General features: G+C 71.4%; 99 protein-coding genes and 2 pseudogenes (1 of these 101 cut by a window edge). 60 read left to right on the forward strand and 41 right to left on the reverse strand.

The window, feature by feature from the left end:
- Positions 1–4: 4 nt before the first annotated feature.
- The 6 genes from ACIOHP_RS25690 to ACIOHP_RS25715 form a co-directional block, all read right to left on the reverse strand.
- Positions 5–427, reverse strand: coding sequence for an adenylyl-sulfate kinase (locus tag ACIOHP_RS25690; RefSeq protein ID WP_401891255.1), 423 nt, complete (start codon positions 425–427; stop codon positions 5–7).
- Entirely contained in the window at positions 394–1503 is a 1110-nt protein-coding gene (locus ACIOHP_RS25695; protein ID WP_401891258.1) for a phosphotransferase enzyme family protein, read from the reverse strand. Before ACIOHP_RS25695 ends, ACIOHP_RS25690 begins: the two co-directional genes overlap by 34 nt.
- A complete protein-coding gene (locus ACIOHP_RS25700) occupies positions 1500–2261 on the reverse strand; it encodes an ABC transporter ATP-binding protein (RefSeq protein ID WP_401891261.1) in 762 nt (253 codons plus the stop codon). Before ACIOHP_RS25700 ends, ACIOHP_RS25695 begins: the two co-directional genes overlap by 4 nt.
- Positions 2258–3019 (reverse strand): ABC transporter permease, encoded by a 762-nt coding sequence (locus ACIOHP_RS25705; protein WP_401891263.1) that lies wholly within the window; start codon positions 3017–3019, stop codon positions 2258–2260. Before ACIOHP_RS25705 ends, ACIOHP_RS25700 begins: the two co-directional genes overlap by 4 nt.
- Positions 3016–4044: an ABC transporter substrate-binding protein gene (locus ACIOHP_RS25710; RefSeq protein ID WP_401891266.1), complete on the reverse strand. Its 1029-nt coding sequence runs from the start codon at positions 4042–4044 to the stop codon at positions 3016–3018. Before ACIOHP_RS25710 ends, ACIOHP_RS25705 begins: the two co-directional genes overlap by 4 nt.
- Positions 4045–4161: 117 nt before the next feature.
- Complete coding sequence (locus tag ACIOHP_RS25715) at positions 4162–5082, reverse strand: ABC transporter substrate-binding protein (RefSeq protein WP_401891269.1); 921 nt, start codon at positions 5080–5082, stop codon at positions 4162–4164.
- Positions 5083–5452: 370 nt separating this feature from the next.
- Between ACIOHP_RS25715 and ACIOHP_RS25720 the strand changes: the two genes are divergently transcribed.
- Positions 5453–6328, forward strand: coding sequence for a sulfurtransferase (locus tag ACIOHP_RS25720; protein ID WP_401891272.1), 876 nt, complete (start codon positions 5453–5455; stop codon positions 6326–6328).
- 133 nt (positions 6329–6461) lie between these two features.
- Here the strand turns inward: ACIOHP_RS25720 and ACIOHP_RS25725 are convergent, their stop codons facing one another.
- Positions 6462–7547, reverse strand: a complete 1086-nt coding sequence (locus ACIOHP_RS25725) for a M12 family metallopeptidase (protein WP_401891275.1) — start codon at positions 7545–7547, stop codon at positions 6462–6464.
- A 94-nt stretch (positions 7548–7641) separates the two neighbouring features.
- Here ACIOHP_RS25725 and ACIOHP_RS25730 point away from each other — a divergent pair, with 94 nt between their 5' ends.
- The gene (locus ACIOHP_RS25730; RefSeq protein WP_401891278.1) at positions 7642–9435 is read left to right on the forward strand and encodes a LuxR C-terminal-related transcriptional regulator; all 1794 of its coding nucleotides are present in this window, start codon (positions 7642–7644) and stop codon (positions 9433–9435) included.
- A 91-nt stretch (positions 9436–9526) separates the two neighbouring features.
- Here the strand turns inward: ACIOHP_RS25730 and ACIOHP_RS25735 are convergent, their stop codons facing one another.
- Positions 9527–12091: a CHAT domain-containing tetratricopeptide repeat protein gene (locus tag ACIOHP_RS25735; RefSeq protein ID WP_361555863.1), complete on the reverse strand. Its 2565-nt coding sequence runs from the start codon at positions 12089–12091 to the stop codon at positions 9527–9529.
- A 147-nt stretch (positions 12092–12238) separates the two neighbouring features.
- Here ACIOHP_RS25735 and ACIOHP_RS25740 point away from each other — a divergent pair, with 147 nt between their 5' ends.
- From ACIOHP_RS25740 to ACIOHP_RS25750, 3 genes are read left to right on the forward strand one after another with little or no spacing between them, the layout of a single operon-like run.
- Complete coding sequence (locus tag ACIOHP_RS25740) at positions 12239–13657, forward strand: S8/S53 family peptidase (protein ID WP_401891280.1); 1419 nt, start codon at positions 12239–12241, stop codon at positions 13655–13657.
- A gap of 59 nt (positions 13658–13716) precedes the next feature.
- Positions 13717–14292, forward strand: a complete 576-nt coding sequence (locus ACIOHP_RS25745) for an RNA polymerase sigma factor (protein ID WP_046257452.1) — start codon at positions 13717–13719, stop codon at positions 14290–14292.
- Positions 14289–14771 (forward strand): hypothetical protein, encoded by a 483-nt coding sequence (locus tag ACIOHP_RS25750; protein ID WP_401891285.1) that lies wholly within the window; start codon positions 14289–14291, stop codon positions 14769–14771. The genes ACIOHP_RS25745 and ACIOHP_RS25750 overlap by 4 nt, the downstream gene beginning before the upstream one ends.
- A gap of 19 nt (positions 14772–14790) precedes the next feature.
- Here the strand turns inward: ACIOHP_RS25750 and ACIOHP_RS25755 are convergent, their stop codons facing one another.
- A complete protein-coding gene (locus ACIOHP_RS25755) occupies positions 14791–16014 on the reverse strand; it encodes a cytochrome P450 (protein ID WP_401891288.1) in 1224 nt (407 codons plus the stop codon).
- Between the two features lie 58 nt (positions 16015–16072).
- Positions 16073–16870 (reverse strand): N-formylglutamate amidohydrolase, encoded by a 798-nt coding sequence (locus ACIOHP_RS25760; protein WP_401891291.1) that lies wholly within the window; start codon positions 16868–16870, stop codon positions 16073–16075.
- Between the two features lie 46 nt (positions 16871–16916).
- Here ACIOHP_RS25760 and ACIOHP_RS25765 point away from each other — a divergent pair, with 46 nt between their 5' ends.
- Positions 16917–17255, forward strand: coding sequence for a DUF5713 family protein (locus tag ACIOHP_RS25765; protein WP_401891294.1), 339 nt, complete (start codon positions 16917–16919; stop codon positions 17253–17255).
- Positions 17256–17272: 17 nt separating this feature from the next.
- On the opposite strand, the gene ACIOHP_RS25770 is transcribed toward ACIOHP_RS25765, so the two are convergent.
- The 4 genes from ACIOHP_RS25770 to ACIOHP_RS25785 all read right to left on the reverse strand — a co-directional run bounded on the left by ACIOHP_RS25770 (position 17273) and on the right by ACIOHP_RS25785 (position 21433).
- Positions 17273–17863, reverse strand: a complete 591-nt coding sequence (locus tag ACIOHP_RS25770; protein ID WP_361555821.1) for a hypothetical protein — start codon at positions 17861–17863, stop codon at positions 17273–17275.
- 22 nt (positions 17864–17885) lie between these two features.
- Positions 17886–18119, reverse strand: a complete 234-nt coding sequence (locus tag ACIOHP_RS25775) for a DUF397 domain-containing protein (protein ID WP_401891297.1) — start codon at positions 18117–18119, stop codon at positions 17886–17888.
- Complete coding sequence (locus ACIOHP_RS25780) at positions 18116–18979, reverse strand: helix-turn-helix transcriptional regulator (RefSeq protein WP_361555815.1); 864 nt, start codon at positions 18977–18979, stop codon at positions 18116–18118. Before ACIOHP_RS25780 ends, ACIOHP_RS25775 begins: the two co-directional genes overlap by 4 nt.
- 234 nt (positions 18980–19213) lie before the next feature.
- Entirely contained in the window at positions 19214–21433 is a 2220-nt protein-coding gene (locus ACIOHP_RS25785) for an NADP-dependent isocitrate dehydrogenase (RefSeq protein ID WP_361555812.1), read from the reverse strand.
- A gap of 207 nt (positions 21434–21640) precedes the next feature.
- On the opposite strand from ACIOHP_RS25785, the gene ACIOHP_RS25790 reads away from it, so the two are divergent.
- Positions 21641–23176, forward strand: a complete 1536-nt coding sequence (locus ACIOHP_RS25790; RefSeq protein WP_401891302.1) for a M1 family metallopeptidase — start codon at positions 21641–21643, stop codon at positions 23174–23176.
- A 17-nt stretch (positions 23177–23193) separates the two neighbouring features.
- Here the strand turns inward: ACIOHP_RS25790 and ACIOHP_RS25795 are convergent, their stop codons facing one another.
- The 3 genes and pseudogenes from ACIOHP_RS25795 to ACIOHP_RS25805 form a co-directional block, all read right to left on the reverse strand.
- On the reverse strand, positions 23194–24270 hold the full coding sequence (locus tag ACIOHP_RS25795) for a mechanosensitive ion channel family protein (protein ID WP_361555860.1): 1077 nt from the start codon (positions 24268–24270) through the stop codon (positions 23194–23196).
- 157 nt (positions 24271–24427) lie between these two features.
- Positions 24428–25929 (reverse strand): annotated as a pseudogene (locus ACIOHP_RS25800) (amino acid permease).
- Between the two features lie 26 nt (positions 25930–25955).
- Positions 25956–26933 (reverse strand): hypothetical protein, encoded by a 978-nt coding sequence (locus tag ACIOHP_RS25805; RefSeq protein WP_361555803.1) that lies wholly within the window; start codon positions 26931–26933, stop codon positions 25956–25958.
- 280 nt (positions 26934–27213) lie between these two features.
- Between ACIOHP_RS25805 and ACIOHP_RS25810 the strand changes: the two genes are divergently transcribed.
- The 3 genes and pseudogenes from ACIOHP_RS25810 to ACIOHP_RS25820 all read left to right on the forward strand — a co-directional run.
- The gene (locus ACIOHP_RS25810; RefSeq protein WP_401891305.1) at positions 27214–28653 is read left to right on the forward strand and encodes an FGGY family carbohydrate kinase; all 1440 of its coding nucleotides are present in this window, start codon (positions 27214–27216) and stop codon (positions 28651–28653) included.
- Positions 28650–30032: an FAD-dependent oxidoreductase gene (locus tag ACIOHP_RS25815; RefSeq protein ID WP_401891308.1), complete on the forward strand. Its 1383-nt coding sequence runs from the start codon at positions 28650–28652 to the stop codon at positions 30030–30032. The genes ACIOHP_RS25810 and ACIOHP_RS25815 overlap by 4 nt, the downstream gene beginning before the upstream one ends.
- Positions 30029–30943 (forward strand): annotated as a pseudogene (locus ACIOHP_RS25820) (NAD(P)/FAD-dependent oxidoreductase); the annotation flags it as partial. The gene ACIOHP_RS25815 and the pseudogene ACIOHP_RS25820, both read left to right, overlap by 4 nt.
- Positions 30944–30977: 34 nt before the next feature.
- Here ACIOHP_RS25820 and ACIOHP_RS25825 read toward each other — a convergent pair.
- Positions 30978–31997, reverse strand: a complete 1020-nt coding sequence (locus ACIOHP_RS25825) for a YbhN family protein (RefSeq protein WP_401891311.1) — start codon at positions 31995–31997, stop codon at positions 30978–30980.
- A gap of 108 nt (positions 31998–32105) precedes the next feature.
- On the opposite strand from ACIOHP_RS25825, the gene ACIOHP_RS25830 reads away from it, so the two are divergent.
- From ACIOHP_RS25830 to ACIOHP_RS25850, 5 genes are all read left to right on the forward strand, one after another.
- Complete coding sequence (locus ACIOHP_RS25830; RefSeq protein WP_401891494.1) at positions 32106–33995, forward strand: ABC transporter ATP-binding protein; 1890 nt, start codon at positions 32106–32108, stop codon at positions 33993–33995.
- A 172-nt stretch (positions 33996–34167) separates the two neighbouring features.
- Positions 34168–38028 (forward strand): glycoside hydrolase family 2 TIM barrel-domain containing protein, encoded by a 3861-nt coding sequence (locus ACIOHP_RS25835; protein WP_401891314.1) that lies wholly within the window; start codon positions 34168–34170, stop codon positions 38026–38028.
- 109 nt (positions 38029–38137) lie between these two features.
- Entirely contained in the window at positions 38138–38380 is a 243-nt protein-coding gene (locus ACIOHP_RS25840; RefSeq protein WP_361555791.1) for a DUF5302 domain-containing protein, read from the forward strand.
- 273 nt (positions 38381–38653) lie between these two features.
- Positions 38654–39073 carry an aspartate 1-decarboxylase gene (gene panD, locus ACIOHP_RS25845; RefSeq protein WP_401891318.1) on the forward strand — a complete coding sequence of 140 codons (420 nt, stop codon included), beginning with the start codon at positions 38654–38656 and terminating at the stop codon, positions 39071–39073.
- 32 nt (positions 39074–39105) lie between these two features.
- Complete coding sequence (locus ACIOHP_RS25850; RefSeq protein WP_361555785.1) at positions 39106–39450, forward strand: GNAT family N-acetyltransferase; 345 nt, start codon at positions 39106–39108, stop codon at positions 39448–39450.
- 375 nt (positions 39451–39825) lie between these two features.
- Here the strand turns inward: ACIOHP_RS25850 and gndA are convergent, their stop codons facing one another.
- Complete coding sequence (gene gndA / locus ACIOHP_RS25855; protein WP_361555782.1) at positions 39826–41265, reverse strand: NADP-dependent phosphogluconate dehydrogenase; 1440 nt, start codon at positions 41263–41265, stop codon at positions 39826–39828.
- Between the two features lie 277 nt (positions 41266–41542).
- On the opposite strand from gndA, the gene ACIOHP_RS25860 reads away from it, so the two are divergent.
- Positions 41543–42664: a transglycosylase family protein gene (locus ACIOHP_RS25860; protein WP_401891322.1), complete on the forward strand. Its 1122-nt coding sequence runs from the start codon at positions 41543–41545 to the stop codon at positions 42662–42664.
- Positions 42665–42692: 28 nt separating this feature from the next.
- Here ACIOHP_RS25860 and ACIOHP_RS25865 read toward each other — a convergent pair whose 3' ends face one another.
- Positions 42693–43859: a DMT family transporter gene (locus ACIOHP_RS25865; RefSeq protein ID WP_401891325.1), complete on the reverse strand. Its 1167-nt coding sequence runs from the start codon at positions 43857–43859 to the stop codon at positions 42693–42695.
- A gap of 210 nt (positions 43860–44069) precedes the next feature.
- On the opposite strand from ACIOHP_RS25865, the gene ACIOHP_RS25870 reads away from it, so the two are divergent.
- The 5 genes from ACIOHP_RS25870 to ACIOHP_RS25890 all read left to right on the forward strand — a co-directional run bounded on the left by ACIOHP_RS25870 (position 44070) and on the right by ACIOHP_RS25890 (position 50373).
- Complete coding sequence (locus ACIOHP_RS25870; RefSeq protein ID WP_401891328.1) at positions 44070–44819, forward strand: (2Fe-2S)-binding protein; 750 nt, start codon at positions 44070–44072, stop codon at positions 44817–44819.
- A 40-nt stretch (positions 44820–44859) separates the two neighbouring features.
- Positions 44860–46014: a glycogen synthase gene (glgA, locus tag ACIOHP_RS25875; protein WP_401891331.1), complete on the forward strand. Its 1155-nt coding sequence runs from the start codon at positions 44860–44862 to the stop codon at positions 46012–46014.
- A 48-nt stretch (positions 46015–46062) separates the two neighbouring features.
- Complete coding sequence (gene glgC / locus ACIOHP_RS25880) at positions 46063–47283, forward strand: glucose-1-phosphate adenylyltransferase (protein ID WP_327720898.1); 1221 nt, start codon at positions 46063–46065, stop codon at positions 47281–47283.
- Between the two features lie 148 nt (positions 47284–47431).
- The gene (locus ACIOHP_RS25885; RefSeq protein WP_401891335.1) at positions 47432–48751 is read left to right on the forward strand and encodes a wax ester/triacylglycerol synthase family O-acyltransferase; all 1320 of its coding nucleotides are present in this window, start codon (positions 47432–47434) and stop codon (positions 48749–48751) included.
- A 104-nt stretch (positions 48752–48855) separates the two neighbouring features.
- The gene (locus ACIOHP_RS25890) at positions 48856–50373 is read left to right on the forward strand and encodes an SDR family NAD(P)-dependent oxidoreductase (protein WP_361555764.1); all 1518 of its coding nucleotides are present in this window, start codon (positions 48856–48858) and stop codon (positions 50371–50373) included.
- A 175-nt stretch (positions 50374–50548) separates the two neighbouring features.
- Here the strand turns inward: ACIOHP_RS25890 and ACIOHP_RS25895 are convergent, their stop codons facing one another.
- A complete protein-coding gene (locus tag ACIOHP_RS25895; RefSeq protein WP_401891337.1) occupies positions 50549–51355 on the reverse strand; it encodes an SDR family oxidoreductase in 807 nt (268 codons plus the stop codon).
- Between the two features lie 25 nt (positions 51356–51380).
- Positions 51381–51776, reverse strand: coding sequence for a hypothetical protein (locus ACIOHP_RS25900; protein ID WP_401891339.1), 396 nt, complete (start codon positions 51774–51776; stop codon positions 51381–51383).
- Positions 51777–52239: 463 nt separating this feature from the next.
- Between ACIOHP_RS25900 and ACIOHP_RS25905 the strand changes: the two genes are divergently transcribed.
- From ACIOHP_RS25905 to ACIOHP_RS25915, 3 genes are read left to right on the forward strand one after another with little or no spacing between them, the layout of a single operon-like run.
- The gene (locus ACIOHP_RS25905) at positions 52240–52413 is read left to right on the forward strand and encodes a hypothetical protein (RefSeq protein ID WP_107080540.1); all 174 of its coding nucleotides are present in this window, start codon (positions 52240–52242) and stop codon (positions 52411–52413) included.
- 46 nt (positions 52414–52459) lie between these two features.
- A complete protein-coding gene (locus ACIOHP_RS25910; RefSeq protein ID WP_046257336.1) occupies positions 52460–52942 on the forward strand; it encodes a GNAT family N-acetyltransferase in 483 nt (160 codons plus the stop codon).
- Positions 52943–53500 (forward strand): SMI1/KNR4 family protein, encoded by a 558-nt coding sequence (locus tag ACIOHP_RS25915; protein WP_401891340.1) that lies wholly within the window; start codon positions 52943–52945, stop codon positions 53498–53500.
- A gap of 6 nt (positions 53501–53506) precedes the next feature.
- Here the strand turns inward: ACIOHP_RS25915 and ACIOHP_RS25920 are convergent, their stop codons facing one another.
- Entirely contained in the window at positions 53507–54850 is a 1344-nt protein-coding gene (locus ACIOHP_RS25920; protein WP_401891342.1) for an amidase, read from the reverse strand.
- Between the two features lie 272 nt (positions 54851–55122).
- Here ACIOHP_RS25920 and ACIOHP_RS25925 point away from each other — a divergent pair, with 272 nt between their 5' ends.
- Both ACIOHP_RS25925 and ACIOHP_RS25930 read left to right on the forward strand, forming a co-directional pair.
- A complete protein-coding gene (locus ACIOHP_RS25925; RefSeq protein ID WP_401891343.1) occupies positions 55123–56955 on the forward strand; it encodes a family 20 glycosylhydrolase in 1833 nt (610 codons plus the stop codon).
- Positions 56956–56969: 14 nt separating this feature from the next.
- Positions 56970–58514 carry an alpha-L-fucosidase gene (locus tag ACIOHP_RS25930; RefSeq protein WP_401891344.1) on the forward strand — a complete coding sequence of 515 codons (1545 nt, stop codon included), beginning with the start codon at positions 56970–56972 and terminating at the stop codon, positions 58512–58514.
- 57 nt (positions 58515–58571) lie between these two features.
- Here the strand turns inward: ACIOHP_RS25930 and ACIOHP_RS25935 are convergent, their stop codons facing one another.
- On the reverse strand, positions 58572–59603 hold the full coding sequence (locus tag ACIOHP_RS25935; protein WP_401891346.1) for an alpha/beta hydrolase family protein: 1032 nt from the start codon (positions 59601–59603) through the stop codon (positions 58572–58574).
- Between the two features lie 150 nt (positions 59604–59753).
- Positions 59754–60764 carry a LacI family DNA-binding transcriptional regulator gene (locus ACIOHP_RS25940; protein WP_401891495.1) on the reverse strand — a complete coding sequence of 337 codons (1011 nt, stop codon included), beginning with the start codon at positions 60762–60764 and terminating at the stop codon, positions 59754–59756.
- Positions 60765–61008: 244 nt separating this feature from the next.
- On the opposite strand from ACIOHP_RS25940, the gene ACIOHP_RS25945 reads away from it, so the two are divergent.
- Genes ACIOHP_RS25945 through ACIOHP_RS25975 form a run of 7 tightly spaced genes read left to right on the forward strand, consistent with a single transcriptional unit; the run spans position 61009 to position 71572 of the window.
- Positions 61009–62298, forward strand: coding sequence for an ABC transporter substrate-binding protein (locus ACIOHP_RS25945; protein WP_401891348.1), 1290 nt, complete (start codon positions 61009–61011; stop codon positions 62296–62298).
- 6 nt (positions 62299–62304) lie between these two features.
- Positions 62305–63222, forward strand: coding sequence for a sugar ABC transporter permease (locus ACIOHP_RS25950; protein WP_361555738.1), 918 nt, complete (start codon positions 62305–62307; stop codon positions 63220–63222).
- Entirely contained in the window at positions 63219–64115 is an 897-nt protein-coding gene (locus ACIOHP_RS25955) for a carbohydrate ABC transporter permease (RefSeq protein WP_361555735.1), read from the forward strand. The genes ACIOHP_RS25950 and ACIOHP_RS25955 overlap by 4 nt, the downstream gene beginning before the upstream one ends.
- 37 nt (positions 64116–64152) lie before the next feature.
- Positions 64153–65400 (forward strand): glycosyl hydrolase, encoded by a 1248-nt coding sequence (locus ACIOHP_RS25960; protein ID WP_401891350.1) that lies wholly within the window; start codon positions 64153–64155, stop codon positions 65398–65400.
- Positions 65397–67382: an endo-beta-N-acetylglucosaminidase gene (locus ACIOHP_RS25965; RefSeq protein ID WP_401891352.1), complete on the forward strand. Its 1986-nt coding sequence runs from the start codon at positions 65397–65399 to the stop codon at positions 67380–67382. Before ACIOHP_RS25960 ends, ACIOHP_RS25965 begins: the two co-directional genes overlap by 4 nt.
- 30 nt (positions 67383–67412) lie before the next feature.
- Complete coding sequence (locus ACIOHP_RS25970) at positions 67413–70436, forward strand: alpha-mannosidase (RefSeq protein ID WP_401891353.1); 3024 nt, start codon at positions 67413–67415, stop codon at positions 70434–70436.
- Entirely contained in the window at positions 70433–71572 is a 1140-nt protein-coding gene (locus tag ACIOHP_RS25975; RefSeq protein WP_401891354.1) for a winged helix DNA-binding domain-containing protein, read from the forward strand. The genes ACIOHP_RS25970 and ACIOHP_RS25975 overlap by 4 nt, the downstream gene beginning before the upstream one ends.
- Here ACIOHP_RS25975 and ACIOHP_RS25980 read toward each other — a convergent pair.
- Positions 71569–72273 carry a FadR/GntR family transcriptional regulator gene (locus ACIOHP_RS25980; protein ID WP_361555720.1) on the reverse strand — a complete coding sequence of 235 codons (705 nt, stop codon included), beginning with the start codon at positions 72271–72273 and terminating at the stop codon, positions 71569–71571. The genes ACIOHP_RS25975 and ACIOHP_RS25980 overlap by 4 nt on opposite strands.
- Before the next feature lie 163 nt (positions 72274–72436).
- Here ACIOHP_RS25980 and ACIOHP_RS25985 point away from each other — a divergent pair, with 163 nt between their 5' ends.
- The 8 genes from ACIOHP_RS25985 to ACIOHP_RS26020 are packed head-to-tail and all read left to right on the forward strand — an operon-like array spanning position 72437 to position 80260.
- On the forward strand, positions 72437–73513 hold the full coding sequence (locus ACIOHP_RS25985; protein WP_401891356.1) for a sugar ABC transporter substrate-binding protein: 1077 nt from the start codon (positions 72437–72439) through the stop codon (positions 73511–73513).
- Positions 73510–75012: a sugar ABC transporter ATP-binding protein gene (locus ACIOHP_RS25990; RefSeq protein ID WP_401891357.1), complete on the forward strand. Its 1503-nt coding sequence runs from the start codon at positions 73510–73512 to the stop codon at positions 75010–75012. Before ACIOHP_RS25985 ends, ACIOHP_RS25990 begins: the two co-directional genes overlap by 4 nt.
- On the forward strand, positions 75005–76033 hold the full coding sequence (locus ACIOHP_RS25995) for an ABC transporter permease (RefSeq protein ID WP_401891359.1): 1029 nt from the start codon (positions 75005–75007) through the stop codon (positions 76031–76033). Before ACIOHP_RS25990 ends, ACIOHP_RS25995 begins: the two co-directional genes overlap by 8 nt.
- Positions 76034–76070: 37 nt before the next feature.
- Entirely contained in the window at positions 76071–77426 is a 1356-nt protein-coding gene (locus tag ACIOHP_RS26000; RefSeq protein ID WP_361555708.1) for an L-fuconate dehydratase, read from the forward strand.
- Entirely contained in the window at positions 77423–78178 is a 756-nt protein-coding gene (locus tag ACIOHP_RS26005; RefSeq protein ID WP_401891361.1) for an SDR family NAD(P)-dependent oxidoreductase, read from the forward strand. Before ACIOHP_RS26000 ends, ACIOHP_RS26005 begins: the two co-directional genes overlap by 4 nt.
- Positions 78175–79131, forward strand: coding sequence for an aldo/keto reductase (locus tag ACIOHP_RS26010; RefSeq protein WP_401891363.1), 957 nt, complete (start codon positions 78175–78177; stop codon positions 79129–79131). Before ACIOHP_RS26005 ends, ACIOHP_RS26010 begins: the two co-directional genes overlap by 4 nt.
- Positions 79128–79442, forward strand: a complete 315-nt coding sequence (locus ACIOHP_RS26015) for an L-rhamnose mutarotase (RefSeq protein WP_361491170.1) — start codon at positions 79128–79130, stop codon at positions 79440–79442. The genes ACIOHP_RS26010 and ACIOHP_RS26015 overlap by 4 nt, the downstream gene beginning before the upstream one ends.
- On the forward strand, positions 79439–80260 hold the full coding sequence (locus tag ACIOHP_RS26020; RefSeq protein WP_401891365.1) for an amidohydrolase family protein: 822 nt from the start codon (positions 79439–79441) through the stop codon (positions 80258–80260). Before ACIOHP_RS26015 ends, ACIOHP_RS26020 begins: the two co-directional genes overlap by 4 nt.
- Here the strand turns inward: ACIOHP_RS26020 and ACIOHP_RS26025 are convergent.
- The gene (locus ACIOHP_RS26025; protein ID WP_361555848.1) at positions 80248–81669 is read right to left on the reverse strand and encodes a lipase maturation factor family protein; all 1422 of its coding nucleotides are present in this window, start codon (positions 81667–81669) and stop codon (positions 80248–80250) included. The genes ACIOHP_RS26020 and ACIOHP_RS26025 overlap by 13 nt on opposite strands.
- Before the next feature lie 130 nt (positions 81670–81799).
- Between ACIOHP_RS26025 and ACIOHP_RS26030 the strand changes: the two genes are divergently transcribed.
- From ACIOHP_RS26030 to ACIOHP_RS26040, 3 genes are read left to right on the forward strand one after another with little or no spacing between them, the layout of a single operon-like run.
- Complete coding sequence (locus tag ACIOHP_RS26030; protein WP_401891367.1) at positions 81800–83002, forward strand: DUF6777 domain-containing protein; 1203 nt, start codon at positions 81800–81802, stop codon at positions 83000–83002.
- A gap of 59 nt (positions 83003–83061) precedes the next feature.
- Positions 83062–85137: a SpoIIE family protein phosphatase gene (locus ACIOHP_RS26035; RefSeq protein WP_401891368.1), complete on the forward strand. Its 2076-nt coding sequence runs from the start codon at positions 83062–83064 to the stop codon at positions 85135–85137.
- Positions 85138–85168: 31 nt separating this feature from the next.
- On the forward strand, positions 85169–86032 hold the full coding sequence (locus tag ACIOHP_RS26040) for a DNA-formamidopyrimidine glycosylase family protein (RefSeq protein ID WP_361555690.1): 864 nt from the start codon (positions 85169–85171) through the stop codon (positions 86030–86032).
- 4 nt (positions 86033–86036) lie between these two features.
- Here ACIOHP_RS26040 and ACIOHP_RS26045 read toward each other — a convergent pair whose 3' ends face one another.
- The 4 genes from ACIOHP_RS26045 to ACIOHP_RS26060 all read right to left on the reverse strand — a co-directional run bounded on the left by ACIOHP_RS26045 (position 86037) and on the right by ACIOHP_RS26060 (position 89031).
- A complete protein-coding gene (locus tag ACIOHP_RS26045; RefSeq protein ID WP_401891370.1) occupies positions 86037–86909 on the reverse strand; it encodes a hypothetical protein in 873 nt (290 codons plus the stop codon).
- A 64-nt stretch (positions 86910–86973) separates the two neighbouring features.
- Positions 86974–87627, reverse strand: coding sequence for a zf-HC2 domain-containing protein (locus tag ACIOHP_RS26050; RefSeq protein ID WP_361555684.1), 654 nt, complete (start codon positions 87625–87627; stop codon positions 86974–86976).
- 207 nt (positions 87628–87834) lie between these two features.
- On the reverse strand, positions 87835–88350 hold the full coding sequence (locus ACIOHP_RS26055; protein ID WP_401891372.1) for a hypothetical protein: 516 nt from the start codon (positions 88348–88350) through the stop codon (positions 87835–87837).
- Between the two features lie 135 nt (positions 88351–88485).
- Complete coding sequence (locus tag ACIOHP_RS26060; protein ID WP_266899167.1) at positions 88486–89031, reverse strand: sigma-70 family RNA polymerase sigma factor; 546 nt, start codon at positions 89029–89031, stop codon at positions 88486–88488.
- Positions 89032–89233: 202 nt separating this feature from the next.
- Here ACIOHP_RS26060 and ACIOHP_RS26065 point away from each other — a divergent pair, with 202 nt between their 5' ends.
- A complete protein-coding gene (locus ACIOHP_RS26065; RefSeq protein ID WP_401891374.1) occupies positions 89234–90391 on the forward strand; it encodes a CapA family protein in 1158 nt (385 codons plus the stop codon).
- On the opposite strand, the gene ACIOHP_RS26070 is transcribed toward ACIOHP_RS26065, so the two are convergent.
- Positions 90392–90880, reverse strand: a complete 489-nt coding sequence (locus ACIOHP_RS26070) for a MarR family winged helix-turn-helix transcriptional regulator (RefSeq protein ID WP_401891375.1) — start codon at positions 90878–90880, stop codon at positions 90392–90394.
- A 57-nt stretch (positions 90881–90937) separates the two neighbouring features.
- On the opposite strand from ACIOHP_RS26070, the gene ACIOHP_RS26075 reads away from it, so the two are divergent.
- Complete coding sequence (locus ACIOHP_RS26075) at positions 90938–91756, forward strand: alpha/beta fold hydrolase (RefSeq protein WP_401891377.1); 819 nt, start codon at positions 90938–90940, stop codon at positions 91754–91756.
- Positions 91757–91762: 6 nt separating this feature from the next.
- On the opposite strand, the gene ACIOHP_RS26080 is transcribed toward ACIOHP_RS26075, so the two are convergent.
- Positions 91763–92224 carry a universal stress protein gene (locus tag ACIOHP_RS26080; RefSeq protein ID WP_266885137.1) on the reverse strand — a complete coding sequence of 154 codons (462 nt, stop codon included), beginning with the start codon at positions 92222–92224 and terminating at the stop codon, positions 91763–91765.
- Between the two features lie 88 nt (positions 92225–92312).
- Here ACIOHP_RS26080 and lysX point away from each other — a divergent pair, with 88 nt between their 5' ends.
- Together lysX and ACIOHP_RS26090 are read left to right on the forward strand one after the other, a co-directional pair.
- Positions 92313–95585, forward strand: coding sequence for a bifunctional lysylphosphatidylglycerol synthetase/lysine--tRNA ligase LysX (gene lysX, locus ACIOHP_RS26085; protein WP_401891378.1), 3273 nt, complete (start codon positions 92313–92315; stop codon positions 95583–95585).
- A gap of 90 nt (positions 95586–95675) precedes the next feature.
- Positions 95676–96524 (forward strand): polysaccharide deacetylase family protein, encoded by an 849-nt coding sequence (locus ACIOHP_RS26090; protein WP_401891379.1) that lies wholly within the window; start codon positions 95676–95678, stop codon positions 96522–96524.
- 30 nt (positions 96525–96554) lie between these two features.
- Here ACIOHP_RS26090 and ACIOHP_RS26095 read toward each other — a convergent pair whose 3' ends face one another.
- Positions 96555–97223 carry a class F sortase gene (locus ACIOHP_RS26095; RefSeq protein WP_266885131.1) on the reverse strand — a complete coding sequence of 223 codons (669 nt, stop codon included), beginning with the start codon at positions 97221–97223 and terminating at the stop codon, positions 96555–96557.
- A 331-nt stretch (positions 97224–97554) separates the two neighbouring features.
- Between ACIOHP_RS26095 and ACIOHP_RS26100 the strand changes: the two genes are divergently transcribed.
- Positions 97555–98067, forward strand: coding sequence for a hypothetical protein (locus ACIOHP_RS26100; RefSeq protein ID WP_361555666.1), 513 nt, complete (start codon positions 97555–97557; stop codon positions 98065–98067).
- Between the two features lie 93 nt (positions 98068–98160).
- Here ACIOHP_RS26100 and ACIOHP_RS26105 read toward each other — a convergent pair whose 3' ends face one another.
- From ACIOHP_RS26105 to ACIOHP_RS26115, 3 genes are all read right to left on the reverse strand, one after another.
- A complete protein-coding gene (locus tag ACIOHP_RS26105; protein ID WP_361555663.1) occupies positions 98161–98685 on the reverse strand; it encodes a hypothetical protein in 525 nt (174 codons plus the stop codon).
- 199 nt (positions 98686–98884) lie between these two features.
- Positions 98885–99649, reverse strand: a complete 765-nt coding sequence (locus ACIOHP_RS26110) for a DUF4239 domain-containing protein (RefSeq protein WP_361555660.1) — start codon at positions 99647–99649, stop codon at positions 98885–98887.
- Positions 99650–99665: 16 nt separating this feature from the next.
- Entirely contained in the window at positions 99666–99794 is a 129-nt protein-coding gene (locus ACIOHP_RS26115) for a hypothetical protein (protein WP_401891381.1), read from the reverse strand.
- A 268-nt stretch (positions 99795–100062) separates the two neighbouring features.
- Here ACIOHP_RS26115 and ACIOHP_RS26120 point away from each other — a divergent pair, with 268 nt between their 5' ends.
- The 4 genes from ACIOHP_RS26120 (at position 100063) to ACIOHP_RS26135 (ending at position 104752) form a co-directional block, all read left to right on the forward strand.
- The gene (locus ACIOHP_RS26120) at positions 100063–100278 is read left to right on the forward strand and encodes a hypothetical protein (RefSeq protein ID WP_401891383.1); all 216 of its coding nucleotides are present in this window, start codon (positions 100063–100065) and stop codon (positions 100276–100278) included.
- 222 nt (positions 100279–100500) lie between these two features.
- Complete coding sequence (locus tag ACIOHP_RS26125; RefSeq protein ID WP_361555651.1) at positions 100501–101496, forward strand: SCO0930 family lipoprotein; 996 nt, start codon at positions 100501–100503, stop codon at positions 101494–101496.
- 302 nt (positions 101497–101798) lie between these two features.
- Entirely contained in the window at positions 101799–102620 is an 822-nt protein-coding gene (locus tag ACIOHP_RS26130; RefSeq protein WP_401891384.1) for an SAM-dependent methyltransferase, read from the forward strand.
- Positions 102617–104752, forward strand: a complete 2136-nt coding sequence (locus ACIOHP_RS26135) for a putative bifunctional diguanylate cyclase/phosphodiesterase (RefSeq protein WP_401891386.1) — start codon at positions 102617–102619, stop codon at positions 104750–104752. The genes ACIOHP_RS26130 and ACIOHP_RS26135 overlap by 4 nt, the downstream gene beginning before the upstream one ends.
- Positions 104753–104792: 40 nt before the next feature.
- On the opposite strand, the gene ACIOHP_RS26140 is transcribed toward ACIOHP_RS26135, so the two are convergent.
- Positions 104793–105521 (reverse strand): hypothetical protein, encoded by a 729-nt coding sequence (locus ACIOHP_RS26140; protein WP_401891387.1) that lies wholly within the window; start codon positions 105519–105521, stop codon positions 104793–104795.
- Positions 105522–105534: 13 nt separating this feature from the next.
- Positions 105535–106422, reverse strand: coding sequence for a LysR substrate-binding domain-containing protein (locus ACIOHP_RS26145; protein ID WP_361555640.1), 888 nt, complete (start codon positions 106420–106422; stop codon positions 105535–105537).
- A gap of 120 nt (positions 106423–106542) precedes the next feature.
- Here ACIOHP_RS26145 and ACIOHP_RS26150 point away from each other — a divergent pair, with 120 nt between their 5' ends.
- Genes ACIOHP_RS26150 through ACIOHP_RS26160 form a run of 3 tightly spaced genes read left to right on the forward strand, consistent with a single transcriptional unit; the run spans position 106543 to position 109911 of the window.
- Positions 106543–107214, forward strand: coding sequence for a succinate dehydrogenase (locus ACIOHP_RS26150; protein ID WP_401891388.1), 672 nt, complete (start codon positions 106543–106545; stop codon positions 107212–107214).
- A 1-nt stretch (position 107215) separates the two neighbouring features.
- Complete coding sequence (locus ACIOHP_RS26155; protein ID WP_401891390.1) at positions 107216–109165, forward strand: fumarate reductase/succinate dehydrogenase flavoprotein subunit; 1950 nt, start codon at positions 107216–107218, stop codon at positions 109163–109165.
- A complete protein-coding gene (locus ACIOHP_RS26160; protein ID WP_401891391.1) occupies positions 109162–109911 on the forward strand; it encodes a succinate dehydrogenase/fumarate reductase iron-sulfur subunit in 750 nt (249 codons plus the stop codon). Before ACIOHP_RS26155 ends, ACIOHP_RS26160 begins: the two co-directional genes overlap by 4 nt.
- Before the next feature lie 77 nt (positions 109912–109988).
- On the opposite strand, the gene ACIOHP_RS26165 is transcribed toward ACIOHP_RS26160, so the two are convergent.
- Positions 109989–111977, reverse strand: coding sequence for a hypothetical protein (locus ACIOHP_RS26165; protein ID WP_401891392.1), 1989 nt, complete (start codon positions 111975–111977; stop codon positions 109989–109991).
- A gap of 277 nt (positions 111978–112254) precedes the next feature.
- Between ACIOHP_RS26165 and ACIOHP_RS26170 the strand changes: the two genes are divergently transcribed.
- Genes ACIOHP_RS26170 through ACIOHP_RS26185 form a run of 4 tightly spaced genes read left to right on the forward strand, consistent with a single transcriptional unit; the run spans position 112255 to position 114705 of the window.
- Entirely contained in the window at positions 112255–113022 is a 768-nt protein-coding gene (locus tag ACIOHP_RS26170; protein ID WP_401891394.1) for a GNAT family N-acetyltransferase, read from the forward strand.
- Positions 113022–113837, forward strand: a complete 816-nt coding sequence (locus tag ACIOHP_RS26175) for a lysophospholipid acyltransferase family protein (protein ID WP_401891395.1) — start codon at positions 113022–113024, stop codon at positions 113835–113837. Before ACIOHP_RS26170 ends, ACIOHP_RS26175 begins: the two co-directional genes overlap by 1 nt.
- A gap of 7 nt (positions 113838–113844) precedes the next feature.
- A complete protein-coding gene (locus ACIOHP_RS26180) occupies positions 113845–114246 on the forward strand; it encodes an AraC family transcriptional regulator (protein WP_361557626.1) in 402 nt (133 codons plus the stop codon).
- 48 nt (positions 114247–114294) lie between these two features.
- The gene (locus ACIOHP_RS26185) at positions 114295–114705 is read left to right on the forward strand and encodes a VOC family protein (protein ID WP_361557629.1); all 411 of its coding nucleotides are present in this window, start codon (positions 114295–114297) and stop codon (positions 114703–114705) included.
- On the opposite strand, the gene ACIOHP_RS26190 is transcribed toward ACIOHP_RS26185, so the two are convergent.
- A protein-coding gene (locus ACIOHP_RS26190; RefSeq protein WP_401891397.1) for an ATP-binding cassette domain-containing protein crosses the window boundary here: on the reverse strand, positions 114702–115343 show its 3' end. Its footprint extends 1722 nt past the window's final position; only the last 642 of its 2364 coding nucleotides appear in the window; its start codon lies beyond the right edge, outside the window; it ends in the stop codon at positions 114702–114704. The genes ACIOHP_RS26185 and ACIOHP_RS26190 overlap by 4 nt on opposite strands.

Below are 115343 nucleotides of genomic sequence, written 5' to 3' on the forward strand. Positions count from 1 at the left end.
GATCCTAGGCGGGCGGGCCGACGGCGGCAACGGCCGCGAGCAGCACGTCCGGCGACTCATCGGGCGCCTGCCCGGCGGTGTCGACCACCACGCGCTCGCGCTCCCACGGCTCGTACTCCCGGCCGACGATCTCCTCCCAGCCGGGCAACGGCAGCCCCGGCACTTCGACCGACCGCGAGGCGGCCCGACGCCGGTGCTCGACGGGATCGGAACAGCGCTCCTCCACCTCTACGACCCCGACACGCGCCCGCGCAGCGGCCTCCCGCCAGGCGTCCCGCGTGACGGCCGGCGGATTGACCGAATCGGCGACGACGGTCAGCCCCTGCCGCAACTGCTCCTCGGCGAGGGCGTATCCGACGACGCCGTCGACGACTACGGCGACCGCGCCCGCGTCTACCGCAAGGTCCTCGCCGTGGAACCGTTCCAACCGGCGCCCACGGAGTAGGCCACGAGGTCCCGCAGCCGCCGCCCGTCGCGGCCCGCGAACCACTCGGCGTGGCCCACGTAGTACTCGTAGGCCAGCCGGGTGTTCTCCGGCGAACGGGTGACACCGTGGAAGTAGCCCAGCTCGGAGAGCGCGAACTCCGCGTGTACCAAAGGCAGCAGTGCGGGAAGCGCCGCCGACTCGGCGGGGGAGAGCGGGCGTACGGACTGGTAGCCGTCGAGGAGGGCGACCGCGTCCTCCTCGCGGACGGGGTAGCCCGGCAGCAGCCACTGCACCGCGTTGCGCTCGATGGCCGTGGCCAGGTCGTGGACGGCGGTCGTGCGGTCGCTCATGCCGAAGTCCAGGACGGTGGAGACCTGGCCCTCGGCATCCCACAGCAGGTTGGAGGCGTGCCAGTCGTTGTGGGTCCACAGGGGGAGCAGGCCCGGGAGGTGAGGGGCCAGTTCCTCGTGGAGGGGCGCGAGTACCCGGTCCGTGTCCTCGCGCCACGCGAAGTCCCGCAGTCCGTCCGCCAGTTGAGGGCGTTGCGTGACGTACCGATCCAGCGCCGCCCAAGGATCGTCCGCCGCGAACACCGTGAACGAGGCTACCAGCGGCTGCACTTGGCGCCTGGGCGCCTCGAACCCCTCCGCCGCCCGATGCAGCCATGCCAGCGCCCCGCCCGCCGCCCTCGCGTGCGTGGCCGACCGGAACGGCGACCAGGACAGCGCGTCCCGGTACAGATCCGTGCCGACGCCGGTCGAGTGGACCTCGTACGTCCACTCGCCGCGTGCCGTCACGTCCAGTACCTCCACGACCGGCGCGCCGCGCTCCCGCAGATGGCGCAGGAACGCGTGCTCCTCGGCCAGCCCTTCAAGGGTGCGTACGGCGGTGTGGTGCCGTTTCACGAACAGCCGCCGTCCGTCGCGCTCCACGACGGCCGCCGCCGACAGTGGACGCGGGCTGCGCCACACCACCTGCGACGGTCCGACGACCTCTGTCACCTCGGCGTCCGTGAGCGGCGCCCAGTCGGGCTCGACGGGGTCGGTGCCCATGCCGTGCGCCTGATGGGAACTCAAGCCGCCCTCACAGCCGTTGTGCCGCGCAGGGCTTCCAGGACCCGGCGCTCGGTCGCCGCGAACTCGGGCGCGGTGAAGTCCTCCTCGCCGCGCGGGCGGGTCAGCGGCACCTCGATGCGGTCCACGACCGTGGCGGGGCGCGCGGACAGCACATGGACGGTGTCCGCGAGCAGGACCGCCTCACGGATGTCGTGGGTGACCAGGACGACCGTCCAGCGGTGCCGCTGCCACATGCCGGCCAACCACAGCTGCATCTCGGTCCGGGTCAGTGAGTCCAGCGCGCCGAACGGCTCGTCCAGCAGCAGCACCGGCCGCTCCAGGACGACCGTGCGCAGCAGCGCTGCCCGCTGTCGCATGCCGCCGCTGAGCTGGGAGGGGTACGCCTTCTGGAAGCCGTCGAGCCCGAAGTCGGCGAAGAGCGCGTCGGCCCGTGCCCGCGCTTCCTTCTTCCTCACGCCCTGCGCCTCGAGACCCAGCGCCGTGTTGTCGAGGACGGTCCGCCACGGGAACAGCAGGTCCTTCTGCGGCATGTAGGCGACCTTGCCGGACTCCACCGAGGCCGGTTCGCCCTCCACCAGCACCCGCCCCGAGGTGGGCCGGTCGAGACCGGAGACCAGGTTGAACAGGGTGCTCTTGCCGGAGCCGCTCGGGCCGATCACGGCCGCGAACTCGCCGGGCTCGACGGAGAGTTCGAGGTCCCTGAGCACCTCCAGTTCGTCGAAGGACTTGCCGACGCCCTCGATCCGCAGACTGCTCACTCGCCCACCTTCCGCTCCCACGGCAGCACCAGCCGCTGCAACAGATACGTGGCCCCGAACAGCGCGATGCTCAGCGCCGCCGTCACCCCCACCGCCGCGAACACCAGATCTGTACGGAACGCGCTCTTCTGCGCCTGCATATAGATCCCGAGACCCGCCTCGGCGCCCGCGTACTCGGCGAAGACGGCGCCGACGACGGCGTACGTGATGCTCACCCGCAGCCCGGCGAAGAAGTACGGCATCGCGCTCGGCACCCGCACCAGCCGGAACGTCCGCCACCGGCCCGCGCCCAGCGAGCGCAGCAGCCGCATCGCCTCGCGGTCGGTCGCCGCGAACCCGGCGGCCAGGTTGGCGGCCAGCGGGAAGAACGTCGTCAGCGTCACCACCAGCATCTTCGGCAGCAGCCCGAAGCCGAACCAGATGATCAGCAGCGGTGCCACGGCGACGATCGGGATCGTCTGCGAGGCGACCAGCAGTGGATACAGGCCCCGCCGGGCCGCCGACGAGAAGTCCAGGAGCACGGCGACCAGCCAGGCCGACGCGAACGAGAGCGCGAAGCCGAGGAGGGTCTCCTGGAGGGTGGGCACGGTCTGCGCCCACAGGTCCTCGCGGTTCGCCCAGCCCTGCCCGACCACCCGCGCGGGGGACGGCAGCGTCGTCGGATCGACCCCGGCGGCGCTCACGTACAGCTGCCAGCCGCCGACCACCACGGTCAGCACCAGCAGCGGCGGCCACAACGACCGCAGCAGCGGCTTCACTTGGCGGCCGGGAGGTAGGCGTCGGTGAAGAATTCCGAGGCGTCCGGGGCCTTCGTGAGCTTCTTGCCGTCCGCGTCGACCAGCAGACCCGCCTTGTACTCGAAGTCGGCGAAGGCCTGCCAGCGCTCGGCGCTCTGCGTGCCGATCGTGCCGTCCGCCGCCTTGTAGTACTCCTTGGCCAGCAGCGCCTCGCTCTTCTTCACCAGCTCGGTGTTGGTGAGGACGCTCTTGTTCTCGGAGATCAGCAGGTCGGCCGCCTGGTCGGGGTTGTCGGCCGCGTAGCGGTAGCCCTTGTCGAGCGCCGCGAGGAACTTCTTGGCGAGTGCCGGGTTCTTCTTGAGGAACTGGCCGGAGGACGCCACCAGCGTCGAGTAGATCGGCGGGAAGCCGTAGTCGGACAGCTGGAAGTTCTTGAGCGGCTTGCCGCTCAACTCCGCCTCCAGGCCCTCCCAGGTCGGCATCGGCATCGCGAAGTCGGCCTTGCCCGCGTAAAGCGCGGCGTACGCGGAGGTGTTGAGAGTGATCTGCTTGAAGTCGCCCTCGCCGCCCGCGTTCTGGATGACCTTCTGGAGCAGCGGCTTCTCGTAGGGGGCGCCGAACCCGGCGTAGGTCTTGCCGTCGAGGTCCTTCGGGGAGCTGATGTCCTTGCTGTCGGCGCGCACCGCGATGGTGACGTTCGTCTTCTGGGTGACCGCGTAGACGGAGGCGATGTCGGCGCCGGCCGCCCGCGCGGTCGTCACGCCCTCCTGGTAGGAGATGCCGAAGTCGGCCTTGTGGGCCGCGACGAGGGTCTCGGGCGCGGTCGAACCGTAGGGCACGATCCTGAGGCTGATCCCGGCGTCCTCGAACCAGCCCTTGGCCCGGGCGACGTAGATGCCGGTGTGGTTGGTGTTGGGCGTCCAGTCGAGGGCGAGGGTGACGGTGGTGGTTCCGTCCTTCGCGGCGGCCGAGGACTCGGCGGCGCATCCGGTGGCACCGAGCAGGGCGCCGGCGGCTATGACGGACAGGAGAGTACGGCGGTGCATGACGGGTCCTTCGTGCGGAGGGGAGAGCGGCGGTGAGGGGCGGTCACGCCCGACACAGCGCGCTTGCCACCCGCTTGAAGTCGACGGCCAGGCGCCGGGTCAGTCGGGGCAAGGGGGTCACGCGGCCACGTCCAGCAGGCCGTTGGTGAAGGAGCGGTCCCAGTCGCGGCCGTGTGCGAGGGCGCCGTTCTCCGCGAGCCAGTGCGCGTACGGGCCCATCCGGGACGTGTCGATGACGCCCCAGCGGCCGTCCGCGTCCGTCCAGGTCGGTGCGATCAGGGCGAGGGAGCGGGCGATGAGCGAGCGCGGGAAGTACGGGATCACGCCCTCCAGCAGCTCCAGGGTGCGGTCCTGCTCCTGGTCGGCGGCCGCATAGCCGTGGGCCGTCACGGCCAGGAAGTCCCGTATGAGCGAAGGCTGTTCGGCGAGCAGTCGCTCGCTCGTGCCCAGCAGGTAGCTGTGGTAGCGGGGCGCGCCGATCTCGTCCACCGGCCAGGTCACGCGGCGCTCCTCGGACAGGTCGCCGCGCAGCGCGTCCCAGGACCAGTAGTTTCCGAAGGTGGCGTCGGCCTCGCCCGCCTCGATGTCGTCCACGGTCAGCTCGCGGGTGCCCGCGTCGACGGTGATCACCGCATCCGGGTCGCCGCCGTCGGCCGCGACCAGGTGGCGGACCATCGCGCGCCCGCGCGGGGTCGGGTTGAGGGCGATGCGGCGGCCCACGAGGTCACGGGGGCGGGTGATGCCCGTCGAGGTCGTCGTCTGGATCGCCTCCAGGCCCCGGTGGTTGACGGCCGCCACCGCGATGAGCGGCTGGCCGCGCTCGGCACGGCGGGCGAGCAGCCGGTTCGGCGGGAAGATCCCGAAGTCCACCTCGCCCCGGGCCAGGTACTCCAGCGTGTCCCCGCGTCCCGGGTCCTGCACCACCAGCTCCACGTCGAGACCTGCCTCGGCGAACCAGCCACGGGCGCGTGAGACGTACAGACCAGCCGAATTCGGCCAGGGGTGGAAATAGTCGAGCATGACCCGGATGTGCGGCATGGGGGTACTCCGAAGGAGGTGCGCGAGAGCGCGGTGAACGGTGAGAGAGGCGCGTGAGTGTCAGCGACAACAACAGGAGCAGCGCACCGGGGTGTGGGACACCGGTCGCTTCGGCTCGACTGTTGTAGACACGTGAACTCCTACGCGGGACGCCCGGATGGCGTGGTGTGTGCGGTCGGCGTCCCCATGGGGATCGCGCTCGACCGAACGGATCCCAGACGCCCTCTCAGCCCAGCCGGGTAGGGGCTCCCGCGTAGATGGCCGAAACCATAACTGCATGCCGGGGATGCTGTGCAAGTGAGGTCCGAAATATGGGATGACCATGCTCGACGGGCGAGATGCCCAGGTCACGGGCGTACCATCGGCCGCCATGACCTCCCTGCTGCCCGGCCCTCTGGTCGACGACACCTGGCTCGCCGCCCGCCTCGACGACCCCCGGCTGGTCGTCCTCGATGCCACCGCCCTGCTGCCCTCGCCCCGGCACGACGGCGACTACCGGTGTGCGAGCGGCCGCGCGGGGTGGGCCGAGCGGCACCTTCCGGGCTCCCGTCACGCCGACCTGACCGGCGGCCTCTGCGACCATGACGCCCCGTACCACTTCGCCGTACCGGCCCCCGAGGCGCTGGCCGGCGCACTCGCCGCGCTGGGTGTGGGGGAGGGCAGCGAGGTCGTGGTGTACGACGACGGCGGCGGCATCTGGGCGGCCCGGCTGTGGTGGATGCTGCGCGCGATCTCCGTACCGGCCGCCGTGCTCGACGGTGGCCTGGAGGCGTGGGAGGCGGCCGGGCACCCTCTGGCCTCCGGTGAGGACGCCGAACCGGCCCCCACGGTCACGCCCGTGACCCCGGTCCCGCGCCCCGAACTCTGGGCGGACCTCGACGAGGTGGCCGCCATCAGCCGTGGGGAACGCCCCGGCACCCTGGTGTGCGCCCTGCCGACCGGCGGCTTCGACGGCACCGCCCCCACCCGCTACAGCCGCCGCGGCCACATCCCCGCCAGCCGCAGCCTCCCCGGACGTGAACTCCTGGACTCCGCGGGCCGCGTGCTGCCCGGACCCGAACTCGCCGCCAGGGTCGGCACGGTGCTCGACACCGAGGACTCGCCGGTCGTCCTGTACTGCGGCGGCGGCATCTCGGCGGCGGGCGCGGCGCTCGCCCTGACGCTGCTGGGGCGCGAGGACGTGTCGCTCTACGACGGTTCGCTGGAGGAGTGGTCCAAGGACCCGGAACTGCCCCTGGCGCTCTGACCATGGCATGGGCCGGTGTGCTGAACATGGCGTGGGCGGTGACAGTCTCCCTCCCCCGAAGGAGACTGTCACCGCCGCTTCCCCCGGCGCCGGACAGTGGCCGGCATCGCCCGTGTGCGGTCTGTACGCGCTGTCACCAGCACATGACCGCGGTTTCCCCCGAACCCCACGCGGAGTACAGGCGCACACGGACGAAGTATCGACGGCCCTTGACGAGACGGGCCTTGACGGTGGCGTTGTGCGGCGCTCCTCCGTCGTCCTGGCCGGCGAGATAGCGGGGTTCCCCGTCCCGCTCCTCGAAGACCACCACGACGGTGTCGCTGTCGCCGAAGGTGCCCACGCTGTACTCGCGGGTCTCCGGCGGCTCGACGGTGAAGTCGGCCTGCTCGCCCGGGCCCAGACCGAGCGGGGCCGAACGGAACGGCACCAGTCCGGGCGGCCGCGACGGGCCGGCCGACGGGTACCAGCGCAGGACGTACTCCTTGTCGGACGGCGAGAGCGTGCCCGGCGGGTTCAGACCCGCACGGAACTGCTCCGGCTCCAGGATCAGTCCCCCCGAGAAGGGATACTCCATGATCGAGTGCGGATCCCAGACAGAACCGTTCACCTCACGCGCGTCGAGCTTGCGCAGGATGTTGAAGAACGTCCGGTCCCGGGTCCAGAAGTTCGGCGGGCCCGCCAGATCGGCGTAGACGGCCTCGTCGTCCCAGAGGATCCCGGCGAACGGGTTCTGGTGCTCGTGGTGCATGCCGAGCGCGTGCCCGATCTCGTGCAGGGCCGTCCCGCGCTCCCCGGGCGCGGTCAGGTCCCACCCGAAGTTCATGGTCCGCTCGTGCAGTCCGACCCGCAGCGCGTCCCTGCCCACGGTCGACCAGGAGCCGTCGCCGAGCTGGAACCCGATGCGCAGTTCCGCCTCGCCGCGGTCGCCGACCTCGGCGAAGGTGACGCCGACGCCGAGGTCCTGCCACTCCTGGAAGCACTCGCGCACCACGTCCCGCTGCTCCTTGGCGCCGACCCACGACACCCGCCGGGTCGCCCCGCTGCCCGGTACGGCGATGACCGAGGCATCGGACTCGCCGTCGAAGAAGTGGTAGTGCAGCACGGTGTTGTTGACCCACATCCGGCTTCCGCCGACGAGCGCACTGAGCCTCTCGGCGGCCAGCCCCGGTGCGAAAGCGGGGGCCGGCTGCTGCGCGAGGGAGCAGTAGCGGAAGGTCATGCGCCAAGAGTGCCGTCGGTGCACGGCGGGCGCCTGAGTCGAGGGCTACTCAAGTCCCTGTGTATCAGGTGTGAGTACTCGGGCTCTTGTAGGCGTGACGATTTTCGAACGGGACGCGAAGACCCTGGAACTGCCCTGGCCGTTCACCGGCCGGGAGGACGAACTGGAGCTGATCCACCGGTCCTCGGCCGCAGGTCACCACGGCATCGTGGTGACCGGTCCGGTGGGCTGCGGCAAGACCCGGCTCGTCACGGAGGCCGTACGCGGCACCGACTGCGCCAGGGTGGCCGGGACGCCCGAGACCCGGCACATCCCCTTCGCCGCGTTCGCCCATCTGCTGCCCGAGGCGGTCTCCCTGCACCGAGCCGTCCAACTGCTCTCCGCGGTACGGCTGTTGCTGGTGGACGACGCGCATCTGCTCGACGACGCCTCGGCCGCCCTGGTCCACCAGCTCGCGGTGCACGGCCGCACCCGGCTCCTGGTGGTGGCCACGGACGGCGTCCCCGTCCCGGGTGCGGTGTCCCGGCTGTGGACCGGTGAGCTGCTGCCCCGCCTCGCTCTGGAGCCACTGCCCCACGAGGAGACGGCCCAGCTGCTGGCGGCGGGCCTCGGCGGCGGCCTGGAGCCGCTCACCGTGAACCGGCTGCACCACCTGTGCCGGGGGGATCTGCGGCTGATGCGCGAGATGGTCGGTGCCGTACGGGAAGGCGGGCTGCTCGTCCGGCTGCCGGGCTCGGACGACCGAGCGTGGCGCGGGCCGGTGCCCGTGACGGCGGCCGTGCGGGAACGGACGGCCGGAGTCCTGGACCGGCCCGAGCGCGAGACGCTCGAACTCCTCGCGTTCGCCGAGCCGTTGACGCTCGACATGGACGGACTCGACCTGCGCGTCCTGGAGGACCTGGAGGCCGAGGGCCTGGTGCGGGTCGACGACCACGGCGGCGTACGCCTGGCCCACCCCCTGCACGGTCCCGTCCTGCGGGCGGCGGCCGGCCGGCTGCGGGCGCGGCGGCTCGCCCGTACGCCTGAGCAGTGCAAGGCCGCCCTGGAGGACGAGGCGGCCGAGCTGACCCGGGCGATGGAGCGGGCCGACGTACGGACCTTGAACGCACCCGTGGGGGAGTGGCTCGTCGCGGAGGGCGAGCCGGTGCCGTCCTGGTACGCGGCCGTGCGCGCGGGGTTCGCGCGGCTGCGGGGAGAGCTGCGGGAGGCGGCGGCCTGGGCGAGGGAGGGGCTGCGGGACACGGCGGGCGATCCGGCCTGCGGTGCCGAACTCGCCCTGGCCGTACTGCAGTCCGGCGAGATGACCGACCCCGACGCGGACCCCCGGGTGCGCACCGACCCCCGCACAGCGCCCTGGCTGGCGGCCGCACGCGGCGACCTCGACGTGGCGCTGGAGACGGTCACCGACGCCTACGACGCCGTACGCCTGGGAGCCCCCGGCGAGTCGCCCGGCGCGGAGGTCTTCGCGCTGCACGCCGACGCGCTCGCCCGGGGTGACGGGCCCGCCCTGGACCAGGCGGCCGAGCGGCTGGCGGAGCGGGGGTTCCTCCTCTTCGCCGCCGAGGCCTGCGCCCAGGCCGTGCACGTCCACAGCGACCCCCGGGCCGCCCGCACCTCACGCACCCGCGCGGTCGACCTGGCACGCCGCTGCCAGGGGGCCCGCACCCCGGCCCTGTCCGGTCTCGTCCTCGGTGAACTCACCGCCCGCCAGCGGCAGATCGTCACCCTCGCGGCCGCCGGCCTCAGCAACCGGCAGATCGCCGAGAAGCTGACCCTGTCCATCCGCACCGTCGGCAACCACCTCTACAGCGCGTACGCCCGGCTCGGCGCGGGCGGCCGGGGCGCACTGCCGTGGCTCGTGGAACTGCCCGACGCACAGCCGGCCTGAGCCGGCCCACGGACCGGCGGTCTGACCCCCGTGATCGGGGGAGGGGTCAGGCCGCCACATCGTCGCCGTGCCCTCGGCCCCGTCCAGGACGTCAGGCCGCCCCGAACGCCGAGAACGCCCACCCCGTGGCCTGATGCGTGGCGTCCCCGGGCAGCGCGGCCCGCGCGTCGCGCAGCGCCTCCGCCAGGGACAGCCCCGCGTCGAGCCCCTTGTGCAGCGCGAGCATCAGCGGCACCACCGCCGCGTCGTTGACGGGCGCCGTGCACGCCACCACGCCCGCGGTGCCCAGCGGCAGCAACGCGGTGACCAGGCCGAGCAGCTCGTCGGCGCCGACCGACGCGAAGCGGGCGGTGTCGCAGCAGGACAGGATGATCCGGTACGGGCTGCGGTCCAGCCGCTCGAAATCGTGCACGATGAGCGGGCCGTCCGCCATCCGCAGCGACGAGAACAGCGGGCTGTCGGCGCGGAAGGTGCCGTGCGCCGCGATGTGCGCGAGAGCCGCCCCGTCGAGCTCCTCCAGCACCCGCGGCACGCGCGCGTCGTCGTCCTCCAGCACCGTCGACCCGCCGTACCGGTCCGCCAGTTCGGCCACCTCCGCGCCCTCGGTCGCCAGCCCCGGCCCCCGCACCAGCACCTGGCGCCCACCGGGCGGCGGCTCGGTCTCCCGGGCCCGCAGCCAGCCGCTCGCCGACGGCGACACACTGAGCACCCGCTCCCGCAGCGACGGCAGCAGCGCCCACGGCACCCGGTGCAGCCGGCCCGGGGGCACGACGACGACCGGCCCGGACCCGAGGTGCGCCGCCGCCGGACCGAGCAACAGCTCCTCCAGACGGCGACCCGCCTCCGCCACCAGCGGAAGCCGTGCCTCCGCGCCGGGGTGGGCCAGCCGCCGCAGCCCCGCCTGCACATGCTCGGCCTCGGTCACCGCGTCCGCCAGCAGCCCCGCCTCGAACCGCCGCACCCGCCCCTGCCCGCACAGCAGCACCTGGACACGCCCGTCCAGCACGGCGAGTTCGACCAGACGTATCCCGTCCCCCAGCCGCTCCAGCAGCCTCGCCGGGTCGAACCGGCTGCCGTAGCCGGGTACGTCCCCGCGGATGTGCAGGGTCCGGGAGCGGATCTCCCGCTCCAGCCGCCGCTGTTCGCGATCCAGCGTCGGCACGGGACGGCCCTCCATGCGGGCCTCCTCCGCGCGCGCCGCGATCTCGCGGAACGCGGTCAGATCGCCGAGGAGCGTCGGGTCGGCCGGCGGACGGGTGGGCGGCGTGGACAGCGCGGTGGCCCGCCAGCGCTCGCTCCACACCAGCAGCCGGCGCGGACCGGAGCCGAGGCTGGCCTGCTGGGCCAGCGCGGCGAGTTCGGCACCCTGCGCCGTGGCCCGGGCCCGCAACTCCGCGGCGCCCAGCGTCATCCGGTGGTCGTCGAGCACGTCCAGGCCGCGCCGGCAGGCCTCCAGCACACCCCGCCCCGAACCGGCCGCCCGCGCCCGCAGCGCCTGCGCCGCCCAGCCCGTCATCCGGGCCAGCGGCGGACCGCTGTGTCTGCTGCGGGCCGCGACGGCCAGATGCCGTTCCGCGTCGGCCGTCCAGCCCAGCCCGAGCGCGATCCGGCCCGCCAGCAACGAGGCCTCTGGCGCGGCCGGCGCGCCGAACGAGGCCAGCTTCTCGGCCACTTCGGCCGCATCGGCGACCAGCCGCCCCGAACCGCGCCCCGCCATCACCCGCGCCTCGATCAGCACCAGCCGGGCATGCGTCTCCCACCAGGGCCGCCGCTGCGCGGCGAACAGCCGCACGGCGAGCGCGGCACGCGCGATCGCCGTATGGGGATCGCCCGCGAGACGGGCGGCACGCGCGGCGGCCAGCAGCAGCTCCGCCTTGCGGGTCGACTGCCCGCCGATCCGGTCGAGCACCCCGATCGCCGCGTCCGCCTCGGCCAGCGCCTCCGGGACGAGCCCGGCGGCCATCAGGACCTCGCAGCGCCGGATGTAGAGCATGAACGACGGCGTGCCGAGCTTGGCGTACCGCTCCTCGGCCTCGTCCAGCAGCCGCAGCGCGACCGGCACGTCCCCGGACCGGAACGCGGCCAGACCCCGGCTCTCCACCACGTCGGCCTTGTCGTGGTCCTGCCCGGTGGTGTCCCACAGCGCCTCGGCCGCAGTGAAGTCGGCGTCCGCCCGCTCCGCCGCGCCCAGCGCCAGATGCACGGTCGCGCGCAGGGTGAGCGCCCGCGCGGTCCAGATCACGTCGTCCGCCTGCCGCAGCACGGGGATCGCCCGGCGCACGTCCTCCAGCGCCTCCCGGTGCCGGCCGAGGACCCACGAGGCGAAGGCACGGCGAAACAGGACGCGCGCGCGGGTGTGTCCGCTGCCGATCGCGACACCCCGCTCCAGCGCGTCCAGGCCCTCCCGGGTCCGCCCCGCGTGCACCAGCGCCACCCCGAGCGCGGCCAGCACATCCGCCTCGCGGTCGGCCGACTCCGCGCGCGCCGCGAGATCGCGGGCGCGCCGAAGATGCTCCAGCGCGATCCTCAGGTCGCCCCAGTCCCGTTGCCAGATACCGATGACCTGGTGGGCGACGGAGGCGTGCAGCGGTAGGGGATCGGAGCCGAGTACCTCTTCCGCCCTCGCCAGCGCCTGGTTGGGGGCGGCGAACACCATGGGCAGCAGTTCGAGAACCGAGTCGCTTCTCGCCGTCACTCAACGGATGGTAGTGCTCCGGGTAGGGCGCCACACAGGTTTGGCGCTGTATCAATCAACGGTCCCGCGACTCTGACTGACGACCACCGCCCAGTGGGAGGACACGCCATGGCACCACAGCGATTCACCGAGCAGTTCGACCAGATCCAGCGTTCCATGCCCGACGTCGCCCTGGCACTGGGGCCCGACGATTCGGCCGAGTTCATCTACGAGAAGGGTGTGGTCCTCGCCCGGGACGGTGAGGAGGCGGCACTCGTCGAGGACACCGTGCGCAGCCACTTCACCGCCGCGACCGGTCTGAGCGGCGACCAGGTGCGCCGGGCCGGACCGCAGACCAACCGCTCCGGCATCACGCGTATCCAGGTCGGCGACCCCGGCCACGGCGACCGGCGCGCCGACCGGGCCGTCGCGGGCGCCCTGCGCGCCATGCGCGAGCCGGAGGGACGCGCCGGACGCCGTCTCGTCAGCCGCAACCACGTGGTGTCGATCGCGGTGAACTCCTGTCCCGGTGACGAGCCCGTGCCCGCCCCGCTCAACCAGGGCACCAACCCGGCCCCCGCGTCGGCGGGTCACGACGCGGACACCGCCGTCGGCGTCCTCGTCATCGACAACGGCCTCACCCACGACCACCAGCTGGTCCCGCTCCTGGCCCACGTCCAGGGCGACCTGCACGGCACCGAGACCGACCCGCAGGGCAACCTGCTCCAGTACGTCGGCCACGGCACCTTCATCGCCGGGATACTCGCGGCCATCGCCCCCAACACGGACATCACCGTGCGCAACACCCTCAACGACGCCGGCGCCATCCTCGAATCCGACTTCGGCGAGGCCCTGTTCGCCGCCGTCGACGAGGGCGGCTGGCCCGACATCATCAGCCTGTCCGCGGGCACCTCCAACGGTCGCACCGACGGCCTGCTCGGCGTGGACGCCTTCATGCGGGAACTCCGGCAGCAGCGCACCCTGTTGGTCGCCGCGGCCGGCAACAACGCCAGCGCCACGCCCTTCTGGCCCGCCGCCTACGCCTCGCTGCCCGACTACGCGGGCTCGGTCCTGTCGATCGGCGCGCTGCGCACCGACGGCGACCACGGCGCCTGCTTCAGCAACCACGGCTCCTGGGTCAACGCCTACGCCCCCGGCGAGCGCCTCACCAGCACCCTCACCGGCTTCGACGCACCGATCCCGTACGTGTACCAGCACTCCACGTACGAGGCCTGCCGCTTCCACTTCAGCTACCTGTGCACCTGCCAGCACCCGCGCCACGCGGGCGTGCTGAGCGACGACGGCACCCCCGCCAAGCCGGACCAGGTGATGTTCGACGGCTTCGCGCACTGGAGCGGCACCTCCTTCGCCACCCCTGCCGCCGCCGGCATGGTGGCCGCGTACATGACCGCCAACAAGGAGGACGACCCGCGGGCCGCCCGGCAGCAACTGATCGCCGCCAACACCGAGTTCGCGGAGGTGCGAGGGGCGCACGTCACCGCGCTCATTCCGCCGACCTGGCGCCCGAGCACGGCTGTCCAACGGTGAGGGCCGAACTCGCCCCCGTCACGGCGTACGATGACATGCCGTACACGAGGGGTGGGGCCGTGGACCGAGCAGATGTCGGCGCGCTGGTCCAGTCCGCCGTCGACGGTGACGCTGCGGCCTGGAAGGCGCTCGTGGAAGGGCTGAGCCCACTGGTGTGGTCCGTCGTGCGCGCGCACCGGCTGTCCGACGCCGACGCACACGAGGTGTACCAGACGGTGTGGTTCCGCTTCGCCCAGCATCTCGGCCGGATCCGTGAACCGCAGAAGGCCGGCTCGTGGCTGGCGAGCACCGCACGGCACGAATGCCTGAAGGTGCTCAAGAGCTTAAGGCGACTGACGCCCACGGACGATCCGCAACTGCTCGACCGGGTCAGCGAGGACCGCACCCCCGAGCAGTCGCTGCTGGACTCCGAGGAGGCGGCCGTGCAGAGCGAGCGGATCCGTCATCTGTGGCAGGAGTTCGAGGAACTCGGCGACCGCTGCCGGCAGTTGCTGCGCATCCTGATGGCCTCACCGCCGCCCAGCTACCAGGAGGTCTCCTCCGCCCTGGGCATCGCCGTGGGCAGCATCGGACCCCTGCGCCAGCGCTGTCTGCGCCGGCTGCGGGCACGCATGGAAGCAAGGGGGGCGGTGTGAACACCGTGAACGACGATTTCGACGAAGAGGCCCACGACGGCGAGGAGTTCGACGTCGATCTGCTGGAGGAGGAGCTCCGCAGGGCCGCCTCGATCCTCGATCCGGTACCGGCCCAGCTGCGCGAGATGGCCGTGGCGGCCTACGCGCTGCACGACCTGGACGCCCGCATCGCCGAGCTGACCTTCGACTCGGTGGTCGACGCCATCCCCGTGCGGGGAGCCGTCGACGCACCGCGGATGCTGACCTTCCGCGCGGGCGAGGTCACCGTCGACGTCGAGGTGACCGGACAGGAACTGCTGGGGCAGGTGCTGCCGCCCCAGCAGGCCCTGATCGAGGTGCTCACCGGTCCGCAGGCGGCCGCGCCCCTGGTCACCGACGACATGGGCCGCTTCACCGGAGACGCGCCGCCCGTCGGCCCCTTCGCGCTGCGGCTGCGGGCGGGCGGGGACGTCGTGGTCACGGAGTGGCTGCGGGTCTGAGCCACCGGCGAGGATCGGCCTACCAGGTCACGGGGAGCGTCCGGGGTCCGCGGATCATCGTCCTGCGGCGCCAGACGACCTGGTCGGCAGGGACCGCGAGACGCAGACCGGGCAGCCGGTCGAGCAGGGTGTCGACCAGCAGCTCGATCTGCAGCCGGGCGAGGACGGCGCCGGTGCAGTAGTGCACGCCGTTGCCGAACGACAGGTGCGGGTTGGGGTCGCGGTCGGCGTCGATCCGGTCCGGGGACGGGAAGACGTCGGGGTCGCGGTTGGCGGCGAGGTAGGAGACGTAGACCGCCTCGCCCGCACCGATCCGCACCCCGTGCAGATCGACGTCCTCCAGGGCGATCCGGGCCAGGCCGACCGAGGAGCGGTGCGGGATGTAGCGGAGCAGTTCGTCGAGGACGGGTCCGCGCTCCGCGGGCCGTTCCCGCATCCTCTCCATCAACTCGGGCCGCGTGAGCAGCAGATACAGCATCTGACCGCAGTTGTGGGTGACGGCCTCACCGCCGATCTGCAACGGCGCGGCCAGCCCGACCGCCTCCGCCTCACTGATCTCGCCCCGCCGCACGGCCGAGCCGATCAGCGAGTACACGTCGTCGCCCTCGCTGTGGGCGCGCGCCCGGACGGTGTCCGCGATCCAGCCGAACATGCCCTTCTTGGCCTCCGCGGAGGCCTCGGCCCCGCCCTTGGTGGAGACGATCTGCGCCGCCCAGGCGTGCATCCGCTCCCGGTCGGCGGCGGGCACCCCCATCACCTCGCAGATCACGGCGACCGGGAAGGGCTCCAGCACCCGCTCGACGAGATCGGCGGGCGGCCCCTCCCGCAGGACACCCTCCACCAGCGGGTCCAGGATCTCCTGCGCGCGAGGCCGCAGCCGCTTCATCGCACTCACCGTGAACGCGCCGGCCACCGTCTTGCGCAGCCGGTTGTGATCGGGCTGGTCGGCCCACGCCGGGGAGCCCGGCTGCGGACTGAAGTGCGGGGCGATCCGGGTGACCTGACGGGTCATCCCCGCGGTGCGGCTGAAGCGCGGATCGTTGGTGATCGCCCTGACGTCCTGGTAACGGGTGGCCAGCCATGCCCAGCCCTCGCCGAACGGCAGCCGGATGCGGGTCAGCGGCCCTTCCCGCATGAGGTCGGCAAGGATCGGATCGAACTCGGTGGCGTCGAGGTCGAGGGTGGGCCAGTCCCGTACGTCGGGCAGGTCCTGGCCGGTCAGCGTGCTGGTCTCCTCGGTCATGCCCCCAGCCTCACCGGCCTTGTGGTGCGCTGTCGCGCGGAAGTGCTCCAGCCGGAGGTCAGCGGGTGACGGCGTCGACGAGAGCGGCGAGGGCCGACACCAGCATCCGCAGCCCGGGGCCGGCGGGCCCGCCGGGTTCGCTCATGTAGGTGTCCCGCCGGATCTCCACCATCAGCGCGGACACACGGGGATCACGGCCGTGGAACTCCAGCGGCACGTACGTCCCGCTGAACGGACTGTCCAGCCCGATCCCCCCACAGCCCGCGAACGCCTCCTGAGCGGCCTCGACCAGCTCGGGAGGGGTGTGGAAGGAGTCGGTCCCCAGACACACCGGCGGCCTCGGGCCGTCGCCGTGCAGCTCGTAGGGGAGCGGTGCGGTGGGGTAGGAGTGCACGTCGACGATCACGGCCCGCCCCGTGGCGGCCAGCCGCCCGGCCACGGCATCGGTCATGGCCTGCGCGTACGGCCGGAAGTACCGCGCGATCAACGGCTCGGGATCGAAGCCCTCCGGCCGCAGGGGCGCGCGCCGGGTCGTCCGGGTGTACACGGCGCCCATCCCGACGGCGAGCATCTCCTCCCGCTCGTCCGGGAAGCGCTCGGGATCGACGACCAGCCGGGAGAGCCGGTTCACGAACCGCCACGGAGCGACGCGCGACGCCCCGGCCGCCGCCGCGGCGAGCTCCGCGGTGTGCGCGTCGACGATGTGGTCCAGCTCCCGCTCCAGCGCGGCACCCTGCGGCACGATCCCCGCCCGCACCTCGGCAGGTGTCTCCCGCGCCGAATGCGGCACATGCAGGATCACGGGCGACTCCCCGGCTCCGGGCACCAGCTCGAAGGACGGTTCGGCAGAGGTCATGCGGCGGCTCCGGGGCGTTGTCAGTGGCGTGGTGCACGATCACAGCATGAACATCAGCAATCCGCAGGCGGCCGCGCACCCGTTCCTCAAGGCGCTGTACGCGGATGACTACTACCCCGACCACGTGCTGGACCGGGGCAGGGAGATCCTGCTGCGCCTGTGCGAGCGGATCGAGGCGGAACGGCCCGCCGATCTCACCGCGCTGTACGTGCTGACGCATGCGGCCACCGAGGAGTTCAACGACCTCGAGGCGGCCTTCGACGCGGCGGGCAGCGAGATCGAGACCGTCGCGCGGGAGGAGATAGGCGAGCAGTTCTGGTTCATCGCCCACGCGTACGGCTTCACGGACGCGGACTCGGAGGAGCTGATCGCCGGGCGGGAGTAGTGAGGTAGGTGCCGTCCTCAGGGGCGGACCAGCGGCACCGTACGGGACAGGCCGCGCGGGGTCGACGCGGTGGTGCACTGGACTCTCACGTCGAGCAGGGAGTGCCGGAAGTCGTGGGTGGGGACCGTGTCGACAAGGAGGCGGTAGGTGATCGTCGTTCCCGAGCCGAGACGTCCGGGACCTATGCGCAGCTCGGCGCCGCGTACCCGGGCCGGGGGCGCCTGGGCGTCGCCGGGCCGGGACTCGGTGCTCAGCAGTTCGGCATACGGGACGCCCAGCCGCACCCGGAAGGGCTCGCTGCGGTCGAAGGCGCTGCTGGCTATGTCCCGCCGTCCCGAGTTCGTGAGCACCACCGTGACCACGTGCGGGTCGGTCAGGGGGGTGCCGTTGTGACTGATCTCCAGGCTGCCGTCGACGGGGCCGCGGACCAGCGGGTCGTGGCTGACCGTGCAGGTGAGCCGACGTCGGGGGTATGCCGTGCGGAACACGGCCCAGATCCCGCACCATCCCAGGACCACGGTGGCGGCGACACCGGCCGCGGCCCAGAAGGTCTCCGCCGCGTAGAAAGGTTCGGACGCGACGGGGTGGATGGATAAGACGTCGTACACGGTCAGCCCCCTGGCCAATCTCTCAGCGTTGGTGCGGGCGGCCGTCGGTGGCCGTTTTTTCGAGAAACGCGTGCCACCCGCGTGGCGAGAAGGCGAGGGCCGGCCGGTCCGTGTCCTTGGAGTCCCGGACCGCCACCACCTCCTCGACGAAGGTGATCTCGACGCATGCCCCGTTGCCCGTGCTGTAGCTGCTCCTGTGCCACACGGCGTTCTCGAGACCGACCTGCGGCGGGCGCCGGCCGTTCTGCTTGTTCATGAGTTCTGCATCTCCCTTGTGAGCTGTTCCAGCAGGGTGAGCGCCTCCTGCGGATCCGGAGCCGCCGCCCGCAGCAGGTCGAACGTCTGGATGAAGGTGCGGACGTCGCGCTCCTTCTCCAGATAGACGTTGCCGGCCATGGAGTTGACGTAGACGACTGTAGGCGTGTGGGGTTCGAACTCCAGCAGGGAGAAGGCGCCGGACAGGGCGGCGTGCGCGCCCTTCGCGAGCGGCATGATCTGAAGCGTGACGTTCGGCATGGCCGCCGCCTCCGCGAGGTACTTCAGCTGTGCCGTCATGACGTCCTTGCCCCCGACCGGCCGGCGCAACGCGCTCTCCTCCAGCACCACCCACAGTTCCAGGGGGTCGGGCCGGCTGGTGAGCAGGGCCTGGCGTTCCTTGCGGAACCGCACCAACTGGTCCGTCTCGTGCGGCTGGTTGTACGGCAGCGGGGCGATCACCGCACGGGCGTAGTCCTCGGTCTGGAGCAGGCCGTGGACCACCATCGACTCGTACGACCTCAGGACGCGGGCATCGGCCTCCAGGCCCGCGTAGGTGGCCATGCCCGAGGGCAGTACATCCCCGTAGTGCGCCCACCAGCCCTGCTGCTGAGCGTCCTTGTGGATCTGCATCACGGTCTCGATGCGCACCGGATCGGTGACGCCGTACCACTCGAGCAGGTCGCGCACGTCGCGGGCCTTGATGGGGGCCTGTCCCGTCTCCACCCGGCTGATCTTCGACATGGAGCACTCGAGATGGGTGGCGACGTCCTCGATCCGCCTGCCGGCCTGCTCGCGCAGGCGCCGCAGCTCCGCGCCGAGCTGACGCCGCCGTACCGTGGGCCCGCCAGCCGTGGCCATCGCCTCACCCCTCGCAATCGATGCTGTGGAGTATTGCTCGATGCAAGTGTGCCCCGTCATCAAGGGGCTTGTACCTGCGAGGAGTTGGGACGAGACATTTGGCTCACGCAATTGCGCCACGGAAGTCTCTTTGTCGTCCGGCGTCGCCCGGCTGGACACACGGCCACCCGCCGGACGCACCACCGCCCCGGCCGGGACAACCCGGCCGGGGCGGAGCCGCAAGGAGTGCTTGCGTCAGCTCAGGGACGCCAGCGCGTCGTTCCACGTCGTGGAGGGGCGCATGATCTTCGCGGCCTTGGCCGGGTCGGGCTGGTAGTAGCCGCCGATGTCGGCCGGCTTGCCCTGGACGGCGCCCAGCTCGTCGACGATCTTCTGCTCGTTCGAGGCGAGGGTCTCGGCGAGCGGCGCGAAGGCCTTCGCCAGGTCCGCGTCCTCGGTCTGCGCCGCCAGCTCCTGGGCCCAGTACAGGGACAGGAAGAAGTGGCTGCCGCGGTTGTCGATGCCGCCGACGCGACGGGTCGGAGACTTGTCCTCGTTGAGGAAGGTCGCCGTGGCGCGGTCGAGGGTGTCGGCGAGGACCTTGGCCTTCGGGTTGTCGGTGGCCGTCGCGTAGTGCTCCAGGGACGGGACCAGCGCGAAGAACTCACCGAGGGAGTCCCAGCGCAGGTAGTTCTCCTTGACCAGCTGCTGGACGTGCTTGGGCGCGGAACCGCCGGCGCCCGTCTCGAAGAGGCCGCCGCCCGCCATCAGCGGGACGACCGACAGCATCTTGGCGCTGGTGCCCAGCTCCAGGATGGGGAAGAGGTCGGTGAGGTAGTCGCGCAGCACGTTGCCGGTGACCGAGATGGTGTTCTCGCCGCGGCGGATGCGCTCCACCGACAGCTTCGTCGCCTCGACCGGGGCGAGGATCCGGATGTCCAGGCCCTCGGTGTCGTGCTCCGGCAGGTACGCGTTGACCTTGGCGATCAGGTTGGCGTCGTGCGCGCGGGTCTCGTCCAGCCAGAACACGGCCGGGTCACCGGTGGCGCGGGCGCGGGTGACGGCGAGCTTCACCCAGTCCCGGATCGGCGCGTCCTTGGTCTGGCAGGCACGGAAGATGTCGCCCTCGGCGACCGGCTGCTCGATGAGGACGTTCCCGGCCTGGTCGACCAGACGGACCGTACCGGCCGCCTTGATCTCGAAGGTCTTGTCGTGGGAGCCGTACTCCTCGGCCTTCTGCGCCATGAGGCCGACGTTCGGGACCGAACCCATGGTCGAGGGGTCGTAGGCGCCGTTGGCACGGCAGTCGTCGACGACGACCTGGTAGACACCGGCGTAGGAGGAGTCCGGCAGCACCGCGAGGGTGTCGGCCTCCTGGCCGTCCGGGCCCCACATGTGGCCGGAGGTGCGGATCATGGCCGGCATCGAGGCGTCGACGATGACGTCGGAGGGCACGTGCAGGTTGGTGATGCCCTTGTCGGAGTCGACCATGGCCAGGGCCGGGCCCTCGGCGAGCTCGGCGTCGAAGGACGCCTTGATCGCGGCACCCTCCGGCAGGGACTCCAGGCCCTTGTAGATGCCGCCCAGACCGTCGTTCGGGGTCAGGCCGGCCGCGGCGAGCGCGGTGCCGTACTGCGCGAAGGTCTTCGGGAAGAACGCGCGGACCACGTGACCGAAGATGATCGGGTCGGAGACCTTCATCATCGTGGCCTTCAGGTGCACGGAGAACAGCACGCCCTGGGCCTTGGCCTCGGCGATCTGCGCGGTGAGGAACTCCCGCAGCGCGGCCACGTGCAGCACGGACGCGTCGACGACCTCACCCTCGAGGACCGGTACCGACTCGCGCAGCACCGTGGTGGCGCCGTCCTCGGCGACCAGCTCGATCCGCAGCGCACCGGCCTCGGAGATCACGACGGACTTCTCGGTGGAGCGGAAGTCGTTCTGCCCCATGGTCGCCACGTTCGTCTTGGACTCCGACGACCAGGCGCCCATGCGGTGCGGGTGGTTCTTGGCGTAGTTCTTGACCGAGGCGGGGGCGCGACGGTCGGAGTTGCCCTCACGCAGGACCGGGTTCACCGCGGAACCCTTGATCTTGTCGTAGCGGGCCTGGATGTCCCGCTCCTCGTCGGTCTTCGGGTCGTCGGGGTAGGCCGGCAGCGCGTAGCCCTGCGCCTGCAGCTCGGCGACCGCGGCCTTGAGCTGCGGGATGGACGCCGAGACGTTCGGCAGCTTGATGATGTTCGCCTCGGGCGTCTTCGCCAGCTCGCCCAGCTCGTGCAGGGCGTCCGGGATGCGCTGGTCCTCGGTCAGGTACTCCGGGAACACCGCGATGATGCGCCCGGCCAGCGAGATGTCCCGCGTCTCCACGGCGACACCCGCCTGCGAGGCGTACGCCTGGACCACCGGCAGGAAGGAATACGTCGCCAGGGCCGGGGCCTCGTCAGTGTGCGTATAGATGATGGTCGAGTCAGTCACCGGGTGCTCCGCTCCACGTCTGCAACATTGCTCGACATCAAGATATCTCCTGTCCGTCCGAGGCTCGACAGCGGTCCGCGCACGCTGTCCGAGAACCGGCGCATCCGCAGAGCCGTTCGAAGCGTCTGATCTTGCGGTCAAGCATGTTGATCACACGTCTTCCGACGGCCGGACCCGACCAGCCGGCCGCCCGAACGAAAGCGGACCATGAGATATCGCACCAGAGTGACGGCCCCCGCCGCCCTGCTCGGCACCGCGGCGGTGCTGAGCGTGGCATCCCCGGCACTCGCGGCCCCCGAGACCGGCACCCCGGGCCCGGAGACCCTCGGCGACGCCGTCTTCCCGAGCCTCGGCAACGACGGCTACCGCGTCTCGGCGTACCACCTCGACCTCGCGTACGACGCCACGACCAGGCTCGTCGACGCGACGGCGACCCTCTCGATCACCCCCACCCAGGACCTGAGCCGCTTCTCGCTCGACGCCCTCGGCCTGGAGATACGCACCGTGACCGTGGCCGGTGCCGCGGCCGCCTTCGAGCAGGCGGGCGAGAAGCTGCGGATCACCCCCGCCGAGCCGCCGGCCGCGGACCTCCCGGTGGACGTCACCGTGGCCTACTCCGCGGACCCGCGCCGCACCCTCGCGCACACCGCCTGGGTCCCCACCCCGGACGGCTTCGCGGTGTGCCCCCAGCCGGACTCGGCGCACACCGTCTTCCCCTGCAACGACCACCCGGCGGACAAGGCGGACTTCACCTTCCGCGTCACCGTCCCGGCGGGCCTGCGCGGCGTCGCGAGCGGCGGCCTGGTGAGCACCGAGGAGCTCGGGGACGGCCGTACCGCGTACACGTACCGCTCCCGCGAGCCGATGGCCACCGAGCTCGTGCAGATCACGGTCGGCGACTACGTGATCAAGGACCGGCCCGGGCCCAACGGGCTGCCGCTCCGGGATGTCGTACCCACCGCCCGGGCCGCCGCCCTGGAGCCCGCGCTCGCCCTCACCCCGAACCTGGTGAGCTGGATCGAGCAGCGGCTCGGGGCGTACCCCTTCGAGACGTACGGCCTGCTGCCGTGCAACAACGACGCCTCGGACGCCTTCGACTTCACCGGTCTGGAGACCCAGACCCTCACGCTGTACAAGCCGAACTACCTGCTCCAGGCCGAGCCGAAGATCGGCTCGCACATGATGCACGAGCTGGTCCACTCCTACTTCGGCAACAGTGTCAGCCCCGCCACCTGGTCCGACCTGTGGCTCAACGAGGGCCACGCCGACTTCTACGGGCTGCTGTACCGCTATGAGCGGGGCTGGACCGACTCCCTCGGGCTGGTCACGATGGAAGCCCGGATGAAGGACACGTACGCGCGCGGCGACCAGTGGCGCAAGAGCTCGGGCCCGGTCGCGTCGCCCAACGCGGCCAACCTCTTCGACAGCCAGCGCTACCTGGGCGGCGTCCTCGTCCTGTACGCGCTGCGTCAGCTGGTCGGCGAGACCGTCTTCACCGGCATCGAGCGGACCTTCCTGGAGCGCTTCCGCAACTCCTCCGCGGCGACGGACGACTACATCGCCGTCGCCTCGGAGGTCTCCGGCACTGACCTGTCAGGGTTCCTGCGGGACTGGCTCTACGGAACGAAGACCCCGCGGATGCCCGGCCACCCGGACTGGACGGTGACGCCGGTGAGTTCGGCCCTGCGTCAGCCCCAGACCAGGCCGAGCAGCGGTTATCACGACAACTCGGCCACTCTGTAAGGCGATCGGCGGGCCGGTCAGTCGAAGCGGGCGGAGGTCACTTCGCCCGCTTCCTCGGCACCCCGCTGCTGCGGGATGACCACGGCGCCCTGCTGAAGGGCCACCGTGCGCGTCGGCGCGGGGATGCGGATGCCCTCCGCGCGGTAGCGCTTGTGCAGGCGCTTGATGAACTCGTGCTTGATGCGGAACTGGTCGCTGAACTCGCCGACGCCCAGGATGACCGTGAAGCCGATCCGGGAGTCGCCGAAGGTGTGGAAGCGGACCAGCGGTTCGTGGTCGGGGACCGCGCCGGTGATCTCGGTCATCACCTCGGCGACGACCTCGATGGTCACCCGCTCGACGTGCTCCAGGTCGCTGTCGTAGCCGACCCCGACCTGGACCAGGATCGTCAACTGCTGCTCGGGACGCATGAAGTTGGTCATGTTCGACTTCGCCAGCTCCCCGTTGGGGATGACGACGAGGTTGTTGGAGAGCGCACGGACCGTCGTCTGACGCCAGTTGATGTCCTCGACGTAGCCCTCCTCACCGCTGCTCAGCCGGATGTAGTCACCGGGCTGGACGGTCTTGGAGGCGAGGATGTGGATGCCCGCGAAGAGGTTGGCGAGGGTGTCCTGGAGGGCGAGCGCGACGGCCAGGCCGCCGACTCCGAGGGCGGTGAGCATCGGCGCTATGGAGACGCCCAGGGTCTGCAGCACCACCAGGAAGCCGATCGCCAGGACCAGCACGCGGGTGATGTTGACGAAGATCGTGGCCGAGCCGGCGACGCCGGGGCGGGACTGGGTGACCGACCGCATCAGGCTGGCCACCAGCCGGGCCGCCGCCACCGTGACCACGAAGATCAGCAGGACGGTCAGGACCTGGTTGGTGGTGCGCTGGGTCGTCTTCGTCAGCGGCAGCGCCGCCGCGGCGACGGCGATGCCGCCCGCGATCGCCGCCGCGGGCACCACCGTCCGCAGCGCGGCCACGATGACGTCGTCACCGCTCCATTTCGTACGGTCGGCGTGCTTGCCCAGCCACTTGAGCAGGATCCGCAGCAGGAACGCGGCAACCAGGCCCGCGACCACGGCGATTCCGGGGACGACGAGGTCGTCCATGGTGAGATCCCGTTGAAATGCTGTCACATTGCCACCTGTTCGGAAGTCCTGCATGAGCGGCCGCGCGGGCCGTGAAGGCGCCACGACGGGCGCGACCGCTCATCCTGCCGTATCCGGCACAGGGGTTCGTAGACGGCCTGGGGGCGGATGCCCCTGCTCAGACGATTCCCTCGGCCAGTTCCGCCTGGTCACGGTCGGAGCCGTACGCCGCCGTGGTGGGCGTCCCGTACGAACGGCGGGCGGCGTACCACCACACGGTGGCGAGAACGAGTACGACGGCGAGGGCGACGGACGCGTAGTTCATCGTGTCGACCGTCACCGGCGAGGACTGCGGCAGACAGAAGAGCACCGTGACGAACGCCACCCACACCACCGCGATCCATCCGATCGGTCTGCTCCACCGCCCCAGGCTCCACGGGCCCGGCTGGAACCGGTCCCCCGCGCGCAGCCGCAGCAGTACGGGGATGGCGTACGCGGGGGTGATGCCGATGACGTTGATGGCGGTGACCGCGCCGTACGCCGTCGCCGAGTACAGGGACGGCAGGGCGAGGAGGCCGGCCATCGAGACCGACAGCCACACCGCCGCGACCGGGGTCTGGGTGCGGCTGCTGACCTTGCGCCACAGGGCCGAGCCCGGCAGTGCCCCGTCCCGGCTGAACGCGAACACCATCCGGCTGGCGGCGGCGACTTCGGCGTTGCCGCAGAACAGCTGGGCGACGATCACCACGACGAGCAGCGCGCTCGCGCCGTCCGTGCCGAGGCCGTCCAGCAGGATCTGCGCCGGCGGCACCCCGGTGTCGGTGGCCCGGGTGGCGTCGTAGTCCTGGATGGCGAAGGTGAGACCGGCGAGCAGGACGAACCCCGCTATCCAGGAGACCCAGATGGAGCGGACGATGCCCTTCGCGGCCGACACGGAGGCGTTGGAGGTTTCCTCGGACAGATGGGCGGAGGCGTCGTAGCCGGAGAACGTGTACTGGGCCAGGAGGAGGCCGATCGCCGCCACGTACAAGGGACTCGACCAGCCGGTGTCGTTGACGAACTCGGTGAAGACGAAGGACGGCGACTGGTGGTGGTCCGGGACGATCGCCAGCGCGCCGACGATGAGCGCGACGCCCGCCAGGTGCCACCACACGCTGATGGAGTTGAGGACGCTGACCAGGCGCACGCCGAAGAGGTTCAGTACGGCGTGCAGCAGCAGGATCACGACGAAGACGAGCATCGTCTTCTCCGGCGTCGGCTCGAAGCCCCACTGGAGGTTGGCGAACGCGCCCGCGAACAGTGCCGCGCCGTAGTCGATGCCGGCGATCGCACCCAGCAGGCCGAGCAGATTCAGCCAACCTGTGTACCAGCCCCAGCGGCGGCCGCCGAGCCGGTCCGCCATGTAGTAGAGCGCACCGGATGTCGGGTACGCGCTGGTGACCTCGGCGATAAGACGAACAGGCCGACGCCGGCCCAGCCCCACAGCATCACCGCGGGGCCGCCCGCGCCGAGCCCGAATCCGTACAGGGTCGTGCAGCCGGACAGGATCGAGATCACCGAGAAGCTGATCGCGAAGTTGCCGAAGCCGCCCATGCGCCGGGCGAGGACCGGCCGGTAGCCGAGTTCGCGCAGGCGCTGCTCCTCGTCGTGGGGTGGGCGGCCGTCGGTGGTGCGGGACATGCGTACCTCCGGGACTGGTGGGGGATTCACGCGGGCCGGCAGCGCGCCCGGGCCTGGAGGAAGATCTCCACGGCCTGGGCGGTGTCGCCCTGATCGGGGGTGCGGTACGCCCAGGGCTGGGGCGTCCAGTACGGGCCGAGCGCCTCGAACACGCGGGTGGCGTCGGTGAACTGGAGGGCGCCCCACAGGGCGTGGGCGACATGGTTCAGGTCCAGCAGGGAGCGCTCGGCGGTGAAGGTCTGCTCGAACCAGGCGTACAGCGCGCGCTGGGCCTCGCGGGTGGCGTCCTCGGCGACCCAGTGCAGGTCGAGCGCTGCGTCGCGGCCGCCGGAGCGGCGGTAGCGCTCGACGCGGACGTAGAGCGGCAGGACGTGCAGCGCGGAGCCCGGGGGAGCGGTGTCGGTGGCCCAGTGCGCGTAGCCGGCGGCCTCCGCGAGCCGCCCCGAGGTGCCGTGCTCGTAGAGGAACTGGAGCATCCGGTGGTGGGCCTCGCGGTTGTACGGGTCGCGCTTGTCGGCCTCGGCGAGCAGCCCCCACGGGCCCGGCGGCAGCATCGGTCCGGGCGGTGCCACCCGGTGCTCGGCCCACTGCCGCTCCCGGTCGAGCCGGGCCAGTGCCAGCAGGCACACCCAGGGGACGGGGTCCGGCGGGGCGGCCCGGGTCGCGGTGTGGCTCGCCCGCCAGGCCTCGTGCCACAGGTCGAGGGTGTGGGGGTGGCCCTCGCGGTGTGCCCGCAGCGCCCGTTCCACGGCGACCCTGGCCTGCATCACCGTGGCCGGGACGCTGTGCGGTTCCTCCTCGAGCCAGGTGCGCACCACGTCGGTGCCGGCGGCGACGGTGGCGAGGACCTGGGTGCGGCGGGTCCACTGCCACCAGGCCGTGGTCTCCGTGAGGAGCCGGCGCATCGACATCCAGCGCCCCGTGCGTAACTCCTGGAGGGTGGCGCGCAGTGCGGTGTCGTGGCCTGCGGGATCGTAGGCGGGGCGTGCTCCTTCTCTGGCCATCAGTCTCCCGCCCCGGGCAGCGGGTGGGTCCTGACGGCAGGGTGGAGTAACAACAGCCCTCCTCTGGGCGGCAGTTGAGGAGCTCACGTCGGTCGCGGCGGTCACTATAGAGGGGGCGGTTCCGCATCTCCTCCCGTTTCCCGATCTTTTCGAACCCCTTTGCGGTGCGCGAGGGTTGACTCACAGTCAGCTCTGCTTGACGCGATGTGTCCGCCGACGGCAGGCTGTCGCACGGTGATCGCCGAGGGATGATCCGAAGACACGCCCCGGGGAGGGCTCGATGACAGGTCCGGTGCTCGCTGTCGACCAGGGCACATCCGGCACCAAGGCCCTTGTCGTCTGCCCCGAACGCGGTGTCATCGGCGCCGGCTTCGCCGAGGTGCGGCCACGCCATCTGCCCGGCGGACGGGTCGAGGTCGACCCCGAGGAGCTGTACACCTCGGTCGTCGAGGCCGGCCACCGCGCGCTGGCCGAGGCGCGCGAACCCGTCGTCGCGCTGGGCCTCGCCAACCAGGGCGAGACCGTGCTCGCCTGGGATCCCGGCACCGGCCGCCCGCTCACCGAGGCGCTCGTCTGGCAGGACCGCCGCGCCGAGTCGGTGTGCGAGGAACTCACCCCGTACGCCGACGAGTTGCGTGAACTGACCGGCCTGCCCCTCGACCCGTACTTCGCCGCGCCCAAGATGGCCTGGATACGCTGCCACCGCACCCGCGAGGGCGTCGTCACCACCACCGACGCCTGGCTCGTCCACCGCCTCACCGGCGCCTACGTCACCGACGCGGCGACCGCCGGCCGCACCCAACTCCTCGACCTCGACCGCGTCCGCTGGTCACCGCGCGCCCTCGACCTGTACGGACTCGCCGACGAACGGCTCCCCAAGGTCGTCGACAACGCGCAACAGATCGCCGCGACCAAGGAGTTCGGGCCGGAGATCCCGCTCACCGGACTCGCCGTCGACCAGCAGGCCGCCCTGCTCGCCCAGCGCGTCACCGCACCCGGCGGCGCCAAGTGCACCTACGGCACCGGGGCCTTCCTCCTCGCCCACACCGGCGACACCCCGACACACGGCACCTCCGGACTGGTCAGCTGTGTCGCCTGGCGGCTCGGCGGAGAAGCGAGCTACTGCCTCGACGGCCAGGTGTACACGGCCGCGTCCGCCGTGCGCTGGCTCACCGACCTCGGCGTCATCAAGGGCGCCGCCGACCTCGACGCCGTCGGCGCCACGGTCCCCGACAGCGCCGGTGTCACCTTCGTCCCCGCACTGGCCGGGCTCGCCGCCCCCTGGTGGCGCGGCGACCTGCGCGGTTCGCTCACCGGGCTCGGCCTCGACACGGGTCCCGGCCACGTCGTGCGCGCCCTGTGCGAGGGCATCGCCGCCCAGGTCGCCGAGCTCGCCGACGCGGCCGGCACCGACCTCGGCGCGCCCTTCACCACCCTGCGCGTCGACGGGGGCCTCACCCGCTCCGCCCTGCTCATGCAGACCCAGGCCGACCTGCTGCAACGCCCCGTCGAGGTGTCCGCGCTGCCCGACGCCACCGCGCTCGGCGTCGGCGCCCTGGCCCGGCTGGGCGCACAGCCCGGCCTGACGGTCGCCGAAGCGCTGCCCCACTGGAAGCCGGCCGCCGTCTACGAGCCGCGCATCACCCCCGACGAGGCCGCCGAGCGCCGGGCCGGCTTCCGCACCGAGGTCGCCGCACTGCTCGACCGGACCCCCGCATGACGGTCACCACGGCCGGACCGCTGCCCGCCACGCCATACGACGTGGCCGTCGTCGGCGCCGGAGTGGTCGGCTGTGCCATCGCCCGCGAACTCGCCCGCTACCCGCGGCTGCGCGTCGCGCTCGTCGAGGCGCGGGACGACGTGGGCCAGGGCACCTCGAAGGCCAACACGGCGATCCTGCACACCGGGTTCGACGCGGTCCCCGGCTCGCTGGAGGCGCGGCTCGTCCGCGAGGGCTCCCGCCGACTGGCGCGGTTCGCCGCCGAGTCGGGCATCGCCGTCGAGCCGGTCGGCGCCCTCCTCGTCGCCTGGGACGAGGAACAGCTCGCCGCGCTGCCCCGCCTCGCGGAGAAGGCCGAGCGCAACGACTACAAGGAGTCCCGGCTGCTCGGCGCGGCCGAGGTGTACGAGCGCGAGCCGCACCTGGGCCCCGGCGCGCTGGGGGCTCTGGAGGTCCCTGGCGAGAGCATCATCGACCCCTGGACGACGACCCTGGCCTACGCCACGCAGGCCGTCCGGCACGGAGTGGACCTGCACCTCAACTGCCGGGTGGAACAAGGCGTCCAGGTCACGACGCGGGGTGTCCTTCACGCGCGTTGGGTGGTCAACGCGGCCGGTCTCGACGCCGACATCCTCGACCGGCGGCTCGGTCACGACGACTTCACCGTCACCCCTCGCCGCGGCCAGCTCATCGTCTTCGACAAGTTCGCCCGGAGCCTGGTCCGGCACATCCTCCTGCCCGTCCCCACGGCCCTCGGCAAGGGCGTCCTGGTGGCACCCACCGTCTACGGCAATGTCCTCCTCGGCCCCACCGCCGAGGACCTCGACGACCGACAGGCCACGCAGTCCTCCGCCGAAGGCCTGTCCCAGCTGCGCGAGAAGGGCCGCCGCGTCCTGCCCGCACTGCTCGACGAGGAGGTCACCGCCGTCTACGCCGGACTGCGCGCCGCCACCGAGCACGACGACTACCGCATCCACGTCCACCCGGAGCAGTCCTACGTCACGGTGGGCGGCATCCGCTCGACCGGTCTGACCGCCTCGCTCGCCATCGCGGGACATGTCGTCGGACAACTCACCGAGAACGGGCTCGACTCGGGACCCGCGCGCGACCTGGAGCCCGTGCACATGCCCAACCTCGGCGACGCCTTCCCCCGCCCCTATCAGCGTCCCGAACTCATCGCCGCCGACCCGGAGTACGGCGCCCTCGTCTGCCACTGCGAACGCGTCTCCCGAGGAGAGATCCGCGACGCCCTGGCGAGTACCGTCCCGCCGGGCGGCCTCGACGGGCTGCGCCGCCGCACCCGGGCCCGGTCGGGACGCTGCCAGGGGTTCTACTGCGGGGCGGCCGTGCGGGAGCTGTTCGAGGAGGCCCGGACATGACGCGTCGGGTCGACGTCCTCGTGGTGGGCGCCGGTCCCGCGGGCCTCGCCGCCGCGGCCCGCCTGGCCGTCGGCGGTGCCGGCCGGGTCGAGGTGCTGGACCGGGAGCAACGGGCCGGGGGAGTGCCACGGCACTGCGCACACGGCGGCTACGGCACCTGGCTGCATCCGCTGACCGGTCCCGCGTACGCCCGGCTGCTCGTGGACGCGGCGCTGCGGACCGGGGCCGTCGTACGGACCGGAGTGAGCGTCCTCGACTGGGCGGGCCCGTCTCACGGCCCCCTCGCGCTCGCCACCGTCGGCCGGGACGGCCCCGAGACCGTCGAGGCGCGGGCCGTGATCCTGGCCACCGGCGCGCGCGAACGCCCGCGCGCCGCACGCCTGGTGCCGGGGACCCGGCCGGCCGGCGTCTACACCACCGGTGAACTTCAGCAGGCCGTGCACCTGTACGGGCAGCGGATCGGGACGCGGGCGGTGATCGTCGGTGCGGAAGGCGTCTCGTACGCGGCCGCCGACACCGTACGGGCCGCCGGAGCCGACGTCGTCGCCATGGTCACGGAGGCGGACCGGGCACGGACCACCCGGCTCCGCGCCCAGGACGCCCGCCTTCGCCGACGCGTCCCCCTGCTCACGGGGACGGCAGTCGTCGAACTCCTCGGCCACGGACGGCTGTCCGGCGCCCGCGTCCGGCACCGAGACGGTCGTACGGCCGTCCTGGCGTGCGACACCGTCGTGTTCACCGGCGACTTCGTGCCCGAGAACGAGCTGGCGCGCAGGGGAGGGCTGACCCTGGCCGCCGAGACCTCACGGCCCGGAGTCTTCGCCGCCGGCGGTCTGCTGTACCCGGGGCAGAGCGCGGCCGACGCCGCCCGTGCCGGTGCGCGGGTGGCCGTCACCGTGCAGGGGTTCTTGAACGACCCGCGCCGCCCGGTCGGGCGGCCCCCCTTCAGATGACCTTCATGCGGACCAGCGCCCCGAGCGTCAACGCCCCCGGAAGCAGCGGAAGCCACACGGTGATGATCCGGTACGCCAGCACCACGGCCGTCGCGATCGCCGCCGGACCGCCCGCCGCCACCAGCGCCACGACCAGCGCCGCCTCCACCGAGCCGATCCCGCCGGGTGTGGGCACCAGTGCGACGGCGACCGTCGCCGCGAGATACGCCACCGCGATGTGCAGCGGCGGCACCGGCAGCCCCAACGCCTGTCCCACCGCGGCCAGTCCGGCCGCCTGGAGCGCGGGGAAGGCGAGCGAACCGCCCCACAGGGCGAACGCCCGGGCGGGCCGGGCGTGCACCTCGCGTGCCTCGCAGAGCGCCGTGCGCAGGAACGAGGTCACGGTCGTACGCACCCGGCGTACGAACACGAGCACGCCCGCCGCCACGACCAGCACCAGGCCCAGGGCGGGCAGCAGCGCGGCGAGCGCGCCCTCGGGAAGGAGGGCTCCCAGGCTCAGCGCGTCGGGGAAGGCGATCAGCAGCGCGGCCAGCAGGCCCAGCCGGCCGATCGACTCCGCCAGCAGATACAGGGCGAGGGCGGCCGAGGAACGGGCCAGCGGGAGCCCGCACACCGTCATGAACCGGAGGTTGACCGCGCTCGCGCCCAGGCCGGTGGGCAGCAGGTGATTGGCAGCGCCGGCCGCGAACTGGGTCGCCAGCAGCCGCCGTTTGGGCAGCCCCTGCACGACCGCGCCCTGGCGGGTGCAGGCGGCGGCGACCCAGGTCAGACAGGTCGAGCAGACCGCGACCAGCAGCCAGGGCCACTCGGCGGACTCCAGATGGCCAAAGCCCTCGGCGAGGACCGAGCGGTGCTGCACGGCGACCACCGTGACGAGCAGAAGCGGAAGCAGACACAGGATCTGACGGATCCTGCGGGCGGGGACGCGACGGGGATTCACGTCCTCAGAGGTTCTCGGTGCCGTGCCAACTGCGGGTTGCGGAAGGGCGGCCGGGGGATTGCGTACGGTCATCGGATCCTTCGAGCGGGGTGAGGTCCTGGGGACGGACATCCTGGGGACGGATGTCCAGGGGGTGTTGACCTCAACAACGCTTGAGGTCGTACGTTCGCTCCCATGAGCATGGAAACCACAGCCTGGACACAGCTGCAGAGCGTGATGCACGCCGAGCAGGAGACGCGGCCCTTCGCCCGCACGACGCTGCGCCGCATCGGCGCGTTCGCCCGACCGCACCGCACCCGCATCGCTCAGTTCGTGGCGCTGGGGGTGGCGACCGCGCTGCTCGCCGTCGCGACCCCGGTGCTCGCCGGGCATGTCGTGGACGCGATCGTGACGGGCGACGACGAGGGCACCGTCGTACGGCTCGCCCTGCTCATCGCGCTCATCGCGGTCGCCGAGGCGGCGCTGGGCATCCTCGGCCGACGGCTGTCGTCGACGCTCGGAGAGGGGCTCATCCTCGATCTGCGGACGGCTGTGTTCGATCATGTGCAGCGCATGCCGGTCGCGTTCTTCACACGGACACGTACGGGAGCGCTGGTCTCCCGACTCAACAACGACGTCATCGGTGCGCAGAGGGCGTTCAGCAACACGCTCTCCGGAGTCGTCAGCAACATCGTCACCCTGCTGCTCACCCTCGCCGTCATGCTCACCCTGTCCTGGCAGATCACCCTGCTCGCGCTGGTCCTGCTGCCGGTCTTCGTGATCCCGGCCCGCCGCATGGGGCGCCGGATGGCCCGTATGCAGCGGGAGGCGGCCGCGCTGAACGCGGCGATGGGCACCCGTATGACCGAGCGCTTCTCGGCGCCCGGCGCCACGCTGATCAAGCTGTTCGGCCGCCCCGAGCAGGAGTCCGAGGAGTTCGCGGCCCGCGCCCGCAGGGTCGCCGACATCGGTGTCCGCACGGCCACCGCGCAGTCGGTGTTCATCACCGCCCTCACCCTGGTCTCCGCCCTGGCGCTGGCCCTCGTCTACGGCCTCGGCGGCTGGTTCGCCCTGCGCGGCACCCTGGAGCCGGGCGCGGTCGTCTCCCTCGCCCTGTTGCTGACCCGGCTGTACGCCCCGCTCACCTCGCTCGCCGGAGCCCGCGTCGAGGTGATGAGCGCCCTGGTCAGCTTCGAGCGGGTCTTCGAGGTGCTCGACCTGAAGCCGCTGATCGAGGAGAAGCCGGACGCGCTCGACGCCCCCGACGGGCCGGTCGCGGTCGAGTTCGAGGGCGTCCGCTTCGGCTACCCGTCCGCCGACAAGGTCTCCCTGGCCTCCCTGGAGGAGGTCGCCTCCCTCGACACCCGCGGCGGCGACGAGGTCCTCAAGGGCATCTCCTTCCGTGCCGAACCGGGCCAGACGATCGCGCTCGTCGGCTCCTCGGGCGCGGGCAAGTCGACGATCGCCGGACTGCTCCCGCGTCTGTACGACGTCGACGAGGGCGCCGTGCGGATCGGCGGCACCGACGTCCGCGACCTGACCGCGAGTTCGCTGCGCGCCACCCTCGGCATGGTCACCCAGGACGGCCACCTCTTCCACGACACGGTCCGCGCCAATCTGCTGCTGGCCCGCCCGGAGGCCACCGAGGGCGAACTCCGCGACGCCCTGCGCCGCTCCCGCCTCGAGGCCCTCGTGGACTCCCTCCCCGACGGCCTCGACACCGTGGTCGGCGAGCGCGGCTACCGCCTCTCCGGCGGCGAACGCCAGCGCATGACCATCGCCCGGCTGCTGCTGGCCCGCCAGCGCGTCGTCATCCTCGACGAGGCCACCGCCCACCTGGACAACACCTCGGAGGCGGCCGTGCAGGAGGCGCTGACCGAGGCTCTGGAAGGACGGACCGCCATCGTCATCGCCCACCGTCTGTCCACGGTCCGGGCGGCCGACCAGATCCTGGTGGTCGAGGGCGGGCAGATCGTCGAACGGGGCACGCACGAGGAGCTGTTGGCGGCCGGCCGGCGGTACGCCGAGCTGTACCGGACGCAGTTCGAGGAGCGGCCGGGTGATGTCACGGAGATCGAGACGGCCGCATAGATCAGTCGCACGCGGCACGTCAACCCCGCAGGTTCACACAAAGACCGACAACATCATTGCCCCGCTCGGGCCGACAACTTAGTGTGCGTTCGGTTTCCCAACAGCACCGAACAGGATCTGACGCTCACTCAAGCAGTGCCCCCACACTGTCGTCCCGAGGAAGGCCACGGTCATGTCGCACTTTCCCGTGTCTCCCGTCAGCCGCCGCCGTCTGCTGGAGGGAGGTGCCGCCGTCCTCGGCGCGCTCGCCCTGCCCGGATCGATCACCTCGGCACGAGCGGCCGACGCGGCGGCCACTCCCGAGTGGAACGGCAACATCGCCGTCTTCCGCCTGGGCTCCGAGCCGGCGCACACCACCCTCATGCCGTACGCGGACGTGAGACAGGCCCTGGCCGCGGACCGCACCCGCTCCCCGTACCGGATGAGCCTCGACGGCAAATGGAAGTTCGCGTACGCCGACCGCCCCGACGACCGCGACGCGGACTTCTACCGCACCGACGTCGACGACAGCGACTGGGACACCATCCCCGTCCCCTCCGCCTGGCAACTGCACGGCTACGACCGCCCGATCTACATCAACATCACCTACCCCTGGTGGGGCCCCAACGGCCTGGGCGAGGAGGCGCAGCCACCGGCCGCGCCGACCCGCCACAACCCCGTGGGGCAGTACCGTCGCACCTTCACGGTCCCGCGCGACTGGAAGGGCCGGCGGACCTTCCTCCACTTCGAGGGGGTCAAGTCCGCCCACTACGTGTGGATCAACGGGGAGTTGGTGGGCTACCACGAGGACTCCTACGACCCCGCCGAGTACGACATCACCCCGCACCTGAAGCCGGGCACCAACCAGATCGCGGTCGAGGTCTACCGCTACTCCGACGGCGACTGGCTCGAGGACCAGGACATGATCCGGCTGAGCGGTATCTTCCGCTCGGTCTACCTGTACTCCACGCCCGTCGTGCACCTGCGCGACTTCAGGCTGGACACCCCGCTGAGCGACGACTACCAGGCAGCCGAACTGTCCGTCACCGCGAACGTGCGCGACTACGGCGGCAAGGGCGGCGGCCGGTACTCCGTCGAGACCCAGCTGTACGACCCGAACGGGCACCCGGTCTGGCCCAGACCGCTGCAGCAGACCCTCGCACTCGACTCCGGCAAGGAGGAGACCGTACAGGCCGCGAAGGCCGTGCCCCGGCCGCGCCTGTGGTCGGCCGAACACCCCGACCTCTACACCGCCGTGCTCCGCCTGCGCGACCCGGCGGGCAAGGTGATCGAGACCCTCTCCCACCGCGTCGGTCTGCGCGAGTTCGCGCTCAAGGACGGCCTGATGCGCATCAACGGCAAGCCGGTCTCCTTCCGGGGCACCAACCGCCACGAGATGCACCCGGTGCGCGGTTCGGCCCTCACCCGCGCGGACATGGTCGAGGACATCGGGATCATCAAGCGGCTGAACATCAACAGCGTCCGCACCTCGCACTACCCCAACAACCCGCAGTGGCTCGAACTCGCCGACGAGTACGGCCTGTACCTCGTCGACGAGACCAACCTCGAGACCCACGGCATCCGCGGCGAGTACCCCGGCAACCACGCAGACTGGACCGAGGCGTGCGTGGACCGCGCCCGCAACATGGTCCACCGCGACAAGAACCACGCCTCGGTGGTCATCTGGTCGCTCGGCAACGAGGCGGGCGGCGGCAGCACCTTCAACGCCATGTACGACTGGATAAAGTCGTACGACACCACCCGGGTCATCCAGTACGAGGGCGACGACCGCCCGGGCATGAGCGACATCCGCTCCGAGATGTACGACAGCCCCTCCCGCGTCGAGGCGCGCGCGAAGGACACGAACGACACCCGGCCGTACGTGATGATCGAGTACTCGCACGGCATGGGGAACTCCAACGGCAACTTCAAGAAGTACTGGGACATCGTCCGCCGCTACGACGTCCTCCAGGGCGGCTGGATCTGGGACTTCGTCGACCAGGCCCTCGAGTGGCCCACGCCCACGCGCAAGCGGTTCACCGAGTCCGGACCGGCCGCACTGCGCGGCGAGATCCAGGCCCCCGCCGGCACGTTCACCCGCGCCGAGGGCGTCTCCGGCGGCACCGTCTTCGCCCGCGACCCGCGCCTCGACCTCACCGGCTCCCTCACCCTGGAGGCCTGGGTCACTCCGCAGGTGACCGGCTACCACCAGCCGATCCTCGCCAAGGGCGACACCCAGTACGCCCTCAAGCAGACGGACCGGAACCTGGAGTTCTTCATCTACGGCGGCGGTCAGTGGGTCAGCGTGAGCTGGGCTCTGCCGGACGACTGGACCGGCCGCGAGCACCACATCGCGGGCGTCTTCGACGCGGACGCGGGCACCCTGACCCTCCACGTCGACGGCGAGAAACGGGCCACCCGCACCACCACCCGGCGCCCCTCGAACAACACCGCGTCCCTGGCCCTGGCCACCGACGTCGACAACCCCACCCGTGAGTTCAGCGGCACCATCCGACGGGCCCGCGTGTACGCCCGCGCGCTGAGCGCCGCCGACCTCGCCTCCGCCGGCCGGGGACCCGGCGACGACGGCGTACGGTTCTGGTTCGACGCCGCCACCGTCGGCCTCACCGAGGAGCGGCCCCGGGACAGGACGTTCTACGCCTACGGCGGCGACTGGGCCGACAACCCCAACGACGGCGCCTTCTCCGGGGACGGCATCGTCACCGCCGACCGCGGACTCACCGGCAAGTCCGCCGAGGTCAAGCAGATCTATCAGGCGATCAACGCGGCCTGGGCGTCCGGGGGTTCGGGGGCGGTGACGCTCACCAACGAGTACCTCTTCACCAACCTCCGCGAGTTCGACGGACGGTGGGAGCTCGTCGCCGACGGAAAGGTGGTCCGGCGCGGAAAACTGAGCCGGGCCCAGCTGGACCTCGCGCCGCTGTCGAGCAAGGACATCACCGTGCCCTTCGAGGTGCCGGACGACCCGGCGCCGGGCGCGGAGTACTTCCTGCGGCTGTCCTTCACCACCAGAGAAACCACGAAGTGGGCCGAGGCCGGCTTCGAGGTGGCCGGGCAGCAACTCCCCGTCGACTCCGACAGCCCCGCCGTGACACCGCTGCCGCCGGCCCGCGTCCCGGCCCTGAGCCACAAGGACACCGACGGGGCGGTCACCGTCACGGGCAAGGGCTTCTCCGTCACCGTCGGCAAGAAGACCGGCGTCATCACCTCCTACCGCGCCGGACGCGCCGAGCTGATCACCTCCGGCCCCGCCCCCAACTTCTGGCGGGCCCCCACCGACAACGACCACGGAAACGGCCAGCACACCCGCAACCAGACCTGGCGCGACGCCGGTACCGGCCGCAAGGTCACGGACGTCGACGTCAGCACCCTGGGCGACAAAGCCGTCGTGATCAAGGTCGCCGGCACCCTGCCCACCACCACCGAGTCGACGTACACCACCACGTACACGGTCTTCGGGAACGGCGAGATCAAGGTCGACAACACCCTGCACCCGGGCGCCTCCTCGCTGCCGTACATCCCGGAGGTGGGAACCCTGCTGTTCCTGCCCTCCCGGCTGGAGAAGCTGCGCTACTACGGCCGTGGACCCGAGGAGAACCACTGGGACCGCAACAACGCCACCGACGTGGGCCTGTACTCGGGCACCGTCACCGGCCAGCGGACCTCCTACCTGCGCCCCCAGGAGAGCGGCAACAGGACCGACGTCCGCTGGATCGCCCTCACCGGCGGCGACGGCCCCGGGCTGCTCGTCACCGGCGAACCGCTCCTGGAGGTCAACGCCTCCCACTTCACCCCGGAGGACCTCTCGGTCGGGGCCCGCCACGACTACCAGCTCACCCCGCGCAAGGAGGTCGTGCTGCGCCTGAGCCATCACCAGATGGGCGTCGGCGGCGACAACAGCTGGGGCGCGCACACCCACGACGAGTACAAACTGTTCGCCGACCGCGACTACGCCTACACCTACCGGCTGCGGCCGCTGACGGACGTGGACGAGGCGATGGCGGCGTCCCGCAGGCCCACCGGCCTGGAGTGAGGCGAACCACGACGTGGCGGGGGTCCCGGTGCGCGGCCGGGACCCGGCTCCCCGCACCGCCCCCGGCATGACAAGCTGTGCTTCCCCACCCCGAACCCAGGAGGTCACCATGACCGCAGAGCCCGCATCCCCGGAAGGTTCGGAGCCGACTGCCGCCGAGACGTCCCCTCTCGCGCCGGACGACGACGGCAACGACGACCTCAAGCGCAAGTTCCGCGAAGCCCTGGCCCGCAAGCGCGGTGCCCAGGCGGACGCCGGCGAGGCCGCCGCCAACCCCGACGCGTCGAAGGTACGCGCCGCACACGGCCCGGCTTCGAGCCAGCGCTCGTTCCGGCGCAAGAGCGGCGGCTGAGCCGATCGGTCGACGTAGCCGACGGCCCGGTGCGCGCCGGCGCACCCGGCCGCGCCGGCCCGCGTCACCACCGGAGCCGTCCGCATCGTTCCGAGCGAAGGGCTGCGGTGGATGACGGGTAGGGAAGCGAGTCGGCGGGTCGTCGAGCTGGTGCGTGCCCTTCGGGGAGTGTGAGCAGAAGCTCAGCTGATCCGTACGCGGAGAGATGTACGCTGCCGCCAACGCCCTTGACCTGCACCGCAGGCAGGGAGCAGACAAAACGGGAGCTTCCTCATGTTTCGTACCATGTTCAAGTCCAAGATCCACCGCGCCACCGTCACCCAGGCCGACCTGCACTACGTGGGATCGGTGACCATCGACGCGGACCTCCTCGACGCGGCCGACCTGCTGCCCGGCGAGCTCGTGCACATCGTCGACATCACCAACGGCACCCGCCTGGAGACGTACGTCATCGAGGGCGAGCGCGGCTCCGGAGTCATCGGGATCAACGGGGCCGCGGCCCATCTCGTCCATCCCGGCGACCTGGTGATCATCATCAGTTACGCTCAAGTGACCGATGCCGAGGCGCGGGTGCTGGAGCCGAGGGTCGTGCACGTGGACCGCGAGAACCGGATCGTGGCCCTGGGTGCGGACCCGTCGGAGCCGGTACCGGGCTCGGACCAGGAGCGCAGCCCGCAGTCGGTACCGGCCTGATCCCCGTACGGCTTTCGACCAGGAGCGTGCCCATGAGCGACATCGAGATCCGCGACGACCGCCCGGCCGGCCGTCTGGAGGCCCTCGGCGACGGTGAAGTCGTGGGCCGCATCGAGTACTTCGTCCTCGAATCGCCCGGGCGCGCCCTGGTCCCCGTCCACACGATCGTGGAACCGGCCCACGAGGGAAAGGGCATCGCGGGCTCCCTGGCCCGTGAGCTCTACGCCACCGCCGAGCGCGAGGGCATCGTGGTCGCCCCGCTGTGCCCCTACGTCGTCAAGTGGGCCGAACGCCACCCCGAGGAGGCCCCGCCCGCCGACCCCGAGCTGCTCCGTGCGGCGAAGGTCTGGCTGGCGGCCCACCCCGGGCGCTTCTGACGCGAGCCATCCGGGTGACTGGGGCGGCGGACGCCGGGTACGCGGGGGAGTAGTCCAGAGCCGACGTCACCACTGGCTGGAGGACACGATGACCAACCCGTTCCCGGACCCCGTCCACCCGGGTCCGACCCCGGGCCCCCTACCGGACCCGCCACCGCAGCCGACCCCTCCGGCACCGACCCCTCCGGCACCGGGCCCTGACCCCGCGCCGTCCCCGGTCCCCCCGGGCCCGGAGCCGGTACCGAATCCCGAGCCGGGACCCCCGCTCTCGTAGAACACAAAAGGTGGGCGGCGTGAAAACGCCGCCCACCCGTGTGTGTCGGCGGGGGCGCGGCGATCCGCGCGACCGGACCCCGCCGACCCGCACTCACCCCACTACGCGGACACCTCGGACCGGTCCCCACCCCACAGCGTGTGGAACGACCCCTCCTGGTCCACCCTCCGATACGTGTGCGCCCCGAAGAAGTCCCGCTGCCCCTGCGTCAGCGCCGCGGGCAACCGCTCGGAACGCAGCCCGTCGTAGTACGCCAGCGCCGCGGAGAAGCCCGGCGTGGGCACGCCCTGCCGGGTCGCCGCGACGATCACCTCACGCCAGTCGTCCTGCGCGTCGGCGATCTCCCGGGCGAACGTCTCGTCGGACAGCAGGCTCGGCAGATCGGCCCGCGTGTCGTACGCGGCCCGGATCCGGTCCAGGAACGCGGCGCGAATGATGCACCCACCACGCCAGATGGCGGACACCGCGCCGAGGTCGATGTCCCACGCGTACTCCTCACGGGCGGCCGCGATCTCGTGGAAGCCCTGCGTGTACGACACGATCTTCGAGGCGTACAGCGCCTGCTCGACACGGTCGGCGAACGCGCCGGCCTCCGCCTCGCTCAGCGCGGTCGCCGTGGGCCCCGCCAGGCCCCGCGAGGCCTCGCGCAGTTCGGCGTGCCCGGACAGCGACCGGGCGAAGACCGCCTCGGCGATGCCGGAGACCGGGACGCCGAGGTCGAGGGCGATCTGTACCGTCCACCGCCCGGTGCCCTTCTGCTCGGCCTGGTCCACGACCACGTCCACGAAGGGCTTGCCGGTCGCCGCGTCCACGTGGGACAGCACCTCGGCGGTGATCTCGATCAGGTAGGAGTCCAGCCGGCCCGTGTTCCAGGTCCGGAAGATGTCCGCGATCTGCGCGGGCGAGTACCCGGCGACATCGCGGAGCAACTGGTACGCCTCGCCGATCAGCTGCATGTCGGCGTACTCGATGCCGTTGTGCACCATCTTCACGAAGTGCCCTGCGCCGTCCGGACCGACGTGCGTCACACAGGGCGCACCGTCGACCGCCTTCGCCGAGATCTTCTCCAGCATCGGCCCGAGCGAGTCGTACGACTCCTTCGGGCCGCCCGGCATGATGCTCGGTCCGTTGAGCGCGCCCTCCTCGCCGCCGGAGACGCCCATGCCGACGAAGTGGATGCCCTGCTCGCGCAGTGCCTTCTCACGGCGGCGGGTGTCCGCGAAGTGCGCGTTGCCACCGTCGATGATCATGTCGCCGGCCTCCAGGAGCGGCGCGAACTCGTCGATCACCGCATCCGTCGGATCGCCCGCCTTGACCATGATGACCAGCCGCCGCGGCCGCTCCAGTGCCGCCACGAACTCCTTGGCGGTCTCCGCCGCGATGAAGTCGCCCTCGTTCCCGAACTCCTCGACCAGGGCGTGCGTACGCGCCGCCGTCCGGTTGTGCAACGCGACCGTGTAGCCGTTGCGTGCGAAGTTCCGGGCGAGATTGCGGCCCATGACCGCGAGTCCCGTGACGCCGATCTGGGCTGTATTGCTCATTCGGTTGGCTCCTAAAGGATCCGGTATCGGTGGTGCCGGTCGTGCACGTCAGTATCGCCCCACCGACCATCCTGACGTGCCCCTGTGCGGGGCGCATGTCCGGGGTGCCCGGCGTGACGTACGCAGATACGGACGACGGCCCCGTCCGCCTCAGCCGTGGTGAAAGCGCGGCGCGTTCCTGGGCGTTCGCGGTGCAGGGCGGCTGATTGCCGTCTTGTCATGGCCTGTTCGGGGCGCTTACTTTTGGCCCTCCTGACGAATGTCGAGGGGGAGCTCCATGGCCGTACGCGGCCGGCACCGCCGGTATCAGCCGAACAGGATCAACCGCGCCTCACTCACCGTCACGGCGGGCGGTGCCGGAATGGCGATGCCGCTCATCGGCGCCGGCACGGCCCAGGCGGCCGACGTGGACACCTGGAACAAGGTCGCCGCGTGCGAGTCGACCAACAACTGGAGCATCAACACCGGCAACGGGTACTACGGCGGCCTTCAGTTCGCCCAGTCCACCTGGGAGGCGTTCGGCGGCACCCGGTACGCGCCGCGCGCCGATCTCGCCACCAAGGACGAGCAGATCGCCGTGGCGGAGAAGGTGCTGGACGGGCAGGGGCCGGGAGCCTGGCCGACGTGCTCGGTCGAGGCCGGGCTCACCCGCGGGGGCGACACCCCGGACATCCACCCCGCCGGGTCCACCAAGAGCTCCGTCCAGGACGTACAGCCGCAGACCACGCCCCAGTCCCGGGCCGGGACGGCCGAGATGTACACGGTGGTCCGCGGCGACAGCCTCTCGGGCATCGCCGAGCGGGAGGACGTCAAGGGCGGCTGGCAGCGGCTCTACGCCGCGAACCGGAAGGCCATCGGGGCCGATCCCGACCTCATCCTGCCGGGGCAGCGGCTCAGTCTGCGCGGCAAGGCGGTCACGACGACCACCCAGACGTCCTCCAAGTCGACGTCGGAGAAGTCCGGTTCGGACACGGAGGAGACGGGGGAGACGAGTCGTTCGCTCGTCGCGCCGGTCGACGCCCCCACCGGAACGCCGTACCACAAGGCGGGTTCGTCCTGGTCGAAGGGCTATCACACCGGCGTCGACTTCGCCGTGGCCACCGGTACCTCCGTGAAGGCGGTTGCGGCGGGGCGGGTGGTCAGTTCCGGGTGGGCCGGTTCGTTCGGCTACCAGGTGGTGATCCGGCACGCGGACGGCAGGTACACCCAGTACGCGCATCTGTCGGCGATCTCCGTGAAGAGCGGACAGGGCGTCGGCGCCGGGCAGCGGATCGGCCGCTCCGGGTCCACGGGCAACAGCACGGGCCCGCATCTGCACTTCGAAGTGCGGACGGGGCCCGGCTTCGGCACCGACATCGACCCGGTCGCGTATCTGCGGACGGGCGGTGTCAGGCTCTGAGGTCTGCCGGGGACGCGGTCGCGTGCGGTCAGGATTTGACACGCATGCGATGGCGGTCCGGGACCGGCATCGGGACGTACGACGCGCCGTAGAGCGGGCCGTAGAGGAAGACCGGGGCGTCGTCGGGGTCCTGCGGCGCGACGTCCTGGACCGACTCCGGCGCCGGGACCAGGACCTCCTCCCGGACCGCCGACTGCTCGGGGAGGCCGGCGAGCAACTGCTCGGCGGTGACGGGCTCGGCCAGGCCGGCCAGCAGGTTCCGGGCGGAGACGGACTCCGGCACGTTCACCCTGGCGGTCGGCACGCTCACCCTCGCGGCGGGCTCGGGGAGCGCCGCGGCGGGCTCGGGCAGTGCCGGCGTCTCGGTGCGTGCGAGCCGCTCGGTCGTCAGCAGGATCAGACCGCCCGCCGTCACCACGGCGCAGCCCAGGGCGAGCACGGTGCCCATGGTGCCGTAGCGGAAGGTCTCACCGAACATCGTGATGCCGACCGCGGCGGCGGCCACCGGGTTCACGACCGTGAGGGTCGCCAGCGGGGCCGCGAGACCGGCACCGCGGTAGGAGGCCTGGGAGAGCAGCACACCGGCCGTGGCCAGGACGCCGATCACGGCCAGGGAGGGCACGTCCGCCGTGGACACACCGCCGGTCCAGTCGACCGCGACGGTCTTGGTGAAGACCGAGGACATGCCGAACGCGATACCGGACGCGGTGGCGAGCAGGATGCTGCGCACCGCCGGGTGCCGGTGGGCCGCCCGGCCCGCGATCATCAGCGCGACGACGGCGAGGCCGGTGGCCGTGGCGACCGCCACCCGCTGCGTCGTGTCCAGCGACTGTGCGTCGGCGGTGCCGACCAGGGAGAGCAGACCGGCCAGACCCACGGTCGACATGATCGCGCCGCGCCAGGCCGTCGCCCCGGCCTTGCGGCGCACGAACAGCGCCGCCATGGGCAGGGCGAACACGATGGTCAGGGCGCCCAGCGGCTGCACCAGGCTCAGCGGGCCGTACGCCAGCGCCACCACGTGCAGCAGTCCGCCCAGGCCGTTCAGAGCGATCGCCGCCCACCAGCTCGCCCGCCGCAGGGGCGCGAACTGCTGCTCGGGGGAGGACACCGCGACCTGCTCCTGGACGATCGCCCCACCGGCGTACGCGACGGCGGAAACGAGCGACAGGACCACGGACAACGCGAGGGCGCTCATGAGCTGCTCCTCTGCGAGAGGCAGGGGCGGTGGCCCCGGCGCGGCGAACGGTCGGCTTCCATGTGCAACACGATGCCGCGAAAAGCCATTCCCGTCGTCGTACCTGAGCAGGCAATGGGTCCTACTGCCGATGGAGTACTACGGAGGGTGGGTCCTCCCCAAGGTGGGTGACACCACGTAGAGCCCCGCTGGGGGAACCCCCTAGGGGCCTTGGTACTACTGCTCCTCGTGGACCTCGACGCCGATCTCGCCGCGCTCCGCCCGCTCGGCGGCTTCTTTCTCCTACGCACGGGCGCAGCGCCGCGTTCACCACTCCCGACGCTAGCTCAGACGTACGAAGATGGAAAGTGTGATGTTTACGGAAATTCCATGACTTTCCGTATCCAAAAGGTCTCCGACCTGCTGAGCGCCCCCGAGCCGCGTATCGCCGCCTCGATCGCCCACCAGGGACTCGCGTCCCGGCTGTGGTCGGCGGCGCTCGGCTGTGCCGTCCTATACGGCCGGATCCCCGACCTGGACGCCCGGCTCGTGCGCTGGGACGCCGACGGCAGCGCCCCCGACGACCTGTGGCTCACCGAGGTCCGCCCGCTGCCCGGGGACGCCGCGAGCCTCGCGGACGCCGTCCTCGTGGGCCACCTCGAACCGCTGGCGGAGGCGCTGCGCACCCGGTACCGGGTCGCGCCCGGCCTGCTGCGCGGCAACGCGGCCTCCGCGCTGGCCGGCGCCGCCCGGCAGCTGACGGGATGGGCGCGGGCGAACGGCCGTCCCGACGCCGCCGCCCGCACCCGCGCCCTGCTCGCGGAACTCCTCGCCCACCCCGGTCTCGCCGGCACGCTCGACCCGGGCACCCTCCGACGGCGCAGCTGCTGCCTCTACTACCGCGTGCCCGGCGGGGGCGTCTGCGGGGACTGTTGCTTCACACGGCCCCCGCGGTCTTCCCCGGGCGCCGCATCTGGGTGACCATGAGGAGCAATCAGCCGCTGAGATCAGGGGGTTCCGGGTGCGAGTGGGACTGCTGACCCGGGAGTACCCGCCGGATGTGTACGGCGGCGCGGGCGTCCATGTCGAGTTCCTCGCCCGGGAGTTGAGCTCCCTGATCGACCTCGACGTGCACTGCTGGGGCGAGGGCCGCGCGGAGGGCGTCGTACGCCATCGCCCCTGGCCGGTGCTGGACACCGCCAACGACGCGCTGCGCACCTTCTCCGTGGACCTCGCGATGACCGCGGGCCTCGAAGGCCGCGAACTCGTCCACTCGCACACCTGGTACGCCAACCTCGCCGGCCACCTCGGCAAGCTGCTGTACGGCATCCCGCACGTGATGACCGCCCACTCGCTGGAGCCGCTGCGCCCCTGGAAGGCCGAGCAGCTCGGCGGCGGCTACGCCCTGTCGAGCTGGGCCGAGCGCACCGCGATCGAGTCCGCCGACGCGGTGATCGCCGTGTCGGGAGCGATGCGCGAGGACATCCTCGCCTGCTACCCGGCTCTGGACCCGGCCCGGGTGCACGTCGTGCACAACGGCATCGACACCGCGCTCTACCGGCCCGACCACGGCACCGAGGCCCTCACCCGCATCGGCGTCGACCCGGACCGCCCCTTCGTGCTGTTCGTCGGCCGCATCACCCGGCAGAAGGGCGTGCCCCATCTGCTGCGCGCGGTACGGGACATCGATCCGGCCGCACAGGTCGTGCTGTGCGCCGGAGCGCCCGACACCCCGGAGATCGACCGCGAGTTCCGCGAGCTGTTCCAGGAGCTGAGCCGCGTCCGCGAGGGCGTCCACTGGATCCCGCAGATGCTGCCGCGTCCGGATGTGATCCAACTCCTCACCCACGCCGCCGTGTTCGTCTGTCCTTCGGTGTACGAACCTCTCGGTATCGTCAATCTGGAGGCCATGGCGTGCGGAACCCCCGTGGTGGCCTCGCGGGTCGGTGGCATCCCGGAGGTCGTCGACGACGGCAAGACCGGTCTGCTCGTCCCGGTGGACGACGATTTCGAGCCCGCGCTGGCACGCGCGCTGGACTCGGTCCTCGGTGATCCGGAGGGCGCCCGGCGGATGGGCGAGGCCGGGCGGGAGCGCGCCGTGGGCGAGTTCGGCTGGGACGCGGTGGCGCGGCGGACGGTGCGGCTCTATGAGGAGATCCTCAAACAGGCGTACTAGAGGCCGGTCCAGGGCAGGCATGGATCAATCAGGGTGAGGGGAGCGGCCATGCGGCGTGGCGGACCTTCGGTGCTCGGCATCGTGTTGGCGGGCGGAGAAGGCAAACGCCTGATGCCCCTGACCGCGGACCGCGCGAAACCAGCGGTCACTTTCGGAGGAACGTATCGCCTGGTCGATTTCGTCCTCTCCAACCTCGTGAACGGCGACATCCTGCGCATCTGCGTCCTGACGCAGTACAAGTCGCACTCGCTGGACCGGCACATCACCACCACCTGGCGGATGTCGAGCCTGCTCGGCAACTACGTCACCCCGGTCCCGGCCCAGCAGCGGCTCGGCCCGCGCTGGTACCTGGGCAGTGCCGACGCCATCCTGCAGTCGCTGAACCTCGTGCACGACGAGGAGCCCGAGTACGTGGTGGTGTTCGGCGCCGACCACGTGTACCGGATGGACCCGCGGCAGATGCTCACCCAGCACATCGAGAGCGGGGCGGGGGTGACGGTGGCCGGCATCCGGGTGCCGCGCTCGGAGTCCTCGCAGTTCGGTGTGATCACGCCGGGGTCGGACGGGCTGACCGTGGAGCGCTTCCTGGAGAAGCCCGCCGACCCGCCCGGTCTCGCGGACGATCCGGAGTGCGTCTTCGCCTCGATGGGCAACTACATCTTCACCACCAAGGCCCTGATAGAGGCGCTGCAGCGGGACGCCGAGGACGAGAACTCGGTGCACGACATGGGCGGCTCGATCCTGCCCCAGCTCACCGACCGGGGCGAGGCACAGCTGTACGACTTCAGCCTCAACCACGTGCCCGGCGAGACCACCCGCGACCAGGGCTACTGGCGTGACGTCGGCACCCTGGACGCCTACTACGACGCCCACATGGACCTCATCGCCGAGCGCCCCGCGTTCAACCTCTACAACCGGCAGTGGCCCATCTATACCCACTCCGGCCAGCTCTCCCCGGCCCGGTTCAACGCGGGCGGCATGGCCAGCGAGTCGATCATCAGTGCGGGCTGCCTCATCCGCGGTCAGGTCACGCGCTCGATTCTGTCGCCGGGCGTCAGGGTGGACCCGGGGGCGGTGGTCCAGGGTTCGATCCTGCACGACAACGTCCACATAGGCCGGGGCGCGGTGGTGCGTGGTGCGGTCCTCGACAAGAACGTCGAGGTGCCGCCGGGTGCGACGATCGGGGTGAATCCGGAGCGGGACGCGGAGCTCTACACCGTCTCCAAGGGGGGCGTGATCGCGCTCGGCAAGGGCCAGCAGGTGTCCTGAGACACAGTGATGGCGCCCCTGTGGCTGCTGGGGCGCCCATGGCCGGACTTAATCTGCTGTTAACTGTGCGTAGCTTGATCACACTTGACCGTAATCACGTGCGGGCGATTGACTGCTTGCTCACCCGTCGTCGACGCGAGGCAAGCCATTGAATTCTGACCTGCTCGCCCCTCTCGACCTGGCTTTCTGGAACATCGAGTCCCCGGAACACCCCATGCACCTGGGCGCCCTCGGCGTCTTCTCGGCCCACTCGCCCGCCGCGGGCGCCCACGCGGCCGACCTGCTCGCCGCGCGGGCGGCGGCGGTGCCGGGGCTGCGGATGCGGATCCGGGACGTCTGGCAGCCGCTGGCCTTCGGCGGCGCCACGCGCGAGCCCGCCCCCGACTTCGACCCCCTGGACCATGTCCGGCTGCACGCGCCCACCGCCGACTTCCACGCGGTCGCCGGGCGGCTCATGGAGCGTCCGCTGGAGCGCGGCCGGCCGCCGTGGGAGGCCCATGTCCTCCCCGGCGAGGACGGCTGCTCCTTCGCCGTGCTCTTCAAGTTCCACCACGCCCTGGCCGACGGACTGCGCGCGCTGACCCTCGCGGCCGCCATCCTCGACCCGATGGACCTGCCGGCCCGCAAGCCGCGTCCCGAGGAGCCCGCGAAGGGCTTCTTCCCCGACGTACGCAAGCTGCCGGGGTTCATCAAGGGCACCGTCTCCGACGTGGGCCGCGCCCTCGACATCGGCGCGTCCGTTGCCCTGTCCACCGTCGGGGTGCGCTCGTCCTCCGCACTGACCTCCGAGCCGAGCGGAACCCGGCGTACCGCGGGGGTCGTCGTCGACCTCGACGACGTGCACCGGGTGCGCAAGACCCGGGGCGGCACCGTCAACGACGTCCTGATCGCGGTCGTCGCCGGCGCCCTGCGCCGCTGGCTGGACGAGCGCGGCGACGGCAGCGAGGGCGTGGCGCCCCGTGCCCTGATCCCGGTCTCCAAGCGCCGCCCGCGCACCGCGCACCCCCAGGGCAACCGCCTCTCCGGCTACCTGATGCGGCTTCCGGTCGACGACCCCGACCCGCTCGCCCGCCTCGACACGGTCCGCACGGCCATGGACCGGAACAAGGACGCCGGGCCCAACCGGGGCGCCGGCGCGGTCGCCCTGCTCGCGGACCACGTCCCCGCGCTGGGGCACCGCCTCGGCGGGCCGCTGGTGAGCCAGGCAGCCCGGCTCTGGTTCGACATCCTCGTCACCAGCGTCCCCCTGCCCGGCATCGGCCTGAAGCTCGGCGGCAACCCGGTCACGGAGGTCTTCCCCTTCGCGCCGCTGGCCCGCGGCCAGTCCCTCGCGGTCGCGGTCTCGACATACCGCGGGCAGGTCCACTACGGCCTCGTCGCCGACGCCGAGGCGGTACCGGACCTCGACGTCCTGGCCAGGGCGATCACCGCGGAGGTCGAGACGCTCATCACCGCCTGCGAGGCTTGACCGGCCCCGTTTTTGGAGGACCGGCCCGGCGCTCCGTAGAATTCCCTGTTCGAAAGCGGACGCGGTCGGAGCGCCGCACGGTGAGCCAAGGAAACGGCAGCGCGATGACGGTGACAGAGGAAGGCCCGGCGACCACAAACGAGGTCGTCCACGAGCCCGGTGACGAGGTCGTGTACGGCCCCGGCATCGACCCGGAGCGACTGGCCGTCTGCCTCGGCGTGCTCGACGAGCTGGACAAGCTGGAGGTCGACCACCCGGACGCGATCGCCGTGCGCCGGGCCACCGCCGGCGTCTACCGCACCGTCAAGCAGCGCCGTCGCCAGGAGCGCCGGGCCGCCAAGACCGCGCACGACAAGACGGTCACCGAAGCCACCGCGACCGGCTCCGCCCAGCGCATCGACGACGAGACCGAGGGCATCCTGCCGTCGTCGGTCACCGAGGCCGGGCGCATCGCCGGGATACTCCAGCGCCCGCGCTCCTGCTACACCTGCAAGACCCGGTACGTGGAAGTCGACTACTTCTACCACCAGCTCTGTCCGGACTGCGCCGCCCTGAACCGGGACAAGCGTGACGTCCGCGCCGACCTCACCGGCAAGCGCGCCCTGCTCACCGGCGGCCGCGCCAAGATCGGCATGTACATCGCGCTCAGGCTGCTGCGCGACGGCGCGCACACCACGATCACCACGCGCTTCCCCAAGGACGCCATCCGCCGCTTCAAGGCCATGGACGACTCCGCGGACTGGATCCACCGCCTGGAGGTCGTCGGCATCGACCTGCGCGACCCGGCCCAGGCCGTGGCCCTCGCCGACCAGGTCGCCGAGGCGGGCCCGCTGGACATCCTGATCAACAACGCGACGCAGACCGTACGCCGCCTGCCCTCCGCCTACGCCGCGCTGGTCGACGGCGAGAGCGCCCCGCTGCCCGCCGGTGAGCTGCCCGCCCACCATGTCATCGGCGCCTTCGGCTCCGGAGCCGTGGACGGCCTCGCCGCGCTGCCGGTCGGCATCAGCGGCCTCGACGCCCAGCAGGTCGCCGACCTCGCCCTGGTCGCCGGCAACGCCAGCGTCGCCCGGCACCTGGACGGCACCGCCATCGACGCCGGTGGTCTCGTCCCGGACGTCGTCGACACCAACACCTGGGTGCAGACCATCGAGCAGATCTCCCCGGTGGAGCTCCTCGAGACCCAGCTGTGCAACTACACGGCGCCGTTCATCCTCATCAGCAAGCTCCGCCCGGCGATGGCCGAAGCGGCGAAGAAGGCGGCGAGCGGGCGCGCCTACGTCGTCAACGTCTCGGCGATGGAAGGCGTCTTCGGTCGCGGCTACAAGGGCGCGGGCCACCCCAACACCAACGCCGCCAAGGCCGCGATGAACATGGTCACCCGGACCAGCGCCCAGGAGATGTTCCAGAGCGACGGCATCCTCATGACATCCGTCGACACCGGCTGGATCACCGACGAGCGCCCCCACTACGACAAGCTGCGCCTCGCGGAGGAGGGCTTCCACGCGCCCCTCGACCTGGTCGACGGCGCGGCCCGCGTCTACGACCCGGTCGTGCGCGGTGAGGCGGGCGAGGACCTGTACGGCGTCTTCATGAAGGACTACGCGCCCGGCAAGTGGTAGGCCCTTATTCGCTCGCGGGCCCGGGTGCCGGCGTTCTACCGTGACGGTGGAGCGCCGGTGTGCCCGGTGCGATGGTCACGCGTTCTTCGTGGTTCGATCCCATGCAGGCCCACCCGCGGGCCTGTTGCCCTGTCGGAGGGCACCGCGCGACCGCTTTGATCTCGGGCACACGCACTCAGCCGGCTCCCGGCGCCCGCGAGCGCAGCCGCTCGTGCACCGCGTACGTCCCGGAGGAGTACGCGGCCCGCACTCTGGTCCCTCCGTCCACGACCAGGTCCGTCCCGGTCACCCATTCGGCCGCGTCCGAGGCCAGCCAGACGACGGCCCGGGCCACGTCCGCCGGCTCCCCGATCCGCCCGAGCGGCAGCCCCGCCGCGAGCTCGTCCTCGCCCTGCTCCCATACGAAACGGGCCATTTCCGTGCGTACGAGACCAGGGGAGACGGAGTTGACCCGGACCCGCGGGGCCAGCTCGCCCGCGAGCTGCTGGGTGAGGTGGAGCAGGGCCGCCTTGCTGGTTCCGTAGGCACCGATCTGCGGGCCCACATGTTCCGCGCCCTCCGTGCAGATGTTGACGACCGCACCGCCGTGCTCCCGCATCCACGCCCGCCACGCGCCCTGCACCAGCCGCAGCGGCGCCTCCACGTTGACCAGGAACGCCTCGCGCCACGCCAGCGGATCGGCGTCCATGAGCGGGCCGTACGGCTGATTGGTCGCCGCGTTGTTGACGACGACGTCGATCCGGCCGAACGCGTCCAGGGCGAGCCGGACGACCTCGTCCGGATGCGCCGGGTCCGCCACACTGCCCGCCACGCCGATGCCGCCGAGCTCGGCGGCGACCCGCCGCACCTGTGCCGCGTCCCGCGCGGTCACGCACACCAGCGCGCCCGCCGACGCCAGTTGCCCGGCGACCGCCCGCCCGATGCCGCGCGTGCCGCCGGTGACGATCGCGGCCCTGCCCTGAAGTCCGTACGGCGACGTCATCGGCGTACCGTCTCATGACGGACCGTCAGTCAACAGCCCCGAGACGGGAGTTCCGGGACGCCACCAGTTCCAGGACGGTGCGCCAGTCCTCCAGGACCCCGGCGTCGAAGCCCGCGGTCCGGCCCTCCTCGTCCGCCAGCCGCAGGCGCAGCAGGTCGTCGTCGCCGACGGGACCCCGGCGGCGTACGAGGTGGAAGACCCGCTCGCCCAGCAGGGGCCGTACGGCCTCGGCCGCGCGCTCGGCCCGAAGGGTCTCGTCGCCCGGGCACAGCAACTGCCCGATGCCGTGCACCAGCCCCGCCACTTGGAGCTCCTTGTCGGCCGGCCGGCCACGGCGCAGCAGTGCGGCGGTCCGCAGCGCGTGCTGATGCCGGCAGGCGTACAGCAGATCCATCAGCTCTTCGACACTGCGCAGCTCCATGCGTCAGTCCTCCCGCCGGACAAGCCGTTGCCGTCCGTCAGCAGATCATGGCCGCCTTGCGATTCGGCCAACGGGACTTGAACTGCGCTGTCGGGGTGCTCGAAGGCGCGAGCGCCGACGTAGGCCGAACGGGTGATGCCTCGACGGGGCATCAGATGACAAAACCCCACATAGTAGGACCGAGTGCACACAGGCGACTTGGGAAAGTTACCCCTTGTTTTCAGCCCCATCGAGCGGGCCTCCGCTCATTTGGTTAATCTGTAGCGGACGGACAGCAGTACGGGGTCCCACCCACACCCACGGTCCGTCCTGGGGCAGCCGATCACCACGGCCTGTTCTGACATGAGTGACCGGCGCCACCGCGTCCGAACTGTTCTCGACTCAGACCCGAGCGGGCGTCCGGTGACAGATCGCACACTGGCCGGTATGCCCCGAGGGTGACCCGACACATAAGGAGTGCGCGGTGACACCGGAGAAGACGAATCGCGATCAACGGCCCAAGGAACGCCCCGAGCGAGCGGGCCGCCGGCCCGGACAGCTCGGCAGCCTCGACGTGTGGGCGCGCTCCGCCCCCATCCGTCTCGCGGGATACGAGGACGACCTGGCCGAGCCCCACATCCTGCCCAGCGTGGACTGAGCCCCGTCGCGATCGACGTCAGCATGGGCGTGCCAGACTCACGCCCATGCTGATCAGAGAAGCCGCGGCCGACGACTGGCCGCGGATCTGGCCTTTCTGGCACCGGATCGTCGCCGCGGGGGAGACCTACGCCTGGGATCCGGACACTTCCGAGGAGGCGGCACGGGCACTGTGGATGAGCCCGGCCAAGCGCGTGTACGTCGTCGAGGACGAGACCGGCGCCGTCGTCGCCTCCGCCTACACCACCCCCAACTACGGCGGGCCCGCCGCCCGCGTGGCCAACGCGGGCTTCATGGTCGACCCCGACCACACGGGCCGTGGCTTCGGCCGCGCTCTCGCCGAGCACGTCCTGACCGCCGCCAAGTCCGACGGATACCGCGGCATGGTCTTCAACGCCGTCGTCGAGACGAACCCGGCCGTCGCCCTGTGGACCTCCCTCGGCTTCACGGTCCTGGGCACGGTGCCGGACGCGTACGAGCATCCGCGGCAGGGGCTGGTGGGGCTGCACGTGATGTACAAGGCGCTCTAGGTGGAGACACCGCCTCTGAGCGCGGCCGAGGTGGCCGAGGCCGAGCGGGAGTTGGGCGTCTCGTTCCCCGCCGAGTACCGCGCGTATCTGCTGGAGGTAGGCGCGGGCGGGACCGTCTCCCGGCTGGCGCGGACGGAACAGGGCTGGTGGTGGGAGAACAACTCGCGTGCCGCGCGCGAGCTGCTCGCCGTCCCCTTCCCGCACCCCGACTCCTACGTCGTCGAGGACGACGAGCTGGGCGACCGTGAGCCGCGCGCCGAGGACTTCGCCGACGACGGCGCCTACCAGGCCGCCTGGCGGGCCTGGGACGACGAGTGCGGAGTGTTCGAGGACCGCAAGACGGCCGGCGCGATCGTCATCCAGGAGCACGGCTGCGGCTTCGCCACGCTCCTGGCGCTGACCGGCCCGCTCGCCGGCACCGTGTGGTGGGACGGGCGGGCCACCTGCGATCTGATCGTGCCGCTCTCCCTCGACCACGTGGGCGGCGCCCGCCCCGTCACCTTCGGCGAGTGGCTCGTCCGGAGCTCCCAGGAGCTCCGGCCGCCCGGCTGGGGCTGACCCGGCTCAGTCCAGCGGTGCCGTCCGCTCCCACGGGTGCAGCGTCTCCAGCTGCTCCGCGACCTCCAGCAGTACCGCCTCCGAGCCCGGCCGTCCCACCAGTTGTACGGCGGTGGGGGCGCCGGAGGGGAGCTTGCCGAAGGGGACGGACATCGCGGGCCAGCCGGTGAGGTTCCAGGGCGGAGTGAGCGGCGAGTAGTTGGTGTTGGCGAGGACGTTGCGGAGCCAGCCCCGCTCGTGCCAGGGCACCGACTTGGGGGAGCGGCGGGCCAGGGCCGGGGTGAGCAGGACGTCGTACTCCTCGAAGAACGGCTCCAGACGGCGGCGCAGCGCGTCGCGGCTCGCGCCGGTGCGCACTCCCTTCACGAAGCGGCGGCCCACCGCCGCGTGGACCCGGGTGCGGCGCGTCAGCTGTCGCGGGTCCAGGCCCTGGGCGTCCTCGGAGGTGCCCGCCGTCCAGTGGGCGAGCGAGGTGAAGCTCAGCGACATCGGGTAGGACGGGTCGGCGCGGCGGACCTGGTGGCCCGCCTTCATCAGGACTCCGGCGGCCTCCCGGGCGGCGGCCGTGTACGGCTTGGTGACGGCGATGCCGGCGATCGGGCTGCGCAGGGAGAGCGCGATCGTGTGCGTCGCGGCGGCGGACGGGGACTCCGGCTCCATGTCCGCCAGGATGGCCAGCATCAGCCGGGCGTCCTGGACCGTCGTGGCCAGGGGCCCGTTCTCGGACATGCCGAACCAGTCGCCGTCGCTGACGCCCGCCGGGACCACGCCGTGGCCGGGCTTGATGGTGACGAGGCCGCAGTTGGCCGCCGGGATGCGCAGGGAGCCCATGCCGTCGTTGCCCAGCGCGATCGGCACCAGGCCCGAGGCGACCGCGGCCGCGCTGCCGCCCGAGGAGCCGCCCGCGGTGCGCGAGGTGTCCCAGGGGTTGCGGGCGGTGCCGTGGACGCCCTCCGTCGTACCGAAGACGCACAGTTCCGGCACGTTGGTCAGGCCCACGACCACCGCACCCGCCGCCCGCAGCCGGGCCACCGTGACGTGGTCCTCGGTGGACGGGGTGTCCGGTGTGGCCGCGGAGCCGACGCGCTTGGACTCGCCGCGGACGGCGAGGTTGTCCTTGACGGCGATCGGCACACCCGCGAGGGGTAGCTCGGCCAGGTCGGCGCGGGCACCCACCTCGTCGGCCTCGGCGAGCGCGGCCTCGGCCCGTACCGTCCGGAAGGCCCCGATACGGCCGTCGAGCCGCTCGATCCGGGCGAGGTGCTCGGCCACCACCTCACGGGGTGTGGCCCGCTTCTCCTGCACGGCGGCGGCGATCTCGGCGGCGGTCCGGCCGATCCAGCTGGTCACGGGTGCTCCTCGGGGGGTACTGGCGAGTACGTAGGGAGAACTGTGCCTCTGCTCGGGCGTCACGTCGAGAGGGGGACGGGCCCGGGACGGGCCTTCGGGCGCGTGGAGGACCGCCTTGGACATTCGCGCCGGTGTTCTTGGACTTTTGGCGACCGGGCATCCGAAGAAGCCCAGGTCATCCGATCAATGGCTCAACTTGGCTGACTTCTCGTCCCATTGACAGTCCCTGAGGGTCGCCCAATCATCAGTCATCCGATGAATGGGAGTCGCTCGTGAGAACGTTTCCGAGACGTCAGATCCTGGGCGTCGCCGCCGCGCTGGCCCTGCTCCTGGCGCCGGTCCCGGCGGTCGCCCAGGAGGAACCCCGGCCGCCGGTCACGGTGCCCGCACTGGGCAACTGGACGCCGGAATCCGGCCGTTACGAGTTCGGACCCGGTACCCGCCTTGTGGCGGACGGTCCGGCCGGGCGCAGGGTCGCCGACACCCTCGCCGACGATCTGCGGGAAGCCGGACACGGCACCGTGCCGGTCGTCGGCGGCGCGGCGCGCGCCGGGGACATCGTTGTCGACGTCCAGCCGTCCCGGAAGCCGCTCGGAGCCGAGGGGTACGAACTCCGGTCCGGGAAGCGGCTGTCGGTGACCGGCGCCACCGAGACCGGTGCCTTCTACGGCACCCGGACCCTCCTCCAGCTCCTCGCCCAGGGCGACAGGATTCCCGCCGGACGCACGGTCGACGTACCGCGCTACAAGGAACGCGGAGTCGGCGTCTGCGCCTGTTACATCCACATCTCCCTGCCCTGGCTGGAGAACCTCGTCCGGGAGATGGCGTACCACAAGCTCAACCAGCTGCTCCTCGAACTGAAGGTGAAGAGCGACGCCCACCCCGAGGCGGACACCTGGGGCTACTACACCAAGGACGAGATCCGCCGGCTCGTCGCCCTCGGCGAGAAGTACCACGTCGAGATCATCCCGGAGATCAACTCCCCGGGGCACATGGACCCGTGGATCGAGAACCGCCCCGATCTCCAGCTCACCGACGCCGACGGCGCCAAGCAGCCCTCACGGCTCGACATCACCCGGCCCGCCGCCTTCGACTACTACACCGGCCTGATCGACGAGTACGCCCAGGTCTTCACGTCCCCGGCCTGGCACATGGGCGCCGACGAGTACATGCTCGGCTCCGACTTCGCCAAGTACCCGCAGATCCTCGAGTACGCCCAGGACAGATACGGTTCCGGCGCCACCCCGCAGGACGCCTTCATCGACTTCGTCAACCGCGTTCACACCTACGCGGCGAGCAAGGGCAAGAGTCTGCGCATCTGGAACGACGGGCTCACCGGCGCCAACACCGTCCCGGTGACGGCCGGCACGACCGTCGAGCACTGGCTGAACGTCACGGTGAAGCCCAGCCGGATCATCGCCCAGGGCTATCCGTTGATGAACGCGGCCTACGCCCTCTATCTCGTCCGCGGTGGCTTCCACAGCGACACCGAGGGCCTGTACGACCAGAGTTGGGACCCGCGCAGCTTCGAGGGCGAGAAGCTCACCTCCGCCGAGGGCATCACCGGAGCCAAGATCAGCCTCTGGCCGGACAACGGGCGCGGGGAGACCGAGAACGAGGTCGCGGTACGGCTCTGGCCCGCCCTGCGCCACATCGCCCAGGCCACCTGGGGCGACCCGCATCCGGACGCCACGTACGACGGGTTCACCGCGCGCGGCACGGCGGTCGGGCACGCGCCGGGATGGCGGGACCTGGCGAAGCCGCAGGTGGCGGATGGGACGTACACCTTCCAGGCGGACGGCGTGTCCTTCGATGCCGACGTGGCGCGCACACCGGACGGCTATGTGACCCCGCGCGGCCCGGCCGGGTGTCTCGCCGTGAGCGGCGGCAAGCTCACGCTCAACGTCCCGCTCCAGCCCGGCGTCGAGGCCACCTGGGACACCTGCGCCGCCGCGAACACGCTGCAACGCTGGGAGTTGCGCGGCAGCGGGGACGGATACCGCCTCGTCAACGCCGTCACGCAGATGGCCCTGAGCGTGACGAACGGCCGGATCGTGCAGTACCCGCCCGACCAGCACCCGCCCGCCGTATGGCAGTTGACCTGAGGAGCCCCGCCGCCATGACCGTCTCCAGACGCACCTTCGTCGCCGGCTCGGTCTCCGCGTTCCTCGCGACCGGCCTCACCCCGACATCCGCCGCCGGAGCCCCCCTTCCGGCCGAACCCGCCTACCGCATCCCCGTCGGCCCCGACGACACGGCCGAGGACCTGGTGCGCAAGGCGTCCCAAGTCCGGCCCACCCCACGGCAGATCGCCTGGCAGGCCCTGGAGCGCACCGCGTTCCTGCACTTCGGCGTCAACACCTTCACCGGCCTGGAATGGGGGACGGGCGACGAGGACCCGGACGTCTTCCAGCCCGCCGGGCTGGACACCGACCAGTGGGCCAGGGCCCTGCGCGACGGCGGCTTCAAGCTGGCCATCCTCACCGTCAAGCACCACGACGGCTTCGTCCTCTACCCCTCCCGCTACACCGACCACTCGGTGGCATCGAGCAGTTGGCGCGAGGGCCGGGGCGATGTGCTGCGCTCCTTCGCCGACTCCATGCGGCGGTACGGCATCAAGGTCGGCGTCTACATCTCGCCCGCCGACGAGAACCAGTACCTGGACGGCGTCTACGCCAACGGCAGCGCCCGCTCCACGCGCACCATCCCCACCCCCGTCGAGGGGGACGACCGCACCCCCGCGCAGACGTACACGCTGGACGCCACCGACTACGGCGCCCACATGCTCAACCAGCTCTACGAAGTCCTCACCGAATACGGCCCGGTCGACGAGGTGTGGTTCGACGGCGCCCAGGGCCGCATCCCGCCGGACAAGGTGGAGAGCTACGACTGGGACAGCTGGTACACCCTGGTGCGGGCGCTCGCGCCGGACGCGGCGATCGCCGTCACCGGCCCCGACCTGCGCTGGGTCGGCAACGAGAGCGGGCTGGCGCGCGAGGACGAGTGGAGCGTCGTGCCGGTCAAGGAGAACCAGTACGGGCGCACCGACTGGGCCCTGTCCTACGACACCGCCGACCAGGGCAGCCGCGCCGCGCTGGTGCGGGCGCGGCCCACCACCGACTACCTCCAGTGGTGGCCCGCGGAGTGCGATGTGTCCATCCGGGACGGCTGGTTCTATCACGCCGATCAACACCCCAAGAGCGTGGACCAGTTGACGGACATCTACTTCGGGTCCGTCGGGCGTAACTCGGTGCTCCTGCTCAACATCCCGCCGGACACCGACGGGTTGCTGCCCGCCGCGGACGTGACCCGGCTGCGTGAGTTCCGGGAGCGCATCGACCGGGAGCTGCCCGAGGACCTGGCGCGCGGCGCCCGTACGACCGTCGCACCCGGTCTGGTGACCGTCGACCTCGGCACCGCCCGCGAGGTGGACCGGTTCCGGCTGGCCGAGGACATCGCGCACGGTCAGCAGGTCGAGAGCTTCGTGGTGGAGGCACTGCGCGACGGAACCTGGACGGAGGTGACCCGGGCCGGGACGGTCGGCGCGAGCCGGATCCTGCTGCTGCCGGCTCCGGTGCGGGCCCGGCGGTGGCGGGTGCGGGTCACCGGGTCCCGGAGCGCCGTACGGATAGCGCAGTTCGCCATGTACAGGTCGCGGCGCTGAGGGTACTCGGGCAGGGCGGTCACCAGGGCGTCGGCGATCTGGTGACCGCCCGCCGGGTCACCGCAGATGCCGGGAGAAGAAGTCCATGGTGGCGTCCATGGACGCCGTCCACCGCGGAAAGAAGGTGTGGCCCTCGCCCTGGTACTTGCGGAGCTCGACGCGTTTGCCGGCCGCGCTCAGGGCGGCGGCCATCTGCTCCGACCAGACGATCGGGCAGGTGTCGTCCGCGGTGCCGTGGTGGATCAGCAGCGGCTCGGTCACCCGGTCCACATAGGTGCGGGGCGAGACCTCCCGCCAGAACACCGGATTGTCCTCGGGTGTGCCGTACTTGGCGTCGATCTCGGCGACGAGCGGGTCGCCGTCCGAGCGCTGGAAGTGGTCGATGTTCTCGTCCGGGCGGGAGCTGACCGGCGCGAAGGCGACCGCCGCGTCGAACAGGCCCGGTGCCACGACAAGGGTGTTGTAGACGACGCCTCCGCCCATCGAGCGGCCGAGCAGCCCGAGCCGGTCGCCGTCGATCTCCGGGCGTCCCGAGTCGCGCAGCGCCAGCGCGGCGCCGATGACGTCCTCGGTGTAGCCGAGCCGCAGGTTGATGTCACTGTCGGGGTCGTCGTCCGAGGCCGCGTGATTGCGGTAGTCGGTGTGCAGGACGACGTAGCCGTTGCGGGCCAGGAGGTCCTGCTCCCGGGCGAGCCCCCGGCCGGTCGTGTAGACGGCGGGGTCGATGTAGCCGTGCGCCAGCACCAGTGCCGGGAAGGGGCCCTTGCCGCGGGGGATGTTCATGAGCCCGGAGATCGTCAGACCGTTCGACTCGTACGTCACCCGGTAACCGGTGTAGGCGTCCGTGCGCGCCAGGACGGTGCCCAGGCGGAGACCGGAGCCCCGGTGCTTCTTCTCCATGAGGGCGGGCAGGGAGACCGGGTCGACGGGCTTCCTGCTGGGGGAGGGCGCGGGCGTGGTCGTGGGGGGCTGGGCCGAGGCGGAGGTCTTCCTCGGTGTCGGCGCAGCCTCGTCGTCGCCCCCGGTGCAGCCGATCGCGACGACCAGCGTCAGCCCGGCGGCGGCACAGGCCGTTCCCCGTATCCGCATGCGTCCCATTGTCTCCCGGAGGGGCGCGGAAGGGAGGGGCCCGTTTCAGGCGGCCCGGGCCGCGCCGCGCGAGCGCGAGAAGTGGATCGGCCACTGGGCTTGTCAGCCACCGAGTGGATCGGCCACTCGGCCTGTCAGCCACCTTGTGTCTCAGACTCTCCGCGCCGGCCCCGTACTGTCCCGCTCGATCAGCCGCGGCACCGGCACCCGTACGGTCCGCGCGGGCCCCCCGTCCAGCAGCGCGGTCAGCTCCCGGGCCGCCGTACGGCCGAACTCCACACTGTCCCGGGACAGCGCGGACAGCCACGGCTTGACCATGCGGCACAGCGCCGAGTCCTCCCAGGACACCACCGACACGTCCGCCGGCACGCGGCGGCCGAGCCCGGTCGCGGCGGCGGCACCGGCGACGGCCATCACGTCGTTGTCGTAGATCAGCGCGGTCGGCGGATCGTCGGCCTCCAGGACCCGGCGGGTGACGGCCGCGCCCTGCGCGTCCGAGTAGTCGGTGGTCACCGACTCGACCCCGGTCAGCCCACGCCGCTCGGCCTCGGCGCGCAGCGTCCGCATCCGGCGCTCGGTGTGGGCGAGCCCCGGCAGCCCCGCGATGTGCACGATCCGGCGGTGGCCGAGGGCGTAGAGGCCGTCCACCACCGAGGCCATCGCACCCGCGTCGTCCGCCCACACCGTCGACAGCCCGGGGTGCCGCTCGTCCGGCGCGCCGCCGATCACCACGGCGGGCAGGCCCAGTTCGTCGAGGAGGTCCGGGCGCGGGTCGGCGGTGCGCGGGTCGACCACCAGCACCCCGTCCACCCGGTGCTCGGCCCACCAGCGCCGGTACACCGCGCACTCGTCGTCGACGTCCTCCACCACCTGGAAGAGGAGGCCGAGGTGGCGTTCCGCCAGCACTTCCTGGATGCCGGAGACGAGTTGGAGGAAGAAGGAGTCCACACCCAGGGTGTCCGCGGGGCGGGCGAGCACGAAGCCGACCGTGGCCGCGCCCTCGCCGGACAGTGCCCGGGCCGCGGTGCTGGGCCGCCAGCCGAGCTCCTCGGCCACCTGGCGCACCCGCTCGCGGGTGTCGTCCGAGACTCCGGACCGGCCGTTCAGCGCGAAGGAGACGGCGCTCTGGGAGACCCCGGCGTGTCGCGCGATGTCCTTCATCGTCGGCCGACGCGCGGGCGAGCGCTTGCCTGACACGGTGTTTCCCCATTCCTGCGGTGGATTTCCGGCCAGTATGCACTAATGCGGTTCAGCGAGGTCAAGCTAATGCGGTTCAGCTGGATGATCCTAATGCGTATTAGTAACTAAAGAAATTAGCTCGTCCGGCTCCATTGACGGGCCTGGGGACCGGCGTGCAAGGTCTCCGTCGTTGGCCAACCCCGCTGCACAAGGAGGCCGTTCCGCCGTGCCCGTTTCCCGCAGAGCCCTCGTCGCCGCCGCCGTCTGTCTCGTCCTGCCGCTGAGCGCCTGCGGCTCGGGGAGCGACGACGGCTCCTCGACCGACGCCTCCGGCAAGGTCGAGGGCGACATCACCTTCCAGACCTGGAACCTCAGGGCCAATTTCAAGGACTACTTCGAGGGAGTCATCGCCGACTTCGAGAAGGAGTACCCCGGCACCGAGGTGAAGTGGATCGACCAGCCCGCCGAGGGATACGCCGACAAGATCAGCGCCGACGCCGCCGGCGGCACCCTGCCCGACGTCGTCAACATCTCCCCGGACCTCGTGGCCCCGCTCGCCAAGGCCGGCCTGGCACTCGACCTGGACAAGGCCGCCGCGAAGTACCGGAAGGAGTATCTGGAGGGGGCCTGGGCCAGCCATCAGATACCTGGGATGACCGGCACGTACGCCTTCCCCTGGTACCTCAACACCGGGCCGCTCTTCTACAACAAGGCCCTGTTCAAGGACGCGGGCCTCGACCCCGACCAGCCGCCGAAGACGTACGACGAACTCTTCACCGACGCCCTGGAGCTGGCCGACAAGACCGACGGGAAGGTCGCCACCCTCGCCAACGTGCCCACCGTCGAGGACTTCGGCCGCTTCGGCGTCGAGCTCATGAACAAGGAGGGCACCGCCTTCGCCTTCAACGACGCGAAGGGCGTCGAACTGCTCACCAAGTACAAGGAGTTGTACGACGCGAAGGCCCTCGACCCGCAGGCGCTGACCGCCACCCCCGAGTCCTCCGGCAAGAAGTTCCTCACCGGGGCCGTCGCCATGAACCCCGGCAGCGCACTCGACCTCGGCAACTTCAAGAAGCAGGCGCCCAACCTGTACAAGAACATCGGCATCACCGACCAGATCACCAGCACCGGCCACGTCAACATGTACGTGATGGGGGTGATGGTCAACGCGCAGAGCAAGAAGAAGCCCGCCGCGGTCGCCTTCGCGCACTACGTCACCGACGCCGCCCACCAGATGTCCTTCGCCAAGCAGGTCGCCATCTTCCCGAGCACCGCCGGCTCGCTCGACGACCCGTACTTCACCAGGGAGGACGGCACCGACGAGACACGCGTGCGGATCGCCGCCGCCAAGTCGCTGAAGAACGCCGTCAATTACACACCGGTGCTGTTCAGCGAGCAGATGAAGACGGCGCTGCGCAACGAGGTCGCCAAGGCGCTGCAGGGCAAGGAGAGCCCGAAGGAAGCCCTCGACAACGCTGTCAAGGCCTGCGACACACTGCTCCAGCAGCAGGGATAGCGCACGATGGCATCCACCCTGTCCCGGGTGCGCGAGGTCCGCGAGATGAGGCGCGTGCGGCGCCAACTGCCGACCAGCCCCTGGCTGTTCGCCGCACCCGGCCTGCTGGTCATCGGCGCGTTCATCCTGTACCCGTTCGTGTCGACGCTGGTCAACGCCTTCACCGACCGCCGCACCCTCATTCCCGGCAAGTTCGTCGGACTGGCCAACTTCCGTGAGCTGCTCCACGACGACATGTTCTGGATCGGACTGCGCAACAGCACGCTGTACGTCCTCGGGGTCGTCCCCGCGCTCGTGATCCTGCCCCTGCTGCTCGCGCTGCTCGTACAGAAGAACATCCCCGGCATCACCTTCTTCCGGTCCGCGTTCTACACCCCGGTCGTCGCGTCGATCGTCGTGGTCGGACTGATCTGGGTGTGGCTGCTCGACGAGCGCGGTCTGGTGAACTCCCTGCTGGAGACCATCGGCGTCGGCCGGATCGGCTTCCTCAGCGACCAGTGGCTGCTCCTGCTGAGTGCCATGGCCGTCACGGTCTGGAAGGGCCTCGGCTACTACATGATCATTTACCTGGCGGCGCTGGCGAACGTGCCGCGCGAACTCCACGAGGCCGCCTCCGTGGACGGCGCGGGAGCCGTGCGGCGCTTCCTCTCGGTCACGGTGCCGGCCGTCCGGTCGACCATGGTGCTGGTCGGGGCGCTGTCGTCGGTGGCCGCCTTCAAGGTGTTCTCCGAGGTCTATCTCATGGCGGGGCCGAGCGGCGGTCCGGCCGGCGAGGACACGACGCTCGTCATGCTCGTCCAGCGCACCGGTACGGGTCTGACCGGCCGGGTCGGTTACGCCTCCGCCATCTCGGTCGTCGTCTTCGTCGTCACCGTCGCGCTGATGCTGCTCGTGCTGCGCGCGGACCGGAGGGACGAGTCATGAGCGTCATCGAGAAGGTCCGTCCCGCTCCCGCGGCGAGCGAACCCCGCGTCACCGACGAGCACGGCCGTCGCGTACGGGTGGGGGAACTCGCCCTGCGGTACGTGCTGCTGCTCGGCGTGCTCGCCCTGACCGTCGGCCCGTTCCTCTGGCAGCTGTCGACCTCGCTGAAGGGTCCCACCGAGGACATCTACAGTTCCCCGCCGACGTTCCTCCCGGAACACGCGACCCTGCACAACTACGAACGGGTCGCCGACACCATCCCCGTGTGGGACTACGCGTGGAATTCGCTGAAGGTCGCCACCGCCAACGTGGTCGCCAACTGCGTCGGTTCGGCTCTCGCCGGCTACGCCCTGGCCCGGCTGCGCTACCGAGGCCGCCGCGCCGCCACCCTGGCCTTCATCCTGGCGATGCTCGTGCCCGTGGAGGGCATCATCATCGCCCAGTTCACCACCATGCGGGAGCTCGGTCTCAACAACACCCTGATCGGTGTGGTCCTGCCGGGCTGCATCGGCGCGATGAACGTCCTGCTGATGCGCAACGCGTTCCTCAATCTGCCGTACGAGATAGAGGAGGCGGCCTACGTCGACGGCGCCAACGTCTGGCAGCGGTTCCTGCGCATCGCCGTGCCGTCGGTGAAGGGCACCCTCGCGGTCGTCGCGATCTTCGCCTTCATGGGCGCCTGGGACGACTTCCTGTGGCCGCTCATCGTGCTGAGCGACCCGTCCAAGTTCACGCTCACCATCGGCCTCAACTATCTGCACGGCACCTTCGCCAACGACGAACGCCTCGTCGCCGCGGGCACCGTCATCGCCGTGGCACCGCTGATCGCCCTCTTCGCCTGCCTCCAGCGGTACTTCTTCCGCGGGGTCGGCGAGGGCGCGGTCAAGGGCTGAACAGGCTGTCTTCGCCACCGAGTTCAAGGACTACCGCATGCCTGCTGCCGTGCGCTTCGGCGTCAACTACACCCCCAGCGAAGGGTGGTTCCACCACTGGCTCGACTTCGACCTCGACTCCGTCCGCGCCGACCTCGACTCGATCGCCGCGCTGGGTCTGGACCACATCCGGGTCTTCCCGCTGTGGCCGTACTTCCAGCCCAACCGCACCCTGATCCGCGAACGGGCCGTCGCGGATCTCGTGCGGCTGGCCGACGCCGCCGCCGAACGGGGACTCGACGTCAACGTGGACGGTCTGCAAGGGCACTTGAGCAGCTTCGACTTCCTGCCGGCCTGGACCCGGACCTGGCACCGGCGCAACCTCTTCACCGATCCGGAGGTCGTCGAGGGCCAGGCGGCCTACCTGCGCACGCTCGCCGCGGCACTGGCCGACCGGCCCAACTTCATCGGCATGACCCTGGGCAACGAGGTCAACCAGTTCTCGGCGGGCCCCCATCCGGACCCGGACCGCGCCACCTCCGACGAGATCGACGCCTGGCTCGCGCGACTGCTGGCCGCCTGTGAGGAAGGGGCGCCGGGCAGGCTGCACCTGCACGCCGAGTACGACGCGACCTGGTACCAGGACGACCAGCCGTTCACCCCGGCGCAGGCCGCCCGCCTGGGCGCCGTCACGGCCGTGCACTCCTGGGTCTTCAACGGCACCGCCCAGCGCCACGGCCGTACCTCCGTGCCGACCGAGCACCACGCCGCGTACCTCGTCGAGCTCAGCAAGGCGTGGGCCGACGAGCCGCACCGCCCCGTCTGGCTCCAGGAGGTCGGCGCACCCGCGCCCCTGATCCCGCCCGAGCACGCCGCCGCCTTCACCGAGGCGACCGTCGCGCACGCCCTGGACTGCCCCGACCTGTGGGGCATCACCTGGTGGTGCTCGCACGACGTGTCGCGGGACCTCGCCGACTTCCCCGCGCTCGAATACGGACTCGGCGTACTGACCAACGACCGCCGCCCCAAGGACATCGCCCGGGTGCTGGCCAAGGCGGCCGGCGAGCACAGATCGGCCCCGGCACCCCGCACCGCGGCACTGGTCGTCCCCGCCCACCCGTCGCGACGGTCGCTGTGCGCACCCGGCGGCCCCGTGTACGACGCCTTCTTCCGGCTCGTTGCCGACGGCGCCCGACCCACCACCGTCCTCGACACGCGCACCGAGGACAGCGATCACCTCACCGCGCGCGGCATCACGGAAGTCGTCACGTCCGACCAGGTACTCCTTGGAGGCACCCGCTCGTGAACCCCACCCGACGCACCGTCCTGCTGGCAGGAGCCGGCGCCGCTGCCGCCCTGTTCCCGGCGCCGCCCGCCGCGGCGGCACCGAAGGCGGCCGCCGCGCTCCAGCCGTACGCCTCCTACTGGTACCCCGACTCGCTCCCCTCGGGCACCCCGGGCACCGGCATCACCTGGCGCAGCCTCAAGGCCTGGCGAGCCGCCGACGACACCGACCTCGCCTTCAACGCGGCGTCCGTGCCGCTCGCCGCCCGCTTCACCCCGCCCCCGCCGAACCCGACGGCCCGCTCCGGGCAGGCCCGCATCCAGTCCCTGGTCTCCTTCGGGCCGACGTCGAGCAACCCCTCGCAGGGCGCGGCGACGGCGGACTACTACGCGTTCGGGCACTGGGCGTACATCGATGAACTGGTCTTCTGGGGAGGTTCCTCGGGCGAGGGACTGATCCTGGCACCGAACGCCCCGGTCGTGGACGCCGCCCACCGGCACGGCGTGCCCGTCCTCGGCAACGTCTTCCTGCCGCCGGCCGCGTACGGCGGTCAGCTCCAGTGGACGCGTGATCTGGTGCAGAAGGACTCCGCCGGGCGGTATCCGCTCGCCGCGCAACTCGTCGCCGTCGCCGCCGCGTACGGCTTCGACGGGTGGTTCGTCAACGCCGAGACCGGCGGCGGGGACAGCGCTCTCGGCGCGGCCATGCTGGGATTCCTGCGGGAGTTGAAGTCCCTGGCGGCGGCCCGCGGGCAGCGGGTGACCTGGTACGACTCGATGACCGTGAACGGGTCGGTGAGTTGGCAGGGCGCGCTGAACAGCCGTAACCAGGCCTTCTTCGAGGCCGCCGACGACATGTTCGTGGACTTCCGCTGGACGCCGGACAGTCTCAAGTCGTCGGGACTGCTGGTCCAGCAACTCGGCCGCAGCCGGTACGAGTTGTGGGCGGGCGTCGACGTGGAGGCGAACGGCTGGAACACCTCCGAGAACTGGGACGCGATCGTGCCCGCCGACCGGGCGCACATCGCCTCGATCGGTCTGTACCGGCCCGAGTGGACCCGCAACCACCTGCCCGCGACGCGCACACCGGAGGACTTCCACGCGGCCGACGACCGTTTCTGGTCCGGCCGTTCACTCGACCCGTCACGGCCCGACGCCACCGACACCTGGCGGGCGCCCGCCGTGTCCGTCGCCGACCGTTCGACGGTGACGTCCGTTCCGTTCGCGAGCGTGTTCAACACCGGGCACGGGCTGCGATGGTACGAGGAGGGCGCGGTCACATCGGACGCGCCCTGGAACCACCTCGGCCTCCAGGACCGGCTGCCGTCACGGCGGTGGGTGGTCCGGACGGAAGGGCAGCGGCCGGCTGTCGGCTTCGACTTCGCGGACGCGTGGCGTGGCGGGAGCAGTGTGCTGGTGGAGGGCGAACTGGACGCGCCGGCCGAGCTGGACGTCTATGCGACACGCCTGCCGGTCACCGGCGACACGGTGGTCGAGCTGACGCACCGGACCGACGCGGGCGCCGTGAAGGTCGAACTGGCGGTGGCGACCGCCGGGTCGAGTGCGTACACCTATTTCCCCGTGAACGCGGCCGGGACCTGGCAGACCTCGACCGTACGGCTCTCGGGCCTGACCGGGACCGTCCGGGGGCTCGGGGTGCGGCTCACCGCGACCGACGGGCCCGTGAAGTGGCGGCTGGGCGGTCTCGCGGTCCGGGACGCGGTCAGCGCGCCCGGCGCCCCGGCCGGCTTCCGTGTCACCGCCGCTTCCGGAGGTGATCTGCGCCTCGCCTGGAATCCCGCCCCCGGCGACATACGCCACTGCACCCTGCACCGCGTCCTCCCCGACGGCACCCGGCGCTTCCTCGGCGCCACCTGCCAGCGGGCGTACTTCCTCAGCGGGCTCCGACCGGAACAGGGCGAGCGCGCGGCGCGGTTCGAACTGCGTGCCGTGGGGGAGCTGTACACGTCGTCGGCGCCCGTGACCCTGACCCACACCTGGTAACCATCCCCCCTCAGCCTTGGAGCACCCCGCATGCATGACGACCGCACCCTGGTCGAGGCCCGTCTCAAGCGCGTCCTCGACGAGCGCATCCGCCCCGCCGTGTACCCCGACTCCGTGCCGCTGGAAGTGGCGGTGTGGCATGCCCCCGGCGAGCCGGTGCCGGTTGCCGAGGGGCTGGCCGGTGAGCCCGAGCCGATCGAGGTCGGGGCGCGCTGGGGTGCTCCGTGGGGGACCAGCTGGTTCCGGGTCACCGGGACCGTTCCCGAGGCGTGGGCCGGCAAGACCGTGGAGGCCCTGCTCGACCTCGGGTTCGACGAGAACATGCCCGGCTTCCAGTGCGAGGGCCTCGTCTACCGGCCGGACGGCACGCCGGTGAAGGGCCTCAACCCGCGCAATCAGTGGGTGCGGATCGGCGCGCCCGTCGAGGGCGGCGAGGAGGTGCGGCTGCACGTCGAGGCCGCCTCCAACCCCGTCATCCTCGACTACCACCCGTTCCTGCCCACGCAGTTGGGCGACAAGGAGACGGCGGGCAGCGAGCCCCAGTACACGCTCACCCGCATGGACCTGGCCGTCTTCGACGAGGCGGTGTGGCAGCTCGTCCTCGACCTGGAGGTGCTCGGCGAGCTGATGCACGAGCTGCCCATGGACTCCGCACGCCGCTGGGAGATCGTGCGGGCGCTGGAGAAGGCGCTGGACGCGATCGACCTCCAGGACGTCAACGGCACCGCCGCGCAGGCGCGGGTACGCCTGGAGACGGTGCTGTCGGAACCCGCCGTGCCCTCCGCCCACCGCATCAGCGCCGTCGGCCATGCCCACATCGACTCGGCGTGGCTGTGGCCGCTGCGGGAGACGGTACGGAAGGTGGCCCGTACGACCTCCAACATGACGGCTCTTCTGGAGGACGAGCCGGAGTTCGTCTTCGCCATGTCCCAGGCCCAGCAGTGGGCCTGGGTGAAGGAGTACCGGCCCGAGGTGTGGGCGCGGGTGAAGAAGGCGGTGGCGGACGGGCGGTTCGTGCCGGCGGGCGGCATGTGGGTGGAGTCGGACACCAACATGCCGGGATCGGAGGCGATGGCACGTCAGTTCGTGCACGGCAAGCGGTTCTTCCTCGACGAGTTCGGCGTCGAGAACGACGAGGCGTGGCTGCCGGACACCTTCGGCTTCGCCGCCGGACTCCCGCAGATCATCAAGGCCGCGGGTTCCAAGTGGCTGCTGACGCAGAAGATCTCCTGGTCGCAGACGAACAAGTTCCCGCACCACACCTTCCGCTGGGAGGGCATCGACGGCACCCGCATCTTCACGCACTTCCCGCCCGTCGACACCTACAACTGCTCCATGAAGGGCAGCGAGATCGCCCACGCGGCCCGCAACTTCAAGGACAAGGGGGTCGCCCGGCACTCCCTCGCCCCGACCGGCTGGGGCGACGGAGGCGGCGGCACGACCCGCGAGATGGTCGCCAAGGCGGCCCGACTGCGCGACCTGGAGGGCTCGGCGACCGTGGTCTGGGAGACCCCGGCGGAGTTCTTCGAGAAGGCCGAGTCCGAATACCCCGACGCCCCCGTCTGGGTCGGCGAGCTCTACCTCGAACTCCACCGCGCCACCCTCACCAGCCAGGCGAAGACCAAGCAGGGCAACCGACGCAGCGAACACCTCCTGCGCGAGGCGGAACTGTGGGCGGCGACGGCCGCCGTGCGCGCCGGACTCCCTTACCCGTACGAGGAGTTGGACCGGATCTGGAAGACGGTGCTGCTCCACCAGTTCCACGACATCCTGCCGGGGTCGTCCATCGCCTGGGTGCACCGCGAGGCGCGGCGGACCTACGAACGGATCGCCGGGGAACTGACCGCGATCATCGAGGCGGCCCAACGCGCCCTGGCCGGAGAAGGCGTGCGGGAGCTGGTGTTCAACTCGGCACCGCACACCCGCGACGGCGTCCCCGCGGGCGGCGCGAGCACCCCCGCCGCCGAGGGCCGCACCCACCTCACCCCGCGCCCCTCGGGCGGCTTCGTCCTGGACAACGGTCTGCTGCGGATCGAGATCGACGCCCGGGGCCTCGTCGTCTCCGCGTACGACATCGAGGCGGACCGCGAGACCATCGCCCCGGGCGCCGCGGCCAACCTCCTCCAACTCCACCCGGACTTCCCGAACATGTGGGACGCGTGGGACGTCGACGAGTTCTACCGCAACACGGTGACGGACCTGACCGACGCGGACGAGATCGCCCCCGAAGGCGAAGGCGTGCGGATCGTACGGTCCTTCGGCTCGTCCCGCGTCACCCAGGTGCTGTCACTCGCGCCCGGGCAGCGGAGTCTGCTGCTGGACACCGAGGTGGACTGGCACGAGACGGAGAAGTTCCTGAAGCTGGCCTTCCCCCTGGACGTGCACGCCGAACGCTATGCCTCGGAGACGCAGTTCGGACACTTCCACCGCCCCACGCACACCAACACCAGCTGGGAGGCGGCCAAGTTCGAGGCCTGCAACCACCGCTTCGTCCACCTGGAGGAACCGGGCTGGGGCGTCGCCCTCACCAACGACTCGACGTACGGCCACGACGTGACCCGCACGGTCCGCACCGAGGGCGACAGGGGTACGACGACCACAGTCCGCGTCTCCCTGCTGCGCGCCCCCCGCTTCCCCGACCCCGAGACCGACCAGGGTGTCCACCGCTTCCGGCATGCGCTGATTCCCGGGGCGTCCATCGGGGACGCGGTGCGTGAGGGGTGGCGGATCAACCTGCCGGAACGGCGGATGGCCGGCGCGGGAGAGGTGCGGCCGCTGGTGACGGTCGACCGGGACGCGGTCGTGATCACGGCGGTGAAGCTGGCCGACGACGGCAGCGGTGACGTCGTGGTGCGGCTGCACGAGGCGCACGGGGGCCGGGCCAGGGCGACGCTCACGGCGGACTTCGAGGTCGCGGAGGTCGCGGCCACGGATCTGCTGGAGCGGCCGCCGGCCGACGGCGCGGTGGAGCGTGACGGCAACCGGGTGGCGCTGCGACTGCGCCCGTTCGAACTGGTGACGCTCCGGTTCGGGAGGGCACAATCCGGGACGTGACGATCACCGCGCGGGAACTCAACCGGGCCACACTCGCCCGTCAGCTGCTGTTGCGCCGGGAGCCGTCGGGGGTCGCCGAAGCGGTCCGGCGACTCCTGGCGCTCCAGGCGCAACAGCCGGCATCGCCGTATCTCGCGCTGTGGAACCGGATCGACGGCTTCGCACCGGCCGACCTGGACGCCGCCTTCGCCGACCGCACGCTCGTCAAGGCGACCCTGCTCCGGATCACCCTGCACGCCGTCCACCGCGACGACTACCGGATGGTCCGGGAGGCGATGCGGCCGACGCTGTACGCCTCCCGGTTCGGCCACCGCTTCGCCGCCGCCGGGCTCACACCGGCGGACGCGGCCGAACTGGAGCCGGGGCTCCTGGAGTTCGCCGGGCAGCCCCGGTCGAACGGGGACATGACGGCGTGGCTCGCGGAACGGGTGGGCGCGGAGAAGAAGGACGGGGCGTGGTGGGGGCTGCGGTCGTACGCGCCGCTGGTGCATGTGCCGACGGGCGGGCCGTGGTCCTTCGCGTACGCGCCGGCGTACGTCGCGGCGGCCGAGGGACGCTTCACCGGCGAACCGGCGCCGCAGGAGCAGGCGTTGCAGGCCCTCACCCTGCGGTACCTGGAAGCGTTCGGGCCCGCCTCGATCGCGGACGTGGCGCAGTTCGCCACGGTGCGGAGGGCGCGGGTCCGGACGGCGCTGCGCGCGCTGGGCGAGGCGGTGGAGGAACTGGAGGGGCCGGAGGGGACGAAGGTGTACGACGTCCCCGGCGGCCCGCGTCCCCCCGCCGACACCCCGGCCCCGCCCCGCCTGATGGCGATGTGGGACAGCACCCTGCTCGCCCATCACGACCGCGGCCGTGTGATCCCGCCCGACTACCGCCGCCTGGTGACCCGCACCAACGGCGACGTACTGCCGACACTGCTGGTCGACGGATACGTGGCCGGGGTGTGGCGGCCGGTCGAGGGCGGCATCGAGGCGACGGCCTTCCACGACCTGCCGCGTCAGGCTTGGGAGGGCCTGGCCGAGGAGGCCCGTTCGCTCGGCGCGCTACTGGCCGACCGGGAGCCGAACGTCTACAGCCGCTACGGCCACTGGTGGAGCAAGCTGCCAGAGGCGCAGGTACGCACGCTCCCCGTCTAGGTCCCGAGCTGGCTCTTGAGCCACTGTTCCACTTCCCCCACATGCGCGGCCGCCGCGGCCCGTGCCGCCTCCGGATCATGGGCCAGCAGCGCCCGGTGGATCGCGGCATGCTCGCGCCGCGTCCGCTCGAAGGCCCCCTCTTCCTGGTAGCCCCGCCAGACCCGGGCGCGGAACGTCCTCGAGGACAGGCCGTCCAGGATCGCGGCCATGGTCTCGTTGCCCGCGGCCGCCGCGATCTCGCGGTGGAAGGCGATGTCGTGGGCGAGGATCTCCTCGGGGTCCTCCGTGGCGTTCATCGCCGTCAGGTGCTTCTCCACCTCAGCCAGCTGGTCCGGTGTGATCCGCGCCGCCGCCAGGGCCGTCGCCGTCGACTCCAGGATGCGGCGCACCTCGAGGAGCTCCACCAGCCGCGGTCCCCGGGACAGATCGGCGACCACACCGAACGTCTCCAGCAGATCCCCGGCCTCCAGCTGGGTGACGTAGATGCCCGATCCGTGCCGTGCCTCCAGCACCCCCATCACCGTGAGCGCGCGGATCGCCTCGCGCATCGAGCTGCGGGAGATGCCGAGCTGGACCGCGAGATCCCGCTCGGTGGGCAGCCGCTGCCCCGGCTCCAGGCGGCCCTCGCCGATCATCGCCTTGATCCGGTCGATGGCGCGCTGGGTCACGGTGCCCTTCTGCGGGGCCGTCTCGTCGTCCACGCCATTCCTCCACTCACCAGGTGGCGGAAGTCTAGCCACGGATGTGGTCGGACCACTATGGCCCAAACTCCGGAAAATTCGCCGCCTGAGGCTGTTCCTCCGGCCGAGTGGTCTGATAAGTATGCGGTCATCTGCTCGAACACGCTCAACGAGGAGCCGTCAGATGCCGTGCAGGACAGTGCGAAAGCGGAACAGTTCCCGGATGGTCGGCGCGGTGGCAGCGGCCGCGGTCGCCTCGCTCGTGCTCGGCGCGTGCGGGAGCACCAAGGACAGCGCCGGCTCGGCCGACGGCGGGAAAGGGGACGGCACCGGCAAGGTCGGGGTGATCCTGCCCCTGCTCACCTCGCCGTTCTGGCAGTCGTACAACGACTACGTCCCGAAGATGGCGAAGTCCGAGGAGGTGGACGCGCTGAAGACCGTCAACTCCAACAGCGACCCCTCACAGCAGATCACCGACATCAACAACCAGCTCAACCAGGGCGTCGAAGGCCTGGTCGTCGCCCCGCTGGACAGCGCCGCCATCGAGGCCGGCCTCGACCAGGCAGAACGCAAGGGCGTCCCCGTGGTCGCCGTCGACGTCGCGCCCGACAAGGGCAAGGTCGCCATGGTCGTCCGCGCGAACAACGTCGCCTACGGCGAGAAGGCCTGCGACTACCTCGGCAAGCAGATCCCCTCCGGCAAAGTCGTGCAGATCATGGGCGACCTCGCCTCGGTCAACGGCCGGGACCGCTCGGAGGCGTTCCGCGCCTGTGTGAAGGAGAAGTTCCCCAAGCTGAAGGTGCTGGAGATCCCCGCCAAGTGGGAGTCCGACACCGCGGCCTCCAAGCTGGACACCCTCCTCAACGCCAACCCCGACATCAAGGGCATCTACATGCAGGCCGGCGGCGTCTACCTCGCGCCGACCCTGCAGACCCTGAAGTCGAAGGGGATGCTCAAGAAGGCCGGCCAGGCGGGCCACATCACGATCGTCTCCAACGACGGCATCCCGCAGGAGTACGACGCCATCCGCAAGGGCCAGATCGACGCCACCGTCTCCCAGCCCGCCGACCTGTACGCCAAGTACGGCATGTACTACATCAAGGCGGCGATGCAGGGGAAGACGTTCCGGCCCGGCCCGACGGACCACGACTCCACCATCGTCAAGCTGCCCAGCGGCATCCTCGAGGACCAGCTGCCCGCCCCCCTGGTCACCAAGGAGAACGTCGACGACCCCGAGCTGTGGGGCAACACGGTCGGATGAGCAGCCAGGCCATCACCCCCCTCGTCGAGGCCCGCGGCATCGTCAAGCGCTACGGCCCCACCACCGCGCTCGCCGACGGCAGGCTCACCGTCCTGCCCGGCGAGTCCCACGCCCTCGTCGGCCGCAACGGCGCCGGCAAGTCGACCCTGGTCACCGTGCTCACCGGCCTCCAGGCGCCCGACGAGGGCGAGGTCCGCTTCGACGGCGAGCCCGCACCCGGGCTCGCCGACCGGGACGCCTGGCGCCGCAGGGTCGCCTGCGTCTACCAGAAGCCGACCGTCGTCCCCGAACTCACCGTCGCCGAGAACCTGTTCATCAACCGGCAGCCCCTCAAGGGCCGTTTCATCAGCTGGCGCCGCCTCAGGGAGGAGGCCGCGACGCTCCTGGACACCTGGGACGTGCACGTCGACCCGGAGGCGCGCACCGCCGACCTCAAGGTCGAGGACCGCCAAATGGTCGAGATCGCACGGGCGTTGAGCTTCGGGGCGCGCTTCATCGTCCTCGACGAGCCGACCGCCCAGCTCGACAACCGGGAGATCGAGCGGCTCTTCGCCCGGATGCGGGCCCTCCAGGAGAACGGCGTCACGTTCCTCTTCATCTCCCACCATCTCCAGGAGGTCTACGAGGTCTGCCAGACCGTCACCGTCCTGCGGGACGCCCGCTGGATCACCACGGCCCCCGTGGCCGACATGCCCCGCGCGGCCCTCGTCGAGGCCATGGCCGGAGAGACCATCGCCGAGCAGACCGTGGCGGTGCGGGACGTGGACGGCACCGCGCCCGTCGTCCTGGAGGCGCGCGGCCTCACCTCGGACGCCTACCAGGACGTCGACCTGACCGTCCGGCGCGGCGAGGTCGTCGGGCTCGCCGGCATCAGCGGCAGTGGCAAGACCGAGCTCGCCGAATCGTTCACGGGACTGCACAAGCCCACCGGCGGCACAGCCCGACTCGACGGCGAGCGGCTGCCGTTCGGGGACGTGCGCGGATCCCTGGAAGCCGGCGTCGGCTGCGTCCCGCGCGACCGGCACGGCCAGGGCCTGGTGTTCGGCATGACCGTCGGCGACAACGCCACCATGACGGTCCTCGACCGGCTCGGCCGCTTCGGCTTCGTCGGCAGCGACCGCAAGCGCGGCTTCGCCACCGAGCTGATCGAGCGTCTCGACATCCACACCGAGGGCCCCGACCAGCCGGTGTCCGACCTCTCCGGCGGCAACGCGCAGAAGGTCGTCATGGCCCGCGCCCTGGCCTCCGACCCCCGCCTGCTGGTGCTCATCAACCCCACCGCGGGCGTCGACGTGAAGTCCAAGGAATCCCTGCTGGCCCGCGTGGACACCGCCCGCGAGGACGGCACCGCGGTCCTCGTCGTCTCCGACGAACTCGACGACCTGCGCCGCTGCGACCGCGTCCTCGTCCTCTTCCACGGCCGCGTGGTCGCCGAGCACCCGGCGGGCTGGCGCGACCACGAGCTGATCGCCTCCATAGAAGGAGTGGACCATGGCTGACCTCAAGGCGGCCCGGCCGCTCGCGCCCGCACGAGCCCCGGCCACCCGGTCGGCCCGTACGGTCCTGCTGCGCCGCGCCCGTGAACTGGCCCTCGTGCCCGCCCTGTTGGTGCTCATGGTGCTGGGCACGATCGTCAACGACTCGTTCCTCACCGAACGCAACCTGATCTCGATCCTCGGCGCCTCCGCCGCGCTCGCGATGGTCGTGCTGGCCGAGTCGCTGGTGCTGATCACCGGCAAGTTCGACCTGTCCCTGGAGTCCGTCGTCGGAATCGCACCCGCCGTGGGCGCGCTGCTGGTGCTGCCGGCCGCCCAGTCCGGCTGGGGGACCGAACTCCCGCCCGCACTCGCCCTGTTCGCGGTCCTCCTGGTGGGCGCCGCCGTCGGCGCCTTCAACGGCATCCTCGTCGTCAAGTTCAAGCTCAACGCGTTCATCGTGACGCTCGCGATGCTGATCGTGCTGCGCGGACTGCTGGTCGGCGCGACCAAGGGCAAGACGCTGTTCGGGATGCCCGACAGCTTCTACTCCCTGGCGACCACCACCTTCCTGACCGTCCCGATGTCGGTGTGGGTCGCGGCGATCGCCTTCGCGGTCGCCGGACTCGTCCTGAAGTACCACCGCATCGGCCGCGCCCTGTACGCCATCGGCGGCAACGCCGACGCGGCCCGCGCCGCCGGTATCCGCGTCGAACGGGTGATGCTCGGCGTGTTCGTGGTCGCGGGGACGCTGGCCGCGGTCGGCGGGATCATGCAGACCGGGTACGTGGGCGCGATCAGCGCCAACCAGGGCAACAACATGATCTTCACCGTGTTCGCGGCCGCGGTGATCGGCGGCATCAGCCTCGACGGCGGCAAGGGCACCATGTTCGGCGCCCTGACCGGCGTACTCCTCCTCGGCGTCGTCCAGAACCTGCTCACCCTCGCCCAGGTGCCGTCCTTCTGGATCCAGGCCATCTACGGCGGAATCATCCTGCTCGCCCTGATCATCGCCCGGGTGACGACCGGCCGCGCCCAGGACTGACCCGCCTGTTCCCACGACCCCGACCGAAAGGCCCTCAGTGTCACCGACCCCCGGCCCCCCTGCCCGCATCACCGCGCTCGACACCTACGACATCCGCTTCCCGACCTCGCGCGAGCTCGACGGCTCCGACGCGATGAACCCGGACCCCGACTACTCGGCCGCGTACGTCGTCCTGCGCACCGACGGGACCGACGGACACGAGGGGCACGGCTTCAGCTTCACCATCGGGCGGGGCAACGAGGTCCAGGTGGCCGCCATCCACGCGCTCAGGCACCACGTGATCGGCCGGGACGTCGACGAACTCTGCGCCGACCCGGGGACCCTCAACCGCGACCTGATCGGCGACAGCCAGCTGCGCTGGCTCGGCCCCGAGAAGGGCGTGATGCACATGGCGATCGGCGCCGTCATGAACGCCGTATGGGACTTGGCCGCCAAGCGCGCGGGCAAGCCGCTGTGGCGGCTGCTCGCCGACGCCGACCCCGAGTGGCTGGTCGCCCAGATCGACTTCCGCTATCTCACGGACGTCCTCACCCCCCAGGAGGCGCTGGAGATCCTCCGCAAGGGCCGGGAGGGCGCCGGGGACCGCACGGCCAGGCTGCTGGAGCGCGGCTATCCCGCCTACACGACCTCTCCCGGCTGGCTCGGCTACAGCGACGAGAAGCTCACCCGGCTCGCCACCCAGGCCGTCGCCGACGGCTTCCGGCAGATCAAGCTGAAGGTCGGCGCGGACCTCGACGACGACGTACGGCGCTGCCGCGTCGCCCGCCAGGTCGTCGGCCCCGGCGTCCGCGTCGCCATCGACGCCAACCAGCGCTGGGACGTCGACGAGGCGATCCGCTGGACCAAGGCCCTCGCCGAGTTCGACCCCTACTGGATCGAGGAGCCCACCAGCCCCGACGACATCCTCGGCCACGCGGCGATCCGCCAGGCGGTCGCACCGGTGAAGGTGGCCACCGGCGAGCACGTCCAGAACCGCGTCGTCTTCAAGCAGCTCCTCCAGGCCGGCGCCCTCGACGTCGTCCAGATCGACGCGGCCCGCGTCGGCGGCGTCCACGAGAACCTCGCGATCCTGCTGCTCGCCGCGAAGTTCGGCGTACCGGTGTGCCCTCACGCGGGCGGCGTCGGTCTGTGCGAACTTGTCCAGCACCTGTCGATGTTCGACTACGTGGCGGTCACCGGTACCACCGAGGACCGGGTCATCGAGTACGTCGATCATCTGCACGACCACTTCCTCGACCCGGTGGTGATCAGGGAGGGTCACTACACGGCACCCACCTCGCCGGGCTTCTCGGCCGCCATGAAGGCCGAGTCGATCGCGCGGTACACGTTCCCGGACGGCGCCTTCTGGGCCGCCGACCTCGAGACCTCGGGCAAGAAGGGGCACGCGGCATGAGCGACTTCGAGGGGCTGAAGGCCCTGGTGACCGGCGGCGCCTCCGGCATCGGCCGGTCCACCGCCGAACTCCTGGCCGCGCGCGGCGCCCGGGTCGCCGTCCTCGACCTGGACCCCTCGTCGGTGGCGGAGCCGCTGCTCGGCTTCAAGGCCGACGTCAGCGACGACGCCTCGGTGCGCGAGGCGGTCGCCGCCGCCGTCGCGGGGCTCGGCGGCCTCGACATACTGGTCAACAACGCGGGCATCGGCGCCCAGGGCACCGTCGAGGACAACGACGACGCCGAGTGGCACCGCGTCCTGGACGTCAATGTGGTGGGCATGGTCCGCGCGGCCCGTGCCGCACTCCCGCACCTGCGTCGGTCGCAGCATGCCGCGATCGTCAACACCTGCTCCATCGCCGCCACCGCGGGCCTGCCGCAACGCGCCCTCTACAGCGCGACCAAGGGCGCCGTGCACTCCCTCACCCTCGCGATGGCCGCCGACCACGTCCGCGAGGGCATCCGCGTCAACTGCGTCAACCCCGGCACCGCCGACACGCCCTGGATCGGCCGCCTCCTCGACCGGGCCCCCGACCCCACCGCCGAGCGCGCCGCCCTGGAGGCCCGTCAGCCCACCGGCCGTCTCGTCTCGGCGGACGAGGTCGCGGGCGCCATCGCCTATCTGGCGAGCCCGCTGTCCGGCGCCACCACCGGCACCTCCCTCGCGGTCGACGGCGGCATGCACGGCCTGCGACTGCGCCCGGCGGGCCAGTGAGGACCCCGCGCACCCCCAGCGGCCTGGGGTTCGGAGCGGCCGGCATCGGCAACCTCTTCACCGAGGTCACCGATGAGCAGGCGTACGAGGCCGTGTCCGCCGCCTGGCAGCGCGGCATCCGCTACTACGACACCGCCCCCCACTACGGCATCGGCCTGTCCGAACGCCGCCTCGGCGCGGCCCTGCGCGAGCACCCGCGCGAGGAGTACACGATCTCGACGAAGGTCGGCCGCCGCCTGGAACCGTGGGCCGGCGGCGGTGACGACCTCGCGGACGGCTTCGCGGTGCCCGCCACGCACCGCCGCGTCTGGGACTTCACCGAGGACGGCATCCGGCGCACCCTGGACGCCAGTCTGGAACGGCTCGGCCTCGACCGCGTCGACGTCGTCTACCTCCACGACCCCGACGACCACGCCGAAGCGGCCTTCCGGGAGGGCTACCCGGCCCTGGAGAAGCTCCGCTCGGAGGGCGTGGTCGGGGCGATCGGCGCCGGCATGAACCAGACGGAGATGCTCACCCGCTTCGTCCGCGACACCGACGTCGACGTGGTGCTGTGCGCGGGCCGCTACACACTGCTGGACCACAGTGCGCTGACCGACCTGCTGCCCGCGGCCGTGGCCCGCGGCACCTCCGTCGTCGTCGGCGGCGCCTTCAACTCCGGCCTGCTGGCCGACCCGCGGCCGGGAGCGACGTACAACTACACGAGCGCGCCGCCCGAGTTGCTGGACCGGGCCCTGCGCCTGAAGTCGGTCGCCGAACGTCACGGCATCACCCTGCGGGCCGCCGCCCTGGCCTTCTGCGCGGCCCACCCCGCGGTGACCAGCGTCCTCGTCGGCGCCCGCTCGGCCGCCGAGGTCCACGACTGCGCCGACCAGTTCGAGACCGCGGTCCCACCGGAGTTCTGGCAGGAGCTCAGGGACACCGGATTCCTGCCGGCGAAGGAGCCGTCATGAGAGTCGCCCTGCACACCAAGGTCCGCGCCGACCGCGTCGCCGAGTACGACGCGGCCCACCGCGAGGTCCCGAAGGAACTCACCGACGCGATCCGCGCCGCCGGCGCCACCTCCTGGACCATCTGGCGCAGCGGCACCGACCTCTTCCACGTCCTGGAGTGCGAGGACTACGGACGGCTCCTCGCCGAACTGGAGAAACTGCCGGTCAACGTCGCCTGGCAGGCCCGCATGGCCGAGCTGCTCGACGTCGTGCACGACTACTCCGACGAGGGCGCGGCCGCCGGCCTGCCCGTCGTATGGGAACTGCCGTGACGGTCGATGCGCACCACCACCTCTGGGACCTGTCGGTGCGCGACCAGGACTGGATCGCCGAGGACAGCCCGATCCGGCGGGACTTCACCGTCGCCGACCTCGCCCCCGAGGCGGCCGCCGCCGGAGTGGACCGGACGGTCCTCGTGCAGACGGTCACCGTCGCCGAGGAGACCCCGGAGTTCCTGGCGCTGGCCGCCGCACACGACCTGATCGCCGGTGTCGTCGGCTGGACCGATCTCACCCGTCCCGACATCGCCGACGAACTGGCCCGGCTGCGGGAACTCCCCGGCGGCCGATACCTCAAGGGCATCCGCCACCAGGTCCAGGGAGAGCCCGACCCGGAGTGGCTGCTGCGGGCGGACGTACGGCGTGGGCTCGCCGCCGTGGCCGCGGCAGGCCTGGTCTACGACCTCATCGTCCTGCCCCATCAACTGCCCGCCTGCGTCAAAGCGGCTGCCGCCCTGCCCCAACTCACCTTCGTCCTGGACCACTTGGGCAAGCCCCCCATCGCCTCCGGCACCCTGGAACCCTGGGCCGGCGACCTCCGCGCGCTCGCCGCCCACCCCAACACGGTCTGCAAGCTCTCCGGCATGGTCACTGAGGCCGACCTTGCCGCCTGGACCGTGGAGGACCTGCGCCCGTACGCCGACGTCGTCCTGGACGCCTTCGGCCCGGACCGTCTGATGTTCGGCTCGGACTGGCCGGTGTGCGGTCTGGCGGCGACCTACGCCCAAGTCCTGGACGCGGCACGGGAACTGGTCGGCTCCCCTGACCGGCGGATCTTCGAGACGACCGCCACCAGGGTCTACGACCTCTGAGCCACCCCCGCCAGCCTCGTCGGCGGCAGATACTCCCGCACATACGTCCGCTCCCAGCAGGCGCCCGTCTCCCGCAGCTCGCGCCAGCTCGTGTACCGGTAGCGGAAGAGGCGGGCGCGGATGTAGCGGGGCGGCGCGTCGGGCGGGAAGGGCGAGCGGCGCAGCAGCTTGAGGGTGTCGCGGTCGTTCTCCAGGAGCCGTTCCACGAAGGTGCCGAACCAGGAACCGGCGTAGGACGGGGACAGCGCGGCGAACCACATCAGCCAGTCCAGGCGCAGGTGGTACGGCGCGAACTGGCGCGGCCAGCGCCGGGGGTCGCCGGGCTTGCCCTTGAACTCGTACTCCCGCCAGTCCGAGTCCTCGCGCGGCACCTCGTCGGCCGTGCCCTCGACCACCACCTCGTACCGGAAGCGGCTGACACTGCCGAACGCCCCGTAGGTGTTGACCAGATGGAGCGGGTCGAAGGAGCGGTTCATGATCTGGCGGCGGGAGATCATGTTCGTCACCGGGTGGTAGCTGAGGTACGCGATCAGCGCGGCGACGGCCAGGACCACGATCTCGTACCAGAGCGGGGCGGCGGGCCGGGAGGGCGGGTCGCCCGGGAGCTCCAGCGCCGAGACCGCGAGCACGATCGTGATCCAGTTCAGCCAGGAGAAGTTGCCCGACAGGACCAGCCACAACTGGGTGACGATCATCAGGGACGCGGCCGCCGTGGCGATCGGCTGCGGGGTGAACAGCAGGACGGGGACGACGAGTTGGGTGAAGTGGTTCGCCGCCACCTCGGCCCGGTGCAGCGGGCGGGGGAGATGGTGGAAGAACCAGCTCAGCGGGCCCGGCATCGGCTGGGTCTCGTGGTGGTAGTCCAGGCAGGTCAGCTTCCGCCAGCACGCGTCACCGCGCATCTTGATCAGCCCCGCCCCGAACTCCACCCGGAACAGGATCCAGCGCAGCAGGAACAGGACGACGATCGGTGGGGCCACCTCGTCGTTGCCGAGGAACACGGCGAGGAAGCCGACCTCGAGGAGCAGGGACTCCCAGCCGAAGCCGTACCAGGTCTGGCCGACGTTGACGATCGACAGGTACAGCACCCAGGGCAGCAGCCACAGCATCATGCCGCCCCACAACGGCAGTTGTGAGTCGAGGCCGGCGAGCAGCGCCGCCGAGATCGCGCAGCCGGACCAGGCGCAGGCCGCGAAGAAGCGGTCCGAGTAGTGCAGGTGGAACAGGCTCGGTGCCGCCTTGAAGGGGACCCGCTGGACATGGCGGGGGATGGGCAGCATGCCGCGCGCGCCGAGCAGGGCCCGGAACTGCAGGGCCGCCGTCAGGAACGCGACGAGGTACACGCCGGCCAGGGCCCGCTGGAAGACCAGCCGGCTCAGCCAGTAGTCGGGTGCGGTGAACCAGTCCACGGCCAGTACCCCTGCCTCCATTGTCGCGCGGAACCGTGTGTCACGCTCCGTGTACCGTGCCTCCGCTTGCGTAACCCAAGTGAGTGAAGCAGACAATGGTGATGAAATGCCCGGATTGAGGCGGGAGAGCATGGTGCGTCCATTCACCGGAACCTTTGGCACGGCCTGCGCGCTCGCGACGGCACTGATCGTCGTCGGCTGCGTCGGCTCCGGCGACGAGAGCGCGAATGCCGGCGGAGAACTCTTTCTCCAGCCCGTCGCGGCCCAGGGCCCCGACCCCTTCACGGACTCGACGCAGACCTCGGCGGCCGCACCCTCGCCCGTCACCCGGACGCGGCAACCGGCGGGGTCGGGCGTGCGGTCGATCTCCGGCGGGACGCCCGGCCTGTACGGCGGCACCGTCGGGTCGGGCAGCTGTGACGTGAACCGGCAGATCGGCCATCTCACGGCGGACCGGGCCAAGGGGCGGGCCTTCGCACAGGTCGAGGGCATCTCCCAGGACGCGATCCCGTCCTATCTGCGCTCGCTGACCTCGGTCGTGCTGCGCGCCGACACCCGTGTCACCAACCACGGCTACCGGGACGGGCGCACCACCACCTACCAGTCCGTCCTCCAGAGCGGCACCGCGGTTCTCGTCGACACCCGGGGCGTGCCGCGCGTCCGCTGCGCCTGCGGCAACCCGCTCACACCCGCGCGGGCCACGAACGGCGGCACGGTCACCAGCGGGCGGCCGTGGTCCGGCTACCGGCACGGCCAGGTGGTCGTGGTGGCCCCGGCGCCCCGCGTGATCACCCACATCACGATCATCGACATCGTCGACAACACCTGGATCGAGCGGCGCTGCGGGCACGACACCCGGCACGACCACGTCGTACCGCGTCCGCAGCCGGTGGCGCCGGCGTCCACGCATCCGCCGAGCGCCTCCGAGAGCGACTCCGGCGCGCCGCCGAGCCGGTCCGACGCGAGTCCGCGTCCGGACGCGAGCGCCGGTGAGAGCGCCTCCCCGAGCGAAGAGAGCTCCGCGCCGGACAGTCCGGCGACCGACTGCGTCACCCCGACCGCGACCGTCACCCCGGGCGTCCCCCTGACCGGCACTCCCGCCCCCGAGGACCCCGCCTGCCCCGCCGCGACGGTCACGGGGACGCCTCCGGCCGAGGTGGTGCCCGACGAGCCCACGGTCGACAACCCGTCGGTCACGGAGGAGGTCGGCCCGCAGACCGTCCCCGACACCCCCGACGTCCCCGACGGCGCCGGTCTGATCCCCGACGGTCCCGACGAGCCGACGGCGACCGACAGCATCTTCGACAGCCCCACCGGCGTGTTCGGAGGCTGACCCCCACGCGTCGGTCCCTACCAGTCGAAGAATCAGACAAACCCTGGCAAGGTGGGCCCATGGTTGATCGGGGAGCGAGCGCCCCGTCACTCCCGGACGACTGGCCCGCCCACCCGGACCCGATCCTGGCGCTCAACCTCATGGGCAGCTTCGACTGGGACCTGGACACCGGTCTGTTCCACATGGACGCCCAGGCCCACGAGGTCTTCGACCTGCGCCCCGACGAATACAACGGCCACCCCGAGACCCTCGCGATCCGCGTCCCGTCCCCGGAGGCCTACCGGCTCGACGCCCTCGTCTCCCAGGCCATGAAGGACGGCAGCGAGAACTACGGCACCTACTTCCGCATCCGCTGCCGCAACGGCGCGCTGCGCTGGACCCACACCCAGGGCTACATCCGGCGCGACGAGACGGGCCGCCCGCGCCGCATCGTCGGCATCGTCCGCGACGCCACCCAGGAAGTCCAGGACATCGAGGACCGCCGCAGACAGGCCAGCCGGGACGAGGCCCGGCAGGAGCAGACCAACGTCGTCCAGCTCACGACCGCGGCACTCGCGTACGCCCGCACCGTCGACGACGTCATCGACGTCCTCAAGGACACCCACGGCCTCACCCACCTCGGCGCCACCAGCCTGGTCATGGGTCTGGTCGAGGCGGGCCGTATCCGGCTGGTCGCGGAGGGCCCCGCGGGCAGCTTCGTCCCCGGCACCGACGTCACCCGCATCGACGAGCCGTACCCGATGAGCGAGGTCGTGCGCACCCTGACCCCGCGCTTCATCGAGTCGCCGCAGGAGTTCGCCGAGAGCTATCCGCTGCTGTGGCCGCACATCACCGACCTGAACATCACCTCGGCCGCCTACCTCCCGCTGATCGCCCAGGCCCGGCCCATCGGCGCCATGGGCCTGCTCTACAGCGACCGGCGCGGCTTCTCGCCCGAGGACCGCAACGTCCTCGTCGCGTTGGGCTCCAGCATCGCGCAGAGCCTCCAGCGGGCCATGTTCTACGAGCAGGAGAAAGATCTCGCCAGCGGTCTCCAGCAGGCCATGCTGCCGCGCACCATCCCCAGCGTGCGCGGCGCCGACGTCGCCGTCCGCTACCGCTCGGCCGCCTTCGGCAGGGACATCGGCGGCGACTGGTACGACCTCATCCCGCTGCCCGGCGGCCGGGTCGGCGCCGTCATCGGCGACGTCCAGGGCCACGACACCCACGCCGCCGCCGTCATGGGCCAGCTGCGGATCGTCCTGCGCGCCTACGCCGCCGAGGGGCACACGCCCGCCACCGTGATGGCCCGCGCCTCCGTCTTCCTGCACGAACTGGACACCGACCGCTTCGCGACCTGCCTGTACGCCGAGGCGGACCTCGCCACCGGAGTCGTCCAGGTCGTCCGGGCAGGCCATATCGACCCCCTGCTACGGCGGGCCGACGGCAGCTGCCACCGTGTCCCCGTCGAGGGCGGGCTGCCGCTCGGACTGTCCGCCGAGTTCGGGCGCCTGGAGTACCCCGTCGGCACGGTCGAGCTCGACCCCGGCAACACGCTGATGCTGTGCACCGACGGCCTGGTCGAGACGCCCGGCGCCGATCTCGACGACGGCATGCAGACCCTCACCGCCCTCATCGCCGCCGGCCCCGCGGACGTCCGCGACCTCGCCGACCGGCTGATCGACGTGGCCGAGGAACGCGGCGGCGACGACGACGTGGCCCTGCTCCTGCTGCGCCGCCGGGGCCTGGACGCCCCGCAGTCCGGCGGCCGGCTCCAGCAGCATGTCGCCTCGGGCGATCCGGAGGCGCTGGCCGAGGCCCGGCACATGATCCGCGCGGCGGTCCGGGGCTGGGGCGCCCGGGACCGGGCCGACGAGATCGAGCTGGTCGCCGACGAACTGGTCACCAACGCCCTCATGCACACCGAGGGCTCCGCCATCGTCACCCTGCGGGTCCTGGCCGGCTCCGACCGCCGGTTCCGCGTCGAGGTCGAGGACTCCTCCAGCGCCCTGCCGCGCCGCCGCGAGGCGGGGGAGTCGGGGGTCTCGGGGCGGGGCCTGCTCCTGGTCGACCTGCTCACCGACGTGTGGGGCGTGGAGGCGCGGGGCGGCGGCAAGTGCGTGTGGTGCGAGTTCGTGGTGCGGGAACGGAGCTGAGCACTCCGGCCCCCGGTGGCACTCTGGACGTATGCCGGAACTCCCCGAGGTCGAAGCGCTCAAGGACTTCCTGACCGAGAACCTGGTCGGCCACGAGATCGTGCGCGTGCTGCCCGTGGCGATCAGCGTCCTGAAGACGTACGACCCTCCGCTCAGCGCCGTGGAGGGCCACGAGGTCACCGCGGTGCACCGGCACGGCAAGTTCCTGGACCTCGCCACCGACGGCGGCCCGCACTTCGTGACCCACCTGGCCCGCGCCGGCTGGCTGCACTGGAAGGACCGGCTCCCCGACGGCCCGCCCCGCCCCGGCAAGGGCCCCCTCGCCCTGCGGGTGGCCCTGGAGACGGGCGCCGGCTTCGACCTGACCGAGGCGGGCACACAGAAGCGCCTCGCCGTGTACGTCGTCCGGGACCCCCAGGACGTCCCGGGCGTGGCCCGGCTCGGCCCCGACCCGCTCGCGGACGACTTCGACGAGCGGCGCTTCGCGGACCTGCTGAAGGACGAACGACGCCGGCTCAAGGGCGCCCTGCGCGACCAGAGCCTGATCGCCGGAGTCGGCAACGCCTACAGCGACGAGATCCTCCACGCGGCGAGGATGTCCCCCTTCAAACTGGCCGCCTCCCTCACCCCGGAGGAGACGGGACGTCTGTACGAGGCCCTGAGAGGCACCCTCACAGAGGCGGTCGAACGCTCCCGCGGTGTGGCGGCCGGGCGGCTGAAGGCCGAGAAGAAGAGCGGTCTGCGGGTCCACGGCCGCACCGGCGAACCCTGTCCCGTGTGCGGCGACACCGTCCGCGAGGTCTCCTTCAGCGACTCCTCCCTCCAGTACTGCCCGACCTGCCAGACGGGCGGAAAGCCCCTGGCGGACCGCAGGATGTCGAGGCTTCTCAAGTAGCGCGTCAGCCGTGTTCGGTCCGGTGCCCGTACGGCACCGGCGCGCCCGTGAACGCGTCGAGGAGGACCCGTTCCCCGAGCTCGCTGTCCAGCTTCACGGTCACGTTCTCCATGAGCAGGTTGGAGGTGCACGGACCGTCGTTCGTTCCGACGACCGCCGCGGACAGCACCACGCTGCCGTCGGTCTCCAGGGCGCGCACGGCGGGCCCGTCGTCGCAGGCTCCATGGCCCGCGAGGACGGTGACGGACTGGCCGTCCGCGCTGGTCCTGATGAACTGCTCCAGCGGCATCTGCTCGTCCGTGGGGGTCTCCCGGGCGGGTCCGATCGGGGACTCGGGAAGCTCCGAGGGTTCGATCGCGACGCGCTTGAGCGGGGTGTCGTACCCCTTCAGCGTGAACAGCCAGGCCGGGACGGTGGCCGGACCCCGGCTGGTGATCAGGGTCGTCTTTCCCAGCTTCGCCCCGGTCACGGTCAGATGCGGTCCGTCGTCACCGCCGCGGGCCACGCTGTCGTATGCCTGCCGCGCGTCCATGAGGGGCAGGGCGAGCGAACCGCCGCCGCGCCACTCGACCTTGCCCTTCTCGGGCGAGGTGGTGGGCAGTTCACCGTCGAGGACGAAGTTCTGTGCCCCGTAGGCCGTCTTGTCGGCGCTGTTGCGGAAGGCGTTGTCGGGCAGCTGGACCACGTCCGCCATCGGGTAGTACCCCTTGCGCCACACCTCGGCCGCCCGTGAACCGTCCCAGGCGTCGGCCACCTTCTGGGCCCGGGACCTGGACTCGTCGCTCTGGGCGCGTGAGCCGTGTTCGCTGCCGCAGCCGGCGAGGAGCAGTGCGAACGGAACCAATAGACCGGCAGTTCGTGCGACGCGTGTACGCATGTGTTCCCCCAGGACCGAACGATTGTCGCTCCTGAGACGCCGGGACCGTGCTCGGCGTTCGCTCTCAGCCGGAGTCGAGTGTCACCAGGTGCTCGCCGTCGGTGGTGCGGACCTCGTAACGGGCGATCTGGTCGGGGTGGTAGGACGAGGCGCCGTTCATGATCAGCTCGCGGGCGTCGTGGCGCGGGACGCTCCAGGTGGTGACCGTCTCCTCGGTGCCGTCGCGGCCGACGATCACCAGGAGACAGGTGCGGGGGCCCGCCCCGTCCTTCACCTTCAGCTCCACCTGGGCGCCCGCGGTCTCGTCCGCGGCCGTGACCTGGGCCCATACCCCGGACCGCGCGTCGGTCGCCTCGATCTGCCGGGCGGCCTTGTCCCCGCCGCCGGCGGCGATCACGATCCCGGGTCCGGCCACCGCGAACGCGACGGTCGCCGCCACTGCGCACAGGAACCGCCTGCGTCCGGACCGATGGCGCGCCCCCACCTCGGAGAGCAGCCGGTCCAGCATCCGGGGTCCGGGCTTGGCCAGCGGACTCACGAACTGGGGGGTGGAGCGCCGGTACAGCATCATCTGGCGGGTTATGGGGCCGAATTCGGTGACGTGCGCCGCGCACCGAGGGCACTCCATGAGGTGATCCTCGAAGCGGAAGGCGTCCGCCTCGTCCAGCACGCCGAGCGCGTACGCGGCGACGTCGCGATGCCTCTCCTGGGACCTCATGCGGAATCCTCGTGCCGTTGGGTGTGGGTGGGGTTACTCCTTGCTCCCACCCGTACGCAGCGGACCGTCGAATCACTCAAGCCCCGCACAGAATCGCAACCATTGGATTCGGAGCGGCCAAACACGAGGATTGGTCCCGTTCGAAAAAAGTCCGGGACCGCCTCCTCCGGGGCCGCGCACGGCCGGAATCCCGAGGCTGCGCATGGCTCAGAACAGATGGATGGCGAGATGCCCGAGCGGCAGCCCGAGCTGCCAGGCCTTCGTCCACACCTGCGGACCCTCGTCGTCGCCGACGCCCGAACTGCCGCCGGGCACCGCGTTGAGGTCCGGGGCGAGGAGCTCGGTCTCCTCCAACCATTGCCAGGCCGCCTCGGCCAGGTCCAAGTCGGGTGCGGGGGCCCCGGATTCGATTGCCTCTGCCGCGAGCCCCGCCATCCGCTCGCGCACCCAGTCCTGCCACGGCTGGTCGTACGCCGTCAGCGACAGCCAGGTCTCCAGCTGGGAGACGACCCGGATGCCGGACAGCTCGCCGTCGGTGTCGGACAGGAAGATGGTCAGCGCCAGGGCGTCGCGCCCGGCGCGGAACTCGAAGGACGTCGGCGGCATCAGATCGCCGGTCCGCAGCAGCTCGTCGGCGATGTACTCGGCGTACAACCAGGCCATGGGGACGGTGAGTTCACCGCCGCCGGCGCCGTCCGTGCTCTCTTGACCTCTGTGCAGCATCCCTTCCTGCCTTCCTCCGGTGCGTGCGCGTCGCCCGTTGCCGGGCCCCAGTGCGGAACACGGATGAAGACAGCCGATTACTCAACCATGGTCCTCAGCAAGGCGCTTTGCGAAGGCTTTGCCGCAACATGGGTTTCAGCGCAGGTCGGCCGCATATCCGGGCAGGACCCGGCGCAGGGCACGCAGCGCGTAGTACGCGCGGGACTTCACGGTACCGGGCGGAATCCCGAGGGTTGCCGCGGCCTCCGCCACACTCGCCCCCTGGAAATACACCAGCACCAGGACTTCACGGTGCTCCGGAGTGAGTGTCTTCACAGCCTCGCGCACATCGAGGGTCGCCGCCGCCCGCTCGGCGTGATCGGCGCAGACCCGCGCGTTCTCCAGGATCGCGTCCCCGACCTCCGGCGGACGCGCCTGCCGGGCCCGCCGCGCGTCGATCGCCAGCCGCCGTCCCACGGTCAGCAGCCAGGGCCGTACCGAATCGAAGTCGTCGGCGCGCAGGGCCTCGGGATGCTGCCAGGCCCGTACGAGGGTCTCCTGGACGAGGTCCTCGGCGCGCTGCCGGTCTCCGTCGCACAGTCGGAGCAGTAGCGCGAAGAGAGGCCGGCCGTGCTCCCGCTGCAGTGCGGCGAGCTCGTGCTCGGCGGTCGTCCCGTTCGTGAGCGTGGTTCCGGCCGTCATGGCCGTATGGCATCGCAGCGTGCGGGTGAGGGACAGGCCACGTACCCGGATCTGCGGTGGACGGTCGATCGCGTCGACGAACGGTACGGCGAACGGTTCCCTCCACATCGCCCATAGGGCGAATGAACGGGCTGGGCAGTTTGCGGCCGTGCTCATCTCCGTACCTATTTGTGCGTAAATATGATCACAGTGGGGTGAGCTGATGATTGCACGCAGACGACAGGTGGCCCTGGCCCTCACGGCCCTCCTGGCCGCGGGCGCCGCCTGCCAGGCCCAGGACCACGAACCTCCCGAACGCCCCGGCCGTCCGGCCCCGTCCGCCGACGGGTCCCGCGGCTTCACGCTCGTCGCCTCCGGTGACGTCCTCCCGCACAGCTCCATCATCGACCGCGCCCGTTTCGACGGGGGCGGCACCGGCTACGACTTCCGCCCGATGCTGTCCGGTGTCGAACCGGTGGTCTCCCGCGCCGATCTGGCGCTGTGTCACATGGAGACCGTCTACGGCGCCGACGGCGACTACACCGGATATCCCGCCTTCAAATCCCCGCCCGAAGTCGCCGAGGGGCTCGCCGCCACCGGCTACGACGGCTGTTCCACCGCCTCCAACCACAGCCTCGACGACGGCGCCCAGGGCATCGGCCGCACCCTCGACGCCCTCGACCGCCAGGGCGTACGGCACGCCGGCAGCGCACGCAGCGAGGCCGAGGCGCGGACCGTCACGGTCCTGCGCGCGGGCGCCGCGAAGGTCGCCCACCTCGCGTACACCTATGACACCAACGGCTACCCCCTGCCGCCGGGGCAGCCCTGGGCCGTCAACCTCATCGACGAGGGCAAGATCCTCGCCGACGCCCGCGCCGCCCGGCAGGCCGGTGCCGACGTGGTCGTCGTGTCCGTCCACTGGGGCACCGAATGGCAGGACGCCCCCGACGACCGTCAGCTCACGCTGGCGCGCTCCCTCACCGCGGCCCGTACGGGCGGCCGTCCCGACATCGACCTGATCCTCGGCACCCATGCCCATGTCCCGCAGGCGTACGAGAAGGTGAACGGCACCTGGGTCGTCTACGGCATGGGCGACCAGATCGCCGGCGAGATGTACAACTACCAGGGCGCCCAGGACCCGCGCGGCAACCAGTCGAGCATCGGGCGCTTCACCTTCGTACCGCCCGCGAAACCGGGCGGCCGGTGGGAGGTGACGAAGGCCGAGTTCCTTCCGCAGCTGTTCGACATCGACGCGGGCCGGGTGGTGAACCTCAACCAGGCCATCGCGGAGGGCGCCGAGCTGACCGGCGTGCGCGACCGCATCCGGGACGTGGTGCTGAGCCGGGGTGCGGCGAAGGACGGGCTGACGATGGGGAAGTAGTCACTCGACGTCCGGTCGGTCCACGTCCACGTGGTCGAACGTCCGCAGCATCTCCTTCAGCACGCGAGCGCATGCCCTGAGCTCGGCCTCGGTCAGATCGCCTCCGACCTGCCGGTTCAGGGCGTGCTCGCGCGCGAGGATCGCCGTGGCGACGGCCTCGCCCTCCTCGCTGATCCGGATCAGCGAGGACCGCTGGTGCGCGGGGTTGGGTGTGGCCTCCGCCCAGCCCCTCGCCGTGGCGTCGTTGGTCATGCGCTGTACGAACTGCCGGGTCAGCGTCATGATCCGGGCCATCTGAGGCACCGTCATGGGCCCGTACCGGTGGAGCAGTACGAGCACGGAGCGCACCCCGACGGACACCCCCTCGATCTCCTCGCCCTGCTCCAGCTTGCGCAGGCCGCGTCGGTAGAGCGCGCCGACCAGGTCGAACACCTCGCTGACCCGGTGGCCGAGTTCGTCGGGTGGGAGTGGTTCGTCGATGTCGTTCACCCGGCCATCATGACACCTCGGTTGTCAAAATCGCCAGAAGATGACACCTTGGTTGTCATGACAGCTGCTTCGGAACTGAGCTACTACACGTCCACCGACGGCGACCTCGCCTACCGCGACATGGGCACCGGGGACCTCGTGGTGCTGGTGCACTCCGGATTCGCCGACCACCGCGTCTTCGACGAGCAGATACCGGCGCTGGCCTCCGCCGGCTTCCGGGTCGTCGCACCCGACGTACGCGGCCACGGCTTCTCCGCCAACGCGACCAAGCCGTTCCGCTGGGCGGACGACCTCGGCGGTCTGCTGCGCCACCTCGACGCGGGGCCCGCGGTCCTCGTCGGACTGTGCATGGGCGCGGCGGTCGTCACCGACACCGTGCAGGAGTATCCCGAGCTGGTCCGTGCGGTGGTCGTCTGCGGCGCCGGGACCAGCGCCTTCGAGTACGCCGATCCGTGGACGCTGGAGCGCGCGGGCGAGTCGGCCGGCATGCTGGCCGCCGGTGACATCGAGGGCTGGGTCGAGGCCTTCGGGCGGAACGCGACCGGACCGCACCGCACGGTCGACGACGTCGCCCCGGACGTCGTACGACGGCTGCGGGAGGTGGCCGCGCACACCATCTCCAAGCACACGGCCGGCGAGACGGACTGGCTGACACCCCTGACGGACCCCTGGGCGCGGCTCCCGAAGATCGACGTACCGGTCCTCGCCGTGCACGGAGCCCTGGACGCCTCCGACGCCATCGCCATGGCGGAGCGGGTGGTGGACGCCGTGCCCGACGGCCGCAGCGTGACGATCGAGGGCGTCGGGCACTACCCGCACATGGAGAAGCCCGAGGAGTTCAACGCGATCCTGCTCGACTTCCTCCGCACCCTCTGAACGGACCTACGGGACCACGGTCACCGGCCACCGTCCGGCCTTCACCAGTCGCACCGCGACCGAGCCGACGATCCGGTGACCGGCCTGTTCGGAGGCGCCCACCACCACGGCGTCCGCCTTGAGTTCGTCCGCGGCCCTCACCAGGCCGCTGTAGGGGTCCCCGCGGAACGTGTGGAACTCCCACCGCACATCGAATATCCCCTTGGTGCGCTCGGTCGCCTCCCGGATCTGGGCGACCAGATCCTCGGCGATCTCGTCGGTCGTCTCCGCGACCGGTGCCCCGAGCGCCGCGCCCGCCGTCATCACCGGCTGCACGTACACGACCGCCAGGAGAGCGTGCTGGCGGCGGGCGAGGCCCCCCGCGTACGCCGCCGCCCGGAAGGAGGAGTCGGAGCCGTCCACTCCGACCACGATGACCTTCGGCCCGTCCGTGCCCCGCTCGAACTGGTGCGAGTGCTGTTCCGTCACGGCTGGAGGCTATCGGAATGCCCAGCTCCCGCCGCCGAGCGGGGCCTCCCGACGGGCGGTACGGCGCGGCTGTTCCTACAGTCGGAACATGAGTGCCACCGTCGAGGCCGTACCGGCGAAGGACACCACGGGCCCGACACGACGGCCCGGCAGCGGCCTCCTCAGCAGGGTGCCGGAAGCCTTCGCGGCCTTCTTCGGCGCCCTCGGACTGCTGTGCCTGCTGCTCGCCTTCATCCCGCCGCTGCGCCGACTCCTGCGCCCCGTCGTCCGCCTCCTCGACCTGCTGATCGTCCCGGTCAGCGCCAACCTCGCCTACGCCGTCTTCCTCTTCCTGCTCGCCGGCGCCACCGCCGCCCGCAAGAAGGTCGCCTGGTGGCTGGTCGTCGTCTACCTGGGCCTGCTCGTCCTCGTCGACGCCGTGGGCGTCGCCGTCGGCCTGTACGCCGACTCCCTCCCGTCCCTCGTCGTGTGCGGACTCGCGCTGGCCCTGCTCGTCGTCGCCCGCGAGGAGTTCTACGGCGCCTCCCGCCGCGCGGCCGTCCGACGCGCGGTCCTCGTCCTGCTGGCCGGCCTCGTCCTGGGCATCCTGGCCGGCTGGGGCCTGGTCGAGCTCTTCCCCGGTACGCTGCCGCGTGGCCAGCGCCTGCTGTGGGCCGCCAACCGGGTCTGCGGCGGCCTGGTCTCCGGCCGCTCCTTCGACGGCGCACCGCCCCGCGCCCTGTTCTTCCTCCTCGGCCTGTTCGGCGCCCTCGCCCTCCTCAACGCCGCCGCCACCCTCTTCCGCTCGCAGCGCATGGAGGCGTCCCTGCACGGCGACGAGGAGGCCCGTATCAGGGCGCTGCTGAAGGCCTACGGCGAGAAGGACTCCCTCGGCTACTTCGCCACCCGGCGCGACAAGGCCGTCGTCTTCTCGCCCAGCGGCAAGGCCGCCGTCACCTACCGCGTCGAGGCCGGCGTCTGTCTCGCCAGCGGCGACCCCGTGGGCGACCGCGAGGCCTGGCCGCACGCCATCGCCGCCTGGCTCGACGCCGCCCGCCGGCACGCCTGGGCGCCCGCCGCGATGGGCGCCTCCGAGGACGGCGCCAAGGCCTACGCCCGCGCCGGACTCGGCGCCCTCCAACTCGGCGACGAGGCGATCCTGAACGTGGCCGACTTCGACCTGGGCGGCCGCGACATGCGGGTCACCCGGCAGGCCGTGAACCGGGTCCGCCGCACCGGCGCCCACTGCCGCATCCGCCGCCACGCCGCCCTCACCGACACGGAGATGGAAGAGGTCGTCGACAAGGCCGACGCCTGGCGCGACACCGAGACCGAACGCGGCTTCTCCATGGCCCTGGACCGCCTCGGCGACCCCGCCGACGGCGACTGTCTCCTCGTGGAGGCCCTCGGCGAGGACGGCGAGCTGCTCGCCCTGCTGTCCTTCGTGCCCTGGGGCACCGACGGCGTCTCCCTGGACCTGATGCGCCGTGACCGCAGCGCACCCAACGGCGTCATGGAGTTCATGGTCGCCGAACTGTGCGCCGTGGCACCCAAGTCGGGCGTTCGCCGGATCTCCCTCAACTTCGCCGTCTTCCGCTCGGTCTTCGAGGAGGGCGCCCGCATCGGAGCCGGACCGGTGCTCCGCCTCTGGCGCCGCCTGCTGCTGTTCTTCTCCAAGTGGTGGCAGCTGGAGGCCCTCTACCGCTCCAACGCCAAGTACCACCCCGAGTGGTACCCGCGCTTCATCTGCTACGGCGAGACGGGCGCCCTCGCCCGCATCGGCCTCGCCTCCGGGATCGCCGAGGGCTTCGTCTCCGTACCCTCACTGCGCAAACTCTGGGGAAAAGGGCACCCGAAGACCCAGCCGCGGCCGGCCACCACCGAGGGCCTGCCGCCGCTGTCGGCGCTCGGCCTCGACGGAGGGGACGGGGCCGGGACCGCCGGCCCGGATGCGGGCCTGCCCGAACAGGCCCGCATCCGGCACCAGAAGCTGGACCGGCTGCGCGCCCAGGGCGTCGACCCCTACCCCGTCGGCATCCCGCAGCGCACCCACACCCTCGCCGAGGTCCGCGAGGGCGAACACGTCACCGTCGCGGGCCGGGTCATGCGAGTACGGGATCTCGGCGGCATCGTCTTCGTCACCCTGCGGGACTGGTCCGGCGACCACCAACTCGCCCTGACCCGCGACCGCGGCGGCCTCGACGGCTTCCGCACCGACATCGACATCGGCGACCACATCACCGTGACGGGCACGGCCGCCGCCAGCGACAAGGGCGAACCCACCGTCTTCGTCGCCTCCTGGCAGCTCACCGGCAAGTGCCTGCGCCCGCTCCCCGACAAACGCCGCGGTCTGACCGACCCCGAGGCCAAGGTCCGCATGCGCTATCTCGACCTCGTCTCCAGCCCGGCCGCCCGCGACGTCGTCCGCGCCCGCTCCACCGCCGTACAGGCCCTGCGCCAGGGCCTGCTGAGCCGCGGCTACCTCGAGGTCGAGACCCCGATGCTCCAGCAGATCCACGGCGGCGCCAACGCCCGCCCCTTCACCACCCACATCAACGCCTACGACCTCGACCTGTATCTGCGCATCGCCCCCGAGCTGTACCTGAAACGGCTGTGCGTCGGCGGCATGGAGAAGGTCTTCGAGATGGGCCGCACCTTCCGCAACGAAGGCGTCTCCTACAAGCACAACCCCGAGTTCACGATGCTGGAGGCCTACCAGGCCTTCGCCGACTACGACGTCATGCTCGACCTCACCCGCGAACTCATCCAGGGCGCCGCCACCGCCGCTTTCGGCTCGCCGGTCGCCCGCAAGGACGGCACCGAGTACGACATCTCCGGTGAGTGGCCGGTCAAGACGGTCTACGGGGCGATCTCCGAGGCGCTGGGGGAGGAGATCGACGCCGACACGGACCTGCTGCGGCTGCACCGGCACTGCGACCGCGCGGGCGTGCCGTACACCGGCGACGACGGCCGCGGTGACATCGTCCTGGAGATGTACGAGCGGCTCGTCGAGGAGAAGACCCAGCTGCCCACCTTCTACAAGGACTTCCCGACCGACGTCTCCCCGCTCACCCGCCAGCACCGGGGGGACCCGAGGCTCGCCGAGCGCTGGGACCTCGTCGCCTTCGGCACCGAACTCGGCACCGCCTACTCCGAGCTCACCGACCCCGTCGAGCAGCGCCGCCGCCTCACCGCACAGTCCCTGCTCGCCGCCGGGGGAGACCCCGAGGCGATGGAGCTCGACGAGGACTTCCTCGACGCCCTCGAGTACGCGATGCCGCCCACCGGGGGCCTCGGCATCGGCGTCGACCGGCTCGTCATGTTCCTCACCGGCCTGACGATCCGGGAGACGCTGCCGTTCCCGCTGGTGCGCCGCCGCTGACGGTGCCGTCCTAGGCCGGGCGGGTGTTTTCCCGCCGCCGCACCGGTGTAGTCGTGGTGCGTCGGCCATGGTTGGGGCGACTGATGAGTCATGACGAAGGATCAGTTCCTCACACGGCTGCTCTCGCGACGCCGGGCCCTGCTCGCCGGCGCCGCCGCCGTCGGTGCGGCCGGCACGGCCGGACTGTTCGCGGCCGGCACCGGCGACACCCCGAAGCGGCCCGTGCTCCCCGCCGCGGGCCCCCCGGCGCGCCGCCCGCTCAAGCCGTCCGCCTATCGCCTCCAGCCCCTGACCGGCTACGGCCCGCCACGTGCCGCCCCCCGCCGCACCCTGGTGCGCCACGAGCCGCTGCTGAAGGTCTCCGGGCGCGGCCGCACCATGGTGCTGACCTTCGACGACGGGCCCGATCCCCGCTACACCCCCGACATCCTGGACACCCTGGCGGAGTACGACGTCCGCGCGATGTTCTTCGTGTGCGGCGAGATGGCGGTCGACAACAAGGACCTGCTGATCCGCATGTCCGACGAGGGTCATGCCGTCGGGAACCACACCTGGTCCCACCCCCTGCTCACCCGGCTGAGCCGGGGTCGCATCCGCTCCGAGATGGAACGCACCTGCGACGTCATCGAGGAGGCGTACGGCGAACGCCCCCAGTGGTTCCGCGCGCCCTACGGCGCCTGGAACCGTGCCGCCTTCCAGCTCGGCGCGGAACTCGGCATGGAACCCCTCGCCTGGACCGTGGACACCCTCGACTGGACCGCCCCCGCGGCCCGCACCATCGTCGGCCGGGTCGAGAACGGCGCGGCCCCCGGCGTCGTGGTGCTCTCGCACGACGCCGGGGGCGACCGCTCCCAGAGCGTCCGGGCGCTGCGCGACTATCTGCCGCAGCTCCTGGACTCCGGCTATCACATCACCGTCCCGAGACGGCATTACGCCTAGCGCCGGACGGGCCCGCCCGGTCGGGGACGCTCAGCGGACCTCGACCAGGCGGGCGAAGGTGACGACATTCCCCGCGTAACCGTTCTGCTTGGAGAAACCCCCGCCGCAGGTGATGACGCGCAATTCCGGTGTGCCCTTGGAGCCGTAGACGCGGTCGCCCGGGAAGTTGTTCTTCTCGAAGACCTCGATGCCGTAGATCTCGAACACGGCCGTCTTTCCGTCCTTGCGCTGCACCTCGACGCGATTTCCCTTCTTCAGGGCCCCGAGTCCGTAGAACACGGCGGGGCCCAGTTTGTTGTCGACATGGCCCACGAGAATGGCGGTGCCCTTCTCACCGGGAGAGACGGCGCCGGTGAACCAGCCGGCCAGATTCGGGTCCTCCGGCGGCGGCGCGCCCACCCAGCCGTCGGCGTCCAGGCCGACGGGCATGACCGGCGCGTCGACCTGGATCGCCGGGATCCTGATGCGGTCGGGCTCGGAGAACGGCTGCGGTGTCGCCGATCCGGCGAAGGTGCCGGGAACACGGCTGTCCGCCGCGGCGGCGGTCGCCGGCTGCGGCGGGCCCACATCGAACTCTCCCGAACCGTTCCGAATGAGAGCGAGGCCGGTCAGCAGAACAAGCGCTATCACGCCCCAAGGAGCGCGCTTCTTCCGCCGCTCCTCCTCCTCGGCCAGTTCGGCCAGCTCGGACGCAGACATTCGACTTCCCCTCTCGACGCGACCGTCGCCCCGTCATTCGCGCATACGAGAACGCTAAGTACCGAGAGCGGAACCGGCGACGCGACAGCAGCGAACGGGTGGCCCCGTCGCCTTGGGTGCGCCATCCGAGTTGACGACGGCAGGAATTTTCTGACGGTCCGTGACCTGCGGCAATATCCGATTGTGTGCTCATCGCTCGGCGTGTCCTCTCACCAGGACGGACCATCGCCGAAATGCGCCCGCGCGCACGGCATCTGAGGGTCGTTCTGGGAGGCGCTTTCTCGCCGATCCACCGGGGACCGTTCCCGGGGCGCCTTCCGCGGAGGATCACATGCGTACCACCCGTGCCCTGGCGGCCTCTGTCGCCGCAGTCGCCGCCCTCGGACTCGCCGCCCCCGCCGCCGTAGCGCGCGACGGGATGCCGGGCGGTTCGGGCAGCGCCGTCAGCCCGAGCAACATCGTCGCCCTGCCCAGCGTCATCGCCCGCGGCGGCCAGTTGACGATCACCGTCGACAACTGCGCCGGCGGCGGCACCGCCACCTCACCGGCGTTCACCGCCCCGGTGACCCTGACCCCCGGCAACCCGGCCAGGGGCACCGCCACCGTCAGCTCGACCGCCAACCCCGGCCTGTACTCCATCACGGTCAACTGCACCGGTGGCCGGAACCCGCTCACCAGAGACGACGCCTTCACCGTCATCGGCGGTGTCCGCGGCGGCCTCGGTGGCAGCAGCTCGAACGGGGCGACCCCGACCGACATGGCCATCGGCGGCGGGCTCGTGGCCGCGGCCGCCGTCGGCGGTGGGGTGTTCTGGATGCGCCGCCGCTCGGAGAAGCGCATCTGATCTTTCCCTTCGGAGACAGCCGCGCGCACGTGGACAGGCCGTCGCCCCGGACCCTGGGAAGGGTTCCGGGGCGACGGCCTGTCAGGGGAGCGGTCAGGTGCCGTCCTCACCGGTGCGGCGGCGCGAGAAGTGGTACGCCGCCCCGACCGAGCCCGCGATGAGCGCGGCACCCAGTCCGATCTCCTTCAGGTCGAACCCGGCGATCGTGCCACCCTCACCGGCGTGCACCCCCTGGTTGGGGTACGGGTAGGGCGTGGGGTTCGTACGGCCGGTGGCGATGGTCAGCTGCGTCGAACCGCTGACCCCGTCGCAGGAGAACGTCACCTTGTACGTGGCGCCCGGTTTGGCGTCCCAGTCGACCACCGCCGTCGCGGACGAGCGGTGGCCCGGGATCGAGATCGTGTCGAACACCCCCGAGCTGACCGTCGCGGACCCGACGCAGCCGCCCTTGTCCCGGTCCAGTTGCAGAGTGACCTGGCCGCCCGCCGCGACGGTCGAGGGCAGGACGCTGAAGCCGAACGGCGTGATGTTGTCGCCCTGCGCGACGGCGGCCGGTGCGGCGAGGGCGAGGGCACTGACGCCCAGCAGAGCGGCCGAAGCTACGCGTATCGCGCGCATGGTGAATCCTCCGGGTCCCCGAGGAGCAGCAGCGGACCTTTTCCGCTTGCGCCAGAAATGCACCTCGATGATCGGAACGCTAGGAAGGTACGCACATGTGCGCGAACGCTGTCGGGCGAATGGGGCACGGATGTGGGCCGGCCGGGGGACACCGACGGCGTGGCGGCCGTCCCCCGGCGGCTGGTGCGGTGAGGGCGCGTCAGGACCTGGCGTCGGGGAAGAGGTTCAGGAACGGCTCCGCCGACGCCGTGATGCCCCGGCTGTAGGGCGCGTCGAAGTCCCAGATCAGGAAGAGCAGGAAGGCGATCAGCGCCGAGAAGATCCCGGCGAGGATCAGCTCGCGCGCCGTACGCCGGATCTGCAGGGCCAGGACCATGCCGATGGTGACGACGGCCCCGCCGATCAGCCCGAACCACACCACGCCCGGCATCGTCGCCCCCATCGAGTTGATACGGGCGGTGCGCGCCTGGTCGGCGGCGGCCACCTGGTCGACGAGCGGCTGGTAGGCCTGGGCCTGGAAGTCCGTCCTCGGCTCGTAGTCGGTGACGTCGTGGCGGATCTGCTCGAGGAGGTCGGCGCCCCGCTGGGTGGCCTCGCCGTTGTCGGCCATCGCCTTCCACTCGGTGTTCACCACGTGTCCGACATAGGCGTTGACATCGTCGCGAATGCGGTCACGGGCGTCGGTCGGATAGACCCGCACGCGCTCCGAGATCTCGTGCAGGGCCACGGCCTCCGCCTGGACGTGGTCCTGGGCGGCGCTGCGCCCCTCCCAGACGCCCGCGATGGCCAGGCCCAGGACGATGGCGTACACCACGCCGATCCACATCGTCATGTACTCGATGACGTCCGGGGTCTCGCTGGGGTCCTCGTCCTGGGCCGCCGCCTTGTGGCGGACGACCGAGATGACGACCACCACGCCACAGGCGGCCAGCATCGCGAGGGTGAGAACAAGCCATTCCGGCAAGGGATGCCTCCAGGGATCAGCGCGGACGCAGCGCGGCGACGGCGACCAGCGCGGGCACCGTGATGAGCAGGACGAAGGTGAGCGGCGACGTGCGACCGCGGGGGGCTTGCCGGGGTGCCGGGGCTTTGTACACCGGGTAGTGCACGGGGGCCGCCGCGGGGGCCGGGGCCGGCTCGGCCGGGGGTGTGGGGGCCGGGGTCGGGCTTGGTGTGGGGGTGGGGGTCGGGGTAGGGGTGGGGGTCGGCTGTGGCCGGGGTGCCGCCGGCCGTGGGGCGGGAGAGGCCGGCTCCGGCTTCGGTGGCGGGGGCGGTGGCGGCGTGGGTGTCGGTGTCGGCGTGGGTTTCGGCTTCGGGGGTGGGGGCGGAGGAGGGGGTGGCGTCGGTGTCGGGTCGGGTGGGCAGGTCGGGGCCGGGGTGGGTGTCGGGGTGGGCGTGGGGCTCGGCGAAGGCGTCGGGCACGACGGGGGCGTCGGCCAGGTGAGGCTTCCGGCGACCGCCACCGCCTTGATTCCGTCCGGCCCGATCGAGGCGGACGCGCAGGCGTCGGCCGTCGCCGTGTTCGCCGGTACGCCGACGGCCAGCCATGTCATGGTCAGGAGCAACAACACCCGTATGGTCGGGGCGTATTGAGTCGATTCGGGTCGCTGCACGACGGAGATCATGAACCGAGAACGCTCTGCCCCGCTCCCGGGTACCGAAGGATTGCCCCGAACGAGTGAGCGGCCCGTGTCACAGGCTCCCAAAAGAAAAATGTGCCTCTGTTGAACACAACAGCCACTTCCGTCCGTACCCATGACCGTGCGGCGGCGCAAACGGGCGCTGCAACACCCGTACGAATTTGGGGAGTTGACGATGAAGACCTCCTGGCGGAGTGCATCGCTCGTGGCGAGCGCTGCGGCGGTGCTGGCGCTGACGACGGCGTGCGGCCAGGAAGCAGCCCCGTCCGCTAGCAGCCAGAACGTCGGCGCGACGGCCGCGGCCGGCGGTTACGGCAGTGCGGGCACCGGCATCGGGTCCGGCCTGGGCAACGGGAGCGCGGCTCCCTCGGCTTCCGCTTCCGCGGCGGCCCCGGCCGCTTCCGCGGGCAAGCTGGCCGTCGTCACCAATCCCGAGCTCGGCAAGGTGCTGACGGACAGCGGCGGGCTGACCCTCTACCGCTTCGACACGGACACCGCCGAGCCGCCGAAGTCCAGCTGTGACGGCGACTGCGCGAAGACCTGGCCGCCCGTGCCCGCGGACGACGCCACGGCCGGCGACGGCATCGACAAGTCGCTGCTCGGCGAGGTCACCCGCTCCGACGGCGGCAAGCAGCTGACGATCGGCGGCTGGCCGGCGTACCGCTATGTGAAGGATGTCAACGCGGGCGACGTCAACGGCCAGGGTGTGGGCGGCAAGTGGTACGCGCTGGCCGCCGACGGCAAGAAGGCCGGTGGCGGTGGTGGTGGCGGGGGCGGCGCCGAGGCGGCCGACCTGCCCGGGCTGTCCACGCGCAACGACCCGGAGCTCGGCGAGATCGTCGTCGACAAGAACGGCCACACGGTCTACCGCTTCCTGAAGGACTCGCCCTGGCCGATGAAGACGGCGTGCACCGGCGCGTGCCTGGAGAAGTGGCCGGTCATCGCACCGGTCGACGCCGAGGACACCAAGGGCATCGATCTGAAGGGGTCCGGTCCCACGGGGCAGGGCTACGTGGTCTTCGACCGGCCCGACGGACTGAAGCAGCAGACCATCGACTGTGTGCCGATCTACACCTTCGCCGGTGACAAGAAGCCCGGTGACACCAACGGTCAGGGCGTCGGCGGCACGTGGTACGCCGTGGCACCCGACGGCAAGGCGATCAAGAAGTAGGTCATCTCCCAGGGCCGAACAGCCCCACCCGTCAGAACCGAACCGCGGAAGGGAGGTCCGAGGCGACAGCGGAGTCCGGACAGCACGCACCGCGCGCGGTCCACCGGCCCGCCCCCTGCGCACCGCACGCAGGGGGCGGGCCGTTTTGCCTTGTTTCAGCGGGACTTGGGCATGCTCAACCAGGCACGTGCCGCAGGCAGTGACCGGGAACGGACGGTCAATTTCCGGTTCGGGTCGCTCCTTTGGCGGGCGATCAGTAGCCTCAGCTCGAACACCGGATCGCCTACGCCTTGGAGAGATAGATGGAGCGTCCCGCCTGGGCCCCACGGAGCATCGACATCTCGGTGCCTAGCGTTTCGCGGATCTACGACTTCTACCTGGGCGGTTCGCACAACTTCGAGGTCGACCGCGAGGCGGCCCGCAAGGCGATGGAGTTCATGCCGGGACTCCCCAAGATCATGCAGGCGAACCGGGCGTTCATGCGCCGCGCGGTGCGCTTCGCGGCGGAGCAGGGCATCACCCAGTTCCTGGACATCGGTTCGGGCATCCCGACCTTCGGCAGCGTCCACGAGGTGGCCCAGTCCGCCAGCCCCGGCGCCCGGGTCGTCTACGTCGACCACGACCCGGTGGCGGTCGCCCACAGCGAGGCCGTCCTGAGGGACAACGCGGACACGGGCGTCGTCGCCGCGGACCTCCGCAAGCCCCAGGAGATCCTCGCGAGCGCCGAAGTACAGCGACTGATCGACCTGAACCGGCCGGTGGCCCTGCTTCTCGTTGCCATACTGCACTTCGTGGAAGCCGAGGACGACCCGTACGATGCGGTGGCCGAGCTGCGTGACGCGCTCGCGCCCGGCAGTCTGCTCGTGCTCACACACGCCTCCTACGAGGGAATCCCGCTGCCGGCCGAGCGGGCCGCCGGCACGGTCGACGTGTACAAGGACATCCGCAACCCGCTGATCATGCGCTCGCGCGACGACATCGCGCGGTTCTTCGAGGGGTACGACATGGTGGAACCGGGACTGGTGCCGATGCCGCACTGGCGGCCGGAGTCGGAGACCTGGGACCCCGACGACGAGGATCCCTGGGCCTTCTCCGGTTTCGCCGGCGTGGGGCGTACCGCGTGATCGCCGAGCCGGACGGGCCGGAGGGCAGACTGCGCCGGTTCGCGACGATCTGGAGCCGGGCCGTCTTCCCGGTGACCACGACGTCCTCGACCCGGCCCGAGTTCGAGGAACAACTCCTGCCGCTGGCACGCCGGTTGAGCGAGGCGCTGCGGGCGAGGACCTACGACGCGGACGAGGGCCGGGCGCTCGGCGCCGCGCTCGTCACGGTGCACTGCACCGACCCGGAGGCGCTCAGCCGGACACTGGACTGCGTCGACGCCTACCTCGTGCTGTACTGCGGCGGCGACGGCGACCAGGAGGACCTGCGGGTGCGCGCCTCGCGGCTCCAGCACGCCATGGCCGCCGGGTTCGCCTCGGCGCTGCGCGAGCGGACCCTCGCCGAGCAGGAGGCCATCTCGGCGGCCGCGTTGACGGCGCAGGGCGTGGTGGCGCAGGCGCTGCACGCGAGCGAGGCCCGCTTCCGCGCGGTCTTCGAGGGCGCCGCCATAGGGATCGGCATGGCCGACCTGGAGGGCAACATCCTCCAGGTCAACGAGGCGCTGCTGCGCATGTTCGGTATCAACGAGCAGATGATGCGCGGCCGCAACGTCGCGGAGTGGACGCACCCCGAGGACGCGCCCCAGACGTGGACCCTCTACGACGAACTCGTCCGAGGCGAGCGCGAGCACTACCACCTGGAGAAGGCGTTCTCCCGCCCTGACGGAACGGTCCTGTGGACCAACCTGACCGTCTCCCTGCTCCGTGACGCGGACGGCAACCCGCAGTACCAGCTCGCGCTGATGGAGGACACCACCGAGCGCCGGCTGCTCAACCTCCGGCTGCGCTACGAGGCCACGCACGACGCGCTCACGGGCCTGCCGAACCGCACGTTCTTCTTCGAACGGCTGGAGAAGGCGCTGGGCGCCGGCGCGGGCCAGCGCTTCGGCCTGTGCTACCTCGACCTGGACGGCTTCAAGACCATCAACGACAGTCTCGGCCACGCGGCCGGCGACCGGCTGCTCGTCGAGGTCGCCGACCGGCTGCAGTCCTGCACGACGGCGCCCGGCGAGATGGTCGCCCGTCTGGGCGGTGACGAGTTCGTCGCGCTGACGACGGGGACCGACACCGAGCGCGAGGTCGACGAACTGGCCTCACGGATCATGCACGCGCTGCTCGCCCCGATCAGCGTCGACGGCCGTGAACTGACCGTGCGCGGCAGCATCGGCATCGTCGAGGGCCCGGCGGGGGAGCGCAGCGCGGCGGAGGTGCTGCGCAGCGCGGACATCACGATGTACCGGGCCAAGGCGTCGGGCGGCAACCGCTTCGAGCTCGCCGACGCGGAGGCGGACGCCCGCGCGATCACCCGCCACGGTCTGACCACCGCCCTGCCGACGGCCCTGGAGCGCGGCGAGTTCTTCATCGAGTACCAGCCGCTGGTGCACCTCGGCGACGGCAGCGTGCGCGGCGCGGAGGCGTTGGTGCGCTGGCTGCATCCGCAGCACGGCGTCCTGGGCCCCGACCGCTTCATCCCGCTCGCCGAACACACGGGCCTGATCGTCCCGTTGGGCCGCTGGGTCCTGGAGCAGTCGGTCCGTCAGGCCCGCGCGTGGCGAGAGCGCCACGAGGAAGCCGGCCCGCTCCGCATCAACGTCAATCTCTCGCCGTGCCAGCTCACCCACCCCGGCCTGGTGCAGGACACGGTGGACATCCTGGAGCGCGCGGGTGTGGAGCCGGACGCGCTGTGCCTGGAGGTCACCGAGTCGGCGCTGATCGGCGCGGACGACGACCTGCTGAAGCCGCTGCGCCGGCTGGCCGAGATGGGCGTCGACATCGCCCTGGACGACTTCGGCACCGGCTACTCCAACCTCGCCAACCTGCGCCGGCTCCCGGTGAGCGTCCTCAAACTGGACCGCTCCTTCACCCAGAGCATGCAGCAGTTCCCGGCGGACCCCGTCGACCTCAAGATCGTCGAGGGGATCGTCTCCCTCGCCCACAGCCTCGACCTCGCGGTCACGGTCGAGGGCGTGGAGACGGGCGCCCAGGCCGAACAGCTGCGGATACTGGGCTGCGACACGGCCCAGGGCTGGTACTACGCCCGGCCGGGGCCGCCGGAAAGGCTGCACGAGCTGGCGCTGGTGGACGCGACGGGCTGACCCGTCACGGCCGTACGGCGACGCGGGACGGGGTGAGGCGTCACAGCCCCGCGACGCCGGTCGGTCGCACCCGCGCCAACGCCTGCCACCGCGCCGCCTCCGCCGCATGCGAGCCGGTCGCGGTGGCCCGCGCGACCGGATCCGGCAGGTCCGGCGCGAGCGGGCAGCCGTCCCGGGCGAGCAGGGTCAACGGCCACACGGGGGTGCCCGGCTCCGCCCCGTCGAAGGGCCACCAGTCCCAGGGTCCGTCGAAGCGCCAGGCCCGCCCCGCGGCGTCGGCGATCTCGTCGCCGGGTTCGAGGAACGCGTAGGGGCGCAGCAGGAGTTCGAGGACGAAGGGGATGTCGTCCTCGGGGCAGAACTCCTCGCCCTGCTCGTCGAACTCCCCGGGCTCCGGGTCGCGGGCCACTCCGGCCTCCAGGACCGTCACCGACACGGTGGGGCGGGGCAGCCGTCCCGTCTCCAGGGGCGGGTCGAAGCGGTCGACCCGGATGACGTGCACCACCGTGGGAGGGATCCCGACCGTGCAGGTGTCGCCGGCGGTGAGCCGGTCCGGCGGCGGATCGGTGCGGAAGAGGGAGCGGTCGCCGGGAGCGGTGCCGAGCGGCAGGGCCACCCGCCCGTTCCAGTGGATCCCGTCGCAGTCGGGGTCCCGCCGCCACCAGGGCCAGTCCAGACAGATCTCGTCCCGGGAGACGCGCGCCACCGTGGCCGGGGTGTCCGGACAGCTCACGCGCAGCACATCGCCCGGCCGGAAACTCGGATCCAACGGCCCCTCCGTCTCAGCGTTCCAGCAACATACGCTGCAACTCCCGCGCCGCCCGAGGCGGGGCCACGTCGCTGCGGTGGGCCAGCGCGATGGTCCGGTGCAGCCCCGGCCGGGCCAGCGGGGTGACCCGTAGCCCCCGCCCCGAGCGCGCGGCCACCATCCGCGGTACGACCGCCACGCCCAGCCCCGCCCGGACGAAGCCCAGGACCGCGTCCATCTCGCCGCCCTCCACCGCGAAGTCGGGCTCGAAGCCCTCGGCGCGGCATGCGGCGACCGTCAGTTCGCGCAGGTCGTAGCCGTGCCGGAACATCACGAGGCGCTCGCCCTCCAGGTCGGCGATGCGTACGGTGCGGCGGGTGGGGCCGCCGGGTGCGGGGGCCTCCGGCGACGAGACGACGACCAGGTCCTCGCGCAGCAGTTCCACCGTCGTCAGCGCGGGGGAGGGTGTCGGCAGCGGGAGGACGACCAGGGCCAGATCGAGGGCGCCGCGCGCGAGCTCCCGTACGAGATCGTGCGAACCGCCTTCCTCGATCAGCAGCCGGATGCCGGGATAGCGGTCGTGGAAGGCGCGCAGCACGTCCGGCAGCAGACCCGTGCACAGACTCGGGGTGGCGCCCAGCCGGACCCGGCCGCTGCGGAGCTGGACCAGTTCCTGCACCTCGTGCCGGGCCGTGTCCGCGTCGGCCAGGATCCGGCGGGCCAGCGGAAGCAGCGCCTCGCCCGCGTCGGTGAGGGTGATGTTGCCCCGGGCCCGCTGGAACAGATCGGCCCCGAGCTCCCGCTCCAGCGCCTTGATCTGCTGGGAGAGGGACGGCTGCGCGACGTGGACCAGGTCGGCGGCGCGGGTGAAGTGCCGGGTCTCGGCGACCGCCACGAAGTAGTGGAGCTGCTGGAACTGCATCCTCGTACGATAGCCGTTGGCTATCGAATCAAGCCGCACCATGTCTTGGACCGATCGGCCTCCCGGGCCCTAGCGTCTTGAGCCATGGCTCTGGCAACGCGGACGGACCGACGACCGTCCATGGCACGCACGGTGTGGGACAGCTCCGTCGGCAAGAAGACCGTCATGGCGGTCAGCGGGCTGATCATGCTGATGTACCTGGTCGTCCACATGATCGGCAACCTGAAGATCTTCTTCGGGCCGGGCGAGTTCAACCACTACGCGCACTGGCTGCGCACGCTCGGCGAGCCCTTCATGCACTACGAGTGGACGCTGTGGGTGATCCGGGTGGTGCTGGTGGTCGCGGTGGTCGCCCACGCGATCTCGGCGTACCAGCTCAGCCGCCGCGACCTCAAGGCGCGCCCGACGAAGTACGTGCACAAGAAGCCGCGGTCCAGCTATGCGACGCGGACCATGCGCTGGGGCGGGATCATCCTCGGCCTGTTCATCGTCTGGCACCTGCTGGACCTGACGACCGGCACCGTGCACTCGGGCGGCTTCCAGGAAGGGCGGCCCTACCAGAACGTCGTGGACACCTTCTCCACCTGGTACGGCAACGTCATCTACATCCTGGCGGTCTCGGCCCTGGGCCTGCACATCCGTCACGGCTTCTGGAGCGCCGCCCAAACGTTGGGTGCCGGCAACCGCACCCGAGACCGCGCCCTCAAGGCCACGGCCGACATCCTTGCGCTGGTGCTCACGGTCGGCTTCCTCGCCGTACCGGTGGGCGTCATGACCGGAGTGGTGAGCTGAGATGACTTCTTACACCGACTACGTGACCGGCGAACCGGTCGTCGACACCAAGGCTCCGACAGGTCCCGTGGCCGAGCGCTGGGACAAGCGCCGCTTCGAGGCCAAGCTGGTCAACCCCGCCAACCGGCGCAAGCACACGGTGATTGTCGTCGGTACTGGTCTGGCGGGTGGTTCCGCGGGTGCGACGCTTGCCGAACAGGGTTACCACGTCGTGCAGTTCTGCTATCAGGACTCCCCGCGACGGGCGCATTCGATTGCCGCGCAGGGCGGTATCAACGCGGCGAAGAACTACCGCAATGACGGCGACTCGATTCACCGGCTGTTCTACGACACCGTCAAGGGCGGGGACTTCCGGGCGCGGGAGTCGAATGTGCACCGGCTCGCGCAGATCTCGGTGGAGATCATCGACCAGTGTGTGGCGCAGGGGGTGCCGTTCGCGCGGGAGTACGGCGGTCTGCTGGACACGCGCTCCTTTGGTGGGGTGCAGGTGTCGCGGACGTTCTACGCACGGGGGCAGACGGGTCAGCAGTTGCTGCTGGGCGCGTATCAGGCGCTGTCGCGGCAGATCGCGGCGGGGAACATCGAGATGCACGCACGTACCGAGATGCTCGACCTGATCGTCATCGACGGGAAGGCGCGCGGGATCGTCGCGCGGGATCTCGTGACGGGGAAGATCGACACCTATTTCGCGGACGCGGTGGTGCTGGCCTCCGGTGGTTACGGCAACGTCTTCTACCTGTCGACCAACGCCATGAACTCCAACGCCACCGCCGTCTGGCGGGCCCACCGGCGTGGCGCGTATTTCGCCAACCCCTGTTTCACGCAGATCCACCCGACGTGCATTCCGCGCACCGGCGACCACCAGTCCAAGCTCACGCTGATGAGTGAGTCGCTGCGCAATGACGGCCGGATCTGGGTGCCGAAGGCCAAGGGCGATACCCGTCCCGCGAACCAGATCCCCGAGGACGAGCGGGACTACTACCTGGAGCGCATCTACCCGTCCTTCGGCAACCTGGTCCCGCGCGACATCGCCTCCCGCGCCGCGAAGAACGTCTGCGACGAGGGCAGGGGAGTGGGCCCGGGCGGCCAGGGCGTCTATCTCGACTTCGCCGATGCCATCGCGCGGATGGGGCGCAAGGCGGTGGAGGCCAAGTACGGCAATCTCTTCGACATGTATCAGCGGATCACCGATGAGGATCCGTACGAGGTCCCGATGCGGATCTATCCCGCCGTGCATTACACGATGGGTGGTTTGTGGGTCGACTACGACCTCCAGACCACCATCCCCGGCCTGTTCGCGGTCGGCGAGGCCAACTTCTCCGACCACGGGGCGAACCGGCTCGGCGCCTCCGCGCTGATGCAGGGGCTGGCGGACGGGTACTTCGTCCTGCCGGCCACCATCAACGACTACCTCGCCCGCAACCCGCACCACGAGCCCGTCACCGTCGAACACCCCGTCGTGCAGGAGGTGTTGGCGGAGACCGAGGACCGGCTGCATCTGCTGCTGTCGGTGGACGGTGACCGCACGCCGGACTCCTTTCACCGCGAAGTCGGCGAGTTGATGTGGGAGTTCTGCGGCATGGCCCGCACCGATGCGGGGCTGCGCAAGGCGCTGGAGCGGATCCCGCAGATCCGTGAGGAGTTCTGGCGCCGCATCAAGGTCCCCGGCACCGGCGAGGAGTTCAACCAGTCCCTGGAGAAGGCCAATCGCGTCGTCGACTACCTGGAACTCGCCGAGCTGATGTGCCTCGACGCACTGCACCGCGCGGAGTCCTGCGGCGGTCACTTCCGCGAGGAGTCCCAGACCCCGGACGGCGAAGCGGCACGCCGGGACGAGGAGTTCGCGTACGCGGCGGCCTGGGAGTTCACCGGCACCGGCGAGGCTCCGACCCTGCACAAGGAAGACCTGGTCTTCGAGTACGTCCACCCCACTCAGCGGAGCTACGCATGAAGCTCACCCTGCGCGTCTGGCGGCAGAAGAACGCCGACGCCGACGGCGCCATGTCCACCTACCAGGTGGACGGCATCTCCTCGGACATGTCGTTCCTGGAGATGCTCGACACCCTCAACGAGGAACTCATCCTGCGCGGCGAGGACCCGGTCGCCTTCGACCACGACTGCCGCGAAGGCATCTGCGGCGCCTGCTCCCTGGTCATCAACGGCGACGCGCACGGCCCGGAACGCACCACGACCTGCCAGTTGCACATGCGGTCCTTCAAGGATGGCGACACGATCGACATCGAGCCGTGGCGGGCCTCCGCGTTCCCGGTGATCAAGGACCTGGTCGTCGACCGGACCGCGTTCGACCGGATCATCCAGGCCGGCGGCTACATCACCGCACCCACCGGCGCCGCACCGGAGGCCCATGCCACGCCGGTGCCGAAGCCGGACGCGGACTTCGCGTTCGAGCACGCGGAGTGCATCGGCTGCGGAGCCTGCGTCGCCGCCTGCCCCAACGGGGCCGCGATGCTGTTCACCTCGGCCAAGGTCAACCACCTCAACGTGCTGCCGCAGGGCGCCCCCGAGCGGGAGACCCGGGTGCTGGACATGGTGGCGCAGATGGACGACGAGGGCTTCGGAGGCTGCACGCTGGCCGGGGAATGCGCGACCGCCTGCCCCAAGGGCATCCCGCTGGTCTCCATCACCGCCATGAACAAGGAATGGCTGCGGGCCACGCGCAAGGTGGCGAAGCGGTAGCGCCCCTCACCGACCGTTCGCCGTCCCGTGCGGACGGGCGGGACCGGGCGTGGTGCTCAACCCCGGTCCCGCCAAGTTCACACGGCCAGGGCCTCGTCGATCAGCTCGCGGAACTCCTCGTCCTGGAGGATCGCGCGATAGTCGCCGTACGCCGAGATACGGCGGTCCTGGTCGCGCAGGGCCCGCAGGGCGTCCCGTACCGTCGGGCCGATCGCGCGGAAGCGGATCAGCGTCCGCAACGCGGGGTAGAACAGGCCGTAGAGCTCGTGGCCACCGGAGGCGAACGTGAGTACCTGCTCCTCCAGGAGCGGGCGGGCGGGCTCGGGTTCCTCCGTCACCGTCCACAGGGCTATGGCCACCTCCACCCCGAAGACGTCCTCGGCCTCCGTCAGAATGCGCCGCAGCTCGTCGGCGTACGGCGCGGCCCGGCGGCCGAAGTCGGCGAGCTGGCCGAACGGGAAGTACGGCGGCTCGCCCGGCTTCGGCAGGGTCTCCCCGAGCGCGCGCAGCGCATCGGCCGGGTCCGCGCCGCCGATGCGCCAGAGGACCCAGTGCAACCACCGGCGGTTCTCCGGTGGTGGGAGGGCCATCCGCTCGCGTATCGCGGGCGCGGCGGAGACGGCGGCGGGGCCCATCGCCGCCAGCGCCTGGGCGGCCTCGTGCCAACGGAAGCGGTCCGGCACGTAGGCCGTGACCTCCGGCAGCGCGGGCAGCGCGGCCGTTCCCCAGGCCTTGAGCGTCGCCAGGAGGTCGGCCGTCACCGATCCTGGCAGGTCGGGGTCGGTCAGGTCCCGCCGCGACTCCTCCCGGACCGCCGGTAGGAGAGTCTCCGCGTGTGCCCGGAGCGGGCCCAGGACGTCCGCGAGGTCGGGGCTGCGCGGGTCGCTGATGACGTAGCCCCGGCCCTGGCGCTCGCGCCAGGTCGCGCAGAGTCCCTCGACCAGGCGGGGCAGCGCCCTCGCGTCGTCCATCCGGGTCAGCGCCCATCGGGCGTGCTCGCCGACGGTGCCCTCCAGGAACTCGTCCTCGCCGGGGTCGTCGAGCAGTGCGGCGAGCCGGTCGGCGTGTGCGGCGGCCCGGGGTCCGAGAGCGGCGAGGAGATGGACGGCCCGGTAGCGCACGGCCGGGTCGGAGTGGTCCAGGAGACCGGCGGCGAGCGGGACCAGCGCGGGTTCGACGGACCGCCGACGCGTCAGCAGCCGCCAGGAGTGGTCCAGTACGGCCCGCAGCAGATCGGTGTCCTCGGCCGGGTCCGCCGTCTCGGCCAGCCGCGTCAGGAACGCGGTCGCCTCGGCGGGCATGTCCTCGAACAGGACGGCTGTCCAGAAGGCGACAGCCTCGCGGGTGTACGGGTGCTCCCCGTCCGGCATGTACCAGACCGCCTCCCAGCGTGACCGTACGGCGGGGTCGACGAGGGCCGTCAGCAGCCGCTCCCGTTCCCGCAGCGCGATCCCCGGGTCCGCCTCCGAGGCGGCGTGCACGGCCGCGGCCCGTACGACGGGGTCGTCGTCCCGCAGCGCCTCGGCCAGGACCGCGCGGACCTCGGTGACCTCGGGGAGCCGGCCCAGCATGAACAGCACGGGCAGCCGTACCGACAGATCCGGCTCGGCCCGCCACCGCTCCAGCAGCCGGGCGGAGCCCTCCGCGAGGGGCACGGCCAGCCGTCGTACCGTCGGGTCCGGGTCGGAGAGCAGGGCCTGGATCGTGGCGTGCTCCTGTTCCCAGGCTGCCGCCCAGCCCGGGTCCAGCAGGTGCGGCGCGCAGTGCCTCGCACACGAGGCCAGGCTGTCCAGCAGCTCGACGAGCGTGCCGCGGGCGCCCGTGCGGGGGTCGGCGGCGAGCGCGACGAGGAACGGCAGGGTGGCCGTGGCCGCCGGGCCGACACCGAGCTCCCGTTGCGCGAGGGCGGAGAACAGCGGCCAGCAGTCGTCCTCGGCCGACGCCGGACCGCTGCGCAGGAGATGGAGCAGCACCCGGCGGACCTCCTGGATCGACACGCCGGGATACATCGACGTCAGCCGCTCCCAGGGCAACTCCTCCAGCGCCTGTACCGAGAGTTCCCCCACGCGCGTGCGCCTCCGTTCCCGGTGATCAGTTCCGGAAGGGAGACGGTCCCGCGGGGCCAGGGGTTGCCTCACCCCGTCGGCCATCTGTCCGACACCGGCCCGTCGACGGAGCCCGGCACCCCCGACATCCGGCCCGAGCCGTTCAGCCGCCCCACACCCGCGCTCCCGGAAGCGGTCACGTACACGCCAATCGGCACAGGAAGAACAGAGGGTGCGGGCCGGATCCACCGGCCCACCGGGTGCCGTCCCCGAACCGGCCCGTGACCTGGAGTGAGCCATGACCGTCGTATCCGCTCCGGACTCCCCGCCCCTGTCCGCCGCTCCCACCCGCTACACCGTCACCCTCGCCCGCGACGAATCCGACGTACGCGCCGCCCAGCGGCTGCGGCACGACGTGTTCGCCGGGGAGATGGGCGCCCTGCTGTCCTCCCCGCAGCCGGGCCACGACATCGATCCCTTCGACGCCTACTGCGACCACCTGCTCGTCACCGACACCCTCACCGGCCAGGTCGTCGGCACCTATCGACTGCTGCCGCCCGAGCGGGCCGCGGTGGCCGGACGGCTGTACTCCGAGAGCGAGTTCGACCTGTCCCGCATCGACGCCCTCCGGCCCGGCCTCGTCGAGGTCGGCCGCTCCTGCGTGCACCCCGACCACCGGGACGGTGCCGTCATCGGGCTCATCTGGGCCGGCATCGCCCGCTACATGCTCGACCGCGGCCACGAGTGGCTGGCCGGCTGCTGCTCGGTCCCGCTCGCGGACGGCGGCGCGCTGGCGTCGGCGGCCTGGGAGCGGGTGCGGGACAAGCACCTGGCACCGCAGGAGTACCGCGTACGACCGCTGCTGCCCTGGGTCCCGGGACAGCCCGCCGCCGGCCGCGGTGAGCTGCCCACCCTGCTGCGCGGCTACCTCCGCCTCGGCGCCTGGGTCTGCGGGGAGCCGGCCCACGACCCGGACTTCGGGGTCGCCGACCTGTACGTGCTGCTGTCGATGCGCCGCGTCAACCCGCGCTATCTGCGGCACTTCCTCTCCCTCGTACCGGCCTGATGAGCGTCTGGCTGCCCAGCGCGCCCTGCACCCCCGGGGCGTGTGTGGAGCCGACGGGGTCCGGCACGGCGGTACCGCGCGCCGTGCTGCGCCTGGCGGCGGTCATGGTCCTGGTGCTCGCCGGGGTCGTGCTGTCGCCGTTCGGCGGGCTGATCCCCGCCGAGTCGGTGCGGCGGTGGTGCCGGTGGATCGTACGGGCCGCGGGGGTCCGGGTCCGTGTCACCGGCGCCGCCGCGCCCACCGGCGGACTGCTCCTGGTCGCCAACCACATCTCCTGGCTGGACATCCCGCTGCTCGCCGCCGTGCGCCCGGCCCGGATGGTCGCCAAGACCGAGATCCGGCAGTGGCCGGTGGCGGGCGCGGTGGTGGCCCGGGCCGCGCTGTTCATCGAGCGGGACCGGCTGCGGGCCCTCCCTGACACGGTCGCCCGGATCGCGCGCGAACTCAGCGGCGGGCAGGCGGTCGCGGTGTTCCCCGAGGGCAGCACCTGGTGCGGACGCGCCCAGGGCACCTTCCGCCGGGCCGTGTTCCAGGCCGCCCTGGACGCCGGGGTCCCGGTCCAGCCGGTGCGTCTGCGCTACCGGCTCGACGGCGGCACGGCCAGCACCGCGCCCGCCTTCGTCGGCGAGGACACGCTGCTCGCCTCGGTGTGGCGGGTGGTGTCGGCGCGGGGGCTGGTGGCCGAGGTGGAGGTACGGGACGTCATCCCGCCCGGCAGCCATGCCGACCGCCGTTCCCTCGCGCTGGCCGCCCAGCCCGCGACGTCGCACCGACCCGGCTGGATCCACTCGGCGCTGGTCGCAGAGGTGATGTGATGGCGGTGTGAGCCGCGCCGTCGAAGAGACCAACCGCCGCATGCTGCGGGCCCGTGACGCCATGGACCGCGCCTACGCGCAGCCGCTGGACGTTCCGGCCCTGGCCCGGATCGCCCTTGTGTCCCCGGCGCACTTCGCCCGCACCTTCCGTGCCACGTTCGGTGAGACACCGCACCGCTATCTCCAGCGGCGCCGAGTCGAACGGGCGATGTTCCTGCTGCGGGAGACCGAGCGCAGTGTGACCGACATCTGCTTCGCGGTCGGCTTCGGCAGCCCGGGGACCTTCAGCCGCACCTTCCGCGACATCGTCGGCCGGTCACCGAGGACGTACCGCCGGCAGACCTCGGCGATCGCCGTACCGACGTGCTTCACGAAGGCGTGGACGCGGCCGAGGGCCTCGGCCGACTGAGCAGTTCTGGATAAGTTTTCGTCCGGCCCGCTCGATAGCGTGAGGCGCATGTTCACCGCCATCACACACTCACAGATCTACGTCCTCGACCAGGACGAGGCCCTCGACTTCTACGTCGGCAAGCTCGGCCTGGAGGTCAACACGGACGCCGACCTCGGTTTCATGCGCTGGCTCACCGTCAACGTCCCCGGCCACCCGGACCGGCAGATCCTGCTGGAGCGGCCGGGACAGCCGGCGCTGTCCGAGGAGACGGCGGCCCAGGTCCGCGACCTGCTCACCAAGGGCGCCATGGGCGGCCACCTCATCTTCAGCACCGACGACTGCCGCAAGACGTGCGAGACCCTGCGCGGCCGCGGTGTCGAGATCACCGACGAACCCACCGAGCGCCCGTACGGCATCGACTGCGGCGTACGCGACCCCTTCGGCAACAGCATCCGCTTCACCCAGCCGAACGACTAGCCGCGCCGACCGTCGGCGGGGGCGCCCGGTGCTCCGATCGCCGCGGCCAGATACGCCGCCGTGGCGCTGCCCTTCGCCCGGGCCACCTCCGTGGGCGGCCCCGTCGCCACGACGCGGCCGCCCGCGTCCCCGCCGCCCGGTCCCAGGTCGATCACCCAGTCCGCGTCCGCGACGACGGACATGTCGTGCTCGACGACGATGACGGTGTGTCCGATGTCGACGAGGCCGTGGAGCCGGCGCATCAGCACCTCGACGTCGGCCGGGTGGAGACCGGTGGTCGGTTCGTCGAGGAGGTAGAGGGTGTGGCCGCGGCGCCCGCGCTGCAACTCACTGGCCAGCTTGATGCGTTGGGCCTCGCCGCCGGAGAGTTCGGTGGCGGGCTGGCCCAGCCGCAGATAGCCGAGGCCGACGTCCAGGAGCGTGCCGAGGCTGCGGGCGACGGCGGGGGTGTCGGCGAAGAACTCCGCCGCGGACTCCACCGTCAGGTCAAGGACCTGGGCGATGTTCCGCTCCCGGTACGTCACTTCGAGCGTCTCGGCGTTGTAGCGGGCCCCGCCGCAGTCCGGGCACGGCGCGTACGTGCTCGGCAGGAACAGCAGCTCGACGCTGACGAAACCCTCGCCCTGACAGGTCTCGCA

Origin of the sequence: Streptomyces sp. NPDC087859 (assembly GCF_044742595.1) — a bacterium.
GTDB lineage: Bacteria > Actinomycetota > Actinomycetes > Streptomycetales > Streptomycetaceae > Streptomyces > Streptomyces canus_F.

Excerpts from the sequence above, each read along its gene's own strand:
- ACIOHP_RS25710 (WP_401891266.1), bottom strand. The coding sequence starts at position 4,044 with ATGCACCGCCGTACTCTCCTGTCCGTCATAGCCGCCGGCGCCCTGCTC.
- ACIOHP_RS25715 (WP_401891269.1), bottom strand. The coding sequence starts at position 5,082 with ATGCCGCACATCCGGGTCATGCTCGACTATTTCCACCCCTGGCCGAAT.
- ACIOHP_RS25720 (WP_401891272.1), top strand. The coding sequence starts at position 5,453 with ATGACCTCCCTGCTGCCCGGCCCTCTGGTCGACGACACCTGGCTCGCC.
- ACIOHP_RS25725 (WP_401891275.1), bottom strand. The coding sequence starts at position 7,547 with ATGACCTTCCGCTACTGCTCCCTCGCGCAGCAGCCGGCCCCCGCTTTC.
- ACIOHP_RS25735 (WP_361555863.1), bottom strand. The coding sequence starts at position 12,091 with ATGGTGTTCGCCGCCCCCAACCAGGCGCTGGCGAGGGCGGAAGAGGTA.
- ACIOHP_RS25740 (WP_401891280.1), top strand. The coding sequence starts at position 12,239 with ATGGCACCACAGCGATTCACCGAGCAGTTCGACCAGATCCAGCGTTCC.
- ACIOHP_RS25755 (WP_401891288.1), bottom strand. The coding sequence starts at position 16,014 with ATGACCGAGGAGACCAGCACGCTGACCGGCCAGGACCTGCCCGACGTA.
- ACIOHP_RS25760 (WP_401891291.1), bottom strand. The coding sequence starts at position 16,870 with ATGACCTCTGCCGAACCGTCCTTCGAGCTGGTGCCCGGAGCCGGGGAG.
- ACIOHP_RS25765 (WP_401891294.1), top strand. The coding sequence starts at position 16,917 with ATGAACATCAGCAATCCGCAGGCGGCCGCGCACCCGTTCCTCAAGGCG.
- ACIOHP_RS25775 (WP_401891297.1), bottom strand. The coding sequence starts at position 18,119 with ATGAACAAGCAGAACGGCCGGCGCCCGCCGCAGGTCGGTCTCGAGAAC.
- ACIOHP_RS25780 (WP_361555815.1), bottom strand. The coding sequence starts at position 18,979 with ATGGCCACGGCTGGCGGGCCCACGGTACGGCGGCGTCAGCTCGGCGCG.
- ACIOHP_RS25790 (WP_401891302.1), top strand. The coding sequence starts at position 21,641 with ATGAGATATCGCACCAGAGTGACGGCCCCCGCCGCCCTGCTCGGCACC.
- ACIOHP_RS25795 (WP_361555860.1), bottom strand. The coding sequence starts at position 24,270 with ATGGACGACCTCGTCGTCCCCGGAATCGCCGTGGTCGCGGGCCTGGTT.
- ACIOHP_RS25805 (WP_361555803.1), bottom strand. The coding sequence starts at position 26,933 with ATGGCCAGAGAAGGAGCACGCCCCGCCTACGATCCCGCAGGCCACGAC.
- ACIOHP_RS25810 (WP_401891305.1), top strand. The coding sequence starts at position 27,214 with ATGACAGGTCCGGTGCTCGCTGTCGACCAGGGCACATCCGGCACCAAG.
- ACIOHP_RS25815 (WP_401891308.1), top strand. The coding sequence starts at position 28,650 with ATGACGGTCACCACGGCCGGACCGCTGCCCGCCACGCCATACGACGTG.
- ACIOHP_RS25825 (WP_401891311.1), bottom strand. The coding sequence starts at position 31,997 with ATGACCGTACGCAATCCCCCGGCCGCCCTTCCGCAACCCGCAGTTGGC.
- ACIOHP_RS25830 (WP_401891494.1), top strand. The coding sequence starts at position 32,106 with ATGGAAACCACAGCCTGGACACAGCTGCAGAGCGTGATGCACGCCGAG.
- ACIOHP_RS25835 (WP_401891314.1), top strand. The coding sequence starts at position 34,168 with ATGTCGCACTTTCCCGTGTCTCCCGTCAGCCGCCGCCGTCTGCTGGAG.
- ACIOHP_RS25840 (WP_361555791.1), top strand. The coding sequence starts at position 38,138 with ATGACCGCAGAGCCCGCATCCCCGGAAGGTTCGGAGCCGACTGCCGCC.
- panD (WP_401891318.1), top strand. The coding sequence starts at position 38,654 with ATGTTTCGTACCATGTTCAAGTCCAAGATCCACCGCGCCACCGTCACC.
- ACIOHP_RS25850 (WP_361555785.1), top strand. The coding sequence starts at position 39,106 with ATGAGCGACATCGAGATCCGCGACGACCGCCCGGCCGGCCGTCTGGAG.
- gndA (WP_361555782.1), bottom strand. The coding sequence starts at position 41,265 with ATGAGCAATACAGCCCAGATCGGCGTCACGGGACTCGCGGTCATGGGC.
- ACIOHP_RS25860 (WP_401891322.1), top strand. The coding sequence starts at position 41,543 with ATGGCCGTACGCGGCCGGCACCGCCGGTATCAGCCGAACAGGATCAAC.
- ACIOHP_RS25865 (WP_401891325.1), bottom strand. The coding sequence starts at position 43,859 with ATGAGCGCCCTCGCGTTGTCCGTGGTCCTGTCGCTCGTTTCCGCCGTC.
- glgC (WP_327720898.1), top strand. The coding sequence starts at position 46,063 with ATGCGGCGTGGCGGACCTTCGGTGCTCGGCATCGTGTTGGCGGGCGGA.
- ACIOHP_RS25890 (WP_361555764.1), top strand. The coding sequence starts at position 48,856 with ATGACGGTGACAGAGGAAGGCCCGGCGACCACAAACGAGGTCGTCCAC.
- ACIOHP_RS25895 (WP_401891337.1), bottom strand. The coding sequence starts at position 51,355 with ATGACGTCGCCGTACGGACTTCAGGGCAGGGCCGCGATCGTCACCGGC.
- ACIOHP_RS25900 (WP_401891339.1), bottom strand. The coding sequence starts at position 51,776 with ATGGAGCTGCGCAGTGTCGAAGAGCTGATGGATCTGCTGTACGCCTGC.
- ACIOHP_RS25910 (WP_046257336.1), top strand. The coding sequence starts at position 52,460 with ATGCTGATCAGAGAAGCCGCGGCCGACGACTGGCCGCGGATCTGGCCT.
- ACIOHP_RS25930 (WP_401891344.1), top strand. The coding sequence starts at position 56,970 with ATGACCGTCTCCAGACGCACCTTCGTCGCCGGCTCGGTCTCCGCGTTC.
- ACIOHP_RS25935 (WP_401891346.1), bottom strand. The coding sequence starts at position 59,603 with ATGCGGATACGGGGAACGGCCTGTGCCGCCGCCGGGCTGACGCTGGTC.
- ACIOHP_RS25940 (WP_401891495.1), bottom strand. The coding sequence starts at position 60,764 with ATGAAGGACATCGCGCGACACGCCGGGGTCTCCCAGAGCGCCGTCTCC.
- ACIOHP_RS25950 (WP_361555738.1), top strand. The coding sequence starts at position 62,305 with ATGGCATCCACCCTGTCCCGGGTGCGCGAGGTCCGCGAGATGAGGCGC.
- ACIOHP_RS25955 (WP_361555735.1), top strand. The coding sequence starts at position 63,219 with ATGAGCGTCATCGAGAAGGTCCGTCCCGCTCCCGCGGCGAGCGAACCC.
- ACIOHP_RS25960 (WP_401891350.1), top strand. The coding sequence starts at position 64,153 with ATGCCTGCTGCCGTGCGCTTCGGCGTCAACTACACCCCCAGCGAAGGG.
- ACIOHP_RS25970 (WP_401891353.1), top strand. The coding sequence starts at position 67,413 with ATGCATGACGACCGCACCCTGGTCGAGGCCCGTCTCAAGCGCGTCCTC.
- ACIOHP_RS25985 (WP_401891356.1), top strand. The coding sequence starts at position 72,437 with ATGCCGTGCAGGACAGTGCGAAAGCGGAACAGTTCCCGGATGGTCGGC.
- ACIOHP_RS25990 (WP_401891357.1), top strand. The coding sequence starts at position 73,510 with ATGAGCAGCCAGGCCATCACCCCCCTCGTCGAGGCCCGCGGCATCGTC.
- ACIOHP_RS25995 (WP_401891359.1), top strand. The coding sequence starts at position 75,005 with ATGGCTGACCTCAAGGCGGCCCGGCCGCTCGCGCCCGCACGAGCCCCG.
- ACIOHP_RS26005 (WP_401891361.1), top strand. The coding sequence starts at position 77,423 with ATGAGCGACTTCGAGGGGCTGAAGGCCCTGGTGACCGGCGGCGCCTCC.
- ACIOHP_RS26015 (WP_361491170.1), top strand. The coding sequence starts at position 79,128 with ATGAGAGTCGCCCTGCACACCAAGGTCCGCGCCGACCGCGTCGCCGAG.
- ACIOHP_RS26030 (WP_401891367.1), top strand. The coding sequence starts at position 81,800 with ATGGTGCGTCCATTCACCGGAACCTTTGGCACGGCCTGCGCGCTCGCG.
- ACIOHP_RS26035 (WP_401891368.1), top strand. The coding sequence starts at position 83,062 with ATGGTTGATCGGGGAGCGAGCGCCCCGTCACTCCCGGACGACTGGCCC.
- ACIOHP_RS26040 (WP_361555690.1), top strand. The coding sequence starts at position 85,169 with ATGCCGGAACTCCCCGAGGTCGAAGCGCTCAAGGACTTCCTGACCGAG.
- ACIOHP_RS26045 (WP_401891370.1), bottom strand. The coding sequence starts at position 86,909 with ATGCGTACACGCGTCGCACGAACTGCCGGTCTATTGGTTCCGTTCGCA.
- ACIOHP_RS26050 (WP_361555684.1), bottom strand. The coding sequence starts at position 87,627 with ATGAGGTCCCAGGAGAGGCATCGCGACGTCGCCGCGTACGCGCTCGGC.
- ACIOHP_RS26055 (WP_401891372.1), bottom strand. The coding sequence starts at position 88,350 with ATGCTGCACAGAGGTCAAGAGAGCACGGACGGCGCCGGCGGCGGTGAA.
- ACIOHP_RS26060 (WP_266899167.1), bottom strand. The coding sequence starts at position 89,031 with ATGACGGCCGGAACCACGCTCACGAACGGGACGACCGCCGAGCACGAG.
- ACIOHP_RS26065 (WP_401891374.1), top strand. The coding sequence starts at position 89,234 with ATGATTGCACGCAGACGACAGGTGGCCCTGGCCCTCACGGCCCTCCTG.
- ACIOHP_RS26075 (WP_401891377.1), top strand. The coding sequence starts at position 90,938 with ATGACAGCTGCTTCGGAACTGAGCTACTACACGTCCACCGACGGCGAC.
- lysX (WP_401891378.1), top strand. The coding sequence starts at position 92,313 with ATGAGTGCCACCGTCGAGGCCGTACCGGCGAAGGACACCACGGGCCCG.
- ACIOHP_RS26090 (WP_401891379.1), top strand. The coding sequence starts at position 95,676 with ATGACGAAGGATCAGTTCCTCACACGGCTGCTCTCGCGACGCCGGGCC.
- ACIOHP_RS26095 (WP_266885131.1), bottom strand. The coding sequence starts at position 97,223 with ATGTCTGCGTCCGAGCTGGCCGAACTGGCCGAGGAGGAGGAGCGGCGG.
- ACIOHP_RS26100 (WP_361555666.1), top strand. The coding sequence starts at position 97,555 with ATGCGTACCACCCGTGCCCTGGCGGCCTCTGTCGCCGCAGTCGCCGCC.
- ACIOHP_RS26105 (WP_361555663.1), bottom strand. The coding sequence starts at position 98,685 with ATGCGCGCGATACGCGTAGCTTCGGCCGCTCTGCTGGGCGTCAGTGCC.
- ACIOHP_RS26125 (WP_361555651.1), top strand. The coding sequence starts at position 100,501 with ATGAAGACCTCCTGGCGGAGTGCATCGCTCGTGGCGAGCGCTGCGGCG.
- ACIOHP_RS26130 (WP_401891384.1), top strand. The coding sequence starts at position 101,799 with ATGGAGCGTCCCGCCTGGGCCCCACGGAGCATCGACATCTCGGTGCCT.
- ACIOHP_RS26145 (WP_361555640.1), bottom strand. The coding sequence starts at position 106,422 with ATGCAGTTCCAGCAGCTCCACTACTTCGTGGCGGTCGCCGAGACCCGG.
- ACIOHP_RS26150 (WP_401891388.1), top strand. The coding sequence starts at position 106,543 with ATGGCACGCACGGTGTGGGACAGCTCCGTCGGCAAGAAGACCGTCATG.
- ACIOHP_RS26155 (WP_401891390.1), top strand. The coding sequence starts at position 107,216 with ATGACTTCTTACACCGACTACGTGACCGGCGAACCGGTCGTCGACACC.
- ACIOHP_RS26160 (WP_401891391.1), top strand. The coding sequence starts at position 109,162 with ATGAAGCTCACCCTGCGCGTCTGGCGGCAGAAGAACGCCGACGCCGAC.
- ACIOHP_RS26170 (WP_401891394.1), top strand. The coding sequence starts at position 112,255 with ATGACCGTCGTATCCGCTCCGGACTCCCCGCCCCTGTCCGCCGCTCCC.
- ACIOHP_RS26175 (WP_401891395.1), top strand. The coding sequence starts at position 113,022 with ATGAGCGTCTGGCTGCCCAGCGCGCCCTGCACCCCCGGGGCGTGTGTG.
- ACIOHP_RS26185 (WP_361557629.1), top strand. The coding sequence starts at position 114,295 with ATGTTCACCGCCATCACACACTCACAGATCTACGTCCTCGACCAGGAC.